We start from the raw sequence: 108171 nt of genomic DNA on the forward strand, positions 1-108171 counted from the left end.
GCGGCGAGCCGTGGATGGGCATCGTCAAGAATCGCCGCAAGAACGGCGATCATTACTGGGTCAACGCCTACGTCACACCGATCATTGGCGATGGCAATCAGGTGGTCGGCTACGAGTCCGTGCGCACGCGCCCGGAACGCGAACAGATCCGTCGCGCCGAAGCGCTGTATCAGCGCATCAACGCGGGCAAACCGGCGGTACCGTTGCGCGACCGCTGGCTGCCGGTGTTCCAGCAGTGGCTGCCGCACATCTTCCTCAGCCAGATCGGTTTTCTGCTCGGCGTCTGGATGCACGCCGGCTGGGGCTTCCTACTCGCCGCATTGCTCTCGGTGCCGCTGGGTCTCGCCGGCCTGCACTGGCAGAACCTCGGCGTGAAGCGGCTGCTCAGGCTCTCCAGCAAGGCCAGCAACTCGCCCCTCATCGCGCAGATGTACACCGACAGCCGCGGCACCCAGGCGCGCCTGGAAATGACCATGCTGGCGCACGACGCGCACTTGCGAACCTGCCTGACCCGCGTCGAGGACAGCGCCCGCCAGCTTGGCGTTCAGGCGCGCGAGGCCGATGCCCTGGCTCGCGGTTCGGCCAGCGCGCTGCAGCGGCAGCGCCAGGAAACCGAGCTGATCGCCACCGCCATCACCGAGATGGCCGCCACCACCCAGGAGGTTGCCGGCAACGTGGTGCGCGCAGCCGACGCCACCGACCAGGCCAATCATCTGGTGAACCAGGGGCGCCAGACCAGCGAGCAGACACGCGAAGCCATCCAGCGCCTGTCGGCCACGGTCGCGGCGACCGCGGAATCCGTCGAGCGCCTGGCGGAGAACAGCAACGAAATCGGCAGCGTGGTCGACGTGATCAAGAGCATCGCCGACCAGACCAACCTGCTGGCGCTGAACGCCGCCATCGAGGCCGCGCGCGCCGGTGAAAGCGGTCGCGGCTTCGCTGTGGTGGCAGATGAGGTGCGTCAGTTGGCGAAACGTACCGGCGACGCCACAGGGCAGATCCACGGCCTGATCGAACGCCTGCAGCAACAGGCACGCAGCGCGGTGAACACGACCGAGGAAGGTCGCGAACACGCCGAGCAGGGTGTTCAGAAGGTGATGCTGGCCGACCAGGCATTGCTCGGCATCGGCACGGCGATGGAAAACATCGCCGACATGTCACGGCAGATCGCCGCGGCTGCGGAAGAGCAGAGCGCCGTCTCCGAGGAAATCAGCCGCAACATCGCGCAGATCGCCGAACTCAGCGACTCCACCGCATCCGACGCCCAGGCCACCGCCGCCTTGAGCGAAAAACTCACCAACACCGCGCAGCAGCAATACGCCCTGGTGACACGCTTCAATCGTTGAGCCGGGCTTCGGTTCCCGCGAACCGCGAGTCGTCTGAACCCTCCCTCACCCGCCTTCGGCACCCTCTCCCGAAGGAGAGGGAAAAGCCGCGGTGTGCTGGGCTTCTGATGGGCGCAAAACAGCGCCGGCCGGGTACAACTATCCTTCTCCCGCCGGAAGAAGGCAGCGAAGAGTACGACCGGCCTCGACCGTAGGGTGGATGGCGCTTTACCCATCCACCAGACAATCCCCGGTGGATGAACAAGGCGTCATCCACCCTACGGATGGAAAGCCACGCAGCGCCGGATGAGGGGTGGTTCAGCCTGCTGGGTGCCCAGCGAAACCGACCGCTGATCGGCCAGTGCGGCGCAGCCGCGGACAGCCTCGAACAAACCCTGCAACACGCAGTCTCAACGACCCCTTTTTCGCTCAGCGAGCTGGGTATGCCGGCAGGCGCAGACGCGCGTCCGGTTGCCACCCCGCAGTGCTCGCGCAGTCGTTACGCAAAAGGTCGGCGCCTTGCCGGCGCCGGATCGACTTCCCTCCAAGAACAACCGGGAGCTTCCCCATGCGTTTCCCCCTGCTCGACACCCTGCGCGGCTCGCTGCTGGCGCTGGCCGCCGCTGCGCCCCTGGCAATGGCCAGCACCGACGGCGAATACCGTATCCGTGCGCTGCACAGCAATCTCTGTCTCGAAGTCGCCGGCGCGTCCCAGGCCGAGGGGGCCAACCTGCGCCAGCAGACCTGCCGCTCCGATGCCGCGCAACAACGCTTCCAGGTCAGTGAACTGGGCAACGGCCTCTACAGTCTGGTCGCCCGTCACAGCGACAAGGCGGTCGAGGTCGCCGACGCCGCGCGCACCGCTGGCGCCAACGTCCAGCAGCGCAGCTGGAGCGGTGCCTTCCATCAGCAGTGGCAGGGCCGCCAGAGCGCCGGCAGTGTCGAGATTCGCCCGCGCCATGCCAACACCCTGTGTCTGGAGGTGCGCGACGGCAGCCTCGCCAACGGCGCCAACGTGCAGGTCGGCAGCTGCCAGGGCAGCAACCAGCAGAAGTGGAAACTCAGCCGCCTGGGTGACGGCGTGGCGAGTGGTCCCGGCATTCCGGCCACCGTCACGGTCGATGGCGCAGCCTTCAGCAGCAAGAGCACCGGTGGCGCCAGCGCGCAGAACAGCTGGAACATCTGGACCAACGGCCACATCGAGCACAGTTTCACCTTCAGTGACCCGAGCCGGGTCGAGGTGCTCGCGCGCGGCGAGCCGGCCGCTGGTGTCTGGCCGCAGATGCAGGTGAGCGTCGGCAGCACCCAGCTGGGCAGCGCCGTGGTGAACAGCAGCGACTGGAAGCGCTACAGCTTCGATGTCCGCGGCAAGCAGGGCAACCAGCCGCTGCGCATCGCCTTCAACAACGACCACATGGCCAATGGCGAGGACCGCAACCTGCTGGTGCGTTCGGCCAGCGTGCGCAGCTTCGCCAGCGCCGGCCCGGTCACCCCGCCGCCCGGTGGCAACCCGCCCAGCGGCACACCGGTATCGCGCCATGGCCAGCTGCGCGTGACCGGGCCCAACCTGCTCGACGCCAGCGGCCAGCCGGTACAGCTGCGCGGCATGAGCTCCCACGGCCTGCACTGGTACGGCCAGTACATGAACAGCGCCAGCATCAAGTGGCTGCGCGACGACTGGCAGGCCAACGTGGTGCGCGCCGCCATGTACACCGCCGAGGGCGGCTACATCAGCAACCCGTCGATCAAGAACAAGGTGATCGAGACCGTGGACGCGGCCATCGAGCACGGCCTCTACGTGATCATCGACTGGCACATCCTCTACGACAACGATCCGAACATGTACAAGCCGCAGGCCATCGCCTTCTTCCGCGAGATGGCGCAGCGCTACGGCAATCATCCCAACGTGATCTACGAGATCGCCAACGAGCCCAACGGCAACGTCAACTGGAACCAGCACATCCGCCCTTACGCCATGGATGTGATCAGCGCGATCCGCCAGATCGACCCGGACAACCCGATCATCGTCGGCACCGGCACCTGGAGCCAGGACATCCACCACGCCGCGGAAAATCCGCTACCCCAGGCCAACGTGCTCTACGCCCTGCACTTCTACGCCGGCACCCATGGCCAGGAGTTGCGCAACCGCATCGACTACGCACGCAGCCTCAACGCGGCGATCTTCGTCTCCGAATGGGGCAGCTCCCAGGCCAGTGGCGGCGGTGGCGTGTTCGTCAACGAAACCCGCAGCTGGATCGACTTTCTCAACCAGCGCGGCATCAGCTGGGTGAACTGGTCACTGGCCGACAAGGACGAAACCTCCGCCGCACTCGCCCCCGGCGCCAGCACCCAGGGTGGCTGGAGCGACAGCCAGCTGAGCCCGTCCGGGCGCCTGGTGCGTGAGCTGATGCGCAACTGACGCCATTCGGCGAGCGCTTTGCCCCGCCCGGTCCGAAGATTGCCGCTTCTGTGCAGCGTTCGGCCCGGGCAGCCTCTATTCTGGGTCTGCCCCTTCCCGCTATCACGATCAGCCGGGAGGGCGTCGACTCTCGTCAGCCGTCGCCGCCGCGACGGCTACCCGGACAAGGAACAATGCCGATGGAAACCCGCATCAGACAGGCCGGCCTGGACGACCTGGACAAGGTGGTCCCGCTCTTCGACAACTACCGGATCTTCTACGGCCAGGACAGCGACGTGGAAGCAGCCCGGCAGTTTCTCCTCTCGCGCATGGCCCATGGCGAATCGGTGATCCTGCTGGCCTGGCGCGGCCGTCAGGCGGTGGGCTTCAGCCAGCTGTACCCAAGCTTTTCCTCCACCAGCATGACCCGCACCTTCATCCTCAACGACCTCTACGTCGATGCCCGCGCCCGCCGCCAGGGCGTCGCCAGCCTGCTGCTCGAAGCCGCCGCCGACTATGCCGCAAGGCTTGGCGCCACCGGCCTGTCGCTCTCCACCGCCGTCGACAACCTCAGCGCCCAGGCGCTCTACGAGAAACACGGCTGGCAGCGCGACCGGCAGTTCTTCAACTACGAGCTGGCGCTGGTGGCAGAAGAGGACTGACTCGCCTCAGGGCACCCGGTAGTAGGCATCCCACAACCGATTGCGAAAACGGTTGTGCGGATCGACGCGCTGCTTGAGGGCGAAGAACTCCCCGGCCCGCGGATAGGCAGCGTGGAACTGCTCGCTGCTCGCATGAATCTGGTACGGCAGGTAGTAACTGCCCTGGTGGGCGATGGCCAGATCGATCAGCGCCCGCGTCCACTGCCCTACCCGCTCGCGGTCGGCCGGCGTCACGCCCTGGCGGTAGTAGATGACCAGCGCGAAGCAGTCCTTGCGCGCCCAGGCCAGCAACGTGCCGGGATCGGCTCGGGCGTGGCGGATGGAGATGTTCAGCGGCTGCACATCCATGCGCTCGAACAGCTCGCCCATGCCGGCGACGAAGGATTCCAGCTGTGCCTCGGGCACGAAGTACTCCTGCAGCACGTGGCTGAAATCCGCCGTGCTGATCGGCTGCAGCTCGGCCACATCCAGGCTGGCCTCGTGATTGCGCCACTGCACCAGCGGCTTGCGGTAATACAGGGGGTCCAGCAGCCCTTCGCGCAGGCGTGCACCGCCCGGCCCGGCACTGATCTGTCGCGCCTTGCGCAGCACTCGATAGTCGCGGTCCGCCGGCACCAGTCGCTCGGTAACGGTCAAGGGCGCATCGCTGCGCCGAAAGGACACCGCACGCACGCGGCGGTAGTCATCGGTGTAGAGAATAGCGTTATGCATCACCACCTCGCCGCCGCTCACTTCGCGGGCGAACCAGGCACGGTAGTCGGCCAGCGGCATGACCTCGGTATGCCGCTCCAGCCGGCTGTTCTCATCCAGCGCCAGGGTGGCCTCGACGATCACGCCCAGGCCGCCATAACCGCCGATGGCGCCGTAAAACAGCTCGGCGTTCTGCTGCGGGCTGGCCTGCACCAGGCTGCCATCGGCCAGCACCAGGCGGATCGAGCGCACCGCCAGCACCAACGGCCCCTGGCCGACATAACGACCATGCACATTGACGCTCAGCGAGCCGCCCACGGTGAAGTTCGCGTAGGACTGCATGATCCGCGGCGACAGATCATGTGGATCGATATGCTCGAGAATCTGCCGCCAGGTGATCCCGGCCTGCACGCGAATCTCGCGGCGCTCGAGATCCAGCTCGAGCACTCGATCGAAGCCGCGCATGTCCAGCTGCAGCGCGCCGTCGCTCGCGGTCTGCCCACCCATGCTGTAGCGCGCGCCGCCGATGGCGATGGGGCCTGGGTGTTCGCGGACCAGGCGAACGATCTGCTCAAGCTCGGTCGGCGCCACCACCTGCGCCACCTGGACCGGGTTCATCCCGCTGACATCGTTGACGATCTCGGCAGCTGTCGCGCGAAGGCCGAGCAGCAGCACGGCGACACCGACGATGGTCAGCGCGCGCAGGCTATTCATCCGCGGTCGGCGCCGAGCGCGAGGCGCGGGCATGCGCGGGCACGTTCACCAGCCCGGCACCCAGCACCTGGCTGCCCTGCTCGGGCGACGCGACCCACACCGCCACCTCGAACTGCGGCCAGTCCACACCGCGCAGGAGCACGACGCCAGGCTCCTCGGAACAGGCCGCCAGCGCGAAGCCCTGGTCCGGATGGTCCTGGGCGTCGAGCAGCAGATCCACGCCCCAACCCAGTTCGGAATCATGCGCGTAGCCTTCGGCTTCAAGCTGTCGATACGCCGCGACGAATTCCGGCGCAACCTGCCCGTCGGCCGCCAGCCAGTCCGCCACCGACTGTTCGCTGCGGCGCTCGAAGACATCCTCCAGATAGGCCAGATAGCGATTCATGAAACCCACTGCGGCCTGCGCCTCTTTCGAGCAGTCAGCCAGGCAGGGAAATGCCAGAAACAGGGAAGCGATCAGCAGGGCTGCTTTCATCTGGGACTCTCAACGAAATGGATCAATGAACGGCCGCCGCCGGCCGTATCGGCATGGCTGTCAGCGGGGCGCGCCGATCAGCAGGTGACTCCTTGGCCGAGGCTTGATGCAGCAGACAGCCGTGAAGCGCACCGCCCACGCTGCATCGCAAGCCCCCTCATTGCAGCACCCAGCGACTGGCGAGCCGGGCCAGCAGCGCCGTGACCAGACCACATGCCACGCCCCAGGGCAGCAGTGCAGGCTCGATCACGCCGACCAGGCAGCCCAGCAGCACCCCCAGCCCGGCGGCGACCACCCAGCCACCACGGCCTCTACGCCAGAACCACCAGTAGATCGGCGCACCCAGCAGCAGCGCCGGCACCGCACCCAGCGCGAGGGTGACCCAGAAGCCGGCCCAGAGCGCGCCGGCCACATCCCACAACTCACTCGGGGAAAGCACTTCGGATACCGCGAGCACCATTGCAGTCCCGCAAGCCACCAGAAAAAGGGCCAGCGCACTGCACGCAACAAGAGCCAGTAGCTGTTTCATCAGGACCTCCTGTCCTGCCTTGGATTGCGACATCGATACCGATACCGATACCGATACCGATACCGATACCGAACGTAGGGTGGACAACGGCGCAGCCTTGTCCACCTGTGGTTGCGACGCACGCATAGCTTGAACCGCGCGCACTGTTCGCTGCCAGCGTCAGCCAGCGCTTCTGTGCGCCGCCACGCGAACCACCGGTTTCAACAGCTCGATAGCCCGTCGCCCAACCGGAAAATCTGAAGGCCCACTACCGCTGCCGGCGGCCGCTAAAAGCTCGACCCCGGCTCCTTGAGAAACGCCCGCTCCTGCTCGGAGGACTCCCGCCCCAGCGTCTGGTTGCGATGCGGATAGCGACCGAAGCGGTCGATGATCTCCTTGTGGCGCACTTCGAACCTGAAGCTGGTCGCCGAGGTAAACGCCTTGAACAAGCGCTCGGCCTGCACATGGATGGCCGGCGATTCACTGTGCATGTACGGCATCAGCAGAAAACCGCGTTGCTCCTGCTCCAGCACATCCAGCGCGCCCGCGGCGACCGCCTCCTGTGCCAGCACCAGCGCCATGCCGTCCTGGGCATAGGCCTGCGGCGTATCGCGATGGATATTCCGCGAGAACTGGTCCAGCACAAGGATCTCCGCCAGCCGCCCAGGTGCCGATTCCCGCCACTCGTAAAGCTCCCCACGCGCCGCCTGGCAAAGCAGCTGGGCATAACGCTCACGCAGGAGCGCATCGAACGCCGGGTCGACATTCCACCACTGCCTGGGCTCGATCTCCTCGAACCAGAAGGACAGGATCTGTTCGTAGTTCATCGCATTGCCTCCGCGCACCCGTGTCTCCGCCAAAGAAGAGGTTTCGATTCCAGGGGTCAGCGCAGGCGGCGCAGCGCAAGGCCGGCTCGCCCAGCAGATCGTCCGTCTGGCAGTCTCCCACCCGGCTATGGTGCATGCACCTACCCCTCCACTACCGTGAAAACACGCTGATACGCCGCGCCCATCCGAGTTGCGCCAATCTTCGAAGCGCTGGCATACCGAGCCAGGTTGAAGCCCTGCAGCAACGAGGATGCGCACCTACCTCGAACCAGAGAATCCCGATTGCAAGGCGCCAGCAACCAGTAGTCCGCAGGACAGCCAACGCCGAAGAACAGACGGCTCTTTCCAAGCTACCCACCCTGCGCCCAGTATCACCGCCGTTGCCAACCTGCGCCGCGTAAAGGACGCACGGATCGGTCGCCCCCAATACCAAGGAGCCTCGCGTGCGCCACCCCGTCATTCAAGAAGAACCTACCGGATGCGGCATAGCAGCCGTCGCCAACATCCTGGGCAAGACCTACGCGGAGATGAAGACCATCGCCAATGCCATGGGCGTCCATGCGGAAGATGAATCGCTGTGGTCGCAGACCCGACATGTGCGACGCATGCTGTCCGACGCGGGGGTGGCAGCGTCCGAAGGTGAAACCCCTTTTGAGTCATGGGAGTCGCTGCCGGATCTGGCGCTGCTGGCCATCAAATACCATCAGGAACACGGCAGAGATTTCTGGCACTGGGTGGTATTCAAACGCGCTGCAGGTCAGGCGTACGTCCTGGATTCCGCCAGCTACCTGCCCAGCAATCTCCGCACGGACTTCGATGCCATGCAGCCCAGGTGGTTTATCGCGGTGGCCGCAGCGCCCGAGGAAAGCGGGAGATCCACAGCGCAAACGTAGTTATAGGGCGTATTGAGTCGGGGTCTGTCCCCGTTTACGGTACGGCGAAAACCATTATGGGAAGCTTGTGGCTTTAAACGATGCACCTTTCAAGTTTGAAAGATTTTCAAGTTCGCGAAAATGCGCTTGCGCGCCCAAGTATATTATTTCCGCTCCTTTCAGATCATCTGTTTCAAGATCGACCAAGGTTGAATTCAATGTGTTGTAACTCAAATTAAAATCTGGGCCTATAACGGCAACGGTCGCCCTGGTTGTGGCAGCTTGTTTTAACAAGACTGTAAGCTTGCTTTTGACAGAATCAACAGATGTGCCTTCTGGAAGATAGAACATATACATTTCTGTCTGTTCTGGGCTGGCGAGCTGTCCTGCTTTCTGTATCGCCGCATTGATGTCAAAGGATTGCTTAACTTGTGATGGAGATGGCGTGGAGCACCCGAATGAAAAGAGAATTGCCAGTGTCACTAAAAATTTTTTGGCGTGCATAAAATCTTCCTTGGTTTCTAACGTTTGGTTAAGGGGCAGGCTTTAGCCGGTCCCGAGTGAGCGAAGCGAGCGGCTTGAACCACTTGTTAGACTTTTCAGGTACAAGCCGCGACAAATTTCGCAGCATATGAGCACTGCGTGGCCAGTTTGCTTACAAGCTTTGATTTAAGGCCTGAAAAATCAGCCTTATCTGCCGCTATATGTTGGTGAAGTAGCTCATCTTTTTGAATTTCTAAAACAGCTTTGAATATTTCAGGTTCTTTTTCTCTGAAAAAAGATGCTGCATCATCTAGTTCTTTATTTACGATCTCCTCAATCCTTGCAGTACTAACCCAAATGGAGTTCTCTCCTAATACGCCGACGAAGAGCCCGTAAATAATCCCAGCACCGCACCAAAGTATTGGCGGAAGCCCTTTGCTTATATTCTTGTCTTTTACAAATTGACCGAATATTGAAAAATGCTCGCACTCATGCCGATGCATCTCGTCTAGTGAAGGCACCATCTTCGGGAAAAATATTTTGGCGATTACTCTATGCCCATAATAGACGCCTGTTGCGCCTTTCTCACAGGCGTGAATTACCTTAAGTTGCTTTTCAATGGTATCCGAATTGCAATGCACTTAAGAGACCCCTATGAGTCTAACAGTGATTAAATAGCGAGCGGCATTAATACATAACGCTCGCGTGCGGTATAACTCCGCAAACCCGGAGCTTCCTGAAAAAAACTCTCTTCTAGAAACAACAACTTTCCTGATCGGTCCGACGCCTTTCTGTATTCGCGTTACGGCTGCATTTCGTGAATTCATTACACCCGTGCAAAGAAGCGGCTTCGGGCTGGGGCGTGGAACATGGCGGAAGATACTGAAGCCAGGGCTTGCTGGAACAATAGCGGGAAAATGACGGCGATCCTTTCCGGTAGAGGGGGTTCTGCACGTCCTTGCTGGCCTGAGGTTAATGCAGGTTTGCAATCAGGCTCAAGCAATGAAGGGGTTCGAGAGCCGGGGCGGGCCTGACAGCCTCCATAGTTGCGGCTTGGGGCTTGCCCAGCGAGGCCAACGATCATCGGTAAGCCAAGGGCGTCACCGCCGGGCTCGGCGCTTCAGCTCATCGACGTCGGCAAGCACGGCGTGGTGCGGTCAGCTCCCTTACTCTTCCGCCTCTCCCCCATCCGGCATCATCAATACCAGCGGCTCGCACTCGGCCGCCGAGCAGCCGAACTCGCGGATTTCGTTGCCGTTATTCCAGCTGGCGGTGGCCGCGGCGTTGATGGCGAAGTTCCAGCGCTGGCCGTCGGCCTGCAGCTCGCCGGTGATGCGGCAGGGCAGGAAGTAGAAGCGTTGATGCAGGCCGCTGCCTTCGGCGTAGCGCTGGCTCAGGCTGAAAAAGCGCTCGACCTGTTCGGGGGTCAGCCGCCAATCGCGGCAGGCTTCGGCCAGGCCGGGTTCTTCGCGGCCGTGGGTGGTCGGGCCGAGTTCGGCGGCGGACACGCTCAATACCCGCAGGCCCTGCTCGGGGGCGTCCGGGGCCTGGGCCGGGCCGCTGCTCTGGCAGCCTGCCATCAGCAGTACTGCTGCCAGAACCGGGAATTTCTCTGTCATCCGTTTCATTTCACTCTCCTGTCTATAAGCAGTGGCTCGCGGGCTACGAGCCAGGGGCCAGCGTGGCGGACAACCAGTCTGCGGTCACCTGCGCCGCTTCCTGCAGTTGCAGCTCCTGGGTCAGGCCGCTGCTGCGCAGGGGTTTGAAGTCATGGTCGGCGGTTGTCAGCCAATGCAGCTGGATACTCGGCGACAGTGCATAGCCTGCCACTTCCGCGCGGCCGCCGAAGGGATCGCGTTCACCCTGCACGATCAACGTCGGCGTGGCCAGTTGCGCCAGATGCTCGGTGCGCAGCTTGTCCGGTTTGCCCGGCGGGTGGAATGGATAGCCCAGGCAGACCAGCGCATCGGCGCCCAGCTCGTCGGCCAGCAGGCTGGCCATGCGTCCGCCCATGGACTTGCCGCCGATGGCCAGTGGCCCTGCGACCTGTAGCCGCACTAACGCGTGCACCTGGCGCCAGCTATCGAGCAGAACCGGCTGCCGATCCGGTGGGCGACGACCGCCGTTGGCCCGCCGCGAGACCATGTAGGGAAACTCGAAACGCACCACCGCCAGGCCCCGTGCGGCCAGCAGCTGAGACATCCGTTCCATGAACGGACTGTCCATGGGCGCGCCGGCGCCGTGGGCGAGGATCAGTGTCGCCCACGCACCGCCTGCAGGCCGCGTCCAGCGCAGCTCCGAGTATCCCTGACCACTCTGTGGGTATTGATCCGGGTCAATACCGGCACTTTGCCCTTTCACCATGCTTGCGTCGCTTTCCCTAAAACGAAAGAAATCTGCCCGTAACCGTGGATGGAAGCCCATACATGAACACAGCAACCAGTACCGCCTACAACTACAGGGTGGTCCGCCAATTCGCCATCATGACGGTGGTGTGGGGTATCGTCGGCATGCTGGTCGGCGTCCTCATCGCCGCTCAGCTGGCCTGGCCGGATCTCAACATGAACCTCCCCTGGACCAGCTTCGGTCGCCTGCGACCACTGCATACCAATGCGGTGATCTTCGCCTTCGGCGGCTGCGCCCTGTTCGCCTGCTCCTATTACTCGGTGCAGCGTACCTGCCAGACCACCCTGTTCGCGCCCAAGCTGGCGGCCTTCACCTTCTGGGGTTGGCAGCTGGTGATTCTGCTGGCCGCGATCACCCTGCCACTGGGCATCACCACCTCCAAGGAATACGCGGAGCTGGAGTGGCCGATCGACATCCTGATCGCCGTGGTCTGGGTCTCCTACGCCATCGTGTTCTTCGGCACGCTGATCAAGCGTCGCACCTCGCACATCTACGTCGGCAACTGGTTCTTCGGTGCCTTCATCCTGACCGTGGCGCTGCTGCACATCGTCAACAACCTGGAGCTGCCAGTCCACCTGACCAAGTCGTACTCGGTGTACTCCGGTGCAACCGATGCGATGGTGCAGTGGTGGTACGGCCACAACGCAGTGGGCTTCTTCCTGACCGCCGGCTTCCTGGGGATCATGTACTACTTCGTGCCCAAGCAGGCCGGTCGCCCGGTCTACTCCTATCGCCTGTCGATCGTGCACTTCTGGGCGCTGATCGCGGTGTACATCTGGGCCGGCCCGCACCACCTGCACTACACCGCCCTGCCGGACTGGGCGCAGTCCCTCGGCATGGTGATGTCGCTGATTCTGCTGGCACCGAGCTGGGGCGGCATGATCAACGGCATGATGACCCTCTCGGGCGCCTGGCATAAGCTGCGCAGCGACCCCATCCTGCGTTTCCTGGTGGTTTCGCTGGCGTTCTACGGCATGTCGACCTTCGAAGGTCCGATGATGTCGATCAAGACCGTCAACGCCCTCTCCCACTACACCGACTGGACCATCGGCCACGTCCACGCCGGCGCCCTCGGCTGGGTTGCCATGGTCTCCATCGGCGCGCTCTACCACCTGATTCCCAAGGTGTTCGGCCGCGACAACATGCACAGCATCGGCCTGATCAACGTGCACTTCTGGATGTCGACCATCGGCACCGTGCTCTACATCGCCTCGATGTGGGTCAACGGCATTGCCCAGGGCCTGATGTGGCGCGCAGTGAACGAGGACGGCACCCTGACCTACTCCTTCGCCGAGGCGCTGGACGCCAGCCACCCGGGCTTCGTGGTCCGCGTGCTTGGTGGCTTCATCTTCTTCGCCGGCATGCTGGTCATGGCCTACAACACCTGGAAAACCGTCGCCGCAGCCAAGCCTGAAGAAGTTGCCGCCTGCGCGAAGTACACGGTTGAAGGAGCCCACTGATGAAAAGCCACGAGATAGTCGAGAAGAACGTCGGCCTGCTGGCCCTGTTCATGGTCCTGGCGGTGAGCATCGGCGGTCTGACCCAGATCGTCCCGCTGTTCTTCCAGGACGTGGTCAACGAGCCGGTGCAGGGCATGCGGCCCTATACCGCGATGCAGCTGGAAGGCCGTGACATCTACATTCGCGAAGGCTGCGTCGGCTGCCATTCGCAGATGGTCCGTCCGTTCCGCGCCGAGACCGAGCGCTACGGCCACTACTCGGTAGCCGGTGAAAGCGTCTGGGATCACCCGTTCCTGTGGGGTTCCAAGCGCACCGGTCCGGACCTCGCCCGCGTTGGCGGCCGCTACTCCGATGACTGGCACCGCGCGCACTTGTACAACCCGCGCAACCTGGTGCCCGAGTCGAAGATGCCGGCCTACCCCTGGCTGGTCGAGAACACCCTGGACGGCAAGTACACCGCGAAGAAGCTGTCGGCCATGCGCACCCTGGGCGTGCCCTACACCGACGAGGACATCGCCGGCGCTCGCGCGGCGGTCGAGGGCAAGACCGAGATGGACGCGCTGGTCGCCTACCTGCAGGTGCTCGGCACCAGCCTGCAGAACAAGAGGTAAGCGCCATGCCCGACGTTCTATTCGACACGGGGACCATTCGCGGCCTCGGTACGCTGCTGATCTTCGTCGCCTTCATCGGCGTCGTGATCTGGGCCTACAGCGCCCGCCGCAAGCCGTCCTTCGACGAAGCGGCGCTGCTGCCCTTCGCCGACGAACCCCAGATGGGTGGCCACGCCCTGTCCGTATCTAGGAGCACTCAACAATGACCACGTTCTGGAGCTGGTACATCACCGCGCTGACCTTCGGCAGCCTGGTGGCGTTGATCTGGCTGATCTTCGCCACCCGCAAGGGCGAGCCGAAGGGCACTACAGAGCAGACCCTCGGCCATTCATTCGATGGCATCGAGGAGTACGACAACCCGCTGCCGAAGTGGTGGTTCCTGCTGTTCATCGGCACCATCATCTTCGGCGTCGCCTACCTGGCGCTCTACCCGGGACTGGGCAACTGGAAGGGCGTGTTGCCCGGCTACCAGTATCTCGACGGCCAGGAAAAAACCGGCTTCGCCAGCGAAGCACACCTGCCGGAAGAGAAGCGCAGCGGCGGCTGGACTCAGGTCAAGCAGTGGGAGTTCGAGATGGAGCGTGCCCGCAAGGAGTACGACCCGATCTTCGCTCAGTACGCCAAGACCGACATCGCCACCCTGGCCGGCGACGAGCAGGCGATGAAGGTGGGCGCGCGCCTGTTCACCAACTACTGCACCGTCTGCCATGCCTCCAGCGCCAAGGGTGCGCCGGGCTTCCCCAACCTGACCGACAAGCACTGGCGCTGGGGCGGTGAGCCCGAGCAGATCAAGACCAGCATCCTCGCCGGACGTACCGGTGTGATGCCGGCCTGGGCCGCGGTGATCCAGGAAGAAGGGGTGAAGAATGTCGCCGCCTACGTCCGCGGTGAACTGGCCGGTCTGCCGCTGGAAGGCAGTACCGCCGACGTGGCAGCCGGCAAGCAGATCTTCGCCAGCACCTGCGTGGCCTGCCACGGGCCGGACGGCAAGGGTGTCGCCATGATGGGTGGCCCCGACCTGACCAAGCCGGCCGGCTGGATCTACGGCGTGGAACTGACCGACCTGCAGCAGACCATCCGCTATGGCCGCAACGGCCGGATGCCGGCGCAGGAGCAGTACCTGGGCCACGACAAGGTCCATCTGCTGGCGGCCTACGTCTACAGCCTGTCGCACCAGGCCGAAGAAACCGCACAGAAGTAACACCCGCAATACCCGCTGGCGGTGTCCGCGCCGCCAGCACCCTCCCCGCTCTATCTCCCCCTGACGCCAAGCCGACGAACGCCTGCGGCGCAGTGTCGCACTGCACGCCTTTTCCTCCTGCAATGCTCGGTCATATGGCCTAGACTGCGCGACAGTCGCCGCAGCGCAAGAACTCCAAGGCGATGCCTTCCTTAAGGTGGTGCCGTTCTGCACCCCATTGACCGCAAATGTGGCTCGGCAGAGTGCGCAAGACCTTGTATTTCGGCCGTTTTACGGCCTGCAGGCGGGGCCGGGCGTCGTTGCATTGGCAACCTGCTTTCTCCATACTTGCCGCCGTTTTTTGCCTTGTGAATGCCTCTAACCGTGGAACCCCTAAAATGAGTACAGCAATCAGTCAGACTGCTTATAACTACAAGGTGGTCCGCCAGTTCGCCATTATGACGGTGGTCTGGGGGGTCATTGGGATGGCGCTCGGCGTTCTGATCGCCGCGCAGCTGGTGTGGCCGGACCTGAACCTGAACCTCCCGTGGACCAGCTTTGGTCGCCTGCGGCCACTGCACACCAATGCGGTGATCTTCGCCTTCGGCGGCTGCGCACTGTTCGCCACGTCCTACTACGTGGTGCAGCGCACCTCCCATACCCGACTGATTTCCGACGGTCTGGCGGCATTCACCTTCTGGGGTTGGCAGGCGGTCATCGTACTGGCCGTGATCAGCCTGCCGATGGGCTGGACCAGCTCCAAGGAATACGCCGAGCTCGAGTGGCCGATCGACATCCTGATCGCCGTGGTCTGGATCACGTACGCGATCGTGTTCTTCGGCACCATCGTCAAGCGCAAGACCAAGCACATCTATGTCGGCAACTGGTTCTACGGTGGCTTCATCCTCACCGTGGCCATGCTGCACATCGTCAACAACCTGGAAATCCCGGTTACCTGGTTCAAGTCCTACTCGATCTACGCGGGTGCGACCGATGCCATGGTGCAGTGGTGGTACGGCCACAACGCGGTGGGCTTCTTCCTCACCGCAGGCTTCCTGGGGATGATGTACTACTTCGTGCCGAAGCAGGCCGAGCGCCCGATCTACAGCTATCGCCTGTCGATCGTCCACTTCTGGGCGCTGATCAGCGTCTACATCTGGGCCGGCCCGCACCACCTGCACTACACCGCCCTGCCGGACTGGGCCCAGTCCCTCGGCATGGTGATGTCGATCATCCTGCTGGCACCGAGCTGGGGCGGCATGATCAACGGCATGATGACCCTCTCGGGCGCCTGGCATAAGCTGCGCAGCGACCCCATCCTGCGTTTCCTGGTGGTTTCGCTGGCGTTCTACGGCATGTCGACCTTCGAAGGTCCGATGATGTCGATCAAGACCGTCAACGCCCTCTCCCACTACACCGACTGGACCATCGGCCACGTACACGCCGGCGCCCTCGGCTGGGTAGCGATGATCTCCATCGGCGCGCTCTACCACATGATCCCGAAGGTCTATGGTCGCGAGCAGATGCACAGCATCGGCCTGATCAACACCCACTTCTGGCTGGCCACCATCGGTACCGTGCTCTACATCGCCTCGATGTGGGTCAACGGCATCACCCAGGGCCTGATGTGGCGTGCGGTGAACGAGGACGGCACCCTGACCTACTCCTTCGTCGAAGCACTGGAAGCCAGCCACCCCGGTTTCGTGATCCGCGCGCTGGGCGGCGCCTTCTTCGTCGCCGGCATGCTGCTGATGGCCTACAACACCTGGCGCACCGTGCGCGCCGCCAAACCGGCCGAGTTCGACACCGCCGCCAAGATCGTTGAGGTAGCGCACTGATGAAACAGCATGAAGTAGTCGAGAAGAACGTCGGCCTGCTGGCTCTGTTCATGATCCTGGCCGTCAGCATCGGCGGCCTGACGCAGATCGTCCCGCTGTTCTTCCAGGACGCGGTCAACGTACCGGTTCAGGGAATGCAGCCGCGTACTGCGCTGGAACTCGAAGGTCGCGACATCTACATCCGCGAGGGCTGCGTCGGCTGCCACTCGCAGATGATCCGCCCGTTCCGTGCCGAGACCGAACGCTACGGCCACTACTCGGTCGCCGGTGAAAGCGTCTGGGACCACCCGTTCCTGTGGGGTTCCAAGCGTACCGGTCCGGACCTCGCCCGTGTCGGCGGCCGCTACTCCGATGACTGGCAGCGTGCGCACCTGTACAACCCGCGCAACCTGGTCCCCGAATCGAAGATGCCGGCGTACCCCTGGCTGGTCGAGAACAAGCTGGACGGCAAGTACACCGCGAAGAAGCTGGAAGCGCTGCGCGTGCTGGGCGTGCCTTACACCGACGAAGACATCGCCGGTGCCCAGGAGGCCGTCGCAGGCAAGACCGAGATGGACGCCATCGTCGCCTACCTGCAGTCGCTGGGCACTTCAATCACGAACAAACGGTAACGCATCATGGATATCGGGCTGATTCGCGGACTTGGCACCCTGCTGGTATTCGTCGCCTTCATCGGCGTCGTCCTGTGGGCCTACAACAGCAAGCGCAAGAGCAGCTTCGACGAGGCTGCCAACCTGCCCTTCTCCGACGAAGAGCCCGATTCCAGCGTGCGTGACGAGCAAGCTTCTAGGAGTAAGAACGAATGACCCAATTCTGGAGCTGGTACATCACTGCCCTGACCGTCGGCAGCTTGCTGGCGCTCACCTGGCTGATCTTCGCTACCCGCAAGGGCCAGCGCTCCGACACCACCGACGAAACCGTCGGCCATTCCTTCGACGGCATCGAGGAGTACGACAACCCGCTGCCAAAGTGGTGGTTCATGCTGTTCGTCGCCACCCTGATCTTCGGTGTCGGCTATCTGGCTCTCTACCCGGGCCTGGGCAACTGGCGCGGCGTACTGCCGGGCTACAGCTACCTGGACACCGAGAACAAGACCCCCTTCGCTACCGAGGCGCACCTGCCCGAGGAAGAGCGCAAGGGTGGCTGGACCGGCGTACACGAGTGGGAAAAGGAAATGCTCCGCGCTGACGCCGAGTACGGCCCGATCTTCCAGAAATACGCGAGCATGCCGCTCGAGGAGGTCGCAGCAGACGAACAGGCGATGAAGATCGGCGCGCGCCTGTTCACCAACTACTGCACCGTCTGCCATGCCACCTCGGCCAAGGGCGGCTACGGTTTCCCCAACCTCACCGACAATGACTGGCTGTGGGGCGGCGAGCCGGAAACCATCAAGAAGACCATCATGGAAGGTCGCCAGGCCGCGATGCCGGCGCATCAGGACATGCTCAGCGAGGCGGAAATCCGCAACGTGGCCGGTTACGTGCGCAGCCTCTCCGGGCTGAGTGACGAGGAAACCGATCCGAAGAACCTCGACCTTGCTGCAGGTCAAGAAGTCTTCGGCGCGCGTTGTGCAATCTGTCACGGCAATGACGCCAAGGGCAACCAGGGTATGGGCGCGCCCAACCTGGCTGACAAGGTCTGGCTGTACGGGTTCGAGTTTGCACAGATCCAGCAGACCATTCGTTACGGTCGCAACGGCAAGATGCCGGCGCAGAAGGACCTGTTGGGCAACGACAAGGTTCACCTGCTCGCAGCCTACGTCTATAGCCTCTCGCAGAAGCCGGCCGAGGAGTAATCCGAGGCTCGCCGCGACCCAGGGTCGCAGTCGGGCGGGACGCATCAGGGCGTACCATAGGCGGCAGGTATAAATACCCCGGACGGTATACACGACCGGGGAACCCACACCAAAGCCGTGGTACGCATTGATGAGCAACCAGATTCCCGTTCGTGACGTCACCCCCAAGCAGGTCGAAGCCGTCGACCTCTACGCCAAGCGCGAAAAGATCTACACCCGCTCCTTCAAGGGCATCTTCCGCAACCTGCGACTGGGTGGCGGTGCGCTGCTGTTCATCCTCTATTTCGGCACCGTCTGGCTGAACTGGGGCGACCGCCAGGCCGTCTGGTGGAACCTGCCGGAGCGCAAGTTCTACGTCTTCGGCGCCACCTTCTGGCCGCAGGACTTCATGCTGCTGTCCTGGCTGCTGATCATCTGCGCCTTCGGCCTGTTCTTCATCACCGTGTTCGCCGGCCGTGTCTGGTGCGGCTACACCTGCCCGCAAAGCGTGTATACCTGGGTCTACATGTGGGCCGAGAAGGTCACCGAGGGCGACCGCAACCAGCGCATGAAGCTCGACAAGAGCCCGATGAGCGCACAGAAGTTCCTGCGCAAGCTGGCCAAGCACAGCATCTGGCTGGGCGTGGCGCTGCTCACCGGGATCACCTTCGTCGGCTACTTCACCCCCATCCGCGAACTGGTGCCCGACCTGCTGACTCTCGAAGTCGGCGGCTGGGCAGCGTTCTGGATCGGCTTCTTCACCCTGGCCACCTACGGCAACGCCGGCTACCTGCGCGAACAGGTGTGCATCTACATGTGCCCCTATGCGCGCTTCCAGAGCGTGATGTTCGACAAGGACACCCTGATCGTCTCCTACGACCCGGGTCGCGGCGAGAAGCGTGGCCCGCGCAAGAAAGGCGACATGGACTACCGCAAGGAAGGCCTGGGCGACTGCATCGACTGCAAGATGTGCGTGCATGTCTGCCCCACCGGCATCGACATCCGTGACGGCCTGCAGATCGAGTGCATCGGCTGCGCCGCCTGCGTCGATGCCTGCGACAGCATCATGGACAAGATGGGCTACCCGCGCGGGCTGGTCAGCTACACAACCGAACACAATCTTTCCGGGCAGAAGACCCACCTGGTCAGACCTCGCCTGATAGGCTACGCCGTCGCGCTGATCGCCATGATGGGCTTGTTCGGCTACGCGCTGATGGAACGCAGCCTGGTCAAGCTCGACGTGATCAAGGACCGGGTGATGTTCCGCTACAACGAAGACGGCCACCTGGAAAACGCCTATACCCTCAAGGTGATGAACAAGGCGCAGCAGCCGGTGACCTTCGTCATCGAGGTCGAGGGCATGGACGGCCTGGTCTATCACGGCAAGCGCGAAGTCACGGCGCTGGCCGGGGAAGTCCTGCCGGTGCAAGTGGACCTGAGCCTCGACCCGAAACTGCTGCAGGCCAGTACCAATACCATCGTCTTCCATGTCCGGGCCAAGGACGACCCGCAAATCAGCAACCACACCGATAGCCGCTTCACCGGCCCGGTACGCTAGGAAAGATAGTCCCATGCAGTCCGAAGAGTTCATTGCGCCCTGGTACAAGCAGTTCTGGCCCTGGTTCCTGATCGGCATCCTGATGTTCGCCGTGGTCCTGGGCCTGTCGCTGCTGACCATATCGATCAAGACCGCGGACAGCCTGGTGGTGACCAACTACTACGATGCCGGCAAGGGCATCAACCAGTCGCTGGAGCGCGAGAACTTCGCCACGCGGCTGAAGATGCAGGCGCAGATCGAACTCGACGGCGAGCGCGGCCAGGCCCGGCTGCAGCTGTCCGGCGCCAGCGGCCCGCGCCAGCTGGTGCTCAACCTGATCTCGCCGACCCAACCGGAGAAGGACCGCCGCATCGTTCTGCAACCACTGGGTGGCGGTCTCTACGAGGGACTGCTGCAGGAAGCAGTGGTGGGTCGCCGCTTCGTCGAGTTGCTCGGCGATGAAGGTGGCAATGACTGGCGCCTGTTCGAGGAAAAGACCCTCGAAGAAGGTAAGCCGATCGACCTGAGCTACTGAGGTCGAAGGCCTTGCGGCCGCGATAGATCGCCCCAGCATGACCACTCCCCTGCCCTGCTATCACTGCGGCTTGCCGGTTCCTTCCGGCGGCCGCTTTCAGGCTCGCATTCTCGGCGAGACTCGCGAGCTGTGCTGCCCCGGCTGCCAGGCGGTAGCCGAGGCGATAGTCGCCGGCGGCCTGGAGAGCTACTACAGACATCGCAGCGAGAGCTCGGCCAACCCGGAAGCACTGCCCAAGGCACTTGGCGACGAACTTGCGCTGTTCGACCGAGCCGACGTCCAGCAGCCCTTCGTCAGCCACAGTGGCGAGCTGGCTGAAACCAGCCTGATGATCGAGGGCATCAGCTGCGCCGCGTGCGGCTGGCTGATCGAGAAGCACCTGCGCGCAATGCCGGGCGTGGGCGAAGCCCAGCTCAACCTGTCCAACCAGCGCCTGCGAGTACGCTGGGACGACGCCCGGCTGCCGCTCAGCCAATTGCTGCACGAGCTGCGTCGCATCGGCTACGCCGGCCACCCCTACCAGGCCGACCAGGCCGCGGAGCGCATGGCTGCGGAGAACCGTCGAGTCCTGCGTCAGCTCGGCGTCGCCGGGCTGCTGTGGATGCAGGTGATGATGGCGAGCATGGCGACCTGGCCGGAGTTCAACATCGATTTGTCCGCCGGCATGGACAGCATCCTGCGCTGGACCAGCCTGCTGCTGACCACGCCGATCGTCTTCTACTGCTGCACCGACTTCTTCCGCGGCGCGCTGCGCGACCTGCGCACCCGACACCTGACCATGGACGTCTCGGTCTCGCTGGCCATTGGCGGCGCCTATGTCGCCGGCATCTGGTCGACGGTGACCGGTGTGGGCGAGCTGTATTTCGACGCCGTCGGCATGTTCGCCCTGTTCCTGCTCGCTGGCCGTTATCTGGAGCGCCGCGCACGTGAACGTACCGCGGCGGCCACCGCACAGCTGGTCAACCTGCTGCCGGCATCCTGCCTGCGTCTGGATCAGGACGATCAGCCCGAGCGTATCCTGCTCGGCGAACTGGTGCTGGGGGATCGCGTACTGGTCCAGCCTGGTGCGCTGCTGCCGGCGGACGGGATCATTCTCAGCGGCCAGTCGAGCATCGACGAATCGCTGCTGACCGGCGAGTACCTGCCGCTGCCACGCGGTGAAGGCGACAGCGTCACCGCCGGCACCCTGAATGTCGAAGGCCCGCTGACCCTGCAGGTCCAGGCACTCGGCGACGACACCCGGCTGTCGGCCATCGTCCGCTTGCTCGAACGCGCCCAGGGCGAGAAGCCGCGCCTGGCGGAGCTGGCCGATCAGGTCGCACAGTGGTTCCTGCTGATCGTCCTCGGCGTCGCCGCGGTGGTCGGCCTGGTCTGGTGGCAGATCGATCCGCAGCGCGCATTCTGGATCGTTCTCGCGCTGCTGGTCGCCACCTGTCCCTGCGCCCTGTCGCTGGCCACCCCGACCGCCCTCACCGCTGCCACTGGGCGGCTGCACCAGCTCGGTCTGCTGATCACCCGTGGTCACGTGCTGGAAGGCCTGAACCGGATCGATACGGTGATCTTCGACAAGACCGGCACCCTGACCGAGGGACGCCTCGCCCTGAGCGCCATCCACCCGCTCGGGGCGCTGGATCAGGACGCCTGCCTGGCCCTGGCGGCAGCGCTGGAGAATCGCTCGGAACACCCGATCGCCCGCGCCTTCGGCCGCGCGCCGGTAGCTGCCGAACAGGTCGACAGCCTCCCCGGCCTGGGCCTGGAAGGCGTTGTCGCGGGTCGCAGGCTGCGCATCGGCCGAGCCGATTTCGTCAGCGCCCTGGCGGAGCAGCCGGCGCCACCGATACCCGGGCAGAACGGCCAGTGGCTGCTGCTCGGCGACAGCGACGGCCCGCTCGCCTGGCTGGTGCTGGACGACCGCATCCGCAGCGATGCCGCCGCCCTGCTCGACGCCTGCCGGGCGCGCAACTGGCAGGTAGTGCTGCTGTCCGGCGACAGCTCGCCGATGGTCGCCGAGGTGGCGCGCACGCTGGGCATCGCCGATGCCCGCGGCGGCCTGACCCCGGACGCCAAACTCGAGGTGCTTCGCCAGCTGCACAGCGAAGGTCGCTCGGTGCTGATGCTCGGCGACGGCGTCAACGACGTGCCGGTACTCGCCGCCGCCGACATCAGCATCGCCATGGGCAGCGCCACCGATCTGGCCAAGACCAGCGCCGACGCAGTACTCCTGTCCAACCGCCTGGACAGCCTGGTGGAAGGCCTTGCGGTGGCCCGCCGCACCCGCCGGATCATCATCGAGAACCTGACCTGGGCCAGTCTGTACAATGGCCTGATCCTGCCGTTCGCCGCCGTCGGCTGGGTCACCCCGATCTGGGCCGCGCTGGGCATGTCGGCAAGCTCGCTGCTGGTGGTGCTCAACGCCCTGCGTCTGAGCGCAGGCGGCGACCAGCCCAGGTCGCGCCACAGCTGATTGAATACCCTGTACACCAATCCCCCCGGAGGTTCCATGGCCGCGCTCTACGTAATGATCCCGATCGCCGTGATCATCGTCGCCCTGGCCATCTGGCTGTTCTTCTGGGCGGTCGACAGCGGTCAGTACGACGACCTCGACGGCCCGGCCCACAGCATCCTCTTCGACGACGAGGACCCGCGCCATCAGGCCGGCGTGGATGAAGCCCAGGACGACAAGGACCCCAGGGCGTGATCGAGCTGACGCCGCTGCTGCTCTCCGCGCTGGTGCTTGGCCTGCTCGGTGGCGGCCATTGCCTGGGCATGTGCGGCGGACTGATGGGCGCGCTGACCCTGGCCATTCCGCCGGAGCAACGCGCGCGCCGTTTCCGCCTGCTGCTGGCCTACAACCTCGGGCGGATTCTCAGCTACAGCCTTGCCGGACTGCTTCTCGGCCTGGCCGGCTGGGCAATCGCCAGCGGTCCCCTGGCGCTCGGCCTGCGCATCGTCGCCGGCCTGCTGCTGATCTGCATGGGCCTGTACCTGGCCGGCTGGTGGAGCGGGCTGACCCGTATCGAGGCTCTCGGTCGCGGCCTGTGGCAACACATCCAGCCGCTTGCCGGACGCCTGCTGCCGGTCAGCAGCCTGCCGCGCGCGCTGCTGCTCGGTGCACTCTGGGGCTGGCTACCCTGCGGGCTGGTCTACAGCACCCTGCTCTGGGCCGCGAGCCAGGGTGACGCCATCGACAGCGCCCTGCTGATGCTCGCCTTCGGCCTGGGCACCTGGCCGGTGCTGCTGGCCACCGGTCTTGCCGCCGAACGCCTGACCGCCCTGCTGCGCCGGCGTGGCGTGCGCATCGCCGGCGGTGTGTTGGTGATCCTGTTCGGCCTGTGGACCCTGCCCGGCCCGCACCAGCACTGGCTGATGGGGCACTGAGGGGCTCAAGGGCAGGCAGTCAGCCCGGTTTGATACAGGTCAAGATGCCGCAGTCGGCCAGTCCCTAGACTGCCAGCCACTGACCGTATAACCGGGGACGCCCCCAATGCCTGACGCCATCCGCTGGGACACCGATCTGATCCGCCGCTATGACCTGGCGGGGCCGCGCTATACGTCCTACCCCACCGCCGAGCAGTTCAACGACAAGGTCGGCTCCTTCGATCTGCTGCACGCGCTGCGCGACAGCCGCAAGGCGTTGCGGCCGCTGTCGCTTTACGTGCACCTGCCGTTCTGCGCGAGCATCTGCTACTACTGCGGCTGCAACAAGGTGATCACCAAGGACCGCGGGCGCGCACAGCCCTATCTGGAACGTCTGCAGCGCGAGGTCGAACTGATCGCCTGTCATCTCGACCAGCGCCAGCACGTCGAGCAGCTGCACCTGGGCGGCGGCACCCCGACCTTTCTCAGCCACGACGAGCTGCGTCACCTGATGGGCATGCTGCGCCAGCACTTCACCCTGCTCGACGACGACTCCGGCGACTACAGCATCGAGATCGATCCGCGCGAGGCCGACTGGTCGACCATGGGGCTGTTGCGCGAACTGGGCTTCAACCGCGTCAGCCTCGGCGTGCAGGATCTCGACCCCGAGGTGCAGCGCGCGGTCAACCGCCTGCAGACCCTCGACCAGACCCGCGCCATCGTCGAGGCAGCGCGCACCCTGCAGTTCCGCTCGCTGAACATCGACCTGATCTACGGCCTGCCCAGGCAGACGCCGGCAGGCTTCGAGCGCACCCTGGCCGAGGTCATCGCGCTGCAGCCGGACAGGGTCTCGGTGTTCAACTACAACCACCTGCCGGAGCACTTCCTGCCACAACGCCGGATCAATGCGAGCGAGCTGCCGAGCGCAACGGACAAGCTGGCGATGCTCGAACGCAGCATCGAGCAGCTCACCGAGGCCGGCTACCGCTACGTCGGCATGGACCACTTCGCCCTGCCCGACGACGAGCTGGCCACCGCCCAGGAAGACGGCACCCTGCAACGCAACTTCCAGGGCTACACCACCCATGGCCATTGCGACCTGGTGGGGCTCGGGGTGTCCTCGATCAGCCAGATCGGCGATCTCTACTGCCAGAACCACAGCGACATCAACCTGTATCAGCAGAGCCTTGGCAACGACCAGCTGGCGACCGTGCGCGGCCTGATCTGCAACCAGGACGACCGCATCCGCCGCGCGGCGATCCAGCAGATCACCTGCGAATTCCAGCTATCGTTCAGCGAACTGGAAAAGACCTACGACCTGGACGTGCACGAGTATTTCGGCGAGATCTGGCCACAGCTGGAGCAGCTGGCTGCGGACGGACTGATCGAGCTTGCGGCAGATCGCCTGGTAGTGCTGCCGCCAGGCCGCCTGCTGGTGCACGCGCTGTGCGTGCTGTTCGATCGCTACCAGCCGCACCTGGCAACGCCGCGGCTATCGCAGGTCATCTGAGATCCGCGGGGGTCAACTGACCAGCAGAGTGGAAACCTGCTGCATCTGCTCCTTGGACAGGTCGCTTTCGCGGCTGATCTTGGTCAGGTTGGCGGTCGCCGAAGTCAGCGCACCATTGAGAGTCGAGATCTCGTTGCGCAGCGCTTCGAGCTTGAGCCGCCTGGCTTCCGGGTCCATGCCGGCATCGCTCATCAGCGCCTGCAGCTGCGCCTGTTTCTCGGCTATCTGCGCCTTGAGTTCGCGGATCATCTTCAGCAGGTCGCGCACGCTGGAGGGCAGGCCGCTCTCGTCGATGTCCTTGTTCCCGTCCTGTTCCCGGGCCCTGGCAGACAGGTTGCGACTGGCAGCGGAAAGGCTTACCCGCGCGCTGTCGCGCCAGTCCTCAACGGGGGCGCCGCCCGCTTCGGCCGTCTGCCGCTGCATGCGCCGGGTAAGGTTGGCCAGGGGTGTCGCGGGGTCGATACGCACATCAGGCTCCATCAGTCATGCGAATGCCTGTCTGTCGGCAGCCAGGCGCCAAGCTTGAGCCCAGCCCGCAGTGTCGCTGCCAGAGCGCCCTGCGACCTTCGCCTTAGTAAGTGCTTTTGGCTAGCTGGCGCCAATGTCCTTGGGGTAACCTTGCGCACATTGCGTGTTTATCCCAGGAAGCCGCCCCATGTCCGAGTCCAACAAGATGCGCGCCCTGCCCCAGGCGCACTGCAAGGACTGCAGCCTCTCCGCGCTGTGCCTGCCGCTGTCGCTGAACCTCGAGGACATGGATGCGCTGGACGAGATCGTCAAGCGCGGACGCCCGCTGAAGAAGGGCGACTATCTGTTCCGCCAGGGCGACGTTTTCAGCTCGGTGTTCGCCGTGCGCTCCGGCGCGCTGAAGACCTTCAGCCTGAGCGACGGTGGCGAGGAGCAGATCACCGGCTTCCATCTGCCGAGCGAACTGGTCGGCCTGTCCGGCATGGACAACGAGCTGTATCCGGTTTCCGCCCAGGCGCTGGAAACCACGTCGATCTGCGAAATCCCCTTCGACCGCCTCGACGACCTGTCGGTGCAGCTGCCGCAATTGCGCCGCCAGCTGATGCGCCTGATGAGTCGCGAGATTCGCGACGACCAGCAGATGATGCTGCTGCTGTCGAAGAAGACTGCCGACGAGCGCATCGCCACCTTCCTGGTCAACCTGTCGGCACGTTTCCGCGCCCGCGGCTTCTCCGCCAACCAGTTCCGTCTGGCGATGTCACGCAACGAGATCGGCAACTACCTGGGGCTGGCGGTGGAAACCGTGTCCCGCGTCTTCACCCGCTTTCAGCAGGCCAATCTGCTCGCGGCCGAAGGCAAGGAAGTTCACATCATCGACCCCATCGAGCTGTGCGCCCTCGCCGGCGGCAGCCTCGACTCCTGATCGACGGGCGCAGACAGCGCCCGTCTTCCTTCATCGCCGCAAGAGAAGCCTGCCCCGATGATCTTTGACGAATTCGCCATCAAGTCGCAGATCCGCGCGGTCACCGACTTCCCCAAGCCCGGCGTGACCTTTCGCGACGTCACCCCGCTGTTCCAGTCGCCGCGCATCCTGCGCATGGTCATCGACAGCCTGGTGCAACGCTATGTGGAAAGCGACTGCAGCCACATCGGCGCCATGGATGCCCGTGGCTTCCTGATCGGATCGATCCTCGCCTACCAGCTCAACCGCCCGTTGGTGCTGTTTCGCAAGTCCGGCAAGCTGCCGGCCGACGTGCTCGCCGAGACCTACAGCACCGAGTACGGCGAAGCCAAGCTTGAGGTGCACGCCGACAGCCTCTGCGAAGGTGACTCCCTGCTGCTGATCGACGACCTGATCGCGACCGGCGGCACCCTGGTGGCCGCCGCCACCCTCGCCCGGCGCATGCGTGCCAGCGTGTACGAAGCCGCGGCGATCATCGACCTGCCCGAGCTCGGTGGCTCGCGCAAGCTGCAGGACATGGGCATTCCCACCTTCACCCTGACGGCATTCGCGCTCGACGAAGCCTGAGTCGGATCAATCGCCACGACGGTAACGCACGCTGCGGCCGTCGGCATCGGTGATGCGCAGTTCATCCCCGACCAGTTCGAAGCGATAGCTGACCACCTCGTCGTTGGCCGTCGACAACGCCAGAGTCGTCGGGCCGCGAATTTCCCAGGTCCCCTGATCCCACCAGGTGAAGGCTCCGGCCGGCTCCGCAGTTCCGACATACAGCCCGTTTTTCTCGAAGCGCAGCGTCGCCGCGTACTGTTCCGCGCCCGTGGTCTGCTCCTGCTTGCGCCAGTTGCCTGGCAAATCCGCCTGGTGCACCACTGCAACCTCCTGACATCCGCAGAGAAGTACCGCCACGCACGGCGTGGCGGCAAAGGGTCGCGCGTGCGGCACACACCACACGCGCGAATCACTCACTTGGCGCTGGCCAGCCTTGCAGGCTTGGCTTTCGGTCTGCGCGCCAGCGCACCGGAGCCGTCCGACAACAGGCGCGCGATGCTCTCCTGCTCGTCGGCGCTCATCACCGTGCCCTTGCTCAGCAACGCCTCGGCCGCCTTGATATCGGGTTTGCGCTTCATGAATCCGCGAGCCCGTCGCTTGCACTCGATGGCTGCGAAGTGCGGGCGCAGCACCGGCGAGTCGAGCGCTGCCTGAATAGCCTCGATGCCGTCAGTCAGGTGATCGCCGCCTATGGCCAGTACCAGGTGCGCATCCGGTGTACCCAGTACCTTGTGCGCAGCGGCCGCGTGTTCGGCATCCACCGCCGCGGTAACCATGACACTGGCACTGCCCTCAAGGTGCGCAATCATCCCGTCGACGTCCCAATGCACCTCGACCTTGACCTCATGGATACCCGAGGTACCGAACAGCGCACCTTCCGAGCCACGCATCAGCGTCATGGCGTTCTCGATCCGCTCGCCCGGCTCGAGGAGGCAGAACGGCGACTCTTCGATGCAGTGCATCAAGGTGCGATAGCTGCGCACGTTGCCGCTGGGATCGCTGACGCTGCCACTGACGAATTCGCTTTTCAGGCTGAGGTTGGCAGGTACCAGCAGGGGCACCTCGCCGCGATTGATCAGCGCCAGCGACACGCGCACCGGCGCGCCAAGGGGAACCTCACCGAGCAGCGCCTTGACCTCCAGGTGCAGGCCGAGCACATCCGCCTCCAGATCGGTTGGAGTGATCGCCGGGGTATTGTTCGACGCACCGCCAAAGGCGACCGAGCCCGGACGTACGAACGGATCGGGATAGTGACGCAGCTGCTTGAGGTTGTCCGGATGGAACGACCATTGGATGTTCGCCGGAAATGGTGTTGCCGGCGTGGCGCCGGCAGCGATCACGTCGCTGGTGCACATGAAGCCGAAATCGGCGGAATTGTGATAGAGCCCCATGGCGTGCCCCAGCTCGTGCACCGCCGTACGGAAATACGGCGCCGCGGCGGCACCGAAGCGCTGGCCGCTGACCGTCCCCCAGCCAGCCGAGATGGTCCAGTGCGAGGCGATCCCGACACCCTCGCGCGGCACGTTGTTCGAGTCGCTGCCACCAGCGTCGTACATGATCCCGCGCGGCGTTGAGTCGATGTTCTTGACCGCAAGTATGTGATAGCGCCACTCGCTGTCCAGATTGACCACCGCCCGCCGGGCCAGCATCGCCGCATGCATCTCCGCATTCGACCAGGACGCCCCACTCGGCTCGGCAACGTTGACGTCACTCAGGTGCAATGTGGTCTGCCAGCCAACGGCATTCATCACCGTCGCCCAGGTGTGACCGGCACCACTCTGAGTCGGCCGCTCGGAGCCGCTGACAGTGTCGATTTCCACCGTGCAACGACGCAGGAAGGTCGACAGCCAGCCCATCGTCAGGCGCCCGACAATCTGATTGGCGGCGTTGCGCACATCTCCCTCGGCGTAATCGGAAGGCGATGGATAGCCGGCAGGGCCGTTCATACGTACCATCTGCGCAGTCAGGGTGCTCTCCTTGACCCAGCTGTTGGGGGCGTTGAAGCGCCACATCTCGAAGCCAAGACTGAAACTGTTACCGGCGTAGAAATACTCCGGCAACGCAGTCACCCGCAGGTAGTAGCGGTAACGCCCGCGCGCCAGGATCGGGATGCCCGACGCGGGGTTGGGCCCGGCCAGCATGATCGGTTTGAGCTGCATGTTCGCGGGGCTGAGCCCGCTCGCCTCGAGAATCGGCATGGGTGACGCGAACGGCACCGGCAGGAAGATCACCGGCCGCTGGTAAAGATCGCCGCTGGCGGTACGTCCCTCGCTATGCGCCTCGACCCGCAGCGTGCCGTCATAGGAAACCAGCGCTCCCCCGTTGGGCCGGTAGTTGAGTAGCCAGCAGCCCGCCCGCAGACTGCGCAGCTGCGGAAAGATGATCTGGCCGGGACTCGTCAGGCCGGGACTCACCAGCCCGGGCTGAATGCCTGCAATGCTGGCGTTGCGCACGACGTTATCGTCGGACTGCCCCTCATCGGGAAGCCCCGCGAGCAGATCTGGCAGAGGAGGGAAACTCGGATTTTCAGGCAGGTTGGACATGTCGAACACTCCTATTCAACGAGGACTGGCTTACCTGCCCGCACATCCAATTCCACTACACGATCCGGTACGCCGTCCCTGGGTTTGATCCCTGGATGGGTTGGCGCCATGCGACCGCGTGACACATAGCGGATCGTCAGTATGGAAAGCCCCTGGCGATTGTAAAACGCCGCCTGTCCGCACGCTCGCGCCGTGCCTGTTTGCTCTGGACGATAGAGCCCGGTGCCTGCAAAAACGCATGGGGCGCGGGTTTATTGCCAGTTGCCAGCCCATTTCGCGCGCAATCTGTCGCTACCAGAAGCTGGCCCACCCTGCTGACGCAGGCTAACCTGCGCGCCTTCCAGTCCGGGACCAAGACCATGCCACGCCTGCCGACAATCCTCCTGCTGCTGTCGCTGGCTGCCTGCCAGAGCAGCGAGCGGGTCAGCCGCGAGCAGATGCTCACGAGAATCGATGCGCGCGTTCAACTGCCGGACAGCCACTACAACCTGCTCTGGTATCAGGGCACCACGCGCGACCGGCATCACTTCAAGCACATCCGAGGCTACTTTCTCGACGAAGTGATCTTCATCGTCGACGCACAGCAGTTGCCGATCGCGCAGCCGCGCGCCTACTCGCGCGACAGCACGCGCTGGCTAAGTGTCGAGCGAATAGGCGATCGCTGGCAGGCTGCGCGCAAACACGCTGAAGGCTGGCAGGTCGAGCGCTGCACAGACGAAGAACGCCAGTGCCTGCGTCTGGACTGAGCGAGTTTCAGCCGCGCGGGACCAGGCGACGGATCAGGCTCGAGGTATCCCAGCGGCCGCCGCCCATCGCCTGCACCTCGGCATAGAGCTGGTCGACCAGGGCGGTTACCGGCAGGGGCGCACCGTTGCTGCGCGCTTCTTCAAGCACGATGGCGAAATCCTTGCGCATCCAGTCCACCGCGAAGCCGAAGTCGAATTCGCCGGCGAGCATGCTCTTGTGGCGATTGTCGAGCTGCCAGGATTGCGCCGCGCCCTTGCCGATCACCTCCATCGCCGACTCGGCATCCAGCCCGGCGGCGCGGGCGAAGTTGAGCGCTTCCGCCAGGCCCTGCAGCAACCCGCCGATGCAGATCTGGTTGACCATCTTGGTCAGTTGGCCACTGCCGGCGTGCCCCATCAGCCGGACCATCCGCGCATAGCATTCGATCACCGGCTCGGCCCGCTGGAAGATCGCCGGTTCGCCACCGACCATCACCGTCAGCGCGCCCTGCTGGGCGCCGGCCTGACCGCCGGACACCGGCGCATCGAGAAACCCCAGCTCACGCTCGGCAGCCATCAGTGCCAGCTCACGGGCGACCCGCGCCGAGGCGGTGGTGTGATCGATCAGCACCGCCCCTGGCGCCATGCCGGCCAGCGCGCCGTCCTCGCCCAGGACCACGGCGCGCAGGTCATCGTCATTGCCGACGCAGGTCATCACGAACTGCGCGTCCTTTGCCGCTGCGCGGGGGCTTGCCGCACTACGCCCCGGATACTCCTTCACCCAGGCATCGGCCCGCCCGGCGCTGCGGTTGTAGACGCAGACCTCATGGCCCTGACGCGCCAGGTGCCCGGCCATGGGATAGCCCATCACGCCCAATCCGATGAATGCCACCTTCGCCATGTGATGCGCCTCCTGATAGTGATCGACAGAGGGTAGCCATGGTTTGCCGACCGACGAAAGCCCTTCCATACTCGGCGCCACCCGAATGTGCCAACGGAGGCACCATGCGGCACTGGCTGGTAATCGATCTGGAAGCGACCACCGAGGAAGGCGGCTGGCCGCTGGAGGAAATGGAGATCATCGAGATCGGCGCCTGCCTGGTCGCCGGCAATGGCCAGGAGATCGGTCATTTCCAGCGTTTCGTCCGCCCGCTGCGGCGGCCACTGCTGACCCGCTTCTGCCGTGAGCTGACACATATCGAACAGGTCGAGGTGGACAGCGCGCAAAGCCTTGCCGCGGTCTGGCCGGAGTTCGAGCGCTGGCTGGGCGGCTACGCCGGCGAATTGCTCGGCTGGATCAGCTGGGGCGACTACGACCGCCAGCAGCTGGAACTGGAATGGCAGCGCAACGGCTTGTCCAGCGCGCTGCAGCAGGTCGAGCACCTCAATCTCAAGCAGCGTTTCGCCCAGGCCCGTCAGCTCAGGCGCCCGGTGGGACTCAAGAGCGCCCTGCAGCTGGCCGGCATGCAGTTCCACGGCACCCAGCACCGCGCCCTTGAAGACGCGCGCAACACCGCCCGCCTGCTGCCACTGACCCTGCCCGACTGACCCGCTCGGGCGGGATGACGGAGCGCAACGGCTTGGGCATACTTGCCAGCCTTTTTCCCGCCTTCCCTTTTCGAGGAATCCCAATGTTCAAGGTCAACGAGTACTTCGACGGCACCGTCAAATCCATTGCCTTCGACATGGCCGCCGGTCCCGCGACCATCGGCGTCATGGCCGCAGGCGAATACGAATTCGGCACCGCGCAGCTGGAAGTGATGCACGTGGTCGCCGGCGCCCTGACCGTCAAGCTGCCGGGCAGCGAGGCCTGGGAGACCTTCGAGAGCGGCAGCCAGTTCACCGTTCCGGCCAACAGCAAGTTCCAGCTCAAGGTCGCCAGCGACACCGCCTACCTCTGCGAATACCGCTGAGCCTTGCCGCTGCGGCGGTGCGGCGCTGAACGCGTTCTGCATCGGCAGCGAGTCATCTGCCCCCCCCGCGTTTTGCTTCTGCAGCGAGTCGCCTGAAACATCCCTCACCCGCCTTCGGCACCCTCTCCCGGTGGGAGAGGGCAAAACCGCGGGCCGCTCGATACTCCGCGTGGCCACACACTGCGCTGTGCTGATACAGCCTTCCTTCTCCCTGCGGGAGAAGGTGGCGCGCAGCGACGGATGAGGGATGGCCTGAACAGCAAGGTGCCCCGCGCTGCCTGAAACCAGATGCCCTGGCGTGCAAGGGTGACGGATGTCGCCTGTGCCCTGTTTACCCGCCCGCCACCTTGATCCGGTAGTGGCCGATGATCTTGTAGCGCAGCAGCAGGTCATCCTCGCGCGCACCAAAGCCGATGTTGTGCAGGATCAATGGCACGCCCTCGGCACTGCGACGGTCGCTGACGATGCCGATATGCAGCGTTCCGCCGCCCAGGTCCCAGGTGACGATGTCACCTGCCTGGTAGCGGGCCGGAACACTGGAGAACCGCAGGCTCCAGCCCTGGCGCGTAAACCAGGTCATCAGATTGGGCACGCGGCGATGATCGATATTGCGATCCGGCCCGCGCAGCCCCCAGTTCTGCGGGTAGCTGGCAAAGTTGGCGCGCATGTCCTGGTGCACCCTCTGCTGCAGGTCCAGGCCCTGGGCCCGCAGGGCGCGGATGATCACATCGGTACACACGCCAGTGATCATCGGCACATCGCCACCGGGGTAATCCAGGCGCTGATAGCGCGGGTCGTAGAACAGCGTCACGCCGACCTGCTTGCGCGCATCCTCGACCAGTTGCGCCCTGTCGATCGCGGCCGCCTGCGCCGCCATCCCCCACACCATGAAGAGCGGAAAAAGCCAGCGTGCCATCTTCATTGCCCGAGCATCCTGCATCGCGAAAAAGGGCGATCATGCCCCGCGCAGCAGGCAGTCGTCACCCATTCAGGCTGTGACTTTTGCGCTCGAGCACTGTCACAGAGTTTTCATCCAGGCGACGTAGGCTGCCCCGAACAGCCTCAAGGAGAGCGCTCCATGACTCAGCAGCAGCCCGCAACCACCACCCTCCGGGTAATTCCGCTCAAGCCTCAGCAGCAGGTCGGCGGCGCCGTGATCGATGACGAAGGCCGTGAAGTGCCGATCACCGAACACATGATCCAGCGCGCCTGCAACGAACTGGAAAAGAGCTTCAGCAACGCCAGCCAGCACGGCTGAAGTGACGCGAAGTCGCTGAGCGCGGCTCGCGCCGATTCCGTGCGTCTCGCCCGACGCCACGGCCGGGCTGCCGATCGCTTCGGCTGGGCCTGGTCGGCAAGCTCCCGGGCCGGTACCGCATCGGCAGCCAGGCTCGACGTGCGGCACCAGCCACGGGCCGCTCAGACCAGACGCGCGCCCAGCGCCTTGACCATGTCGCGCAACGGCGACGATTCCCCACTGATTCGCACCTGCAGGCCATCGATCTCGCGGCGCATCGGGTAGTGCTTGCGTAGCGCGTCGAAGGCCAGACGCCGCTGCTCGGCCTCCGCTTGCAGGCTGCGGATAAAATCGGCGCTGTCGCGACGCGGGTCGTAGACTGCCCGGCAAAGGGTTGCCAGCGCCCAGTCCGGCGGGCAATCCGCATCCAGCTCCAGCTGCCGCAACCACTGTGCCGGCGACATGTCGGCAAGACGCAGTGCCGCTGGCTGGCCGAGCCAGGCGCAGAGTGCCTGGTAGATCTGCTCGCTGCCGCGCAACTTGCCGTCCAGGCTGTAACCGGCAACGTGCGGCGTGGCCAGGCGACAGCGGCGGGCCAGCTCGACATCCACCTGCGGTTCACCCTCCCAGACATCCAGCACCGCGCGCAGATCGCTACGCTGCTGCAGCACCCGGTTGAGCGCCTGGTTGTCGACCACCCCACCGCGGCTGGCATTGATCAGCCAGGTGCCCGGCCGCAGGCTGGCCAGACGGGTCTCGTCGAGCAGGTGCCAGGTGGCGTCCTGTCCGTCGCGCGCCAAGGGCGTGTGCAGACTGATCACATCGCAGCGGGTGAGGATTTCATCGAGGCTGACGAAGCCCGGCTCCCCCGCGCGCGCGCGCGGTGGATCGCAGACCTCCACCCGCCAGCCCAGGCCGCGCATGACCCGCGCCAGCCGCTCACCGACCTGCCCTGCGCCGACGATGCCGAAGCGTCGCTCGGCCAGCGCAACCCCCGCATCCTCGGCCAGCACCAGCAGGCTGCCGAGCACATAGTCGACCACGCCGCGGGCATTGCAGCCCGGCGCGCTGGCCCAGGCGATGCCCTGACGCTGCAGATAGTCCAGATCCAGATGATCGGTGCCTATGGTGCAGGTGCCGACGAAGCGCACCGCACTGCCTGCCAGCAACGCTTCATCGACCCGGGTCACCGAGCGCACCAGCAGCAGCTGCGCGTCGCCCAGGGCATCGCGCTCGAGCGTGCGACCGGGCAGCCGGCGGATCTCACCGAAGGCTGCGAAGAACTCATCGAGCAGGGGGATATTTTCGTCGGCTACGATACGCATGGCCGGCTCCTGAAAAACGGAGCGCCCATGGTAATCCCCGCGGGGAATTGCGGCCCGCGGTTTTTCCGCAGGAAGGCTTCGTACCGAGGCACAGATTCGCCGCGTCCGTCACCCCGGCCGGCCGGAGCACGACTCCGCAGCGTAAGGCCCGACCATTCAGGGTTGCCCGGCGAAAAACGGCGCACATCCGCACTGTCGCCTGCCGCCATCGGCAGTCGCTGCCGGGGATCCTGCAACAAGGCGCCGGCGCCTAGCGCGAAGCGCTTCCTGCCCGGCAGGTGCAGGCGTAGACTGGCGGGCCTTCCGCGCCAGCCCGATACAACGTCATGTCCGCTCAGTCCCGCCTGCTCCGCGTGCGCACCGAAATGCGCCATCTGGCAGTTCTCGCCACACCCATCATCATCGCCCAGCTGGCGCATACCGCCATGGGCTTCGTCGACACCGTGATGGCCGGACGCGTCGGCCCCCAGGACCTGGCGGCAGTGGCCCTGGGCAACTCGATCTGGGTGCCGGTGTTCCTGCTGATGACCGGCGTACTGCTGGCGACCACCGCCAAGGTGGCGCGCCTGTTCGGCGCAGGCGACGAGGAACGGATCGGCGCACTGGTGCGTCAGTCGCTCTGGCTCGGCCTGGCGGTGGGCGCGCTCTGCGCCGTGCTGCTGTGGAACGCCGAGCCGGTGCTGCACTGGATGCAGGTCGCCGCGGAGCTGATCGAACCGACCATGGCCTACCTGCGCGCCGTGGCACTGGGCTTTCCCGCCATCGCGCTCTATCACGTGCTGCGCTGCTTCAGCGACGGCCTGGGTCGCACCCGGCCGAGCATGGTCATCGGCATCCTCGGACTGCTGCTGAACATCCCGCTCAACTACATCTTCATCTACGGCAAGCTCGGCTTGCCGGCGATGGGCGGCGTCGGTTGCGGCTGGGCCACCGCGCTGGTGATGATCGCCTCGCTGCTGGCGATGCTGGTCTGGGTCAGATGGGCGCCCTACTACCGCGCCAGCCAATTGTTCGCCCGCTTCGACCGGCCGTACTGGCCGACCATCTCGCGGCTGCTGTCGATCGGTGTGCCGATCGGCATCGCGATCTTTGCCGAAGCCAGCATCTTCTCGGTGATCGCCCTGCTGATCGGCGGCCTCGGCGCCACGGTGGTCGCCGGCCACCAGATCGCCCTCAACTTCTCCTCGCTGGTGTTCATGCTGCCCTACTCGCTGGGCATGGCCATCACCATCCGCGTCGGCCAGGCGCTCGGCCGCAACGATGCACGTGACGCACGCTTCGTCGCCGGCATCGGTATCGGCATGTCGCTGCTGCTGGCGTGCCTGTCGTCCAGCGCCATGCTGCTCGGCCGCGATGCCATCGCCCGCCTCTACAGCACCGACGCCAGCGTTCTCGCAGTCGCCAGCGGCCTGCTGATCTATGCCGCGTTCTTCCAGTTCTCCGACGCCATCCAGGTAACAGCCGCCGGGGCCCTGCGCGGCTACCAGGACACCCGCGCGACCATGCTGATCACCCTGTTCGCCTACTGGGGCATCGGCCTGCCGGTGGGCTACGGCCTTGGCCTTGCCGATTGGTTCGGCCCCGCCAGCGGCCCGGCGGGGCTCTGGCAGGGGCTGATCGTCGGCCTGACCTGCGCGGCCCTGATGCTGGGAGTACGCCTGATGCGCATCGGCAAGCGGCGGATCAGGCAGGGAGAATAAAGTGTGGCGCTGCCTTCAAATGCAACGCCCCCGACGCATTGTTTTAACAACCAGCGTGGGGGCGCTTGGGGCCCCAAGTAAAATCGGAAAACCCGATGTCGGGCCTACACCGCGAAGTCTCCTATTCGTAAAACCCGACTGTAGTTTTTAGAGCATCGGAAAAACCATAGATATCATCTAGCGACGCAATTGGATGTCGCGTCTCACTCTTCTCCTTATCAAATATGCCGATATATTTTTGACTTCTATTGAAGTGAAGGCGACATATAGGCTTCCGATTATTATCATCAAGGAGCACACCAAAATAACTTTGCGTGTCACGATGAATAATTCGTTTCGAATCCACAACAGTACGAACAATCGCCTTTACTATATGGAACCCCTCCAGCTCCTCCAAGGTAGTATGAACACGATCCTCATCTGCTTCCGCCTTACCTTCAGAAGAAGCTGGTACCACAGCGGATGCCGGAGCCGAAAACGTACCAACTGGAGTTCCGCTCATTGCAGACTTCAATCGGTCATTTATCTGATCATTAAGAAACTGAGCAACCGCCTTTCTAGTTAACTCAGAAAACTGCTCACGAACCTTTTGAGTAATCATCCCTTCGTAGACGCGAGACGCAAAGAACCTAACAAACTCATCGCTTGGAGCATTGAACTGGCTAGCAATCTCCTTCTTTAACTGACTCACATACTTCAACTCACCCGCAGCACTGATAATTGACTCCACGTCAAATGCAGATTTTGTTAATTTTTGCAACTCAGGGATCACGTGCTCGTCAATATCCAGCAGATCCAACTCTAGAAACGGCTTTTCGTCCATTTTATTTGGCGCATCAAGGTCGGTAAAAAATCTATATACCTGGCCATTAGTAAGTATCGAGATGCGCGCATTAGTTACATGGAAATAACGAAACAACTGGGAGGCATGGTTAATATTCAAAGACTCACCAAATTTCTTGCACTCGATGAGAATCTGGACATCACCATTCATAAAAATCGCGTAATCGATCTTCTCCCCTTTCTTCGTGCCTACATCACAAACAAACTCCGGAACAACCTCATGCGGATCAAATACGTCATACCCTAGAACGCTATTAATAAAAGGCATGACAAAAGCAGTTTTCGTCGCCTCCTCCGTCTGAATTGATGCACCCTGCTGACGAACTTTTGAGGAAAGAGCACTTAATCTCTCAATAAATTCCATTTTTAGCTCCTTGTGTTTGGCCTACCCATCCTAGTAGCCAACCGCCATCAAGTGCAATGTGGCACCCAAATCCGCCCAACCTACATTTGGGCCAAAAAAAGAGGGCGGCCCTGGGGCCGCCCTGCAAAACATTCCGGGGAGGAATGGAAGAAGCGTTGCAATCCAAATACCACGCAGAGGTCTGCGCCGGATCTTTATACGCCGCCATACGGCGCCTCCCCATTGGACTTAGGTCGCAGACCGGTCCAGGCTGAACCCATCACCCCGACAGCCGGTCTGTTGCTGGGAAGGCGTGACCCCGCCCGCCGTTTCAATACCCGGAGGAAGTGTTCATGACATCGCTCGCCAATAGCCCTTGCCAGAGTTGCCAGGCCGACAGCGCCGAGGCAGTGGAAGAGGCCCGCGCACGCGAGCTGCTGGAGCAGCTTCCCGGATGGCGGATCGAAACGGTCGGCGGAGTGGCGCAGTTGCAGAAGGTCTTTCGCTTCGCCGATTTCGCCGAGGCCCTGGCGTTCACCAACGCCATCGGCGCCCTGGCCGAAGCCGAAAACCACCACCCGGCCCTGCTCACCGAGTGGGGTCGGGTCAGCGTCAGTTGGTGGACCCACAGCCTGAAAGGGCTGCACATCAACGACTTCATCATGGCCGCGCGCAGCGACCAGCAGGCGCTACAACAGCACCGCCAGGGCTGATCCGCCGCCCTCTTCGCCTTGTCATCGCAAGCCTAATCGCCCAGGATGCCCCCATGTGGTCACATATTCTCCCCATCAGCTCGCTACTCAGCGGGGTTGCTCTGCTATTGCTCGGCAATGGCCTGCTCAACACACTCCTGACCCTGCGCGGGGTCCATGAAGGCTACTCGACGACCATGCTCGGGCTGGTCATGTCCGGCTATTTCGTCGGCTATCTGCTCGGCACCTGGATCAACACACCGCTGATCCGCCGGGTCGGGCACATCCGCGCATTCGCCTTTTTCGCTGCGGTCGCCGCGAGCATCGCGCTGATGCACGTACTGGTAGTCGATCCCTGGTTCTGGCTGTTCCTGCGGGTCGGCTACGGCATGGCGCTGATCGGTCTGTACATGGTCATCGAGAGCTGGCTGAACGCCCAGGCCAGCAACGAGCAGCGCGGGCAGATCTTCGCCGTGTACATGGTGGTCAACCTGGTGGCACTGGCGATTGCCCAGCAACTGCTCGGGCTGGCCGCACCAACCGAGTTCATCCTCTTCGCCCTGGCAGCGATTCTGATCTGCTGCGCGCTGACCCCAATCGCCCTCACCCGCCAGGCTCAGCCGAACATCCCCGACACCCACGCGGTGGATTTGCGCCACCTGATCCGGGTCGCGCCGCTGGCGCTGTTCGCGGCGGCCATCTCCGGTCTGTCGATGGGCGGTTTCTGGGGCATGGCACCGGTCTACGCCAGCCTCAACGGCATGGATGCCTCCGGCGTTGGCCTGCTGATGAGCCTGAGCATCCTCGGCGGCGCGCTGCTGCAGTGGCCGATCGGACGCTTCTCCGACAACCATGACCGGCGCACGGTGCTGTTCTGGGTCGTCTCACTCGCGGTGCTGGTTTCGCTGCTGCTGAGCATGATGCCGACCGGCATCTGGATGCTCGCGCTGTTCTTCGTCTGGGGCGGCCTGGCCTTCGCGGTCTATCCGCTCGCCGTAGCCCAGCTGATCGACCAGTTGCACCCGGACGAGATCCTCTCCGGTTCCAGCGGGCTGCTGTTGGTCAACGGCGTGGGGGCGATCTGCGGTCCGTTGCTGGCCGGGGTACTGATCGAACAGCTCGGCCCGGATACGCTGCCGCTGTTCTTCGCCGCCTGTTTCGCTGCGCTGGCGATCTACAACCTGCATCGACTGCGGCACGTCAGCGACCTGATCAGCGACCCACCGGCACACTTCGTGCCGATGCTGCGCACCAGCCCGACGGTGCTGGAACTGGTGCCGGAAGTCCCCGAGTCCATCGAGACACAGGCCAGGGCCGAGGCGGAAGAACACTACTGAGGCGACGATCAGATATCGACCTTGCCGCGCCCGGCCTTGATCTGGCCGCGGCGGCCTTTCTCCTCCAGCCGCCGCTTGCGTGAGCCCATGGTCGGCTTGGTCGGCCGCCGCGCCTTCTCCGTGTGTCCCGCCTCGCGGATCAGTTCGGCCAGGCGCTCCAGCGCATCGGCACGGTTCTGCTCCTGGGTCCGGTAGCGCTGACCCTTGATGATCACCACGCCATCGGCGGTGATGCGGCTGTCACGCAGCGCCAGCAGGCGCTCCTTGTAGAAGGCCGGCAGCGACGACGCCTGGCTGTCGAAGCGTAGATGCACCGCGCTGGAAACCTTGTTGACGTTCTGGCCACCGGCGCCCTGAGCGCGGATGGCGCTGAGCTCGATCTCGTCATCGGGCAGCGTCAGTGAGTTGGATATCTGCAGCATCGCGTTGGCAGCTCCGTGGATTCGTCGGCAGATTCAGTCGAGGTCGAACTCGGCCCAGTCGATGATGCCCAATTGCGCGTTGTCGTCGACGCCCAGCACCTCTCCGGCGGCCGACTGCCGTACCGAGTTGCCTGGGTTGATCAGTCGGTCAGCGTCGCTATCACGTGCCGGCACGCGGCGCGGCGAGAACCAGCGCTGACCATCCGGCCAGATCAGCACCTCGGTGCCGGCGGCATAGTGCATCGAACCCAGCTGCAGCGGCTTGGCGAGCGCACCCGCGTGGGTGACAGTCGCCCGTTCCGCGGAAAGACGCAGCTCCAGCCAGCTCAGCTGCATGCCGCCGACACTCATCGGCGCTTTCCCGCTGGAGCGCAGACGCCACTCGCTCCCGCTGCGGACCAGCGTGCTGCCAGCCGGCCACTCGACGCCGGCGACTACGCTGCCAGCCTGCAGGGCGCACTGCCGCAGCAGCCAGGTGGCGGGCCGCAACCGGGCCGCCACATCGCGCTGGAACTCGACCGGGGCGGAATCGGCGCAGGGCCAGTCATCCACCGGCTGGTCGCCAGCCAGATCCAGCTCGGCGAAGTAGTAACCCGAGGGGGAGTACAGACGCTCCACCCACAGCCCGCGCACCTCGACCGGCTCGGCGAACCAGGCCTCCTGCAGCGTCTCAAGGCCGTAGGGCAGTGCATCACCGGTACGCCAGTGGGTCTGCGCTTCGGCCCGTTCCAAACGTACCCGACTGCCTGCAGGAAACTCGATGTCTTGCAGCCTGAGCGGCTCGAGCAGAGTCGGATTGAGCGCGCGAGCCGCAGCACGCTGCTCGGCGGCAAACGCCAGCAGCTCCAGCTGGACCCAGATACCCGGCGCCGACAGCACGCCCAGCAGGATAACCAGCACCACCAGCAAGCGGGGACGCCGACGCAACAGCGGACGCGTACGCGGCCAGCACCAGAGCGTTGCCACGGTCAGCAGCGCGATCAGACTGATGACACTGAGCAGCATGATCAGCGTGCCGATCAGAATCGCCAGTGGGTTGACCGGAATCATCGTTGCTCAGCCGACCCTGCGCTGCAGCAGCGAGCGCAGCAGGTGGCAGGCGAGCATGAAGGCCAGCCAGACCGGGATGGCATACACCGACAGCCGGGTGTCCGGCACCAGCCACATCACCACCAGAATGAAGGCCAGGAACAGCAGGCACAGCAGGTTGCCCCAGGGATGCCAGAGCGCGCGGAACAGCGGCTGACGTCCGGCGCGCTGCAGCGCGGCACGGAAGCGCAGGTGGGTCAGGCTGATCATCGCCCAGTTGATCACCAGCGCCGCCACCACCAGCGACATCAGCAGGGTCAGCGCCTCCTTCGGTGCCAGGTAGTTGACCAGCACGCAGAGCAGCGTGATCAGCGCCGAAACCAGGATGCCGATCACCGGTACGCCACGCCGGTCGGTACGCGCCAGCCAGCGCGGCGCGTCGCCCTGCTCGGCCAGGCCGAAGAGCATCCGGCTGTTGCAGTAGACCCCGCTGTTGTAGACCGACAGCGCCGCGGTGAGCACCACGAAGTTGAGGATGTGCGCGGCGGTGTCGCTGCCGATCAGCGAGAAGATCTGTACGAAGGGGCTGCTGCTGTAGGGATCGCCGGCGGCATTCAGGGTCTGCACCAGGCTGTCCCAGGGATACAGCGAAAGCAGCACGCTGAGCGCGCCTATGTAGAAGATCAGGATGCGGTAGACCACCTGATTGATCGCCCTGGGGATCACCTGCTGCGGGTTCTGCGCCTCCGCCGCGGTGATGCCGACCAGCTCCAGGCCGCCGAAGGAGAACATGATGATCGCCATCATCAGCAGCAGCCCTTCGATGCCGTTGGGGAAGAAGCCGCCATGGCTCCACAGGTTGCTGACACTGGCCTGCTCGCCGCCGCTGCCACTGAACAGCAGATAGCAGCCCAGCAGGATCATCCCGATGATCGCCACCACCTTGATGATCGAGAACCAGAACTCGGCCTCGCCGAAGACCTTCACGTTGCACAGGTTGATGGCATTGATCAGCACGAAGAACGCCACCGCGGTCATCCAGGTGGGTATTTCCGGCCACCAGAACTGTACGTACTTGCCCACCGCGGTGAGCTCGGCCATGCCGACCAGCACATAGAGCAGCCAGTAGTTCCAGCCGGAGAGGAAGCCGGCGAAACGGCCCCAGTAGGCATGCGCAAAGTGACTGAAGGAGCCGGCGACCGGCTCCTCGACGATCATCTCGCCGAGCTGGCGCATGATCAGGAAAGCGATCAGCCCGCCGATGGCATAACCGAGGATCATCGACGGGCCGGCGCTCTTGAGCACCCCGGCGGAACCGAGGAACAGGCCGGTGCCGATGGCACCACCCAGTGCGATCAGCTGGATATGGCGATTCTGCAGGCCGCGCTTGAGCTGGCCAGAGTGGGAAGATGTCTCGCTCACGTCACGGCTCCCCATTGACGGTTGCAGGTCGGCTGGCATGTCGGTCGGTACCTGCCAGGCATCGAGGCACCTGGCCAGTTGCCAGGGCGCGGCGCAGTATACACAGGCACTCCCCGAGCTTTTGCCAGTCCAGATCAATAGTGTGAATGCTCGATGAGGGCGAAAGACCTTAGCTAACAATCACAATGGGATACCGCGATGCAGGCGAACAGCGAAACCCAGGAAAGCACAGAAGATCATCTGTCCCGTGTGGAGAAGACCGTCGCGATGAACCGGCTGCTGCTGCTCGTGGTGGCGGGGCTGATCCTGACGATGCTGGCCAGCTGGATCACACTCGGCGTCATCGGCTTTGTCAGCGACGACGAGACCGCCGCACTGGCGCCCGAGGTCGTTCAGCTTGGCGAACAGGTGGTGCAACTGGAGGCGCGCCTGCAACAGCAGCAGGCGCACATCGATCAGCAACAGACCCAGTTGCAGGCACAGGCTGCGCTGCTGGAGCGACTGGCCGCGCCTTCACCGGCCGGTAGCGACCCCGCGCTGCGGCAACAGCTGGCGCGCAGCCTGATCGGCCAGGAACAGGGCCTGCAGCAAACCCTGCTCGGACTCAAATCGGGTATGCACGATCTTGCCGGCATGATTGTTGGCTCGCGCAGCTGGCTGGAACACTACCAGGAGGCCCTCAACAAGCCGCTGGCCGAGAGCCGCGCCAGGGTCGAGGAGCTGCGGCGCTGGTCCACCGAGCAAGCCGAATGAATCCGCCCCGCCCGGTGGCATTCGAGGTCGCGCCTCAGCTGGCCGGCTTGGCCAGCGGCTCGATCAGGAAGCGTCCGTCCTCGCCCGGGGCACCGAAGCGACCGGGCTGCCCCGGCTTCCCCGAGCTACCGGGATTGCGGAACACCTTGATGCCGGTAGGTCGCTTGACCAGCTCACCGCGACCACCCTCGCCCGGCGCACCACCCTGCCCGGCCGCTGCGCCGGCGCCACCGCCGTTGAGCACCTGTACGCCCGGACCGTAGTTGCTGATCGGAATGAAGCCCGCGGCACTCAGACTCCAGTAGCGCAGCACCACCTCACCGCCGCGACCACCCGTGCCACCGTCACCACCTGCACCTCCGGCGCCACCGTGGCCACCGGCGCAGCGATCGTCGGAACTGCCGTCACTGCCTGCCCCACCATCGCCGCCACTGCCCCCGGCGCCACCACGGCTGTCCAGCAACAGCGAGCCGAAGGACTGCAGACCAAGCAGTAACTGCAGATCAACTCCCTGCCCGCCGCTCATTCCGGCCCCACCGGCGCCGCCGTCGCGGCCGTCCACACACCCTGTGACTGCCATTGCGGCTGTGCCCGGAGCACCCGCCGCAGCATCCTCACCGCGCGCCAGAATGCGCACCCCCTTGCCGATCCATGCCTGCTCGGCTTGCAGCTGCAACCGCCCCAATCCGGGCGCCATGCGCAACGTTGCCCCATCTTCGAGCACCAGACGCTGCAGGTGCAGCACCGGCTCGCCAATCAGGTGCTCCTTGCCCGCACCGACATGCAGCTCTGCAGCCTGCACGGAAAGCGCGGCCAGACTGGCCAGGCCACAAAAGAACGCACGCATCCAGATGACTCCTTCGATTATCGGACCCAGATTCGTGCAAGCCTCAGGCCAGTCATCTCCGCATGCCCTTGGCGTGCCCCATTTACGAGCACCGATCCACGACGGTGCACGCAAGTTAGCCACGACGACGCATCACAAAAAACCGAAATAAGACAGTAAGCAATTGATAAATAACGTTTTTATAAAGTTGGCAAGCACTGTGCAAAGGCGTCATCGGCTTAAAAGAAAAGCGCCCAGACGCTGATGACGAGGCAACAGGCCTCCACCTTTCGCACTCAGGAGTAACACCATGCTGAAGAAACTGACCCTGGCAATTTCCGCCGCTTCCGCTTTCGGTCTCAGCGGTTTCGCCGCCGCCGAAAGCTTCGATAGCCCGGCCGGCAAGTTCGATGTGAGCATGACCGCCACCCTGGCTACCGATTACATCTGGCGTGGCCAGTCGCAGACCGCCGGCAACGGCGCAATCCAGGGCAGCCTGGACATCGCTCACGAAAGCGGTCTGTACGCCGGTGTCTGGGCGTCCAACGTCGACGACTTCGCCTTCCCCGGCAACAATGGCGGCGCCAACATCGAAGTCGACTACTACGTCGGTTTCGCCGGCAGCATCACCGAGGACATCTCCTACGATCTGGCCTGGGCTACCTACGTCTACCCGGAAGCCAGCGTGTTCAACACTGACGAAATCCTCGCCAGCGTCAGCGCCTACGGCTTCACCGTCGGCGCCAAGTACGCCTACGACCCGCAGAGCCGCCTGTACACCTACCTGGCGTACGAGCACGAGCTGCCCTACGGCATCGGCCTGGGCCTGACCTACGGTCAGAGCGATTACAAGGACCCGCTCAACGCTGGCGTCGACAATGGCGAGAAGTATGACGACTGGAGCGTCGGCATCAGCAAGACCCTGGTCGGCCTCGACGTGTCCCTCACCTACACCGACACCGACATCAAGAGCAGCACCTGCACCGTCTGGTATGGCAAGGATGACTACTGCGACACCAACGTGACCCTGGCTGTCTCCAAGTCCTTCTGAGAAAACCTTCACAAGACGGACGCCACGTAGCGTCCGTCGCCATCGTCGGTTTGGACCGCCCTCGGGCGGTCCTTTTGTTTGTGCCGATCCGGCAGCGAGTTGCCTGGAGCGCTCAGCAGCAGGTCGTCTGAAGTGTCCGTCAGCGGCGTTTTGATTGAAGCATCCGCCAGCAGCGAGCCATCTCGAACAACCAGCAGCGGCAAATGCGCTACGAGTTGCCCGAGGCATCCCTCACCCGCCTTCGGCACCCTCTCCCGCTGGAGAGGGAAAAGCCGCGCGCGTTCGAAGCTCTGTTCGGCACCACACAGCGTCATCGTCCCGCAGCTGTCCTTCTCCCTCCGGTAGAAGGTGGCGCGCAGCGCCGGATGAGGGATGCGTCGGCGTGCAGGGTGCCGAACGCATGGCGCGGCTGCAGGGAGCCCAGTTGCGGCCTAGAACTCAGCGCTGCAGATGCCCGTAGAGCTTGGCGTACAGACCACCTTCGGCGATCAGTTGCTGGTGGCCGCCGTCTTCGGCGATGCGGCCGCCATCGAACACCAGCACCCGGTCGGCCTGCTTCACCGCGGATAGCCGGTGGGCGATGATCAGGGTGGTGCGTTCTGCGAGGAAGGTATTCAGCGCACGGTGCAAGGCGTACTCGGTAGCCGCGTCCAGCGCCGAGGTGGCTTCGTCGAGGATCACCACCTTGGGCTCGGCCAGGACCATGCGCGCAATCGCCAGGCGCTGGCGCTGACCGCCAGACAGGCGCACCCCGGCACGCCCCACCACGCTGTCCAGCCCCTGCGGCAACTGGCGAATGGTCTCGGCCAGCTGGGCGATCTCCAGTGCCTGCCAGCAGGCCGAGTCGTCGCGCTCGCGACCCATGGTCAGGTTGGCACGCACCGTGTCGTTGAACAGCGCCGGATGCTGTAACACCACCGCAACGTTCTCGCGCACCCGCTCCAGACCGATTTCCTCCAGCGCCGCGCCGCCGAAACGGATGCTGCCCGACTGCGGGCTGTAGAGACCGAGCAGCAGCTGTACCAGGGTGCTCTTGCCGCCGCCGGAGGCGCCGACGATGGCGACCTTCTCGCCCGGCGCTATGTCCAGATCGAGGCCATCGAGCACCGGCTCCTCGCCGTAGCCGAACTGCAGCCCGCGCACCTGGATGCCGACACTGCGCTGCCCGGCAAAGGGATCGACCGTGGCCGGGTATTGCGGCTCGTCGGCACGCGCCAGCAGCTCGTTGATTCGCCACAGCGCACCGCCAGCAGCGTAGAAGGCGTACTGCAGGTTCAGCAGTTGCTCGACCGGACCGATCATGAACCAGAGATAGCTGAACACCGCGAGCATCTGGCCGATCGACAGGTCGGAAAACAGCACGGTGATCATCGCTGCGGCACGAAACACGTCGATGCCGAACTGGAACAGCAACCCGCTGGCGCGCCCCGCGGCGTCGCTGCGCCACTGCGAGTTGGTGGCGTGATCCCGCACCTCGCGGGCGCGCAGGCCGAGCCGGCCGAGGAAGAAGCCCTGGCGGTTGCCGGCGCGGATCTCCTGGATCGCCTCCAGCGTCTCGGTCAGCGCCTGGGTAAAGCGCGCGGTGCTGTCGTTCTCCAGCTTCTTCAGGTGTTTGACGCGCTTGCCCAGCTGTACCGTGGCGTAGATCACCAGCGGGTTGAACAGAAGGATCAGCAGCGCCAGTTGCCAGTGCATCCACAACAGGATCGCCGAGGTCCCCGCCAGGGTCAGCATGGCCACCAGGAAGCGACTCAGGGTCTCACCCAGGAAGGTGTCGACGGTGTCCAGATCGGTGACCAGGTGCGCACTGACGGTGCCGCCACCGAGGTTCTCGTATTCGCTCAGGGAGATGCGCTTGAGCCGCTCGATCAGCCGCACGCGCAGGCGGTAGATGACGTCCTTGGACAGCCGCGCGAACAGCCTTGCCTGCAGCACGTTGAACAGCAGCGCGAAGCAGCGCAGCGCCAGCGTCAGTGCCAGCATCAGGCCGATGTAGCCGGCGGCGCTCTGCCAGGCGACGGGGAGGAAGTTGTCCATCACCTTCAGCGCGGCATCGCCATCGCCGAGCAGCACCTCGTCGACCAGCAGCGGCAGCAGCAGCGGGATAGGCACGCTGCACAGGGTGGCGAACACGGCAACCAGATTGGCCAGCAACAGCGCCTTGCGGTGGTGCAAGGCGAGCCTGCGTATTTCCGCCCAGCTCAGCCGGTCAGGCATGCGCGGCGCGCTCCAGCCAGCGCGTCAGCAGCGGCGCCAGGCGCTCCAGCGGCTGGTAGCCGTTGGTCAGCAGCGCCAGCTGGCCATCGCGCTCGGCCAGCAGGGTCGGAAAGCCGGCAATGCCGAGCATCTCGACCCAGCGAAAATCCTCCAGCGTCGCCTCGGCCACGTCCGCCGCATCGAAACGCTTGGCGAATGCACCCCGCGCGTAACCGGCCTGTTCGGCCAGCTCGACCAGCACCAGCGGCAGGGTGACGTCGCTGCCGCCGCAGTAGAAGGCGTTCTGAATCGCCGCCAGCAGCGGCAGGACCCGCGTGCCGTCCAGCTCGCGAGCCGTCACCAGAGCACGACAGGCGGCGGTGGTGTCGTAGACGAAGCCTTCCGGCATGCCGGCGGCGAAGTCGAACAACTGGCCGGTGCTGGCATTCACCGCCTGCCAGTGACCGAGGATCTTGACCCGGTCCCCCGGCGCCAGGGCCGTGCGCTCACGGCGCAACCCACCCACCACCAGGTGGGTATCGATGCCCGCTTCGGCGGCCTGCGCGGCCAGTGCCTCCAGCACCGGAGCAAAACCCCAGCACCAGGAACACAGCGGGTCCATCACGTAGATCAACCGGGCGCTCATCGAAATACTCCAGGCAATGGGGCAGGGGTGGTTTTCAGGACGCCGAGCGCGGATCGCGACCCAGCGGAAACGGCTGGTTGCGCTGGCGCGCCAGCTCGATCTGACGCTGTCGTTCACGGGCGCCGGCACGGGTCTTCTCGCTCAGGCTGTCCCAGCAGTGCGGGCAGCTGATTCCCGGCGCGTAGTGCGGTGAGGCGCGGTCCGCCAGTGATATCGGCGTGCGGCAGGCGTGGCATTGGTCGTAATCGCCCGGCTGCAGGTCATGCCGCACCGTGACCCGGTTGTCGAAGACGAAACAGTCGCCGCGCCATTTCGACTCGGCCTCGGGCACCTGCTCGAGGTATTTGAGGATGCCGCCCTTGAGGTGATAGACCTCCTCGAAGCCTTCGCCCAGCATGAAGCTCGAGGCCTTCTCGCAGCGGATGCCGCCGGTGCAGAACATCGCGACCTTCTTGTGCCGGGTCGGATCGAAATGCGTGCGGACGTATTCGGGGAACTCGCGAAAGGAAGTGGTCTGCGGGTCAATGGCGCCTTCGAAGGTGCCTATCGCCACTTCATAGTCGTTGCGGGTGTCGATCAGCAGGACCTCGGGGTCGCTGATCAGCGCGTTCCAGTCCTGTGGCTCGACATAGCTGCCGACCTGGCGATTGGGATCTACGCCCGCGACGCCGAGGGTGACGATTTCCTTCTTCAGCTTGACCTTGGTGCGCAGGAACGGCTGCTCGGCGCACAGCGATTCCTTGTACTCGAGAGCGGCGAAACGACCGTCGCGATCCAGCCAGGCACGCAGCGCATCGATACCCTCGCGGGTGCCGGAAACAGTGCCGTTGATGCCTTCCTCGGCGAGCAGCAGGGTGCCCTTCACGCCCGCTTCAAGCAGGGTCTGCAGCAGCGGCTCGCGCAGTTCGTGGTAATCGGGCAGCGCAACGAACTGGTAAAGCGCCGCCACCACTATGGTGTCGCTCATCGAAAGAAACCCTCTGGAGGTCGCCCGCGTAATGGGCGGCCAGCGTTGCTCAGGGCGCCGGCCAGGCCGGCAGCGGGCGCGCAGTGTAACAAACCAGCGGATGCCGGCAGCGAATCAGTGGTCGCGCTTGCTGCCGCCGCGGCAGGTGGGCGAATCCGGCGCCTGGCCCTGGGCCGCCCACTCGGCGGGCGAGTAGGTATGCAGCGCCAGCGCATGCACGCTGGGCATCAGCTCGCTCAGCGTGGCGTAGACCTTCTGATGCCGACGCACCGCGGACTGCCCTTCGAACACTTCGCTGACCAGTACCACCTTGTAGTGGGTCTCCAGGCCACGGCTGTGCATGTGGCTTTCGTCCAGCACTTCCAGATGCTGGGGCCCGAGCTCGGCCAGGGTGGCCTGGATACGTTCACGCTTGTTCATCGAACCGGCTCCTCGGCGCTCTTCGGCGCCAGTTCGGCACTCATCTGATTCAGCAGGCGATTGACCTCAGGCGCCACCTCGAGCACTCGTTCCTGGGTCACGCGCGCGGACTCGGCGCTGAGCATCGGCATCTTCTGCAGCACCTTGGCGCCGAGCGGAGACTGGTAGAAGCGGATCAGCTCCTCGAGCTCCTGCTGGCTGAAGGTGTCGGTATAGAGCGCCAGCATCTGCGGCTTGAGCTCTTTCCAGCTGATGCGGCTGTCCAGCGCAGCATTCGCCTTGGCCTGGTAACTTTCCAGCAATGCCTCGCGACCGGCGCCGCCACCCTCGGCGAAACGCTGGGCAAAAGCCTGCTGCACCTGGGCATAGACCGGCGTAGCCAACTGGTCGGCATGCGCCAGCTGCAGGAAACGTTCGGCAGCGGCGACATGCGCAGGCTCCGCGGCCTGCAGGACACTCGGCAACGACAGCAGCAAGGCTGCACCCAGGGCTCGGCAAAAGGACATCTGCGCAACCTCGATAGAGAAAGGCGGCCATTCTGCGCCTGCGTGCAGGCTGGCTCAAGCGCATGCGACTCGCCTGCTTGCCGGATGCTTTGCGCGCGCCCAGGATGAAGCCGGCGCTCTGCGCCCGGCCACGGCAAGGAACCCGCTGCGCCTGCCGCGGCCTAAGGAAGCCTCTGAAAAAGGTAGCGCGCGAAGGTCCGGCGAGGACGCCTGATCGAGGCGAAACGAGCTGGGAAAGCGCCGCTTACGTAGGCCAGATGAGCATTCCGCGGAGGTTTCCATGACGCCAGGCCAGGCGCAGTGCTATTTCAGAGGCTTGCTAGCGTGCAGCCAACCAGCCAGGAGCATGTGCCAATGAGTCGCAGCGAAACCGACAGCCTGGGCCCCATCGAGGTCCCCGAGGATGCCTACTGGGGTGCCCAGACCCAGCGCTCCCTGATCAACTTCGCCATCGGTAGCGAGCGCATGCCGCTGGAGGTCATCCACGCCCTGGCACTGATCAAGAAGGCCGCGGCCCGGGTCAACTCACGTATCGGCGAGTTGCCCGCCGACGTCGCCCGACTGATCGAGCAGGCCGCCGATGAAGTCCTCGCCGGGCGGCACGATGAGCAGTTTCCACTGGTGGTCTGGCAGACCGGTAGCGGCACCCAGAGCAACATGAACGTCAACGAAGTCATCGCCGGACGCGCCAACGAGTTGGCCACCGGCAACCGTGGCGGCAAGCAGCCGGTCCACCCCAACGACCACGTCAATCACGCACAAAGCTCCAACGACTGCTTCCCCAGCGCCATGCACATTGCCGTGCTGCAGCAGGTACAGGGCGCACTGCTGCCGGCACTGGAAGAGCTGCGTGACGGCCTGTCGCTGCTTGCGGTGCGCCATCGCGACCTGCTCAAGACCGGCCGCACCCACATGATGGACGCCACACCGATGACCTTCGGCCAGGAGCTGTCCGCCTTCGTCGCGCAGCTGGAGATCGCCGAACGGGCGATTCGCGCCACCCTGCCGGCGGTCTGCGAGCTGGCCCAGGGCGGTACGGCGGTCGGCACCGGGCTCAATGCACCCGCCGGCTTCGGCGAAGCCATCGCCGCAGAACTCGCTGCGCTCTCGGGACTACCGCTGACCAGCGCGGTCAACAAGTTCGCCGCCCTGGCCGGTCACGAAGCCCTGGTGGCGCTGTCCGGCGCCTTGAAAACCCTGGCGGTCGCCCTCATCAAGCTGGCCAACGATCTACGTCTGCTGGCGTCGGGGCCGCGTGCGGGTCTGGCCGAGGTGCGTCTGCCGGCCAATGAACCGGGGAGTTCGATCATGCCCGGCAAGGTCAACCCGACCCAGTGCGAGGCCTTGTCGATGCTCTGCTGTCAGGTACTGGGCAACGACACCACCATCAGCTTCGCCGCCAGCCAGGGACATCTGCAGTTGAACGTGTTCAAGCCGGTGATCGTGCACAACCTGCTGCAGTCGATCCGTCTACTCGCCGATGGCTGCCGCAACTTCCAGCGCCACTGCATCGACGGCCTGGAGCCGGATGCCGCGCGGATGGCCGGATTTCTCGAACAGGGCCTGATGCTGGTGACCGCGCTGAACCCGCACATCGGCTACGACAAGGCCGCACAGATTGCCAAGACGGCTTACGCCGACGGCATCACCCTGCGCCAGGCCGCCCTGCAACTGGGCTATCTGAGCGCAGAACAATTCGATCAATGGGTACGCCCTGAAAGCATGCTGGGAGCAGGACGAAGTGGCTGAAGCAAGGAAATCCGGGGCGAGCCCCATGGAAGGCGATGGCAAGAAGATTCTGCTGATTCTGGGAACGCCCAAAAGCGGCAGCCTGTGCCATGCACTGGCCGACGCCTACGCCCGCGGTGCGCGTAGCCAGGGGCACGTGGTGCATGAGCTGCGGCTGGGTGAAATACAGTTCGATCCGGTCCTGCACGAGGGCTATGACCAGAGCCAGACGCTGGAGGCCGATCTGGTGGATGCGCAACGGCAGATCCACTGGGCCGAGCATCTGGTTTTCGTCTATCCGGTCTGGTGGGGCGGCGTGCCGGCGTTGCTCAAGGGCTTTCTCGACCGCGTCCTGCTACCGGGTTTCGCCTACAAGTTTCGTGGTCGCAGCCAGCGCTGGGACAAGCTGCTGGCGGGTCGCAGCGCGGATCTGCTGGTCACTCTGGACACCCCGCCGTGGTATTTCCGCTGGATCTACGGCGCGCCGGTGCATCATCAGATGATCCGCACCACGCTGGGCTTCTGCGGCATCCGCAAGCGCCGCCTGGCCGAGTTCGCGCCCGTACGCCTGGCCAGCGAAGAGCAGCGCCAGCAATGGGTGATCAAGGCCGAAGCAATGGGACGCAAGGCCTGAAACCGATCCTGGCGGCCAGTGCCAGATAACTGGCACAACCGTTCATCCGACTCCAGCTACCGTCGAAAAGATGACTTCTTTCAACAAATCGCCATACTTCTAGAATCACCTGCAACATGCGCCATGCATAGGGAGTGCAAATCATGCTAGGTCAACGCTCCGCCGACCCGGGTCCGGGCAGCCACTACCGCAGCGACAGGATCAGCGCGGTAAACGGCCAATACTTCTTCGCCACCCGCGAAGGCACGCTGGAAGGCCCCTACTTCACCAGGGTCGACGCCGAACGGGAGATTCACTCCTACGTCGAGCGCCAGCTGCAGGCGCGCGAGATCATCGAAAAGAGCCGCACGCGCAATCTCTGATGAACCCATGCAATCAAGAAAAAGCCCGCCCCGCGCGGGCTTTTTCTTGCCGGTGGCATCGGTAGGGCGCAACAAGCGCAGCGCATTGCGCCGTTGCATATGCCGTCCTGATTCATGGGCGCCTTGGGTTGAGGCCCATGGCCTTGCCTTCGGCACGTCGACAGGTGTGCTGCCTGTGGCGGATTACGCCGCAGGCGGCTAATCCGCCCTACGGGTGATGCAGCTGTGGCGGCCAGACACAAAAAAGCCCGCGCAATGCGCGGGCTTTTTCTGCAGCAGGTTGTTCGATCAGCCGCGATAGGCTTCGAACAGACCCGCTGCACCCATGCCGCCGCCGACACACATGGTGACGACACCGAAGCGCTTGCCGCGACGCTGCAGCTCACGGATCAGGTGGCCGGCGGTGCGCGAGCCGGTCATGCCGAACGGGTGGCCGATGGAGATCGAGCCGCCGTTGACGTTGTACTTCTCCGGGTCGATGCCCAGGGTGTCGCGCGAGTACAGGCACTGCGAGGCGAAGGCTTCGTTCAGCTCCCACAGGTCGATGTCGGCGACTTCCAGGCCCTTGGCCTTGAGCAGCTTGGGCACCGCGAACACCGGGCCGATGCCCATCTCGTCAGGCTCGCAACCGGCGACGGTGAAGCCGCGGAAGTAGGCCAGCGGCTTGAGGCCCAGCTCCAGCGCCTTGTCCAGGCTCATCAGCAGGGTCATCGAGGCGCCGTCGGACAGCTGCGAGGCGTTGCCGGCGGTGACCGAACCGTCTTCGGCGAAGACCGGTTTCAGCGAGTTCAGGCTCTCGATGGTGGTGTCCGGACGGTTGCAGTCGTCACGGTCGACCACGCCTTCGTGGATGGTCTTCTCACCGGTGTTCTTGTCTTCGGTGAAGTACTTCACCGCCATCGGCACGATTTCGTCGTTGAACAGGCCTTCGGCCTGGGCACGCGCGGTGCGCTGCTGGCTCTGCAGCGAGTACTCGTCCTGCGCCTGGCGGCTGACGTTGTAGCGACGGGCAACGGTCTCGGCGGTCTGACCCATGGTGTGGTAGATGCCGGGGAAGCGCTCCTGGATGATCGGGTTCAGCAGGTTGTCGCGGTTGGTGCTCTTGAGCGTCAGGGTGATCGACTCGACACCACCGGCGACGATGGCGTCGCTGCAGCCGGAAGCGATCTGGTTGGCCGCGATGGCGATGGCCTGCAGGCCCGAGGAGCAGTAGCGGTTCAGGGTCATGCCGGCAACGTCGATGCCCAGCTTGGACAGCACCGCAACGTTACGGCCGATGTTGTAACCCTGGGCGCCTTCGTTGGAGCCGCAACCGACGATGCAGTCGTCGACCAGCGCCTTGTCCACACCGGTGCGCTCGAGCAGGGCGTTGACGCAATGGGCAGCCATGTCGTCCGGACGGGTCATGTTGAACTTGCCGCGGAAGGACTTGGCCAGGCCGGTCCGTACGCTATCGACGATCACCACTTCACGCATGAAGCACCTCGTTCTGTATGTGGATGTGCAGGAAAACTCAGACGGCGGAGGATAAATCAAGCGCACGCCCATGCGCGACGACTATTCACCAGGCATATGCGCAGCGATGCTCCGTCATCAGTCGCGGGCGAACGCAGCCTCCAGGGCCTCGTTGATGGTGCGCAGGATCTTCACCCGGGCGAAGCGCTTGTCATTGGCCTCGACCAGGGTCCAGGGCGCGATCTCGGTGCTGGTACGGTCGACCATGTCGCCGACCGCGTCGCTGTACTGATCCCACTTGTCGCGGTTGCGCCAGTCATCCTCGGTGATCTTGAAGCGCTTGAAGGGCGTCGCCTCGCGCTCCTGGAAGCGTGCAAGCTGGGTATCACGATCAATCGACAGCCAGAACTTCACCAGCACCACGCCAGCGTCGCTCAGTTGCTCCTCGAAGTCGTTGATCTCGCCATAAGCGCGCAACCAGTCGGCCGGCGGACAGAAGCCCTCGACCCGCTCCACCAGCACCCGGCCATACCAGGAGCGATCGAAGATGGTGAAGTGCCCGCGCGCCGGGATGTGCCGCCAGAAACGCCACAGATAGGGCTGGGCGCGCTCCTCCTCGGTCGGCGCGCCGATCGGCACGATGCGGTACTGGCGCGGGTCGAGGGCGGCCGCGACGCGGCGAATGGCGCCACCCTTGCCCGCCGCGTCGTTACCCTCGAACACCGCCAGCAGGGCGTGCTTGCGCATGCGCTTGTCACGCAACAGCCGCGACAGTCGCGCCTGCTCGGAGATCAGCTGCTCCTGGTATTGCTCCTTGTCCAGCCGCTGACTCAGATCCAGGCTCTGCAGCAGGTGCAGGTTGTCCAGGCTTGCGGCCAGTGGCGCTGCGTGCGGCTGACGCACAGGCCGCTCACGCAGCGCCAGCGCCGCCTGCAATCCTTCCAGCAGGATCCGTCCGACCATCAGGCTGCGGTAGTACTTGTCGGCACCCTCGACCACGTACCAGGGCGCATAGTCGCGACTGGTGCGGCGCAGGATGCGTTCGCCGTGACGGATGTAGCGGTCGTAGGTCTTCGACTGCTGCCAGTCCAGCGGGCTGATGCGCCAGCTGTGCAGCGGATCGTCGCGCAGCGCCTTGAGTCGGTCCTTCATCTGCTGCTTGGACAGGTGAAACCAGAACTTGAAGACCAGCGCGCCCTCGTCGCAAAGCATCCGCTCGAGGTTCTGGGTGCGGTCGATGGCCTGGTCGAGCTGGGCATCGTCGATGCGCTTGTCGACGCGAGCATGCAGCATCTGGCTGTACCAGTTGCCGAAGAAGATGCCCATGCGCCCCTTGGGCGGCAGCTGCCGCCAGTAGCGCCAGGTGGGCGGCCGCGCCAGCTCTTCGTCGGTCTGCTGATCGAAGGTGCTGACCTGGATCAGCCGCGGGTCCATCCACTCGTTGAGCAGTTTTACGGTCTCGCCCTTGCCCGCCCCCTCGACTCCGTTGATCAGCACGATCACCGGAAAGCGCGCCTGCGCCCGCAGCTCGTACTGCGCTTCGAGCAGAGCTTCGCGCAGGATCGGCTCTTCGGCGTCGAAGGCGGCCTTGTCGATGGAATGACCAATTTCTGCGGACTCGAACATGCGCGGCTCCCTGTAAAGGTATCCGCGCAGCCTAGCCGATAGCGACGGCGCTGTCCGCTGCCCGAGGATGGCGACATCGCCGGTAAGGAAGGGAGAGGAAAACTGCTTGCCTGGAGCCGATCAGGCGGACCGCTCCCGATCCGGCAGACACCGGTCGGGAGCCGTTGGCGCTAGACGCCGAAGGTCAGAGCGGCTTGCCGCGATTGCCGTGGGCAGCGACGAAGTCCTGCACCGTCTGCAGGTCGTTAGCCAGCACCGTGCAGCGTTCCGGGCGCTGCAACAGATCGCCCAGATGCGCCGGCAATTCCAGTTCGCGACCGACGCCCGCCTGCAGCACCGCATCGGGGAACTTGACCGGATGCGCCGTACCCAGGATGACCATCGGGATGGCCAGACTGCGCCGGCATTCACGCGCCGCACGGACGCCGATGGCGGTGTGCGGATCGAGCACCTCGCCGGTGCTGGCAAACACCTCGGCGATGGTCGCGCAGGTCTGCGCGTCGTCCACCGCCAGCGAGTCGAACAGGCGCCGCGCCTCGGTCCAGCGCTCGTCCTCGACCGCCAGCTTGCCGCTGGCCTTGAAGCCGTCCATCAGGCGGGCGACTTCGGCGCCGCTGCGGCCGTGCAGGTCGAACAGCAGACGTTCGAAGTTCGACGACACCATGATGTCCATCGACGGCGACAGGGTCGGATGCAGGGTGTCCTTGTCGTAGCGGTTGCCACTCATGAAGCGGTGCAGGATGTCGTTGCGGTTGGTGGCGACGATCAGCTGGCTGACCGGCAGCCCCATGTTGCGCGCCAGGTAGCCGGCAAAGATGTCGCCGAAGTTGCCGGTCGGCACCGAGAAGGCCACCGAGCGCGCCGGCCCACCCAGCTGCAGCGCAGCGTGGAAGTAGTAGACGATCTGGGCCATGATCCGCGCCCAGTTGATCGAGTTGACCGCCACCAGCCGGGTGCCCTTGAGGAAACCCTGGTCGGCGAAGCTGGCCTTGACCATCTCCTGGCAGTCGTCGAAGTTACCTTCGATGGCGATGTTGTGGATGTTCTCGCCCAGCAGCGTGGTCATCTGCCGGCGCTGCACCTCGGACACACGGTTGTGCGGGTGCATGATGAAGATGTCGACGTTCTCGCAGGCCTTGCAGCCTTCGATCGCCGCCGAGCCGGTGTCGCCACTGGTGGCGCCCATGATCACCACGCGCTCGCCGCGCTTGACCAGGAAATGGTCGAGCAGGCGACCGAGCAGCTGCAGGGCGAAGTCCTTGAACGCCAGGGTCGGGCCGTGGAACAGCTCCAGCACCCACTCGTTGGAATCGAGCTGACGCAGCGGCGCCACCGCGGCATGAGCGAAGACGCCGTCCGGGCCGGTAGCGTAGGTCTCTTCGAGGATCTTCTTGAAATCGGCATCGCTGATGCTGCCGGCAACGAACGGGCGCATCACGCGGAAGGCCAGCTCGTGGTACGGCAGGCCGGCCCAGGAAGCGATCTCTTCCTGGGTGAAACGCGGCAGGTTCTCGGGCACGTAGAGGCCGCCATCGCTGGCCAGGCCGGCGAGCAGGACGTCTTCGAAGTTCAGGGCCGGCGCCTGGCCGCGGGTGCTGATGTAGCGCATGGGTGCAAACCTTCGGTTTGAGCTTGAAACCGCGAGTCCGACGCGCACTGCTTCAGACTCGGGGATTGAGGCTCCGGATTAGTTGAGCTGCTCGACGCGGATGCGCACGACCTTGCCGGTTACACCTTCGAGCGCCTCGAGGGCGGCGATGGCGTCGTCGATACGGGCTTCGCGCACGCGGTGGGTGACCAGAATCATCGGCACCAGACCGTCGTGCTCCTCGGCTTCCTTCTGCATGATCGACTCGATGTTGATGCCGCGCTCGGACAGGATGCTCGCCACCTGGGCCAGCACGCCCGGATGATCCTTGGCCTGGATCCGCAGATAGTAGGCACTTTCGCAGTCGCTGATCGGCAGGATCGGATGATCGGAAAGCGAGTCCGGCTGGAACGCCAGGTGTGGCACGCGGTTGGTCGGATCGCTGGTCAGCGCGCGGACCACGTCGACGATGTCCGCCACCACCGCCGAAGCGGTCGGCTCCATGCCAGCACCGGCGCCGTAATAAAGGGTGCTGCCGACGGCGTCGCCGTTGACCATTACCGCGTTCATCACGCCATTGACATTGGCGATCAGGCGATCTGCCGGGATCAGTGTCGGGTGCACGCGCAGTTCGATGCCCTGTTCGGTGCGGCGCGCCACGCCCAGGTGCTTGATGCGATAGCCGAGGGCCTCGGCGTAGTTGACGTCGGCGCTGGTCAGCTTGCTGATGCCTTCGGTGTAGGCCTTGTCGAACTGCAGCGGAATGCCGAAGGCGATGGAGGCGAGGATGGTCAGCTTGTGCGCGGCATCGATGCCCTCGACGTCGAAGGTCGGATCGGCCTCTGCGTAACCCAGCGCCTGGGCTTCCTTGAGCACGTCAGCGAAAGCCCGCCCCTTCTCGCGCATCTCGGAGAGGATGAAGTTGCCGGTACCGTTGATGATGCCGGCCAGCCAGTTGATGCGGTTGGCCGCCAGACCCTCGCGGATTGCCTTGATCACCGGAATGCCGCCGGCCACGGCGGCCTCGAAGGCGACGATAACGCCCTTCTCGCGCGCCTTGGCGAAGATCTCGTTACCGTGCACGGCGATCAGCGCCTTGTTCGCGGTGACCACGTGCTTGCCGTTCTCGATCGCCTTGAGTACCAGCTCCTTGGCGATGGTGTAGCCACCGATCAGCTCGACGACGATGTCGATTTCGGGGTTGTTGACCAGGGCGAAGACGTCAGCGGTGACCTCGGTACCGGTGGTATCGCAGCGCGGGTTCGGATCGCGGGCGGCGATCTGGGTCACTTCGATGCCGCGGCCGGCGCGACGCGCGATCTCTTCGGCGTTGCGCTTGAGCACATTGAAGGTGCCGCCGCCGACGGTTCCCAGTCCACAGATACCTACTTTCACCGGTTTCAAGCTCAGCTCCCCATCACCGCTGGAGCGCCCGGTTCGCCGGGCGCAAGGAAAAGAGCCGCACATTACGAATCGCGCGGCGGTTAGTCAATCGGCCAGATCCTGCGGCCTGTGCCTGCGGCGCAGATGCGCCCGGCAGGCAAGTTTCGATGCGCCGTTCAGCGTGCGTCCAGGGCCGCCTTGGCGAGCACGTCGGCGGGCTGGTAGCCGGGAATCAGCTGCCCGTTGGCGAGAATGATCGCCGGCGTGCCTTCGATGCCGATGCGCTGACCCAGGGCGTACTGCTTGAGTACCGGGTTGTCGCACTCGGCGCTGGGTACGGCGCGACGGGACTTGGCCAGGTTCATCGCCTCTTTCGGGTCCTTGGCGCACCACACGTTGGCCAGGACCTTGTGCGCATTGCTGCCGGCGCCACCACGCGGGAAGGCCAGATAACGCACCTCGACACCCAGACGATTCAGCTCCGGCACCTCGCTGTGCAGCTTCTGGCAGTAGCCGCAATCGGTGTCGGTGAACACGGTGATATGGGTCTTCGGTTGCGCCGGGGAGAAGATCACCATCTCCTTGCGCTCGATGCCGTTGACCTGATCGGCCACCGCCCGCAATTCCTGCTGCTGGGTCAGATTGACCACCTTGCCGCCGTCTATCTGCAACAGATGGCCATTGACCACGAACTTGCCATCCGGACTGGCATAGAGAATCCGGCCGCCCTGGATGTGCACCTCGTAAAGCCCCTGCATCGGGCTCTGCTGCACCGAGTCGACCGACAGGTCGGGCTGCAGCTGACGTAGCGCCTGACGAATGCTCTGCTCCGGATCAGCGGCCTGGGCGACAACGCTGGCACAGCTGAGCAGAACGGCGGATGCAAGGATGGACAGACGCATGGAGGCTCCGGGCGGTACGACGAATGAGGCCGCAGAGCCTACCACAGCGTGTTGCGGCGGGCGCTAGCGACGGGCCTCGACGGACAGTCCGGCACGCCCGACGGCTGCCGCAAGGCCGGCGAATCACCCTTTGCTATTCGGCATGAGCCACGACCTCGCCGGTGACACCCCTACCGCAACTGGCTCAATTGCCCAGTCCCGGCCCGGCCATCCATGACCGGTCGTTCGCCCTTTGCGACGCAGTGAGGGCCCACGATCTTGCGGACGACATCCCTGTCGCGACTGCGTAGCACTACCAGGCCCCGGCCCGGCCATCCATGGCCGGTCGTTCGCCCTTTGCGACGCAGTGCGTCGCAAGCGGGCTCACCCCCTCGGGTGGTGGCGGGCGTGGAGTTCCTGCAGGCGGGCGCGCGCGACATGGGTGTAGATCTGGGTGGTGGAAAGATCGCTATGCCCCAGCAGCAGCTGCACCACCCGCAGGTCGGCGCCGTGATTGAGCAGGTGGGTGGCAAAGGCGTGGCGCAGGGTGTGCGGGGAAATCGGCTTGAGGATGCCGGCGACCCTGGCATGCAGCTTGATCCGGTGCCAGAAGGTCTGGCGGGTCATCTGCTCGCCACGGCTGCTGGGGAACAGCACTTCGCTCGGCCGCCCGCCCAGCAAAGCGCCACGCCCGTCGCGCAGGTAGCGCTCGATCCAGACGATGGCTTCCTCGCCCAGAGGCACCAGGCGCTCCTTGCTGCCCTTGCCGAAGACCCGCAGCACGCCCTGGCGTAGATTCACCTGCTCCAGCGTCAACGACACCAGCTCGGTGACCCGCAGCCCGCAGGCATAGAGCACCTCGAGCATGGTGCGATCGCGCAGACCAAGCGCTTCGTCGATGGCCGGCGCCGCCAACAGCGCTTCCACATCGGCTTCCGAAAGCGACTTGGGCAACGGCTTGCCGAGCTGCGGCAGGTCGATCTGCAGCGTCGGGTCCTGGGCGATCAGTCGTTCGCGCAGCAGGTACCGATAGAACCCGCGCATGCCCGAGAGCAGACGCGCCGTGGAACGCGCCTTGTAGCCCTGGGCCAGACGCCAGGCAAGATGATCGAGGATGATCTCGCGGCCCGCGTCGGGTAGTTCCAGCCCGCGCTCACCGAGCCAGCCGTTGAACAGCGCGAGATCACTGCGATAGGCCGCGCGGGTGTGCTCCGAGAGACCCTTTTCCAGCCACAGGGCATCGAGGAAGCGGTCGATCAGTGGATGATCCAGGGCAGACATGGGCAGCTCGAAACGAGTGAAGAGCGGCAGTCTTCCACAACCACGCCGGCACCTGCCAGCACTACCCCGCTCAGGCCGGGAAGTCCGGCAGCACCGGGATCGGTTGCATGTTCTCATCGACGGCGACGAAGCTGAAAACACCCTGGATCGCGTGCTCACGACCGGCCGAATACATGTCCTCGACGAACACCTGGACTTCGACCTGGAGACTGGTGTTACCAACCTTGACCACCCGACCGACCAGTTCGACGATGGAGCCTGCGGCAATCGGATGCTTGAAGTCGATGCGGTCGGAGGAAACCGTCACCAGCGGCAGGCGACAGAAGCGCGTCGCGGTGACGAAGGACACCTCGTCCATCCAGGCCAGCGCGGTGCCGCCGAACAGAGTGTTGTGATGATTGGTACTGGGCGGGAATACCGCCTTGGCCACCCGACTGACGGAAAGCTCGGTACGGCGCTGGATTTCCTGTTCTCTGGGACTCATGCCATTGCCCTGCATTGATCCCGCCGCAGACCTAGAATCCATGGCCAGCCAGGCGGACGGTTGCAACGGGCGCAGTCACCACTGGCCCACAAACGAAAAGAGCAGCCCGTAGGCTGCTCTTCTTTTACGCCGCAAGCAGTCCTCAGGACAGCTTTTCCTTGATGCGTGCTGCCTTGCCGGACAGGTCGCGGAGGTAGTACAGCTTGGCCTTGCGCACGTCACCGCGACGCTTGACCGAGATGCTGTCGATCAGCGGGCTGTAGGTCTGGAAGGTACGCTCGACGCCGACACCGTTGGAGATCTTGCGCACGGTGAAAGCACTGTTCAGGCCACGGTTGCGCTTGCCGATAACGACGCCTTCGAAGGCCTGCAGACGCGAACGATCACCTTCCTTTACCTTGACCTGGACGATCACGGTGTCGCCCGGTGCGAAGGGAGGGATTTCCTTGCTCATCTGCTCGGCTTCGATCGCCTGGATGATCTTGTTGGTCATTGCTGTGCTCCTAGAGACGGGCAATCGGCCCGCCATCGATACGTTAACTATCGTCCCGCTGGCGAAGGTATTCCGCCAACAGCTTCTTCTCTTCTCCAGAAAGCGAGCGGCTATCCAGAAGATCGGCACGTCGTTCTGCGGTTCGCCCCAAGGCTTGCTGCAGACGCCAGCGCCGGATGTGTTCGTGGTTGCCGCTGAGCAGCACCTCGGGAACACGCTTGCCCTCGTACACCTCGGGTCGGGTGTAGTGCGGGCAATCGAGGAGACCATCGCTGAACGAGTCTTCCTCGGCCGAATCAGCATGACCCAGCGCCCCGGGGAGCAGCCGTGTCAGCGCGTCGATCAGCACCATCGCCGGTAGCTCGCCACCAGACAGCACGTAATCGCCAATCGACACTTCTTCATCCACGTGCGCCTCGATGAAGCGCTCGTCGATACCTTCGTAACGCCCGGCGATCAGGATCAGTGCCTGCTCCTGGGCCAGTTCGCGGACCACCGCCTGCGTCAGCGGGCGGCCCTGGGGCGACAGGTAGATCACCTTCGCACCCTCCCCGGCGGCCTGCCTGGCATCGGCCAGGGCTCCCTCCAGGGGCTTGATCTTCATCACCATGCCGGGGCCACCGCCGAAGGGTCGGTCATCCACGGTCTGGTGACGATCTTCGGTGTAGCTGCGCGGATTCCAGCAGGTCAGCTGCAACAGCCCCTGCTTCACCGCACGACTGGTAATGCCGTACTCGCTGATCGCGGCGAACATCTCCGGGAACAGGCTTATGACTTCGACTCGCAGGCCAGTCATCGCAGCACCCGTGTGTTCAGAAATCAGCATCCCAGTCGACCCGCATCTCGCCACTGGCCAGATCGATCGACTGCACACACTGCTCGATATAGGGCAGCAGACGCTCGCGATCATCCAGGCTGCCGGAGCAGGGCTTGACGACAATGACGTCGTTGGCACCGGTTTCCAGCAGGTGATCGATACGTCCGAACAGCTGTCCGTGCGTGTCGATGACCTTGAGCCCCACCAGCTGATGCCAGTAGTACTCGCCGTCAGGCAGATCAGGTAGCGAATCGAGCGGAACGCAGATCTCGAATCCGGCGAGGGCTCGCGCCTCTTCGCGGTCATCGAGGTCCTTGAGCCTGGCTACCAGAATCTTGTTCTGGGCCCGACCGCTGACCAGTTGAACCTGTCGTACCTCACCGTCACGCCGAAGCGTCCAGTTGCGGTAGCCGAGCAGGTTGTCGATCGGATCGGTGAAGGAGTAGACCTTCACCTCTCCACGAATGCCATGCGCCGAAACGATCTTGCCGATGACCAGCAGCTCACCGGCGGCTTCGGGCGTTGCATTCATGGGATTCAGGCAGCAGCCTTGGCCGCGTCCTTGAGCAGCTGAGCAACACGCTCAGACGGCTGTGCGCCCTGGCTCAGCCAGTAGCTGACGCGCTCCTGGTTGACCGACAGCTTGATTTCCGCGCCGGTGGCAACCGGGTTGAAGAAACCAACGCGCTCGACGAAGCGACCATCACGGGCGTTGCGGCTGTTGGTCACGGTCAGGTGATAGAAGGGGCGCTTCTTGGAGCCGCCACGAGCAAGACGGATGGTTACCATATGAACATCGTTTCCTGTAGTCGGTACTAGCAAATCGAATGCACGGGCTCCAGGCCCGAAAGGCCGCATATTCTAAGGATTATCCGGCATTTTGCAAATGAACTTTTCTGGCCGTGGCGGCGTGCCGTGCCGGGAGGCTGCGCGCGCCAGGAAAAGCACGGCGCGGCGCAGGCAGAGTCAGAACTTGGGCATGCCCGGGAGCATGCCGCCCATGCCCCGCATCATCTTGGCCATGCCGCCCTTGGCGGTGAATTTCTTCATCATCTTCTGCATCTGCTTGTGCTGCTTGATCAGCCGGCCGACGTCCTGCACCTGGGTACCGGAACCCATGGCGATGCGGCGCTTGCGCGAGCCGCTGATGATCTCGGGATCGCGCCGCTCGGCCGGGGTCATCGAATTGATGATCGCCTCCATCTGCCCGAACTGCTTCTCGGCGGCGCCCTGGGCATTGCCCATCTGCGACAGGTTGACCCCGCCGATGGACGGCAACTTGTCCATCAGGCCGCCGAGCCCGCCCATGTTCTTCATCTGCAGGAGCTGGTCGCGGAAGTCTTCGAGATCGAAGCCCTTGCCCTTCTTCAGCTTCTTGGTGAGCTTCTCGGCCTTTTCCTTGTCCAGGGTCTGTTCGGCCTGCTCGATCAGGCTGAGGACATCGCCCATGCCGAGAATGCGCGAAGCAATCCGGTCCGGATGGAAGGGTTCGAGCGCATCGCTCTTCTCGCCCATGCCGAGAAACTTGATCGGCTTGCCAGTGATCTGCCGCACCGACAGCGCCGCGCCACCGCGGGCGTCACCGTCGACCTTGGTCAGCACCACACCGGTCAGCGGCAGGGCGTCATTGAACGCCTTGGCGGTGTTGGCGGCATCCTGCCCGGTCATCGCATCGACCACGAACAGGGTTTCCACCGGATTGATCGCAGCGTGGACCGCCTTGATCTCGTCCATCATCTCGCTATCGACGTGCAGACGGCCGGCCGTATCCACCAGCACCACGTCGATGAACTTGAGCTTGGCCTCCTGGATCGCGGCGCGGGCAATGTCCACCGGCTTCTGGCTGAGATCGGAGGGAAAGAAGGTCACGCCCACTTCGGCAGCCAGGGTTTCCAGCTGCTTGATCGCCGCTGGCCGATAGACGTCGGCCGACACCACCAGCACACTCTTCTTCTTGCGCTCCTTGAGGAAGCGCGCCAGCTTGCCGACCGTGGTGGTCTTGCCCGCGCCCTGCAGGCCGGCCATCAGCACGACTGCCGGCGGTGCCGCCTGCAACGAAAGGTCCTCATTGGCGGCACCCATGAGGGTTTCCAGCTCGAGGCGGACGATCTTCACGAAGGCCTGGCCGGGGGTCAGGCTCTTGGACACCTCGGTACCGACCGCACGCTCCTTGACCCGATTGACGAAGTCCTTGACCACCGGCAGCGCGACGTCCGCCTCCAGCAGCGCCATGCGCACCTCGCGCAGGGTGTCCTTGATGTTGTCTTCGCTCAGCTTCGCCTTGCCGGTAACGGTACGCAGGGTGTGCGAAAGGCGGTCGGTCAAATTCTCAAACATGCGCGTTCCTATCCAGAAGCCCGGGGCGGGTGGCCGCAAGGCGCGCAGTATAACCAAGAGACAGAGGCACCGACACCGGGCCGGGGACTTCCTCGCAGCCGCTCTTGTATGCCAGACTCACGCACTTTCGGGCTCGCCTAAACGGATCTATGCAACCTCTGCTGCCCACCCTACTGGCCGCGGCACTCTATGCCGGCGCCAGCACTTATCAAGGCCTGCGCCTGGCTCGCCGGGAAAAGCCCGATACCCGCCTGCTCGGCCTGCTCGGCGCTGTCGCCCTGGTAGCACACGCCTTCAGTCTGTTGCTGCAGCTGCTTGCCATCGACGGCCTGCGTCTGGACTTCTTCAATGCCTCGAGCCTGATCGCCGCCGCAGTGATCTTCCTGACCCTGCTGGCCTGCCTGCGCATGCCAGTGTCGAACCTGCTGATCCTGCTCTTCCCGTTGGGCTGCCTGACCGCACTGCTGGCTGAATTCGCGCCGAGCGGCAACGCCCCCATCGTCATCGAAAGCCCCGGCATTCTGGCGCACATCCTGCTGTCGATCCTGGCTTACGGCGTGCTCAGCATCGCCATGTTCCAGTCGCTGCTGCTGTTGCTGCAGGATCACCAGCTCAAGCACAAGCATCCCTCCGGACTGATCCGCAACTTCCCGCCGCTGCAAACCATGGAGAGCCTGCTGTTCGGCTTCCTCTGGGCCGGCTGGCTGTTGCTTTCGCTGTCGCTGCTGTCCGGCTGGATGTTCTTCGACGATCTGTTCGCCCAGCATCTGGTGCACAAGACCGCGCTCTCCTGCCTGGCCTGGATAGTCTTCGCGATCCTGCTGTGGGGTCGCCACCGTCTCGGCTGGCGCGGACACAAGGCGATCCGCTGGACGCTGGCCGGCTTCTGCCTGCTGATGCTGGCCTACTTCGGCAGCAAGCTGGTACGCGAATTCATCCTGCATATATAAGCAGTCACCACGCCCCGCTCCGAGGCCCCGCTCGTGGAACACATTCACCCTGGCTTTCTATTCGGCCTGCTCGTCTTCCTGCTGGTCTGCTCCGCATTCTTCTCCAGCGCGGAGACCGGCATGCTCAGCCTCAACCGCTACCGCCTGCGCCATCGAGCCAAGGAAGGTCACGGCGGCGCACGCCGGGCGAGCGCGCTGCTGGCACGCCCGGACCGGTTGCTCGGCACCATTCTGGTCGGCAACAACTTCGTCAACATCCTCGCCTCATCCATCGCGACCGTTCTGGCGATGCAGTTCTGGGGGGAGGCCGGCATCGCCATCGCCACCATCGGCCTGACATTGGTACTGCTGATCTTTGGCGAGATCACCCCCAAGACCCTGGCAGCACTACGCCCCGAGGTTGTGGCGTATCCGGCCACCATCCCCCTGCTGATACTGCAGAAGCTATTCCATCCGCTGGTCTGGGCGCTGGGAATCATCAGCAACGGTTTGCTGCGCCTGCTCGGCGTCGACGCGACCAAGAAGGGCAGTGACAGCCTGACCACCGAGGAGCTGCGCAGCGTCGTGCGTGAGTCCGGGCACGCCCTGCCGGTCAACCGCCAGAGCATGCTGCTGAGCATCCTCGACCTGGAGAAGGTGACGGTCAACGACATCATGATCCCGCGCAACGAGGCCATGGGCATCGATCTGGAAGACGATTTGGAGCAGATCATCGGCCAGCTGCGCACCACCACCCACACCCGCCTGCCGGTGTTCCGCAACGACGTCAACCAGGTCCTGGGCATCGTCCATATGCGCCAGATCGCCCGTCTGCTGACGCACAACCAGCTGACCAAGGAAGCCCTGGAAGCCGCCTGCCACGAACCCTATTTCGTTCCCGAAAGTACTCCGCTGTCGACCCAGCTGATCAACTTCCAGAAACAGAAGCGACGCATCGCCATGGTCGTCGACGAATACGGCGAAGTGCTCGGCATCGTGACGCTGGAGGATATCCTCGAGGAAATCGTCGGCGAGTTCAGCAATCAGGACATCCTGCGTAGCCCCGACATCCATCCTCAGGACGACGGCACCCAGGTGATCGACGGCTCCGCCTACATCCGCGAGATCAACAAGGCGCTGGAGTGGAACCTGCCCTGCGACGGTCCGAAGACACTGAACGGCCTGATCACCGAGGCACTGGAGAGCATTCCGGACAGTGCCGTATGCCTGAAGATCGGCCCGTATCGCCTGGAAATCCTCCAGTCATCGGAGAACCGGGTGAAGAGTGTGCGCATCTGGCGGGCTGATGCAGCCCCTAGCGCGCCTGACGAAACCCGCTGAAGCGCGCCGCCAGCCCCTCCGCCCAGAGCCGATAACCCAGGGCCGACGGGTGATAGCCGTCGCGGGCGAGGTACTGCGCAGCAAAAGGCAGATCCAGCGCGCAGTGCGGGGCGCCCAGCTCCGCCGCCAGCGCCCGCAGATCATGATCCAGCAGAGTGGCGCGCCAGCCGAGCAGTTGCCGCAGCATCCAGGGCAGCGCGCGGAAATGCGCCAGGGGCGGCACAGCGGCAAAGGCCACTTGCGCCCCCTTCGCCTGCCAGCTTTCGGCCAATCGCCGCAGCCCTTCGCGCCAGACGCTGCGTGAGCTGAAATGGGTGCAATCGTTGACGCCAAAGACCAGCAGCACCAAATCTGCCGGCGCATCCAGACTCGCCGGAAGCAGGCGCTCGGCAGCCTGAATTGCAGTGATGCCGTTCTCGCCCACGGCGCGCCAGGCGACCGCCCGGCCCTGCGCAGCGAGCGCAATTGCCAGCTGCGCGGCGAGTCCTTCGGACTGAGTTTCAACCCCTACGCCGGCCACGGTCGACTCGCCCAGTACCAGCACATGCAGCGACTCGCCGACACCCACCTCACCGCACTGCGGTCCTGCTGCCGGCGGCAGGCGCAGCGCGTGGCGGCGGGTATGCAAGGCTTGCGGCAGAAGCAGCGGCAGCAGGATGAGCGCAAGCATCCACCAGAGCAGATGCAGCAGCGCGATCACAGGGTAACGTCGACCGCCTGCGCGGCACGGGTGGCCTTGGCTCGCGCCGCCTCGACCGACTCATCCCGCGCCAGGGCCACGCCCATGCGCCGCTGGCCGGCGACCTCCGGCTTGCCGAACAGGCGCAGCGCGGTGTCCGGCTCGGCCAGTGCCGCCGCCAGATTGCCGAAGGCGGTTTCCCGCGAATGGCCTTCGACCAGGATCACAGCGGACGCACTGGGCCCGAACTGGCGGATCAGCGGGATGGGCAGACCGAGAATCGCCCGCGCATGCAGGGCGAATTCGGACAAGTCCTGGGAAATCAGGGTCACCAGGCCCGTGTCATGGGGCCGTGGCGAGACCTCGCTGAACCACACTTGATCACCGCGCACGAACAGTTCGACGCCAAAGATCCCGCGGCCACCCAATGCCTCGGTGACCCGCCGCGAGATGCGCTCGGACTCGGCCAGCGCCGCCGGACTCATCGCCTGCGGCTGCCAGGACTCGTGATAGTCGCCCTTGACCTGACGATGGCCGATGGGTGCGCAGAAGCTGGTACCGCCAGCATGGCGCACGGTGAGCAGGGTGATCTCGTAGTCGAAATCGATGAAGCCCTCGACGATCACCCGCCCCTTGCCAGCACGCCCGCCCTGCTGGGCGTAGTCCCAAGCAGCCTCAAGTTCGGCTTCATCACGCAGCAACGACTGGCCTTTGCCGGAGGAGCTCATGATCGGCTTGACCACGCAGGGGTAGCCCACCGCCTGCACCGCATCGACGTATTCGGCAAAGCTGTCGGCAAAGCGATAGGGCGAGGTCGGCACACCCAGCTCCTCGGCCGCCAGGCGGCGAATACCCTCACGATTCATGGTCAACTGCGCCGCCCGCGCGGTGGGTATGACGGTGAAGCCTTTGCTCTCCAGCTCGACCAGGGTCGCCGTGGCGATGGCCTCGATTTCCGGGACGATGTAGTGCGGCTGCTCCTGCTCGATGACCGCACGCAGCGCGACGCCGTCGAGCATGTCGATCACATGGCAGCGATGGGCCACCTGCATCGCCGGCGCATCGGCATAGCGATCGACCGCAATCACCTCAACCCCCAGGCGCTGCAGTTCGATCACCACTTCCTTGCCCAGCTCACCTGCGCCACACAGGAGTACGCGGGTCGCACTCGACGACAATGGGGTTCCAATTCGGGGCATGTCGATATTCCTCATCTATTCAGGGCACGCGGCGCGAAGCCGGCGGCAAATGGCAGTGCGCAGGGGCTAGCGCGGCTGGCTCAGCAACAGCCCGGCAGCCTCGGCACGGACCTGGCAGCGCGCCAGCACCTCGCGGCGTTCATGGTCGTCCATCCGACTCCAGCGGGTGATCTCGGCGGCACTGCGCTGGCAGCCGATGCAGATGTCGTCATCGTCCAGCGCGCAGACATGCACACAGGGCGAGGCCACCGGCGCCGACGCCGTCATTCGTCGTCAACCTGCAGCTCGCGCGCGTAGCGCTGGGCGTTGTGCACGTAGTGCGCGGCGCTGGCTTCGAGCATCTTCATCTGCTGCTCGGACAGCTGGCGCACCACCTTGCCGGGAGAGCCCATCACCAGGCTGCCGTCGGGGATTTCCTTGCCCTCGGCGATCAGCGCGTTGGCGCCGATGATGCAGTACTTGCCAATCTTCGCGCCGTTGAGCACCACGGCGTTGATGCCGATCAGGCTGTATTCGCCGATGCTGCAGCCGTGCAACATGACCTTGTGGCCGATGGTCACGCCCTTGCCGACCGACAGCGGAAAGCCCATGTCGGTGTGCAGCACGCTGCCATCCTGGACGTTGGCATTTTCACCAATGTGGATAAGCTCGTTGTCGCCGCGCAACACGGCGTTGAACCAGACACTGGCGCCGGCCTCGAGGCGGACCTTGCCGACCAGAGAGGCGTTGGGAGCGATCCAGCTTTGCGGGTCGGCCTCGACCCGGGCATCCCCCAGACGGTATTTCATGCGTGCTCCTGAGTGGGCATCAGCCCAGATGGATGAAGGATTCCGGTGGCCGGTGCAGGGCGATGTCGGCGTCGTAGAGCAGGTTGACCAGCTCCACCACCATGATCGCCGTGAGCCCCCAGATCTTGAACTGCTGATAGCGATAACAGGGCACATACCAGCTGCGCCCGAGATAATCGATGCGATGAGTGACCTCGCGCTGGTCCTCGCGGAAGAAGCTCAGCGGCACCTGGAAGACGGCAGCGATCTCGGCGTCGTTGGGGCGATATTCGACGTAGTCCGGCACCAATCCGACATAGGGCGTGACCTTGATCCCGTGGCGCGATACCAGCGGGCTCAAGGGGCCGACGATCTCCACCAGACCCGGCGGCAGACCGACCTCCTCCTCCGCCTCGCGCAGGGCCGTGTGCATCAGGCTGGCATCCTCCGGGTCGCGCCGACCGCCGGGAAAGGCCACCTCGCCGCCGTGGGTCGACAACCCGCTGGCACGCAGGGTCAGGACCAGCTCGGGGTCCTCGCTGCGGGTGATCGGCAGCAGCACCGCAGCCTCGGGAAAACGCGCGTCGATCTCCAGATCCTGTGGCGTGAAGCCGCGCACACGTTGGAGCAACTCGTCCAGCATGGGAAATCTCTCATCGCTTATCGGCGGCATCATGGCACGAAAGAACGCCCCGCCCAAGCCTGCAGACTCGTCAGCAAAGCGGGGCCGGCGCTTGCTCGACGCCGCCAGGGAGAGTCAATATCGAGCGACAAGAAAACCTGCGAGCAAACAATGAAATTCTGTAGCCAGTGCGGCAACCCCGTGGTGCAGCGAATCCCCGACGGCGACAACCGGCCGCGCTTCGTCTGCGACAACTGCCAGACCGTGCACTACCAGAATCCGCGCATCATCGCTGGCTGCCTACCGGTGTGGCAGGACCGCATCCTGCTCTGCCGCCGGGCGATTCAGCCGCGCCGCGGCTACTGGACCCTGCCGGCAGGTTTCATGGAGAACGGCGAAACCATGGAGGCTGCCGCCCGCAGGGAGACCTGGGAGGAAGCCTGCGCACGGGTCGAGAGCCTACAGCTGTATACCCTGTTCGACCTGCCGCACATCAATCAGGTGTACATGTTCTTCCGCGCCGAACTGAGCGACGGCGAGTTTGCCGCAGGCGAGGAGAGCCTGGAGGTGCAGCTGTTCGACGAAAGGGATATTCCCTGGTCGGAGCTGGCTTTCCCGACCGTGGGGCGTACCTTAGAATGCTTCCTCGCCGACCGCCGGAGCGACCTGTTCCCGGTACGCAACGAGCCGATCGAAGCTCTGCGGGCGCACTACAAGAATCTCTGACGCATGCGTCATCTTTTCGAATACCGGGGAAATGCATTGATGCGCTGGTCGCTTGCCATTATCTGCCTGTGCATGAGCCTGATCTGCCAGGCCAGTACCGCACCGCATCTGACGCCGCGCATCGACAAGGTGCTGGTGGTGAAATCCGAACGCAAGCTGCACCTGCTCAGCCGTGGCGAGACGCTGAAGTCCTACCGCGTCTCGCTCGGCAAGAAGCCCGACGGCCCCAAGCTGTACGAAGGCGACAAGCGCACCCCGGAAGGCTTCTACTGGATCGACTGGCGCAAGAACAGCGACAAGTACAACCTCTCCATGCACATTTCCTACCCCAACGCCCGCGACCTGGCCCGCGCCCGCCAGGAAGGCATGCCGCCCGGCGGCATGATCATGATCCACGGCACCCCGGTGGATGAGGAGTACCCGGAATGGTACTTCCACACCCTGGACTGGACCGAAGGCTGCATCGCGCTGAAGAACGACGACATGCGCGAGATCTGGCAGCTGGTGAAGGACGGCACGCTGATCGAAATCAGGCCGTAGCGACTGCGGCACGCTGGAAACCAGGATCGAAGCGGTTCTGCACGGGTGCAAACGCAAGGACCGCTCAAGCCTCGGACATGCAGCGCTAAAACACCATGTCCGACAGCCGCCAGACGTCATACGCCGGCGTCTCGTAGGGATGTGCCTGTTTCAGCGCCTTGATCGCCGCATGGATGACGTCATCGGCGACCACCAGCTCCACCTTCCATTCGTCGACGCGCTCCGTCCGTCCCTGCTCGCCGAGCGCCGGATTGCTGCCCGGCAATGGACGAAACTGCCCCTCGCCGAGAACCTGCCAGCAGCACTGGTCATAATTGCCCAAGCGCCCGGCGCCGGCAGCGAAGACGGCAGTCTTGACCTGCTCAAGGTGGCTGTCGGGAACGTAGAAACACAGCTTGTACATGCAACCTCCGGGGCTTGAGGATCGGCAGCCGGTCGGCGTCGACCCCATGCTGGCATTCTGCCCAAATCCCTTTGGCTACCCAATGCTGGTACGCATTGAAACGCCTGTCCAGCGCGGAGCCCAACAGACCCGCAAAGTCTGTGCAGCAGGATGTAGAAACGACGACGCCCTCCGAAGAGGGCGTCGTTGCTGGCGAGCGATCCGTCAGTCGACCCAGACCCGCGCGTTGCGGAACATGCGCATCCAGCCACCGTCTTCCTGCCACTCCTCGGGATGCCAGGAGTTCTGCACCGCCCGGAACACCCGCTCCGGGTGCGGCATCATGATGGTCACCCGGCCGTCGCGACTGGTCAGGCCGGTGATGCCGCGCGGCGAGCCGTTGGGGTTGGCCGGATAGTTCTCGGTGACCTTGCCGTGGTTGTCGATGAAGCGCAGCGCAACCGAGCCGGACAGGTCGGCCTCGAGCAGCGCCTCGGCACTCTCGAACTCGGCATGGCCCTCGCCGTGGGCGATGGCGATCGGCAGGCGCGAGCCGGCCATGCCCTGCAGGAAGATCGATGCCGACTCCTGCACCTGGACCATCGCCACGCGCGCCTCGAACTGCTCCGAGCGGTTGCGCACGAAGTGCGGCCAGTTCTCGGTGCCGGGGATCAGCTCGTGCAGGTTGCTCATCATCTGGCAGCCATTGCACACGCCCAGCGCAAAGCTGTCGCGGCGCTCGAAGAAGGCCTGGAAGCCTTCGCGGGCGCGGGCATTGAACAGCACCGACTTGGCCCAGCCCTCGCCGGCACCGAGCACGTCGCCATAGGAGAAACCGCCGCAGGCGACCAGCCCCTTGAACTGCGCCAGATCGATGCGGCCGGCAAGGATGTCGCTCATGTGCACGTCGATCGCGGCGAAACCGGCGCGGTCGAAGGCCGCAGCCATCTCCACCTGGCCGTTGACGCCCTGCTCGCGCAGCACCGCCACCTTCGGTCGCACGCCGGTGTTGATGTAGGGCGCAGCGATGTCCTCGTTGACGTCGAAGCCGAGCTTGACGCTCAGGCCGGGATTCTCTTCATCCAGCAGGGCATCGAACTCCTGGTCGGCGCAGCTGGCGTTGTCGCGCAGACGCTGAATGCGATAGCTGGTCTCGCTCCACTGCCGCTGCAACAGGCGGCGATCGCCCTGCAGCACCACCGCCCCCTCAAAGCGCAGGCTGACTTCCGCGCTATTGAGCGGCTTGCCGATCACCGCCACGCAGTCGCCCAGACCCGCCGAGCTGAACTGCGCCAGCACTTCCTCAACGGCATCCTGGCGCACCTGGATCAGCGCACCCAGCTCCTCGTTGAACAGCACCGCCGCCAGCTCTTCGCGGCTCTCGGCCAGGCCGTCGAGGTTCAGCGCCAGGCCGCAATGGCCAGCAAAGGCCATCTCCAGCGCCGTGGTCAGCAGACCGCCGTCGGAGCGGTCGTGATAGGCCAGCAGCAGGTTGTCCTGGTTCAGCCCCTGGATCACCGCAAAGAACGCCTTGAGATCCTCGGCGTCGTCAACGTCCGGCACCTGCTGACCGAGCTGAGCATGGGTCTGCGCCAGGATCGAGCCGCCCATGCGGTTCTGCCCGCGACCCAGGTCGATCAGGATCAGGTCGGTCTCGCCCTTGTCCAAGCGCAGTTGCGGCGTCAGGGTACGGCGCACGTCCTGCACCGGCGCGAAGCCGGAGATGACCAGCGACAGCGGCGAGGTCACGCTCTTGTCGACGCCCTCCTCCTGCCAGCGGGTCTTCATCGACATCGAGTCCTTGCCCACCGGAATGCTGATGCCCAGCGCCGGGCACAGCTGCATGCCGACCGCCGCGACGGTGTCGTACAGACGGGCGTCTTCACCGGGATGCCCGGCCGCCGCCATCCAGTTGGCCGACAGCTTGATGTCGGAAAGCTTGTCGATGCGCGCGGCGGCCAGGTTGGTGATCGCCTCGCCGACAGCCATGCGCCCGGAGGCCGGCGCGTCGAGCAGCGCCAGCGGCGTGCGCTCGCCCATTGCCATGGCCTCGCCGGTGTAGACGTCGAAGCTGGTCGCAGTGACTGCGCAATCGGCCACCGGCACCTGCCAGGGGCCGACCATCTGATCGCGCGCCACCAGGCCGGTGATGCTGCGATCGCCGATGGTGATAAGGAAACTCTTGCTGGCCACCGCCGGGTGATGCAGCACGCGCTTGAGCGCCTCGTCCAGATCGACGCTGGCGGCGTTGAAGGCGTCGCCGCGCTCGGCCTCGCGGCTGGCGCTGCGGTGCATGCGCGGTGGCTTGCCGAGCAGCACTTCCAGCGGCATGTCCACCGGGTTGTTGCCGAAGTGGCTGTCGGAGACCGTCAGCTGCGGCTCGGCAATTGCCTCGCCAACCACCGCGAACGGGCAACGCTCACGCTCGCAGATCGCCTTGAAGCGCTCGAAGTCGGCACTGTCGACCGACATCACGTAGCGCTCCTGCGACTCGTTGCACCAGATCTCCAGCGGGCTCATGCCCGGCTCGTCGTTGGGCACGTTGCGCAGCTCGAAGCGACCGCCACGGCCGCCGTCGTTGATCAGCTCCGGCAGGGCATTGGAGATGCCGCCGGCGCCGACGTCATGGATGAACTTGATCGGGTTCTGCTCACCGAGCTGCCAGCAGCGGTCGATGACCTCCTGGCAGCGGCGCTCCATCTCCGGGTTGTCGCGCTGCACCGAAGCGAAGTCGAGGTCCGCCGAGCTGGCACCGGTGGCCATCGACGAAGCCGCGCCGCCGCCCAGGCCGATCAGCATCGCCGGGCCGCCGAGAACGATCAGCTTGGCACCAACCGATATCTCGCCTTTCTGCACGTGGTCGGCACGGATGTTGCCCAGGCCGCCGGCGAGCATGATCGGCTTGTGGTAGCCACGCACTTCCTCGCCACGCGGGCTGTCGACCGCCTGCTCGAAGGTACGGAAGTAGCCGGTCAGCGCCGGACGGCCGAACTCATTGTTGAAGGCGGCACCGCCGAGCGGGCCCTCGATCATGATGTCCAGCGCGGTGACGATGCGCTCGGGCTTGCCGTAGGGCTTTTCCCACGGTTGGACGAAGTCGGGGATGTTCAGGTTGGAGACGGTGAAGCCGGTGAGGCCGGCCTTGGGCTTGGCGCCGCGACCGGTAGCACCCTCATCGCGGATCTCGCCGCCGGAGCCGGTCGAAGCCCCCGGGAAGGGCGCGATCGCGGTCGGGTGGTTGTGCGTCTCGACCTTCATCAGGATATGCACCGGCTCCTGAACCGCGGCGTACTCACCGGTTTCAGGATTCGGGTAGAAGCGCCCGGCGGTGAAGCCTTCGATCACCGAGGCGTTGTCCTTGTAGGCGGACAGCACGCCTTCGCGGTGCATCTCGTAGGTGTTCTTGATCATGCCGAACAGCGACTTTTCCTGGCTTTCGCCGTCGATGTCCCAGCTGGCATTGAAGATCTTGTGCCGGCAGTGCTCGGAGTTCGCCTGGGCGAACATCATCAGCTCGACGTCGTGCGGGTTGCGCCCCAGCGCGACGAAATTCTTCAGCAGATAGTCGATCTCGTCCTCGGCCAGGGCCAGGCCCAACTGGACGTTGGCCTGCTCCAGGGCGGCGCGACCGCCGCCGAGAATGTCCACCGCGGTCAGCGGCCGCGGCTGGGCCTGGCTGAACAGGCTCTGCGCCTCTTCCATGCCCGCCAGCACGCGCTGGGTCATGCGATCGTGCAGCAGCGCTGCAACGGTCTGCGCGTCAGCCGCGGACAGCTCGCCACTGACGTAATAGGCAATGCCGCGCTCGAGGCGCTCGATCTTGCCCAGACCGCAGTTGCGCGCGATGTCGCTGGCCTTGCTCGACCAGGGCGAGATGGTGCCCAGACGCGGCACCACCAGGAACAGTCGACCGGCGGGCTCCTGCACCGGCACGCTCGGCCCGTACTTCAGCAGTCGCGCCAGCACCTTCTGCTCGTCGTCGCCCAGGGCGCCGCGGGTCTGCGCAAAGTGCGCGAACTCCGCATAGAGGCCGGTCACCGCAGGCACGCGAGCCCTCAGCAGGTCGAGCAGTTTGCCGTGGCGAAAGGCGGAAAGGGCGGGAGCGCCGCGCAGGATCAACATCGTCGGGACAGCCTCTGGGGAAGGGGATGTTTGAAGGGTGCGCATTCTAGCGCAAAGCACCGCGGGCGGCATCCGTGCGCGGCGCACCGCAGCTAGCAGAGAAGCACCCGGCTGTCGAGATATGGCACCCGGGGACCTTTGCGTATACTGCGCCGATGTTTGCCCGACCCGCGTTCCGCATGCGCACTGCCGCCTGGCTGATGGCGACCGGAATCCTTCTGCTGCTCGGTGGCTGTAGCGAACCTCAGCCCACTACCCTCGAGCGCGTACAGAAGGAGGGAGTACTGCGGGTGATCACTCGCAACAGCCCCTCCACCTACTTCCAGGATCGCAACGGCGAAACCGGCTTCGAATACGAACTGGTCAAGCGTTTTGCCGATGACCTGGGCGTAGAGCTGCAGGTCGAGACGGCAGACAACCTGGAAGACCTGTTCACCCGCCTCAACCAGCCGGATGGCCCCCATCTGGCTGCCGCCGGGCTGATCGCCACCAGCGGCCGTGACAACCTTGCCCGATTCTCCACCAGCTACCTCGATGTCGCGCCACAGATCGTCTACCGCAGTGGGCAACGCAGACCGACCGGCACCGCCGCCCTGCCCGGCAAGCGCATCATGGTGCTCAAGGGCAGCAGCCACGCCGAGCAGCTCGCCGCACTCCGCCCGTCGCTGCCGGAGCTGGCCTTTGAAGAATCCGACGCCGTCGAGATCGTCGACCTGCTGCGCATGGTCGACGAAGGCCAGATCGACTTCACCCTGGTCAACGCCAACGAACTGGCGATGAACCAGGTGTATTTCCCCAACGTCAGGGTTGCCTTCGATCTGGGCGACCCGCTACCGATGAGCTGGGCGGTTGCCGCCGGCGAAGACCGCAGCCTGCTCACCGAAATCGATCTGTTCCTGCATCGCTCGCGCGACAACGGCACCCTGCAGCGACTGACCGAACGCTACTACGGGCATGTCGACGTGCTCGGCTATGTCGGCGCCTACACCTTCGCCAAGCACCTGCAGCAACGCCTGCCGCGCTACGAGAAGATGTTTCGCCAGGCCGCCGAGCAGAACGGCGTGGACTGGCGGCTGCTCGCCGCGATCGGCTACCAGGAATCCCTCTGGCAACCCACCGCCACCTCCAAGACCGGCGTGCGCGGCCTGATGATGCTGACCCAGCGTACCGCCCAGGCGATGGGCGTATCCAACCGCCTCGATCCCAAGCAGAGCATCGATGGCGGCGCGCGCTATTTCGTCCATGTACACCAGGGGCTGCCCGAGTCGATCGAGGAGCCCGACCGCACCTGGTTCGCCCTCGCCGCCTACAACGTTGGCGGCGGTCATCTGGAAGACGCAAGGCGGCTGACCGAGGCCGAAGGACTCAATCCGAACAAGTGGCTGGACGTGAAGAAGATCCTGCCGCGACTGTCGCAGAAGCAGTGGTACAGCAAGACCCGCTACGGCTACGCGCGCGGCGGCGAGCCGGTGCACTTCGTCGCCAACATCCGCCGCTATTACGACATCCTCACCTGGGTCACCCAGCCGCAACTCGAAGGTGGCGAACTCGCCGAAAGCGGTCTGCATATCCCCGCACCGAACAGTCACAGGCCGGGCAACGGCGTCGAGCAACTACCGCCGCTGTAGTCACCCCCTGCCAGGCGGCGAGCACCTGCTACTCGGCCTGACAGCGTCTGCTGCCGACTCAGGCTGAATCAGCCAGCCAGGCCACTAGCCCGGGCGCTCGCGGCGCTGACGAAAGAACTCGCGCAACAGCTCGCTGCAGGCCTCGGCCAGCACCCCGCCCTCGACCAGCACCCGATGATTGAGAAAGCCCTGGGAAAAGAAGTCGCCCTGGCTGACCGCCACCCCGGCCTTGGGCTCGGTGGTGCCGTAAACCACCCGAGCAATGCGTGAGTGCACGATCAGCCCGGCGCACATGCTGCAGGGCTCGAGGGTGACGTAGAGGGTGCTGCCGGGCAGTCGATAGTTCTCCAGCTGCCGCGCAGCGTCGCGAATCGCCACCATCTCGGCATGAGCGCTGGGATCATGGCTGCCGATCGGACAGTTGAAGCCACGCCCGATCACCTCCCCCTCCTGCACCAGCACCGCGCCCACCGGCACCTCGCCACGCTCGCCGCCCAGGCGCGCCTGCTCCAGCGCCAGCGTCATGAAGCGCTGGTCGTGGCTGCGGTCGATGATCTGGATCTTCTTCATGGGCTGCACAAATGGCGAAACGGGGCGCCTAGTCTGAAGCGCCGCGCCGGCGAGTCAAGCCAGTCGATCAGACCACCTCGATCGCCGCCATCAGGCCGGTCTCCATGTGATCGATGACGTGGCAATGGAACATCCAGGTGCCCGGGTTATCGGCGACCAGGGCGATGCGTGCCGTCTCGTTCTTGCCCAGCAGAAAGGTATCGGTGAACCAGGGCTCGATCTGCCGCCGATTGGACGACAGCACCTTGAACGTCATGCCGTGCAGATGAATCGGATGCTGATACTGGCTCAGGTTGCGCAATTCGAAGATATAGCTGCGGCCGAGTTGGAGGCTGGCAATCGGTCGCTCGGCACAGGATACATCGTTGATATCCCACGCCTGGCCATTGATCTGCCAGAAGCTGTGCGCGGCGCCCTGGGCAAGATTGCTGCTCAGCGCGCCGGCCCACTCGAAGTTGAAGCGCAGCGTTTCGGCATTCGCCAGGTCCGGCTCGGCCAGCGGATTCGCCGGCAACGCTGGCGGCCAGTCACCGGCAACCTCGCTGCTGGCAACGCTTTTCAGCGTCGCCAGACGCAACGGGCCGTTGCGCAACGACAGCTCCTCACCCGCCGCCGGCACCCGCAGGCCAAGCTCGATGCGCATGCCGGGACCGAGCCAGTACTCCTTGCCCAGCGACTGCGGGCGCACCGGATTGCCGTCGAGCGCATAGATGCGCGCCTCGCCGGCGGACAGATTGAGGCGGTAGGTCAGGGTGTTGTCGAGGTTGAGCACGCGCAGCCGGACGACCTGTCCAGCCGGCAGCTCCAATGTCGGTGCATGCACGCCATTGACCGTCGACAGCGTGCCCGGTGTGCCGCCACGCGCCGCCTCGCGGGGCACACTGAAGGTGGTGAAGTTGCCCTGCTGGTCCAGATGCCAGTTTTTCAGGTTCAGCGTGCGCTCGTGCTGAAAACCGCTGCCGTGGCGCTCATCGACGATCAGCGCACCGACCAGACCGCGCCCCAGTTGCTCGCCGCTGGCGGTGTGCGGGTGGTACCAGAAGCTGCCGGCGTCCGGCAGGTCGAACTCATAGTCGAAGTGCTCGCCGGGGCGCACCGGCAGCTGGGACACGTAGGGCACGCCATCCATGTCGATCGGCAGGCGGATGCCATGCCAGTGGATGGTCGTGGGCTCGGCCAGTCTGTTGATGAAACGCACCCGCAACCGGTCGCCCTGGCGCGCACGCAGCTCCAGCCCCGGAACCTGTCCGCCATAGGCCCAGGCAGTGGTGCTGTGCCCGGCGACCAGCTCGACATCCAGCGGTGCGGCGATCAGTTCGTAGTCGTGGGTGGTCACTTCATCCGGGCGAGCCAGCCAGTAGCGCGCGCCGCCCGCGCCCAGGCCGACCACCGCAATTCCGGCAAGCCCGGCCAGTACTTCTCGGCGCGACAGATTCATAGCAACTCCTGCGAGTACAACGTCAGCAAACACGATGAAAAAAGCGGAGCGCAAGGGTAACGGATAGGCCCGGCGACGTCAGTTGCGTGCTGCGAGCCAGCTGTCGCCCCCCTTCCGAAACGCCGTGCCAGACGGCGTCGCTCGATGCCCAGCATGCAGTACGGGCACCCGCCAAAGAATACATCAATAATGCGAATTATTATTGATTGCATCAAGATCCAGTACTAGCATGCGCGCCCATCCGGCCCCGACCCCGCTCGGCATCCATATCCGAGGCGCGCCGATCAGGCGCAAAAACAAAACGGCAAGCGGGTCGAGCGTTGCCCGAAGCGTGCGCAACACCCCCATGAACGCAGCTGAACTGGAGCAAGCAATGCCATACGCAAGGAAACATCCCACCTCCCTCCCCCTGCGCAGCAGCCTCGGCCTGCTGGTCGCGCTGATCGCCTGCGCCGCCCAGGCCGACGCGCCGATCGCCCTGGACAAGACCGTCATCACCGCCAGCCAGACCGCCCACAACGAGCTGAGCGCGCCTGCCAGCGTCTCGGTGATCACTCGTCAGGAACTCGACAAGCTGCCGGTCTACACCCTCGCCGACGCGGTGAAGACCCTGCCGGGCGTGCACATCAACACCAGCTCCGGCTACGGCCGCAAGGAAATCAAGATCCGCGGCCTGGACTCGGACTATACCCTGCTGCTGCTCAATGGCCGGCGGATCAATTCGCGTGATGCGCTGACCTCCAACTACGCCAACGACTTCGACCTGTCGTCGATCCCGATGAGCGCGATCGAGCGCATCGAGGTCATCCGCGGGCCGATGTCCTCGCTGTATGGCGCCGATGCACTCGGTGGCGTGGTCAACGTAATCCTGCGTCAGCCGACCGATAGCCTCGCCGCCGGCGTGGCCTACAGCTACGAGACGCCCACCGAGGGTGACAACGGCGACAGCCACAAGACCAGCGCCTACCTCAGCGGCCCGCTGGTCGAAGGCCGCCTGCTCGGCAACCTGATCGTCGAGCATGTCGACCAGGCCGCCTGGCAGAGCGACCAACTCAGCCTGCGCGGCACCGACGCCGCCGAACAGCGCCAGGCCGCCAGTGTCTTCGGCAGCCTCAGCTGGCTGCTCGACGAGCAGCAGAGCATCGACCTGGACATCAGCCATCGCGAGGATGACCGCAAGGGCCGCTGGAACAACGCCGGCGCCCCGGCGCCGCTGACCACCAACGCGCAGGAGATGCAGCGCAGCAGTCTCGGCATCGCCCACAACGGCAACTGGGAGAACTTCGACTCGCGCCTGCGCTACTACTACGAGAACGTCGAGCTGACCGATGACTCGCAGCTGATGACCAGCCTGCGGCGCAAGGTCGGCGAGGTCGAGCAGGAAAACCACACCCTCGACGGCCAGGTTTCCACCGACATTGGCAGTCACCTGCTGACTGCCGGCGCCGAGCTGCGCCGCAGCGAGCTGAGCCACAACCAGAACCTCGGCAACCAGACCAATGTCGACCAGCAGGCCCTCTACCTGCAGGACGAATTCGCCTTCGGCGACCTGGCGATCACCGTCGGCGGGCGCTGGGATCATCACGAAACCTTCGGCGCCGAGTTCAGCCCGCGGATCTACGGCATCTATCGCCTGAGCGACAGCTGGGTGCTCAAGGGCGGCGTCGGCAAGGCATTCAAGGCGCCAAGCATCTCCCAAGCCGATCCCAGCTACGGCGTGCTGGCCTGCCGCGGCATGTGCACGGTGGTCGGCAACGCCGATCTCAAGCCGGAAACCTCGATCAGCAAGGAATTCGGCACCCTCTACCAGGACGGTCGCCTGGAAGCCGGGATCATGTTCTTCCACAACGATATCGAGGACATGATCGTCAGCGACAGCTGGCGCCCGGCCCAGGGTTACCGCCCGCCGGTGATGACCTACACCAATGTCAGCCAGGCGCGGGTGCAGGGTTACGAGGTGCACGGTCGCTACGCGCTGAACGAGGCGCTGGCGCTGCGCGCCAACTACACCTTCTCCGACGCCGAAGACCGCGACACCGAAAGGCCGCTGAGCAATACCCCGGAGCACCTGGCCAACCTGGGCATCGACTGGCAGCTGCTGCCCAGCCTGGGCATGACCCTGGACTACCAGTACACCGGCAGCCAGTGGCTCTACGTGCCGGCGCGCGGCAGCAATCGCGAATCCGGCGCCTATCACACGCTCAACCTGGGGGCGAAGTTCAAGGCGACCGAGGCGCTTGCCTTCACCGCCGGGCTGAACAACCTGACCAACACCAGGCGCGACGAGGTAGCCCAGTCGATCGATCACATCCTGATGGGTCGCAGCGCCTTCGTCGGCGTCAGCTACGACCTCTGAGCGCGTTCCTCCCTGGATCTTCCGAGAGCCTCTGCGCACCCGCCTGGTTGCCAAGCGACCAGGCGGGTGCGCCCGTGCCGGCGCGCCTGAGACCCTGGAGCTTTCGCCGCAGTCGAGGGTCCTGCTCAGCGCTAGCGCGCTGCTTTCGCGCGGATACCGGCCTGTGATCCTGCATCACCCCTGCTGATGATGGCCGGCCAAAATTGACGCGCCCCTACCCCGCTGCCAGATTCAACCGCCTCACAACCCGCACGGATGGAGGTATCTGGCTATGCGTTTCACCGATCGAGTGGCACTGGTAACCGGCGCCGGCAGCGGCATCGGCCGGGCAACCGCGCAACGACTGGCTGCCGAAGGCGCACGCCTGGTACTGGCGGACTGGTCGGCCGAGGGGCTGGCGGCGACCGTTGCACTTCTACCCGCCGGCTGCGAGGTACTGTCGCGGCAGATGGACGTCTCCGACGAAGCTGCAGTGCAGGCGCTGGTGAACGACGCTCTGGCACGCTTCGGCCAGATCGACGTGCTCTGCAACAACGCCGGCATCGCCGGCACCAGCCATCCACCGATCACCCAGCAGAACCCGGACGACTGGCAGAAGATCCTCGCGGTCAATCTGCTCGGGCCGATGTTCTTCACCCAGTACGTCAGCCGGCACATGTGTGAGCGGCGCCAGGGCGCCATCGTCAACACCGCCTCGGTGGCGGGCATCCGCTCCGGTGCCGGCGGCAACGCCTACAGCGCCTCGAAGGCGGCGGTGATCAACCTGACCCAGACCAGCGCCTGTGATCTGGGCGAGTTCAACGTGCGGGTGAATGCAGTCTGTCCGGGCCTGGTGGAAACCGGCATGACCCAGCCGATCTTCGACCTGGCCCGCGCCAAGGGCAAGGAAGAGAAACTCGGTGGCCGCGCCGAACTGCGTCGCTACGGTCGTCCCGAGGAGGTCGCCGCAGCCATCGCCTTTCTCGCCAGTGACGACGCCAGCTTCATCACCGGCCAGACACTGCCGGTCGATGGCGGCAACACCGCCTCGCTGAACATGCCCGGCATGAAACTCTGACCCCTCACCCAGGAGAGAACCCATGAACAATCCGCTGTTCGACCTGACCGGCAAGGTCGCCCTGATCACCGGCTCGACCAAGGGCATCGGCCGCTCCATCGCCGAGGAGCTGGCGCGCTGCGGCGCCAAGGTAGTGATTTCCAGCCGCAAGGCCGAGGCCTGCGAGCAGGTCGCCGCAGAGCTCAAGGCCAAGGGCTACGAGGCCCTCGCCGTGGCCTGCCACGTCGGCCGCAAGGACGATCTGCAGCGCCTGGTCGACACCACCCTGCAGACCTGGGGCCGCATCGACGTACTGGTCTGCAATGCCGCCACCAACCCGGTCTACGGCACCACCCTGGAGATCAGCGACGAAGCCTGGGACAAGATCATGCAGACCAACGTCAAGGGCACCTTCTGGCTGGCCAACATGGTCGTGCCGCAGATGGCCGAGCGTGGCGAGGGTTCGGTGATCCTGCTGTCGAGCATCGCCGGCCTGCGCGGCAACAGCGTGATCGGCACCTACGGCGTATCCAAGGCCGCCGAGGCGGCCCTGGCACGCAACCTGGCGGTGGAATGGGGGCCGAAGGGCATCCGCGTCAACTCCATCGCCCCGGGGCTGATCCGCACCGACTTCGCCCAGGCGTTGCTGGATGACCCGGAGCGGGTGCGTGTTGCCGAGCAGAAGACGCCGCTGCGGCGCATCGGCGACCCGGTGGACATCGCCGGCGTCGCGGTCTTCCTCGCCAGCCCGGCGAGCGCCTACGTCACCGGCCAGATGATCGTTGCCGATGGTGGCGAGACGGCCTGCTGACGGCGCGGGTGGCTCCTCCGTTGGGCCTTGCGGCCCAACCTACAGTAGGTTGGCGCCGAGCGTAGCAAGGCCCAAGGAGCGGCCTATCCCGCACCCGGCACCGATGGCGCAATGCGCTGTGCTTATGGCGTCCTCGGAAGATATGGGTGGATAAGGCTGCGCCGTTATCCACCCTACGGAGCTCGTGCAGTCGTAGGGTGGATTAGCCGCATGCGGCGTAATCCACCACGCGGCATCCACGGTGTGACGGTCGTCCGCCAGGCGCTGCGTTTTTTCGCTGTGGTTTGGCCCCGAGCGGCGGCGCAATGCGCTTTGCTTATTGCGCCTTACGACTGGTGGTGGATAAGGCCGGGCCGTTATCCACCCTACGGAGGCTCGGTGCTGGCGTAGGGTGGATTAGCCGCGAGCGGCGTAATCCGCCAGGAAACACCGGGGAACAACGCAACCAGGTGGCGCGGAATTCGAACGGCACAGCCACACGCACTCATCCGCACGCTGATCTCCCATCCCGCTTCAAGGAAGGCTCGAACATGATTCTCGAAGTCGCATCACTGCAGGTCAGGCCGGGTCAGGAGAGCCAGTTCGAGGCGGCGTTCCTGCAGGCACAGAAAATCATCTCGGGCATGCCGGGTTTCGTCTCGCACCAGCTGCAGCGCTGCCTGGAGCGGCCTGACCAATACCTGCTGCTGGTGGTCTGGCAGAGCCTGGAGGATCACGAGGTGGGCTTCCGTGGTTCGGCCGAGTATCAGCAGTGGAAACGGCTGCTGCACCACTTCTACGAGCCCTTCCCCGAGGTACTGCACTACCGGACTGTCGAAGGTGCCTGCAGCGCTACCCAGGCCACCTGAGGCCCGGCGCCCGCTCAACCTGGCGGCATCTTGGCGAACTGCGGATGACCATCGCCAATGGTTTCCCATTCGGCCTTGGAGTCCACGTAGATGTGGTAGCGCTTGTTGCAGCTGATCGGCGTATCCAGTGTGCCCAGTCGCAGCCGCCGCACGCCCGGCAGATCATCACGGGCGCTGTAGATAGGACTGCCGCAGTGGCTGCAGAACACCCGCGCCTTGAGCGGGATCGCCCGATATTCCTTGAGCAGCTCCTCGCCCTGCACGAAACGCAGCCGCGCCGCATCCACCGGGCCGACCGGGACGTAGGCCGCACCCTGGGCCTTGCGGCACATGGAGCAGTGGCACATGGAGATCTCCTCGATCTCGCCGTCGTATTCATAGCGCACCCCACCACACAGGCAGCCGCCTTCGAGCATCCTTCTTCTCCCGTACCGACGGCCAGGGTGGCCGCGCAGCGAAAGAGCTTAGGTGGATTGCGGAGGTTGGTGGCGGACTCCCATCACAGCTGCAAATGCGGCATGGCTACCGTAGGTTGGCGCCGAGCGCAGCGAGGCCCAACGACTCGCACCGATGGCGCAATGCGCCTCGCTTATTGCGCCCTACGACTGCTGGTGGATAAGGCTGCGCCGTTATCCACGCTAGGCGCAGTGAGCGGGGTGGATCACTCCGCCAGTTCGATGCCATCCGCGAGGATGCGGATGCGGCCCTGCTTGTAGAGCCCGCCGATGGCCTTCTTGAAGTTGCCCTTGCTGACGCCGAACAGCCGCACGATCTCCTCCGGCGAGCTCTTGTCGCTCAGCGGCAGGCTGCCGCCGGCTTCGCGCAGGCGCGCCAGGATCTGTTCGGCCAGGCTGCCGGCGGCCTGCTGACCGACCGGTTGTAGGCTCAGGCTGATCTTGCCGTCGGCGCGCACCTCGCGGATGTAGCCCTTCTCCTGCATGCCCGGGCGGAGGAACTTGAACACCTCGTTCTTGTGGATCAGCCCCCAGTGGCGGCCTTCGATGATCGCCTTGAAGCCGAGGTCGGTCGGCTCGACCACCAGCAGATCGACTTCCTGGCCGACGCGGTAGCTGGCCGGCTCGCGGTCCAGGTAGCGATCCAGCCGCGCGGTGGCGGTGATGCGTCGGCTGCGCTGGTCGAGAAAGACGTGCACCACGCAGTAATCGCCAACCTGCAGCGGGCGCTTCTCTTCCGAATGCGGCAACAGCAGGTCCTTGGGCAGGCCCCAGTCGAGGAACAGGCCGATGCGGTTGATATCCAGCACCTTGAGGCTGGCGAAGCCACCGACCTGGACCTTGGGCTTGAGCGTGGTGGCGATCAGCTTGTCCTCGCTGTCGTAGTAGACGAAGACGTTCAGCCAGTCTTCCACCTCGCTCGGCGCATCCTTGGGGATGTAGCGTTTCGGCAGCAGGATCTCGCCGTCCGCACCGCCATCCAGGTAGAGGCCGAAGTCGGTGTGCTTCACCACCTGCAGCGAGTTCATTCGTCCGATCAGTGCCATCTGTCTCACCCGTCGCGCGGCTGCCCGCTGGCAGCATCAATTGAATGCAGAAACGAACAGGGCGCCACACCGGCGCCCTGCAGATCAACTCTATTACCAATAGGCACTTACAGGCCATTAAATCCGTAGTTTTAAAACCCCTGAAATCATAATCATGAAAGGTCAGAGTCTCTCTCAAGGGTTTTTATCGCTAAGAGCTACGTCCTCTAGGGCAGTGCCGGTATGACACTAACGCATCAATACGGCGAAGATGCCGCAGCGGAAACGGGCCACTCAACGGCGCAAAGCAAATTCTGCAGCGTCCTCTGCGCCATAAACCTCAGCGTCAAGCAGGTGCTCGTAGATCGTCATCGCACGAGTTTTGATCTCTATTGGTGAGCGCTGAAGTGCAATCACAAGCCCTATAAATTCGCCGTCGTACCCTCCAACGTTTCTTTCGGGCGATGTAGGTGCAAGCTCAGTTGCAGCCTCTGCGATCTCAAGCACCAGCATCTCAAAGCCTGGATAAAGCAACAGGTGCTGAAGCGGGCGTACAAACAGCCGCCCCATCGACTCTCTAAGCAGATCATTATTTACTGCAACAGCGGCCAGCAAGGCACGCGTCATCTCGTCAGGAGGCAATCGCTCGCCACGATCGACCGCTGTAGACAGAGCATGAGCCTCGAACCCGCTGACAGTGTTGGCGACAGAAATGAGGTAGGCATGCGAGCGGCTTCGAATATCGAGATCAAGTTCACTCCACCCCGCAGCCGCCGCAAATAGCACGCCAGACCTGGCAAAAATATCATTCCTGGCCATCACCGCTTCGACTATCTCGCCCATACCACAAGAAGCAGCACTATCGACAATCACGCTAGCAGCAGAGAACTCACCACCGATCTGCCTAAGCTTTTGATCGCTATGACTGAGCCAGAAGTTGACAATCTCCTGCTGTAGGCTCGTATGCATGCGAACGCGTAGGCGCCACAACGACTGAACTACAGCTGCATCTTCAAACGCCGCCGGAAACCTCCGCCAGATCGCATCAATCAGCTCGCCCACTCTTGCGGCGTCCGCCCACCAGAGTTCATGCGACCTGAACATTAGGATGGCGCTCCAAACCTCGGGGTCTTCAGGATGCGCAACGTGTAGTTCCAACTCCGCGAGCCAACCATCACAATCCACGCCGTCACGGTGGACATATCCCGCTGCGATCGCTGACAGCAGCGTGAAATTGCGCTGAGGAAGAAAATGCATCCCGCCGCCCCGGCCAAATAGCATGGCCTCAGGGCGTTGATCTGGCTTCTCATTCCGCTCACGATTGGATTTTTTTAGCTCGGCATGACGTACTGTTTCTGCAGCCAATACATTGGGGTCGCGCTGCAGCCACCCCCTGAGCAACTCGATGTCACGCTCCTCAAGACCTTTCAGACGTTTAGCGAGCTCCTCCATGGCGCTGGCAACATCGTAGCGAAAGCTAGTCGATGAAAACCCACGGGATTGGGAGTCCCAGATCAAAGCCTTCAGTGCTTGAGCGTCAACTGCCTCAACCGCCGACAACTCCCTAATCGCAGCGGCCGTAACCTGCTCGTGCAGACCCGGTTGTAAACGCGGGATGATACGAAGAGCACGATCTGGGAACGACTTTGAAAATGCGGCAAAAGCCCGAGACAACTCAGTAACACCGCCCTTTAGCCAATGCTTCGGATGCTCATGGCGACCAGCGTGATCGTTGACTGCATTGAGCATTTTGATAATCGCGTCGTCATTTGCTTTGGCCATCTGATCATGGCCCATGGGGGACTCAACCATCCGCGCCAGCATCCGACCTCGGTGCTTTGTTTGCAGTGTGGGCTGTTCGACCTTCCACTCCTCAACTTGCCTACGACGACGAGCCGTCAGCACTTGAACTGGCAACTCGGCAAGCAATCGCAATCTCCGCTCATCAGACCAACGAAGCAACTTCCTTCGCTGTGCAGGATCTCGCTCTTCCTGTAGGTCTTCCTTCCAAGGCTCCCATGACTCGATATAGTCACGAATTTGCTCAACATCTCCAGGGGAGAGGTAAGGAATAATCAAGCCGATCAGATTGCTTGATGACCAGCCACAGATCATCTGACCAACACCGTCTTCATCGTCGAACGTGTCGCTACCTAGATGAAGACGCCGCTGATCGGCCAAGAGAAACGCGAGCGCATACTCAGCAAATACAGCCGAGTTCGCCGCCAGGGTGTCGGCCACTAGCGACTGAACCTCATCAATTTCTACAGCAACAAAAGTCGCAAGCAAGGCGCGCACACCTAGCGGATCAGAAACTGCTGACTCTTCGAGCACACTCCGCAGAAGCTGCGTCAAGTGCCCCTCGCCATCGTCATATTTCCAATCGTATGGAACAGATATCGATTGCGGATACCGATGCCCGGGCCGGCCATCACCAACCTCTCGCGACACCACCCCGACAAACCAGGGCAAGAGCCGTTCGGCGCAATAGAGCGGTGCGGCTGCCGCAATCTTTTCAACACCATAAACCCTGATGCCGTTGTGCCGATCCTCAGGCTGCAACTCAGCCCAAAATGAGATGAGATCCAAAGCAACTCGGGTATTGCCGTTCTCATGCAAAGTCTTGGCGTAATGGGATATCGCCCAATCTGTCAACTTCGTACGATTAAAGATCTTACGGACATGGGCGATTGCACGGTCGGTCGCAATACCAGAACGTTCAAAGAGACTAAACACGTCTCCGTCATGTGAGGCATCCGACCAATAGCGGTCGACCAGATCCATAACTTGGCTTGAGTCCTCAGCAGCTTCTCGAACGAGCAGCATGGTCGCATTCCAGCGATGCTTTTCATCCTGCAGAAGAAAAGGCAGGAGCGGCAGCAAGCCTGATCTCCAGCACGGCCATCTTATGGCTACCTGCCTGAATGCCCGATTCGCAAGTGCATAATCGTTACGCGCCATCCAGTCGACCCAAGCAATGTCACTTGCGCTCGGATCATCAGAGCTCGCCAAATAATCGGCCACAAGATGGCGCAAATGCCTGCGTGTCTTGAAGTTTGGTAGCAACAAGCGGATAGCCATCTCATAGGACGCCATATCAACCCTTCGCATGTGCTCAAGGCCGCGCAAGATTGTTCCCCGTGCAAACAACCCTTCTTGGCGACTCCACGCGTAATCAGCTAGCCCTTCTGCGGTTCGGAGTGTCTTAGCCTGGAAATCATCGAGCCACGACTGATGGCTGAAGCCGATGCTGGCATCCTCGCGGATAACAATGCCAATCGACTCGGACCAACGCAGCATCTCGCTGTAGTCCGGTTCATAGTGAGCCGCCGGCCGCCAGAGGCTCTCATGCTGTGTCATGTCAGCTGCAAGCTTGCGCAAGAACGCTATACACGAAGCCCGCTCTGCCCCTACGGGTAGTTTCTTGTCGAGCCATCGATCAAGTAGGTTTGCTGCCGTCAGATCTGCGGGATTCAAGCCAGATTTGGCAAGATCGACGTATATACCGAGAGCAAAAGGCGTACGCAGCGTCTCTTTAAGACTATCGGGCGCCACTGTAGCGTCGATACCGAGCTCACCGAGCAGTGCGGATATCCGCTCGAACGGAGGCAAGGTAAGTAGTAACTCATCCGCATCAAGCAGCCTAAACCGAGCGTCGAACTTTGACTCAAATGGTCGCGAAGAAACGATGACATGAATGGGGAGCTTATTGCCTTCTTGACCTTTCTCCTCCTGAAGCCGCGACGCAAGGCGCAGTAAGACCTGCATGCGCTGTGAACTCTGGTCCATCACTTCACTGACAGCGTCAAGCTGATCGATGATCAGCACAACCGGGGCTTCATCCGCCAGTGAGAGAAGTTCCTGCTCGATATCACCTGACATGCCAAGATCGCGAGCGAGATCCACGAAATCCACAATATCTGGACTAAGCATGTCGGCCTTTATTGCCAGCACAATCTGGCCGCGCGCTTTGAGGGCACAATACAGTTCAGCAAGAAGTGCTGACTTCCCAGTCCCTGCTCCTCCGACGACCAGCGTGGAGCCTGCAGGATGCCGATTGATCCGCTGGATCAGATCGTCGAACTCTGGTCGCTCTATATGCTGCCCCCAAATCATTTGAGGCCAGTCGGCCAGACCGCGTGACCCGCGCGTAATGTCTTCCTCAACATCAGCCCTGGTGAACGTCTGCGTGCTCTTTGAAACAAAACCGACTGCAGCGAACCGAGCCTCAATCATGGCCTCAGCATCCTTTACAGCCACGACAAGTTGAACTTTGAAAAACCGCTGACGGACAGCAGGGATGCGCTCCAGTAACGCGTCGAGGTCGATCGGCCTAAGAAGCTCATATTTCAGGCTCTTCAAGGCCGTCCTGATGCCTGGCAAGACAGCCTCGATCTTCAGCATCGAGAACGCTTCATACTTTTTAATGACATCGGCAACCAGACCTGACAGCTCTGCTTCATTGGCAGCCAGCCAAGTCTGTGGCGCATCGAAAAAATCGGTTGTAGTGCTGGCAGGATCCGAAGCAAGGGCAAGAATAAATCGGAAACCGGCCGGGTCCGGCATAAGCTTCGGCTCAAGCACAACATTTAGAAGGAACTTTATTACCTCACGGAGCGTGTCCGGCCGGGTGAAACCAGCCTTAACCTTTTTGCACTGAATAAACCCAACTGGCCGTTCATCCTTCGTGAGCCAAACATCCCGTCCTTGGTCAGCTCCCGTGACCATCAGACGAACATTGCTGTACCAAGGCAACTCAGGCGCGTGCCCTTTGTAGATGCTGTACAGGAGGAGTTCAAAATCAGCATCCGAGAGCGCAAGGTAATTTGCCCTATCCGGCCCTACGCGTCCCTCGTCCACAGCTTCGACTTGAGCATATGCAGCATTAATCTCGTCAGCTGTTAAGAGTTCCATTCAGGTCTTCCATGTTTGACGATCTCCAGCCACCTACAGATAGCTGCCACTACCGCTGTACGATTGTTTCACCAACGAGAATACGCCATTAGCGCAGGCATGAAAAAACCGGCCGAAGCCGGTTCTTTCATTCACCCCCGAAGGATCACTCCCACTCGATGGTGGCAGGCGGCTTGCTCGACACGTCGTAGGTAACGCGGGAGATGCCTTCGATCTCGTTGATGATGCGGTTGGAGACCTTCTCCAGCAGTTCGTAGGGCAGGTGCGCCCAGCGTGCGGTCATGAAGTCGATGGTTTCTACCGCACGCAGCGCGACGACCCAGGCGTAGCGGCGACCGTCGCCGACCACACCCACCGACTTCACCGGCTGGAACACCACGAAGGCCTGGCTGGTCTTGTGGTACCAGTCGAAGTTGCGCAGCTCCTCGATGAAGATGTGGTCGGCGCGACGCAGCAGGTCGGCGTACTCCTTCTTCACCTCGCCGAGGATGCGTACACCGAGACCCGGACCGGGGAACGGGTGGCGGTAGACCATGTCGTAGGGCAGGCCCAGCTCCAGGCCGATCTTGCGCACCTCGTCCTTGAACAGCTCGCGCAGCGGCTCGACCAGCTTGAGGTTCATCTCCTCCGGCAGGCCACCAACGTTGTGGTGGCTCTTGATCACGTGGGCCTTGCCGGTCTTGGCGCCGGCCGACTCGATCACGTCCGGGTAGATGGTGCCCTGGGCGAGGAACTGGATGTTGGGCAGCTTGCTGGCCTGGGCATCGAACACGTCGATGAAGGTGCGCCCGATAATCTTGCGCTTCTTCTCCGGGTCCGCCTCGCCTTCGAGGTTGGTGAGAAACTGCTCCTCGGCGTCGGCGCGGATCACCTTGACGCCCATGTTCTCGGCGAACATGGCCATCACCTGGTCGCCTTCGTGCAGGCGCAGCAGGCCGTTGTCGACGAACACGCAGGTCAGCTGGTCGCCGATGGCGCGGTGCAGCAGGGCTGCGACCACCGAAGAGTCGACGCCGCCGGACAGGCCGAGCAGCACGTTGGCATCACCGACCTGGGCGCGCACGTTGGCGATGGCGTCCTCGACGATGTTGCTCGGCGTCCACAGCGCCTCGCAGCCACAGATGTCGAGGATGAAGCGCGAAAGGATGCGACCGCCCTGGCGGGTGTGGGTCACTTCCGGATGGAACTGCACGCCGTAGTAGCCGCGGGTGTCATCGGCCATGGCGGCGATCGGGCAGCTCGGAGTGCTGGCGAGAATATGGAAGCCGGCCGGAATTTCGGTGACCTTGTCGCCATGGCTCATCCAGACATCGAGGCCAAGCACGCCGTCGGCGTCGACATGGTCCTCGATGCCATCGAGCAGGCGGCTCTTGCCGACCACGTCGACGCGGGCATAGCCGAATTCGCGCACGTCGGAACCCTGCACCCGGCCACCGAGCTGCTCGCTCATGGTCTGCATGCCGTAGCAGATGCCGAACAGCGGCACGCCCAGGTCGAACACCGCCTGCGGCGCACGCGGGCTGTCCGCCTCATGCACCGATTCCGGGCCACCGGCAAGGATGATGCCGCGCGGAGCGAAGGCGCGGATGTCTTCCTCGCTCATGTCCCACGGATGCAGCTCGCAATACACCCCGATCTCGCGCACGCGGCGGGCGATCAGCTGGGTGTACTGCGAACCGAAATCGAGGATCAGGATGCGGTGGGCGTGGATGTCAGGATGAGCCATGTGGGCATCTCTCGTGGGTAGTCACAAATGACAAGGGGCCGAATCGGCGGCCCCGCGTCCATCAAACTTTACAGACCGACTGACCGGGACGCCGGCCACCGGAGCAAGCCATCGACGGGCAAAAATCGATTTGCCACGTCGCGAGCGAAGAAGAGGCAAGGCGGAAGGAGGCGAGAAAGCGCAGTTGGCGTATGGCCAATGAGCATTTCGAGTCTCCTTCCAACGCCGCCTGTTCGAGCGCAGCAGCGGCAAATCGATTTTTTAGCCGACGCGGTAGTTCGGGGCTTCCTTGGTGATCTGCACATCGTGCACATGCGACTCGGCCATGCCGGCGCCGGTGATGCGGACGAACTCCGGCTTGGTGCGCATCTCCTCGATGCTGCCGCTGCCGGTGTAGCCCATGGAGGCGCGCAGGCCGCCCATCAGCTGGTGCAGGATCGCGCTCAGCGGGCCCTTGTAGGGCACGCGGCCTTCGATGCCCTCGGGCACCAGCTTCTCGGCACCGGCGGAGGAATCCTGGAAATAACGGTCGGCCGAACCGCCGCCGGCATTGGCCATGGCGCCCAGCGAACCCATGCCGCGGTAGGCCTTGTAGGAACGCCCCTGGAACAGCTCGACCTCGCCTGGCGCCTCTTCGGTACCGGCGAACATCGAACCCATCATCACGCAGGAGGCGCCGGCGACGATGGCCTTGGACAGGTCACCGGAGAAGCGGATGCCGCCGTCGGCGATCAGCGGCACGTCGGTGCCGGCCAGGGCTGCGGCGACATTGGCGATGGCGCTGATCTGCGGCACGCCGACACCGGCGACGATGCGCGTGGTGCAGATCGAACCCGGGCCGATGCCGACCTTGACCGCGTCGGCGCCGGCTTCCGCCAGCGCCTTGGCAGCGTCACCGGTGGCGATGTTGCCGCCGATCACCTGAACTTCCGGGTAGGTCTGCTTGACCCAGCGCACGCGATCGATCACGCCCTTGGAGTGGCCGTGGGCGGTGTCCACCACCACCACGTCGACCCCGGCGGCGACCAGCGCGGCGACGCGTTCCTCGGTATCGGCACCGGTACCGACGGCGGCGCCGACGCGCAGGCGACCCTGGTCGTCCTTGCTCGCCAGCGGATAGGCCTTGGCCTTCTCGATGTCGTTGACGGTCATCATGCCCTTGAGGCGGAACTGGTCATCGACGATCAGCACGCGCTCGATACGGTGCTTGTGCAGCAGCTTGCGCACCACCTGGGTGTCTTCGCCTTCCTTGACGGTGACCAGACGCTCCTTGGGCGTCATCACCTCGCGCACCTTGGCGTCGAAGCGGGTCTCGAAGCGGATGTCGCGGGAGGTGACGATGCCGACCAGGTCGCCATGGTGCATCACCGGGACGCCGGAGATGTTGTTCTGCCGGGTCAGCTCGAACAGATCGGCGACGGTAGCGTCGGCCTCGATGCTGATCGGGTCACGCACCACGCCGGCCTCGAACTTCTTGACCTTGCGCACCTCGGCAGCCTGCTGCTCGATGGTCATGTTCTTGTGAATGATGCCGATGCCGCCTTCCTGGGCCATGGCGATCGCCAGGCGCGCCTCGGTGACGGTGTCCATCGCTGCGGAAATCAGCGGAATGTTCAGCTCGATGCCACGGGTCAGGCGGGTCTTGAGGCTGACATCCTTCGGCAGAATCTCGGAATATCCGGGGATCAGGAGTACATCGTCGAAGGTCAGGGCTTCTTGGCTGATACGCAGCATGGCGGGGGCTCCCAGGCGGGAAAAAGGAAGCGCGGCAGTATACCCTTGCACCCCCGTCCACTCAATCGACATCTTGCGCCCCGACGCGGCGGCGAAGCGCTCGACCCCGGCGTTTTGCATTAATATGGCGGCCTTTTCCGGCGGCCCGAGCCGCCAGCCTTCCGCACCGGAGCCGCCATGAGCAACCCTGCCCTGTCCCCGACCCTGCAACTGGCCTGCGAGCTGATCGATCGTCCGTCGGTCACCCCGCTCGATGAGGGCTGCCAGGCGCTGATGTGCCGGCGTCTGGCCGATGCCGGCTTCCAGATCGAGCCGATGCGCATCGAGGAGGTCGACAATTTCTGGGCCCTGCGTGGCGGCGAAGGCCCGGTGCTGTGCTTCGCCGGGCATACCGACGTGGTGCCGACCGGCCCGCTGGAGAAATGGCAGCACAATCCCTTCGCCGCGCGCATCGACGAGACCGGCATGCTCTGCGGGCGCGGCGCGGCGGACATGAAGGGCAGCCTGGCGAGCATGATCATCGCTGTGGAGCGCTTCGTCGCCGAGCATCCGCACCATCGCGGCGCCATCGCCTTCCTGATCACCAGCGACGAGGAAGGCCCGGCGCAGCACGGCACCAAGGCGGTGGTCGAGCGCCTGCGCGAGCGCGGCCAGCGCCTGGACTGGTGCATCGTCGGCGAACCCTCGAGCACCACGCTGCTCGGTGACGTGGTCAAGAACGGTCGCCGCGGCTCGCTTGGCGGCGTGCTCACCGTGCGCGGCAAGCAGGGCCACGTGGCCTACCCGCACCTGGCCAGGAACCCGATCCACCTGGCCGCCGCGGCGCTGGCCGAACTGGCCGCCGAGCACTGGGACGACGGCAACGCCTTCTTCCCGCCGACCAGCTTCCAGATCTCCAATATCCACGGCGGCACCGGCGCGACCAACGTGATCCCCGGCGAGCTGGAAGTGGTATTCAACTTCCGCTTCTCCACCGAATCCAGCGAGGACGGCCTCAAACAGCGCGTCGCCGCCATCCTCGACCGCCATGGCCTCGACTGGTCGGTGGACTGGGCGCTGTCCGGCCTGCCCTTCCTCACCCAGCCGGGCGAGTTGCTCGATGCCGTGGCACAGAGCATCCGCACCGTGACCGGCCGCGACACCACGCCCTCGACCAGCGGCGGCACCTCGGACGGACGCTTCATCGCCACCCTCGGCACCCAGGTGGTCGAACTCGGCCCGGTCAACGCCACCATCCACCAGATCGATGAGCGCATCCTCGCCAGCGACCTGGACCTGCTCACCGAGGTCTACTACCAGACACTGGTGCGGCTGCTGGCATGCTGATCTGCCCGGTCTGCCAGGCGCCCCTGAGCGAGGCCGACGGCGGCGTCGCCTGTGAAGCCGGGCATCGCTTCGACCGCGCGCGCCAGGGCTACCTGAACCTGCTGCCGGTGCAGCACAAGAAGAGCCGCGATCCGGGCGACAACGCCGCCATGGTCGAGGCGCGCCGGCGTTTCCTCGATGGCGGCCACTACGCACCGATCGCCGAGCGCCTGGCGCAAAGAGTCGCAGAACTCGCCCCCGCTACCTGGCTCGACATTGGCTGTGGCGAGGGCTACTACAGCGAGCGCATCGCCCGCGCCTTGCCCGACGCAAGGGGCTATGCGCTGGACATCTCCCGCGAGGCCGTGCGCCGCGCCTGCAAGCGCGCGCCGCAGATGACCTGGATGGTCGCCAGCATGGCGCGCATCCCGCTGGCCGACGCCAGCTGCGGCGTGCTGACCAGCGTATTCAGCCCGCTCGACTGGGCGGAAGTGCTGCGCCTGCTGCCGCCCGGCGGCGTGCTGCTGCGCGTCGGCCCGACCCGCGAGCACCTGATGGAGTTGCGCCAGCGCCTGTATGACGAAGTGCGCGACTACGACGACGAGAAACACCTGGCCCAGCTACCCGCCGGCCTGCAGCACAGCCGCAGCGAAACGCTCGAGTTGCGCCTGCCGCTGGCAGAGGCGCAGGATCGCGCCGACCTGCTCGCCATGACCCCACACGGCTGGCGCGCCAGCGCCGAGCGTCGCGCCGCGGTGATCGAGGCACCACTGGATGTGCGGGTTGCCATACGCTACGACTGGTTCGAGCGCCAGCAATGACAGGACAGACACCCATGCGCCAACCGGATATCGAGATCTACCTGAAAGACGCCGACTACCAGGCCGTCTCCGCCTGGCTGGAGGCCGCACTCGGCCCCTGCACGCCCTGGCAGCGCAAGGGCCAGACCTACAAATGCCAGGCGGGCGATGTGCCGGTCACCTGGCTGCCGAACGCCGTGGGCAAGTGGCACAGCCTGTACCTGGAAAGCGCCACCACGCCCTGGGAAGACGACCTGGCCTGCGCCCGCGCCGCCCACGCCGCGCTCGGCGTGCAGATCCGCTGCGCCCCCGGCAGCTGGGACGAGAGCCAGAGCGAGGAAGACGCCGACCGCTGGATCCGCATCGACACCGACGGCGAGAGCGAGATCATCTGGCGCACCGGCTGAGGTCCTGTTGCACCGCAAGGCGCCAGTGGCGAACACGCCGGCGCACGCACGAAAGCGGACGGACCTGGCCTGCTGAGCCGCGATGAACAACGGAAAACCCCTTCAAGGATGCCCATGTCGGACCTCTCGCAAACATCACCTTGCGTGGTGATCACCGGCAGCACCCGCGGCATCGGCCTGGGCCTGGCCAAGGCATTCCTCGCGCAGGGCTGCAACGTACTGATCAGCGGCCGCGACCCCGAGTCACTGCAGCGCGCACTGACGCAATTGAGCGCAACCTTCGATGGCGCGCAGCTGCATGGCCTGTGCAGCGACGTCACCCGCCGCGATTCGCTGCAGGCGCTGTGGGACGCCGGCGTCGCCCGCTTCGGCAAGGTCGACGTATGGATCAACAACGCCGGCAGCTGCCACGCCGCCAGGGACCTGGTGGAGATTGCTGGCGATGAACTGGAGAGCGTCGTGCGCACCAACATCATGGGCAGCATATTCGGCTCGCAGGTGGCGCTGAGCGCAATGCTCGAACAGGGCGGCGGGCAGATCTTCAACATGGAAGGCTGGGGCAGCCAAGGCGAGTGGAGCGCCGGCATGACGGTCTACTCGACCAGCAAGCGCGCCGTCAGCCACTTCAGCAAGGGCCTCTACAAGGAAACCAGGAACAGCCCCGTCCTGGTCGGCACGCTCAGCCCGGGCATGGTCGCGACCGACCTGCTGGTGTCGTCCTGGAAGGAAGGCAACGCGCAGAACTGGCAGAAGATGAAGCGCCTGTTCCTCTTCGTGATCGACCCACCGGAAATCGTCTGCGCCTACCTGGCACGGCGCATCCTCGCCAACCGCAGAAGCAACGCACGGATCGCCTGGATGACCCCGCTGCGCCTGATCGCACGGTTCTTCCAACCCTACTACTGGCGCCGCAACCCGGTCGCCGGCACCGCCCTGGAATCGCTGGGCGAGGGCTGACTCTCCCCTCTCCTGCGGGAGAGGATCAGGGAAGCTTCAGGCGACTCGACGTCTGCGACTGGCTCAGGCCTTGCCGGGGCACCCTGCACGCCGACGCATCCCTCATCCGGCGCTGCGCGCCACCTTCTCCCGGAGGGAGAAGGAAGGCTGTACGCCGACAGCGCGGGGTAAGCCACACGGCGCTCGAACACGCCGCGGCTTTTCCCTCTCCACCGGGAGAGGGTGCCGAAGGCGGGTGAGGGGTGTTTCAGGCAACTCGCCGTCTGCGACTGGCTCAGGCCGTGCCAGACACCTTGCAGCGCCAACCATCCCTCATCCGGCGCTGCGCGCCACCTTCTCCCGGAGGGAGAAGGACAGCCCGTAGGGCGCAATAAGCACAGCGCATTGCGCCGCAACTCGATGCCGGCCACAGCGAAAACCGCAGCGCTCTGCGCTCTTCCGCTGCACCGAAGCGGCCCATGGTGGATTACGCCGCACAGCGGCTAATCCACCCTACGAACAGCACCGAGTTTTTGTAGGGTGGATAAAGGCGCAGCCTTATCCACCGAACCCCGCCAGACCGCCATAAAAAAGCCCATCACATGGACGGGCTTCTTCATTGCGGGGCGGTACTTACTTTCGAGCGACGTCTTCGGCCTGCAGGCCCTTCTGGCCATCGACCACGGCGAACTCGACCTGCTCACCCTCGGCGAGGGTGCGGTGGCCGTCGCCACGGATCGCGCGAAAATGCACGAACACGTCGGCGCCGTTGGCGCGTTGGATGAAGCCGTACCCCTTGGCGTCGTTGAACCACTTGACGGTTCCAGTCTCACGTTCAGCCATTACTACCATCTCCAGCATTCTTATTAGGATGCCCCTGTCCCGGGGCGTCTGGTCGGGCCGGTAAACCTTCTCGTTGTCCTACCCTCCCGACGGAACCCGCGCATAGCAGGCATCTCGAAGGCATTCTCGGAAGCGACCGCCCGGCGAGTATAAAACAACGATCGGCGCTGCAAAGGGCTTTTTCAGAACAGCTGAAAGGCCCGTCAACCGGGCCTCTCAGGCCTGTACTCAGTTCTCGCCGAGCAGCTCGGGCAGACGCTTGGCGAGCGCCTGGTAATGCTGCGCCTCGATGCGGAACGCCCACTGCTCGCGCCCCGGCACCTGCTCCGCCGACAGCCCCTCGCGCACCGGCAGGGTCATCCAGTACTCCTCGCCATGGCGGTAGACCTGCCCTTCCAGACGCCCCTCGTCGAAGGTCTGCAGGGTGAAGCGCAGCGCCGGTTTCTCGCGATCAAACGACAGCTGCGCCAGGGGCAGCGCATCGCTCAGGCGCAGATTGGCGAACAGCGTGGCCATGCCGTTGGCGGCGGCCTCGAACGGCAAGGCACGGTCCTTGGGCAGCTGGCGCACCTTGAGATTGGGCTGGGCCTGCTCGTCGCGGTACACGGTGATCTGCTCGCCGCTGGCGTAACGCACGTCCAGCTCGCGCACGTCGGCAAAGGCGATGCTGGTCACCCGCCGATCCAGCCAGTCAAGCTCGGTTGCCGGCAGCGGAATGTTGCGGCTGATCAGCCAGACCTGCTCCTCACCCGCGCGCCGAACCAGCTGGCCGGCACCCTGGCTGGACGGATTGCCGACGCGCAGGTCGAGCGGCGCACCGGCGCCCGGCGCGTCGGCGCCCGGCGAAGTGTCGACCGCCGCAGCGTCGGCTGCCGCAGCGCCACCAAACTCGATACGCACCCGGCTGGCTCGCTCGCCGGTCTCGCCTTCCTCGGCCAGGCCAAGGCGCGCATGCAGCTGCGGATTGGCAGTGCGTGCCTCGACCTTCTCCGCCTCCAGCAGCGCCTTGAGCAGATCGGCCAGCGGCGGCGATGCAGCTGCATAACCCTCCTTGGCCGGCAGCACCCAGTGGTCGCCCTCGCGTGCCAGGCGCACGGCCGGCTCATTGCCAACCTGCACCTCGATCAGCGCGACCTGTGCCGCCCGTCCTTTCAGCTCGGGCAGCCAGGCCTCGCGACCATCGTCCTGCGGTTGCCCGTCACGCTGCAGCCAGAGGTAGCTGGCGCCGAGCAGCAGCGCCAGCAGAGCCAGAAATACCAGTGCCTTGCGTCCCATCGGTTACCCCCTGCGACGACGGCGCCACAGAGCGAGCGCCAGAACACCCAGGGTCAGCAGCGCCGGCACCAGGGCGATGTTGATCAGTTTCAGCGTGCGACCCAACGCCTCGATGTCGGCGTTGAGCTGGAAGCGCACCTCGCGCAGTTCCTTGCGGATCTTCAGCTTCTCCTGCAGGAACTGCTGCACCGCACCCTGCTGCTCCGGCGTCAGCTCGAGCAGCTTGGTCGGATCCTGGTTCTGCTGCAGTGCGGCGAGCTGCTGCTCGGTCTCGGCCAGGCGCTGCTGCAGGGCTTCCTCTTTCTGCCGGAAGCGCGCTTCGGCCTCGCGCTGCAGCGTCTCGACCACCACGAACGGGCGGCTGTAGCGACCGCGCGAACGCACGCTGATCAGCGCGTCGGAGCCGGCCAGGTTGTCCAGCGCGTTGATCGCAAAGCCGGCGTTGTCAGCCCACGGCTGCGGGATGCGCTGACCGAAGAAGTCCTGGACCTGTACCCACATGCGGTCGGTGAGCATGTCGACGTCAGCCACGGCGATCACGTTGATGTTGGCCGCTTCCTTGAGACCGTCCTTGCGCCCTTCGATACCCTCGGGGAAGGCGGTCTTCGCCGGGCCCTGGATACGCGCGGCCAGGGTGTAGCGCTCGCCGGTCGGCTTGAGCTCGCGGATCAGCTCGCCCGGATTGCTGAGCATGGCGAAACGCTGCGCGCTGTAGGGCATGGCGTTGCTGGAACTCTGGATCAGCGGCAGGAAGCGGGTGCTGGCGCCTTCCAGCGGCTCGAGAATGCCGCCGCTGGCGTAGGTCAGGGTTTCCAGGCCGGCGGTACTGACATCGTCCTGATCCAGCGCGCTGGCATCGAGATTGAGCCAGCCGACATGGCGTACCGGCGCCTGGCCCTGCCCCATGCCGACCGCCATGCCGTACTGGCCGTCACCGACGACCTGATCCGGCACCAGACGCAGGCCCCAGGCCTTGAACAGCGGCTCAAGGTCCGAGGCGCGGTCGAGTCCTTCACCGGGCATGCCCATGCCGGTATCGGCCTCGCTGTAGGGGTCGACGAAAACCAGCAGGTTGCCGCCGCGCATAACGAACTGATCGATGGCGTAGAGCGTCTGCTCAGGCAGGTTCTTCGGGTGGATCAGCAGCAGCACCGAGACGTTCTCGGGAATCAGGTCGACGTCGGTCTTCAGGCTCTCGATCTGGAACAGCTGGCGGACTTCCTCCATCAGCATCCACGGCGGGGTCGGCTGCTGACTGGCGAAGTCGAAACCGCCGTTCACCGCCAGGCCCGAGAGCACACCGATAACCGGGCGCTGCGGATTGGCCAGGCTCTGCACCAGGCGGCTGAGCTCGTATTCGAGCAGCTCTTCCTGGTCGGGCTGGAAGAACGGGATCACCTGGGTATCGTCGACACCGTTGGTGCCGGCCAGGCCGAAGTACAGTTGCTCGCCACCCTGGGTCACCGGCACGGCCTGCAGACCAAAAGCGGAGGCCTTGTCCTCGTCCTCGGAGAAGGGCTCGGGATCGATCAGCCGCAGCTTGATCTTGCCGTCGGCGGCGCGTTCGTAGGCCTTGAGCATCTCCTCGACGCGGCGCGCGTAGTTGCGCAGTGCGACCAGGTCCTTGGCCGCCGTGTCGGAGAAGTAGAAGTGCAGGTTGATCGGCTCGTCCAGGTCAGCAAGGATCTGCCGGGTGCCGTCGGAGATGGTGTAGAGCTTCTGCTCGGTCAGGTCCAGGCGGGCGTTGGTGAAGGCCAGCCCGGAGACCATGTTGAACACCAGGAACGCGGCCGCGATCAGCAGCAGGCCGGCGCCGGAATACATCAGTCGTTTCATCTTCAGTCAGCCTTTTTCAGATCGATCACGATCGCGGTGGCAGCGAGCCAGGCGGCGATCAGGGTGACGAAATAGAGCAGGTCACGCAGGTCGATGACGCCCTTGCTGATGGCTTCGAAACGGGTCAGGAAGCTAAGCGAGGCGATGGCGTCGACCAGTGCCTGCGGCGCCCAGCCGCTGAGACTGTCGAGCAGCATCGGGAAGCCGCTGACGATGAACACGAAGCACATGGTCACCGCCAGGATGAAGGCGATCACCTGGTTCTTCGCCAGCGCCGACATGCACGAACCAATCGCCAGGTAACCGCCGGCCAGCAGCCAGCTGCCGATGTAGCCGGTGACGATGGCGCCGTTGTCCGGCTCGCCGAGGTAGTTGACGGTGATCACCATCGGGAAGGTCAGCAGCAGCGTCAGCCCGGCGAAGACCCAGGCCGCGACGAACTTGCCCAGCACGGCTTCGGCGCGGGTGATCGGCAGGGTCATCAGCAGCTCGATGGAGCCGGACTTGCGCTCCTCGGCCCACAGGCGCATGGCGATGGCCGGCACCAGGAACAGGTAGAGCCAGGGGTGGAAGCTGAAGAAGGCGGTCAGATCGGCCTGGCCGCGCTCGTAGAAGGAACCCAGATAAAAGGTGAAGACCCCGGCCAGGACCAGGAAGATCACCATGAACACATAGGCGAGTGGCGTGGCGAAGTAGCTTCCCAGCTCGCGCTTGAATACGACAGGCAACTGTTTCATACCACCTCTCCGCGGGTCAGGGTGCGGAACACTTCATCCAGACGGCCACGCTCGACGTTCAGCTCGCTCACCGCCCAGCCACGGCTGGCGATCAGCTCGCCAACCTGCGGGTAGATCACCGCGCCCGGCTGGGCCAGTACGGTCAGGCTGTGCTCGCGCTCGTTGCGCTCGATCCCGGCGACGCCGTTCAGTGCACTCAGCGCGGACTCGTCGAGCCCCTCGCCAACCAGGGTCACTGCCTGGTGGTAGCGCGAGCGCGCCTCCAGCTCCAGCGGCGTGCCGTCGGCCAGCAGCTTGCCACTGCCGATCACCACGGCACGGCTGCAGATGGCGGTGACTTCTTCGAGGATGTGCGTGGAGATGATCACAATCTTGTCGGCGGCGATGCTCGAAATGAGCTTGCGCACCTGGTGCTTCTGGTTCGGGTCGAGGCCATCGGTGGGCTCGTCGAGGATCAGTACGCGCGGATCATGCAGGATCGCCTGGGCCAGGCCGACACGGCGCTTGAAGCCCTTGGACAGGGTCTCGATGGACTGGTCGAGCACCTTCTCCAGCTCGACCTGGGCCACCGCCTGCTCGACCCGCCGCTTGCGCTCGGCCCCGCGGAAGCCGCGCACCTCGGCGATGAACTCGAGGAAGCCGCGCACGCGCATGTCGCCATAGCAGGGCGCACCTTCAGGCAGATAGCCGATCTGCTGCTGGGCCTTGAGGGTGTCCTTCTGGATGTCGAAACCGAGAATGCTCGCCGTGCCCGAAGTCGGCGCAAGAAAGCCGGTGAGCATCTTCATGGTGGTGGATTTGCCGGCGCCGTTCGGGCCGAGAAAGCCCAGCACTTCCCCCTGCTGGATACGGAAGGACAGATCGTCCACCGCCGTGTGCTGCGCGAAACGCTTCGTTAGATTTCTTATTTCGATCATGGCCTCACCATCGCGGTCAAAGCCTGACCCATCACTCGTTCGGGACGAGTCAGGCCTCCAAATTGCCGGCGGAACTATAAGGACGGAGTCGCGGCGATTGCAACACCACGGACGGGGCACCGCAGCACCACGCGCCCTCAGAAAATCAGGCACTTGCCGGCGCTTTGCCGCTGCTCGGCAGATGCGGCACACTTGTCGCCCCGTGCCGCCCGGCGCACTCGATTGCAACCAGAGATTACATGACCCTCTCGCCGCTCCGCCGCCTTGCCTTCGGCACCCTGCGCCGCCTGATGTCCCTGTGGGTTCGCTCCGAGGCCATCTCGCCCTCCCCGCTCGACGACGCGCTCGACAGCGGCCACCCGCTGTTCTACGTGCTGCAGCAGTCCTCGGCCAGCGATCTGGTGGTGCTCGATAGCGAATGCCGCAAGGCCGGCCTGCCGCGCCCGGTGCTACCGGTACAGATCGGCCGCGGCGACGCCGAGACCGGTTTCTTCTACCTCACGCCGGAACCCGACTGGCTCGGCCGACAGGACAAGCGCGGCATTTCGCCGACCCTCGACCGCCTGGTGACGGCGCTGGAGAACGACGAAATCGAGGATGCCTGCATCGTTCCGGTGATGGTGTTCTGGGGGCAGTCGCCGAACCGCGAGACCAGCCCCTGGAAGCTGATCTTCGCCGACAGCTGGGCGGTCACCGGACGCCTGCGGCGGTTTCTGCGCATCCTGATCCTCGGTCGCAAGACCCGCGTGCAGTTCTCCGCGCCCATCCATCTGCGCGAGCTGGTCGAGCAGGAAAAGGGCCACGAGCGCACCCTGCGCATGGTCCAGCGCATCCTGCGAGTGCACTTTCGCAATCAGAAGGCCGCCGTCATCGGCCCGGACCTTTCCCACCGGCGCAACCTGGTCAAGGGCCTGATCCACGACGCGCAGGTGCGCCAGGCCATCGCCGAAGAAGCCGAACGCGAGAAGATCCCGCTGGAGAAGGCCGAGCGCCGCGCCCTGGCCTACGGCAACGAGGTCGCCTCGGACTACAGCTACATCGCCATCCGCTTCCTCGAACTGGTGCTGTCCTGGTTCTGGAACAAGATCTACGACGGTATCCGCATCAACAACATCGAGGGTGTACGCGAGATCGCCCACGGCCACGAAGTCATCTATGTGCCCTGCCACCGCAGCCACATCGATTACCTGCTGCTGTCCTACCTGCTGTTCACCAACGGCCTGACGCCGCCGCACATCGCCGCCGGTATCAACCTCAACATGCCAGTGATCGGCGGCCTGCTGCGTCGCGGTGGCGCCTTCTTCATGCGCCGCACCTTCAAGGGCAATCCGCTCTACACCGCGGTGTTCAACGAATACCTGCACACCCTGTTCAGCCGTGGTTTTCCGGTCGAGTACTTCGTCGAAGGCGGCCGCTCGCGCACCGGGCGCATGCTCCAGCCCAAGACCGGCATGCTCGCCATCACCCTGCGCAGTTTCCTGCGCTCGCACCGCCTGCCGATCGTTTTCGTGCCGGTCTATATCGGCTACGAGCGCGTGCTCGAAGGCCGCACCTACCTGGGCGAGCTGCGCGGCGCGAGCAAGAAGAAGGAATCGATCTTCGACCTGTTCAAGGTCCTGGGCGCACTCAAGCAGCGCTTCGGTCAGGTCGCAGTCAACTTCGGCGAGCCGATCCGCCTGGCCGAATTCCTCGACCAGCAGCAGCCGGACTGGCGCAGCCAGCAGCTCGCCCCGCAGTTCCGCCCCGAGTGGCTCAACGAAACCACCCATCGCCTGGCCGAGCACATCGCCTGTGGGCTCAACGAGGCCGCCGCGGTCAACCCGGTCAACCTGGTCGCCACCGCCCTGCTCTCCAGCAGCAAGCTGGCGCTGGACGAAGCGGCACTGGTGCGGGTGCTCGACCTGTACCTGGCGCTGCTACGCCAGACGCCCTACTCCCAGCACACCACCCTGCCAGAAGGCGATGGCCGCGCGCTGATCGCCCATGTGCAGGAGATGGAGCTGCTCGCCGAGCAGAAGGACGCCCTTGGCCGCATCTACTATCTGGACGAGCAGAACGCGGTCCTGATGACCTACTACCGCAACAACGTCCTGCACATCTTCGCCCTGCCGGCGCTGCTTGCCAGCTTCTTCCAGAGCAGCGGGCGCATCAGCCGCGAGCAGATCCTGCGCTACACCCGCGCGCTCTACCCCTACCTGCAGGCGGAGCTGTTCATCCGCTGGAACCTCGACGAACTCGACGCGGTGATCGACCAGTGGCTGGCGGCCTTCATCGACCAGGGCCTGCTGACGCTGGACAACGAGCAGTACGTGCGCCCGGCGCCGAGCTCACGCCAGTTCGTCCTGCTGACCCTGCTGGCACGCACCATCACCCCGACCCTGCAGCGCTTCTACATGGCCACCGCGCTGATCCTGCATTGCGGCCAGAACCAGGTCAGCGCCGAGGAGCTGGAAAACCTCTGCACGGTGATGGCCCAGCGCCTGTCGATCCTGCATGGCCTCAACGCCCCGGAGTTCTTCGACAAGACCCTGTTCCGCCACTTCATCCAGACCCTGCTCGACGAGGGCGTGCTGCGCACCGACGCAGCCGGCACCCTCAGCCACCACCCGCAACTCGCAGAACTGGCCGAAGGTGCCGCCAAGCGCGTCCTCACCGCGGAAATCCGCCTGTCCATCCGCCAGGTAGCACTGGAGCGCGGCGAGGAAGAAACACCGGCCGGCTGAGGTGAACGCCAGCCGGACGCAGCAGCCTCAACGCCGAGCGCTCGCCGCCTGGTGCGGCCCGCGCCGGGACACAGGACACCCGCTGGGGAACTCCTGAAAGGCACTGCGCTCGGCCTGGCGTCTTGAAATCACCCCAGCCCTGGCATACCGCTCATTTACCCTGCGAAGGCTGCGCGCTTCAGGCGTGATTCGCCTCGCCAAGGCGCCCCGCCAGACCTTCGCTCGCCATTAGTCTCAGATGTCCCTGGCAAAACGACTTGGCCCGCCACCCACTCTGGGTTCTTATGGCGGTGCATAGGTTCTGCAGCCGCGTCGGTTCCGCTGCCAGCAGCACCGATTCGCGCGTTTGCCCACGCCGCCCGTCACACCTGCCGTGCGGCCCACACCCAGGGAGTTGAGAGGGAAAATGTTCAATCACATCATGATCGGCAGCAACGACATCGAGCGCTCGAAGCGCTTCTACGACGCGGTCCTCGCCACTCTCGGCGCCGGCGAACCGGCTCGCAACCAGGCGCCGACCGGCCATACCCGCCTGTTCTATCGGCACGACGGCAATGTCTTCGGCATCAGCGAGCCGATCAACGACCAGGAAGCGACCGTCGCCAATGGCGCCACCATCGGCTTCAAGTGCGTCTCGCCTGAACAGGTGCAGCTGTTCCACGACACCGCCGTCGCCCACGGCGGCACATCCATCGAGCAACCACCAGGCTTACGCGAAGGCCATATGGGCGCGCTCTACCTTGCCTACGTGCGCGACCCTGACGGACACAAACTGTGTGCGATTCATCGTCCCCAACAGAATCGCTGACAGCAGCCGACAGACCGAACATGAGCCGAAAAGGGCACGGATTTATTTCCCAAGCAGTTGCATTCTCCGGGAAATAAATCTGTCCCGAATGGCACGCGCCAGACCACGCCACCAGAATGCGCACCCCACCTCACTTTCCACCGTGGACGACCGCACGAGCTTGGAATAAGGTCGGCTAACAGCGCCGCCCGAGGCGAAGCAACCCGGCCTGCCATCCGTGGTGCATAACTCCCCGCATCACTGCGGCTCAGACGAAAAGCCGCGATCCAGAGGGGATGAGCCAGGAATGACAAGGAACGTTATCCACCAGATGGTGCGTTTAAACACACCATCTGGTGTCTACTAATAGTTAGAGGCAAATGCAAAATTGGTTGTTCGGCACCGTGCCAGGAAACACACTCACCGCATCGACGCCGTGTTCCTGAATCGAATGGTCGCCGGACAGTAGAGGCCGTTATTTGTGGCCAGCAAAGGAGTTGCTTTCAGAGAATGTGCACATCACAAATAACTTTCCGGGCCACATCCGAAACGCCGTGCGCTCCGCCGGTCAAGCTCGGCGCTGGCATCATTTTCAGCGTTCAACTGGGCACTCTAACTAGTGGCTCAAGTCGTTCGCTTCGCTCACTGGGAC

General features: G+C 64.3%; 103 protein-coding genes and 1 pseudogene (1 of these 104 only partly in view). 48 read left to right on the forward strand and 56 right to left on the reverse strand.

Annotated features, from left to right (window positions below; all coding sequences use genetic code 11):
• From DBO85_RS19815 to DBO85_RS04700, 4 genes and pseudogenes are all read left to right on the forward strand, one after another.
• Positions 1-110 (forward strand): annotated as a pseudogene (locus tag DBO85_RS19815) (PAS domain-containing protein) (its annotated part extends 223 nt beyond the left edge of the window); the annotation flags it as partial.
• A gap of 177 nt (positions 111-287) precedes the next feature.
• Entirely contained in the window at positions 288-1346 is a 1059-nt protein-coding gene (locus DBO85_RS04690) for a methyl-accepting chemotaxis protein (protein ID WP_456107128.1), read from the forward strand.
• A 547-nt stretch (positions 1347-1893) separates the two neighbouring features.
• Positions 1894-3744 (forward strand): cellulase family glycosylhydrolase, encoded by a 1851-nt coding sequence (locus tag DBO85_RS19575; RefSeq protein ID WP_108105748.1) that lies wholly within the window; start codon positions 1894-1896, stop codon positions 3742-3744.
• Positions 3745-3923: 179 nt separating this feature from the next.
• On the forward strand, positions 3924-4385 hold the full coding sequence (locus DBO85_RS04700; RefSeq protein ID WP_108105750.1) for a GNAT family N-acetyltransferase: 462 nt from the start codon (positions 3924-3926) through the stop codon (positions 4383-4385).
• A 6-nt stretch (positions 4386-4391) separates the two neighbouring features.
• On the opposite strand, the gene DBO85_RS04705 is transcribed toward DBO85_RS04700, so the two are convergent.
• From DBO85_RS04705 to DBO85_RS04720, 4 genes are all read right to left on the reverse strand, one after another.
• The gene (locus DBO85_RS04705) at positions 4392-5789 is read right to left on the reverse strand and encodes an FAD-binding oxidoreductase (protein WP_108105752.1); all 1398 of its coding nucleotides are present in this window, start codon (positions 5787-5789) and stop codon (positions 4392-4394) included.
• Positions 5782-6264: a hypothetical protein gene (locus DBO85_RS04710; protein WP_108105754.1), complete on the reverse strand. Its 483-nt coding sequence runs from the start codon at positions 6262-6264 to the stop codon at positions 5782-5784. The genes DBO85_RS04705 and DBO85_RS04710 overlap by 8 nt, the downstream gene beginning before the upstream one ends.
• A 157-nt stretch (positions 6265-6421) precedes the next feature.
• Positions 6422-6793, reverse strand: coding sequence for a hypothetical protein (locus tag DBO85_RS04715; protein WP_108105756.1), 372 nt, complete (start codon positions 6791-6793; stop codon positions 6422-6424).
• A gap of 266 nt (positions 6794-7059) precedes the next feature.
• Entirely contained in the window at positions 7060-7599 is a 540-nt protein-coding gene (locus DBO85_RS04720) for a DUF924 family protein (protein ID WP_108105758.1), read from the reverse strand.
• A 443-nt stretch (positions 7600-8042) separates the two neighbouring features.
• Between DBO85_RS04720 and DBO85_RS04725 the strand changes: the two genes are divergently transcribed.
• Positions 8043-8492 carry a hypothetical protein gene (locus DBO85_RS04725; RefSeq protein ID WP_108105760.1) on the forward strand — a complete coding sequence of 150 codons (450 nt, stop codon included), beginning with the start codon at positions 8043-8045 and terminating at the stop codon, positions 8490-8492.
• 54 nt (positions 8493-8546) lie between these two features.
• Here DBO85_RS04725 and DBO85_RS19035 read toward each other — a convergent pair whose 3' ends face one another.
• From DBO85_RS19035 to DBO85_RS04740, 4 genes are all read right to left on the reverse strand, one after another.
• Positions 8547-8975, reverse strand: coding sequence for a hypothetical protein (locus DBO85_RS19035; RefSeq protein WP_146168165.1), 429 nt, complete (start codon positions 8973-8975; stop codon positions 8547-8549).
• 95 nt (positions 8976-9070) lie between these two features.
• Positions 9071-9595, reverse strand: a complete 525-nt coding sequence (locus DBO85_RS04730) for a demethoxyubiquinone hydroxylase family protein (RefSeq protein ID WP_177429731.1) — start codon at positions 9593-9595, stop codon at positions 9071-9073.
• Between the two features lie 525 nt (positions 9596-10120).
• Positions 10121-10582 carry a hypothetical protein gene (locus DBO85_RS04735; protein WP_108105762.1) on the reverse strand — a complete coding sequence of 154 codons (462 nt, stop codon included), beginning with the start codon at positions 10580-10582 and terminating at the stop codon, positions 10121-10123.
• A 34-nt stretch (positions 10583-10616) separates the two neighbouring features.
• Positions 10617-11318 (reverse strand): alpha/beta family hydrolase, encoded by a 702-nt coding sequence (locus DBO85_RS04740; protein WP_108105764.1) that lies wholly within the window; start codon positions 11316-11318, stop codon positions 10617-10619.
• 62 nt (positions 11319-11380) lie between these two features.
• Here DBO85_RS04740 and ccoN (DBO85_RS04745) point away from each other — a divergent pair, with 62 nt between their 5' ends.
• From ccoN (DBO85_RS04745) to hemN, 14 genes are all read left to right on the forward strand, one after another.
• Positions 11381-12820, forward strand: coding sequence for a cytochrome-c oxidase, cbb3-type subunit I (gene ccoN / locus DBO85_RS04745; protein WP_108105766.1), 1440 nt, complete (start codon positions 11381-11383; stop codon positions 12818-12820).
• The gene (gene ccoO, locus DBO85_RS04750; RefSeq protein ID WP_108105768.1) at positions 12820-13431 is read left to right on the forward strand and encodes a cytochrome-c oxidase, cbb3-type subunit II; all 612 of its coding nucleotides are present in this window, start codon (positions 12820-12822) and stop codon (positions 13429-13431) included. Before ccoN (DBO85_RS04745) ends, ccoO (DBO85_RS04750) begins: the two co-directional genes overlap by 1 nt.
• 5 nt (positions 13432-13436) lie before the next feature.
• Positions 13437-13637 (forward strand): cbb3-type cytochrome oxidase subunit 3, encoded by a 201-nt coding sequence (locus tag DBO85_RS04755; RefSeq protein WP_108105770.1) that lies wholly within the window; start codon positions 13437-13439, stop codon positions 13635-13637.
• Complete coding sequence (locus DBO85_RS04760; RefSeq protein ID WP_108105772.1) at positions 13634-14632, forward strand: c-type cytochrome; 999 nt, start codon at positions 13634-13636, stop codon at positions 14630-14632. Before DBO85_RS04755 ends, DBO85_RS04760 begins: the two co-directional genes overlap by 4 nt.
• A gap of 377 nt (positions 14633-15009) precedes the next feature.
• On the forward strand, positions 15010-16449 hold the full coding sequence (ccoN, locus tag DBO85_RS04765) for a cytochrome-c oxidase, cbb3-type subunit I (protein ID WP_108105774.1): 1440 nt from the start codon (positions 15010-15012) through the stop codon (positions 16447-16449).
• Positions 16449-17060, forward strand: coding sequence for a cytochrome-c oxidase, cbb3-type subunit II (gene ccoO / locus DBO85_RS04770; protein ID WP_108105776.1), 612 nt, complete (start codon positions 16449-16451; stop codon positions 17058-17060). The genes ccoN (DBO85_RS04765) and ccoO (DBO85_RS04770) overlap by 1 nt, the downstream gene beginning before the upstream one ends.
• Positions 17061-17066: 6 nt before the next feature.
• Positions 17067-17255: a cbb3-type cytochrome oxidase subunit 3 gene (locus DBO85_RS04775; RefSeq protein ID WP_108105777.1), complete on the forward strand. Its 189-nt coding sequence runs from the start codon at positions 17067-17069 to the stop codon at positions 17253-17255.
• Positions 17252-18244 (forward strand): cytochrome-c oxidase, cbb3-type subunit III, encoded by a 993-nt coding sequence (gene ccoP, locus DBO85_RS04780; RefSeq protein WP_108105779.1) that lies wholly within the window; start codon positions 17252-17254, stop codon positions 18242-18244. Before DBO85_RS04775 ends, ccoP begins: the two co-directional genes overlap by 4 nt.
• Before the next feature lie 130 nt (positions 18245-18374).
• On the forward strand, positions 18375-19781 hold the full coding sequence (gene ccoG / locus DBO85_RS04785) for a cytochrome c oxidase accessory protein CcoG (protein WP_108105781.1): 1407 nt from the start codon (positions 18375-18377) through the stop codon (positions 19779-19781).
• Between the two features lie 13 nt (positions 19782-19794).
• Positions 19795-20295 (forward strand): FixH family protein, encoded by a 501-nt coding sequence (locus tag DBO85_RS04790; protein ID WP_108105783.1) that lies wholly within the window; start codon positions 19795-19797, stop codon positions 20293-20295.
• A gap of 37 nt (positions 20296-20332) precedes the next feature.
• Positions 20333-22759: a heavy metal translocating P-type ATPase gene (locus tag DBO85_RS04795; protein WP_108105785.1), complete on the forward strand. Its 2427-nt coding sequence runs from the start codon at positions 20333-20335 to the stop codon at positions 22757-22759.
• 36 nt (positions 22760-22795) lie between these two features.
• Positions 22796-22993, forward strand: a complete 198-nt coding sequence (ccoS, locus tag DBO85_RS04800) for a cbb3-type cytochrome oxidase assembly protein CcoS (protein WP_108105787.1) — start codon at positions 22796-22798, stop codon at positions 22991-22993.
• On the forward strand, positions 22990-23673 hold the full coding sequence (locus tag DBO85_RS04805) for a sulfite exporter TauE/SafE family protein (RefSeq protein WP_108105789.1): 684 nt from the start codon (positions 22990-22992) through the stop codon (positions 23671-23673). Before ccoS ends, DBO85_RS04805 begins: the two co-directional genes overlap by 4 nt.
• A gap of 106 nt (positions 23674-23779) precedes the next feature.
• Entirely contained in the window at positions 23780-25162 is a 1383-nt protein-coding gene (hemN, locus tag DBO85_RS04810) for an oxygen-independent coproporphyrinogen III oxidase (protein ID WP_108105791.1), read from the forward strand.
• A 12-nt stretch (positions 25163-25174) separates the two neighbouring features.
• Here the strand turns inward: hemN and DBO85_RS04815 are convergent, their stop codons facing one another.
• On the reverse strand, positions 25175-25630 hold the full coding sequence (locus DBO85_RS04815; protein WP_108105793.1) for a hypothetical protein: 456 nt from the start codon (positions 25628-25630) through the stop codon (positions 25175-25177).
• Between the two features lie 187 nt (positions 25631-25817).
• On the opposite strand from DBO85_RS04815, the gene fnr reads away from it, so the two are divergent.
• Positions 25818-26552: a fumarate/nitrate reduction transcriptional regulator Fnr gene (gene fnr / locus DBO85_RS04820; RefSeq protein ID WP_108105795.1), complete on the forward strand. Its 735-nt coding sequence runs from the start codon at positions 25818-25820 to the stop codon at positions 26550-26552.
• 57 nt (positions 26553-26609) lie between these two features.
• Positions 26610-27158, forward strand: coding sequence for an adenine phosphoribosyltransferase (locus DBO85_RS04825; RefSeq protein ID WP_108105797.1), 549 nt, complete (start codon positions 26610-26612; stop codon positions 27156-27158).
• Between the two features lie 6 nt (positions 27159-27164).
• Here the strand turns inward: DBO85_RS04825 and DBO85_RS04830 are convergent, their stop codons facing one another.
• Both DBO85_RS04830 and DBO85_RS04835 read right to left on the reverse strand, forming a co-directional pair.
• The gene (locus DBO85_RS04830) at positions 27165-27458 is read right to left on the reverse strand and encodes a hypothetical protein (RefSeq protein ID WP_146168166.1); all 294 of its coding nucleotides are present in this window, start codon (positions 27456-27458) and stop codon (positions 27165-27167) included.
• A 95-nt stretch (positions 27459-27553) separates the two neighbouring features.
• Positions 27554-29683, reverse strand: coding sequence for a zinc metalloprotease (locus DBO85_RS04835; protein WP_108105801.1), 2130 nt, complete (start codon positions 29681-29683; stop codon positions 27554-27556).
• 359 nt (positions 29684-30042) lie between these two features.
• Between DBO85_RS04835 and DBO85_RS04840 the strand changes: the two genes are divergently transcribed.
• Complete coding sequence (locus DBO85_RS04840; RefSeq protein ID WP_108105803.1) at positions 30043-30429, forward strand: hypothetical protein; 387 nt, start codon at positions 30043-30045, stop codon at positions 30427-30429.
• A gap of 7 nt (positions 30430-30436) precedes the next feature.
• Here DBO85_RS04840 and DBO85_RS04845 read toward each other — a convergent pair whose 3' ends face one another.
• Complete coding sequence (locus DBO85_RS04845) at positions 30437-31309, reverse strand: NAD(P)-dependent oxidoreductase (RefSeq protein ID WP_108105805.1); 873 nt, start codon at positions 31307-31309, stop codon at positions 30437-30439.
• 104 nt (positions 31310-31413) lie between these two features.
• On the opposite strand from DBO85_RS04845, the gene DBO85_RS04850 reads away from it, so the two are divergent.
• Entirely contained in the window at positions 31414-31956 is a 543-nt protein-coding gene (locus tag DBO85_RS04850; RefSeq protein WP_108105807.1) for an exonuclease domain-containing protein, read from the forward strand.
• 83 nt (positions 31957-32039) lie between these two features.
• On the forward strand, positions 32040-32321 hold the full coding sequence (ppnP, locus tag DBO85_RS04855) for a pyrimidine/purine nucleoside phosphorylase (RefSeq protein WP_108105809.1): 282 nt from the start codon (positions 32040-32042) through the stop codon (positions 32319-32321).
• 331 nt (positions 32322-32652) lie between these two features.
• On the opposite strand, the gene DBO85_RS04860 is transcribed toward ppnP, so the two are convergent.
• Complete coding sequence (locus DBO85_RS04860; RefSeq protein WP_108105811.1) at positions 32653-33243, reverse strand: DUF1287 domain-containing protein; 591 nt, start codon at positions 33241-33243, stop codon at positions 32653-32655.
• A 156-nt stretch (positions 33244-33399) separates the two neighbouring features.
• Between DBO85_RS04860 and DBO85_RS04865 the strand changes: the two genes are divergently transcribed.
• Positions 33400-33579 (forward strand): PA1571 family protein, encoded by a 180-nt coding sequence (locus tag DBO85_RS04865; RefSeq protein WP_108105813.1) that lies wholly within the window; start codon positions 33400-33402, stop codon positions 33577-33579.
• Between the two features lie 161 nt (positions 33580-33740).
• Here DBO85_RS04865 and pdxB read toward each other — a convergent pair whose 3' ends face one another.
• Positions 33741-34883 (reverse strand): 4-phosphoerythronate dehydrogenase PdxB, encoded by a 1143-nt coding sequence (gene pdxB / locus DBO85_RS04870; protein WP_108105815.1) that lies wholly within the window; start codon positions 34881-34883, stop codon positions 33741-33743.
• Positions 34884-35209: 326 nt separating this feature from the next.
• On the opposite strand from pdxB, the gene DBO85_RS04875 reads away from it, so the two are divergent.
• Positions 35210-36583: an MATE family efflux transporter gene (locus tag DBO85_RS04875; protein ID WP_108105817.1), complete on the forward strand. Its 1374-nt coding sequence runs from the start codon at positions 35210-35212 to the stop codon at positions 36581-36583.
• Between the two features lie 121 nt (positions 36584-36704).
• Here the strand turns inward: DBO85_RS04875 and DBO85_RS04880 are convergent, their stop codons facing one another.
• A complete protein-coding gene (locus DBO85_RS04880) occupies positions 36705-37790 on the reverse strand; it encodes a type I restriction endonuclease (RefSeq protein WP_108105819.1) in 1086 nt (361 codons plus the stop codon).
• Positions 37791-38122: 332 nt separating this feature from the next.
• Between DBO85_RS04880 and DBO85_RS04885 the strand changes: the two genes are divergently transcribed.
• Together DBO85_RS04885 and DBO85_RS04890 are read left to right on the forward strand one after the other, a co-directional pair.
• Positions 38123-38482: a 4a-hydroxytetrahydrobiopterin dehydratase gene (locus tag DBO85_RS04885; protein WP_108105820.1), complete on the forward strand. Its 360-nt coding sequence runs from the start codon at positions 38123-38125 to the stop codon at positions 38480-38482.
• Positions 38483-38535: 53 nt separating this feature from the next.
• Positions 38536-39798, forward strand: coding sequence for an MFS transporter (locus tag DBO85_RS04890; protein WP_108105822.1), 1263 nt, complete (start codon positions 38536-38538; stop codon positions 39796-39798).
• 8 nt (positions 39799-39806) lie between these two features.
• On the opposite strand, the gene arfB is transcribed toward DBO85_RS04890, so the two are convergent.
• The 3 genes from arfB to DBO85_RS04905 are packed head-to-tail and all read right to left on the reverse strand — an operon-like array spanning position 39807 to position 42671.
• Positions 39807-40220, reverse strand: a complete 414-nt coding sequence (gene arfB, locus DBO85_RS04895; protein WP_108105824.1) for an alternative ribosome rescue aminoacyl-tRNA hydrolase ArfB — start codon at positions 40218-40220, stop codon at positions 39807-39809.
• Between the two features lie 33 nt (positions 40221-40253).
• Entirely contained in the window at positions 40254-41270 is a 1017-nt protein-coding gene (locus tag DBO85_RS04900) for a hypothetical protein (RefSeq protein WP_108105827.1), read from the reverse strand.
• A 6-nt stretch (positions 41271-41276) separates the two neighbouring features.
• Positions 41277-42671: an amino acid permease gene (locus DBO85_RS04905; protein WP_407681447.1), complete on the reverse strand. Its 1395-nt coding sequence runs from the start codon at positions 42669-42671 to the stop codon at positions 41277-41279.
• Between the two features lie 198 nt (positions 42672-42869).
• On the opposite strand from DBO85_RS04905, the gene DBO85_RS04910 reads away from it, so the two are divergent.
• Entirely contained in the window at positions 42870-43424 is a 555-nt protein-coding gene (locus DBO85_RS04910) for a hypothetical protein (RefSeq protein ID WP_108105830.1), read from the forward strand.
• 34 nt (positions 43425-43458) lie between these two features.
• Here DBO85_RS04910 and DBO85_RS04915 read toward each other — a convergent pair whose 3' ends face one another.
• Positions 43459-44271, reverse strand: coding sequence for a hypothetical protein (locus DBO85_RS04915; protein ID WP_108105832.1), 813 nt, complete (start codon positions 44269-44271; stop codon positions 43459-43461).
• Between the two features lie 289 nt (positions 44272-44560).
• On the opposite strand from DBO85_RS04915, the gene DBO85_RS04920 reads away from it, so the two are divergent.
• A complete protein-coding gene (locus DBO85_RS04920) occupies positions 44561-45301 on the forward strand; it encodes a TorF family putative porin (RefSeq protein WP_108105834.1) in 741 nt (246 codons plus the stop codon).
• An 8-nt stretch (positions 45302-45309) separates the two neighbouring features.
• Here the strand turns inward: DBO85_RS04920 and DBO85_RS04925 are convergent, their stop codons facing one another.
• From DBO85_RS04925 to DBO85_RS04950, 6 genes are all read right to left on the reverse strand, one after another.
• The gene (locus tag DBO85_RS04925; protein WP_108105836.1) at positions 45310-45615 is read right to left on the reverse strand and encodes a hypothetical protein; all 306 of its coding nucleotides are present in this window, start codon (positions 45613-45615) and stop codon (positions 45310-45312) included.
• A gap of 124 nt (positions 45616-45739) precedes the next feature.
• Complete coding sequence (locus DBO85_RS04930) at positions 45740-47518, reverse strand: ABC transporter ATP-binding protein (protein ID WP_108105838.1); 1779 nt, start codon at positions 47516-47518, stop codon at positions 45740-45742.
• Positions 47511-48143, reverse strand: a complete 633-nt coding sequence (locus tag DBO85_RS04935; protein ID WP_108105840.1) for a DsbA family protein — start codon at positions 48141-48143, stop codon at positions 47511-47513. Before DBO85_RS04935 ends, DBO85_RS04930 begins: the two co-directional genes overlap by 8 nt.
• Before the next feature lie 34 nt (positions 48144-48177).
• The gene (gene trhO, locus DBO85_RS04940; protein ID WP_108105842.1) at positions 48178-49110 is read right to left on the reverse strand and encodes an oxygen-dependent tRNA uridine(34) hydroxylase TrhO; all 933 of its coding nucleotides are present in this window, start codon (positions 49108-49110) and stop codon (positions 48178-48180) included.
• A 114-nt stretch (positions 49111-49224) separates the two neighbouring features.
• Positions 49225-49530 carry a BolA family protein gene (locus DBO85_RS04945; RefSeq protein ID WP_108105844.1) on the reverse strand — a complete coding sequence of 102 codons (306 nt, stop codon included), beginning with the start codon at positions 49528-49530 and terminating at the stop codon, positions 49225-49227.
• Positions 49527-50036 carry a DUF2059 domain-containing protein gene (locus DBO85_RS04950; protein WP_108105846.1) on the reverse strand — a complete coding sequence of 170 codons (510 nt, stop codon included), beginning with the start codon at positions 50034-50036 and terminating at the stop codon, positions 49527-49529. The genes DBO85_RS04945 and DBO85_RS04950 overlap by 4 nt, the downstream gene beginning before the upstream one ends.
• A 354-nt stretch (positions 50037-50390) precedes the next feature.
• Between DBO85_RS04950 and DBO85_RS04955 the strand changes: the two genes are divergently transcribed.
• From DBO85_RS04955 to DBO85_RS04965, 3 genes are all read left to right on the forward strand, one after another.
• A complete protein-coding gene (locus tag DBO85_RS04955) occupies positions 50391-51785 on the forward strand; it encodes a class II fumarate hydratase (protein WP_108105848.1) in 1395 nt (464 codons plus the stop codon).
• A 25-nt stretch (positions 51786-51810) separates the two neighbouring features.
• Positions 51811-52398 carry an NAD(P)H-dependent oxidoreductase gene (locus DBO85_RS04960; protein ID WP_108105850.1) on the forward strand — a complete coding sequence of 196 codons (588 nt, stop codon included), beginning with the start codon at positions 51811-51813 and terminating at the stop codon, positions 52396-52398.
• A 143-nt stretch (positions 52399-52541) separates the two neighbouring features.
• Positions 52542-52760 (forward strand): DUF6316 family protein, encoded by a 219-nt coding sequence (locus DBO85_RS04965; RefSeq protein ID WP_108105852.1) that lies wholly within the window; start codon positions 52542-52544, stop codon positions 52758-52760.
• 288 nt (positions 52761-53048) lie between these two features.
• Here DBO85_RS04965 and DBO85_RS04970 read toward each other — a convergent pair whose 3' ends face one another.
• The 12 genes from DBO85_RS04970 to ffh all read right to left on the reverse strand — a co-directional run bounded on the left by DBO85_RS04970 (position 53049) and on the right by ffh (position 65105).
• The gene (locus tag DBO85_RS04970; RefSeq protein WP_108105854.1) at positions 53049-54236 is read right to left on the reverse strand and encodes a thiolase family protein; all 1188 of its coding nucleotides are present in this window, start codon (positions 54234-54236) and stop codon (positions 53049-53051) included.
• 117 nt (positions 54237-54353) lie between these two features.
• Entirely contained in the window at positions 54354-55841 is a 1488-nt protein-coding gene (pap, locus tag DBO85_RS04975) for a polyphosphate:AMP phosphotransferase (RefSeq protein WP_108105856.1), read from the reverse strand.
• Between the two features lie 184 nt (positions 55842-56025).
• On the reverse strand, positions 56026-57450 hold the full coding sequence (gene thrC / locus DBO85_RS04980) for a threonine synthase (protein ID WP_108105858.1): 1425 nt from the start codon (positions 57448-57450) through the stop codon (positions 56026-56028).
• Positions 57451-57528: 78 nt separating this feature from the next.
• The gene (locus tag DBO85_RS04985) at positions 57529-58833 is read right to left on the reverse strand and encodes a homoserine dehydrogenase (protein WP_108105860.1); all 1305 of its coding nucleotides are present in this window, start codon (positions 58831-58833) and stop codon (positions 57529-57531) included.
• Positions 58834-58988: 155 nt separating this feature from the next.
• Positions 58989-59714 carry a disulfide isomerase DsbC N-terminal domain-containing protein gene (locus DBO85_RS04990; RefSeq protein WP_108105862.1) on the reverse strand — a complete coding sequence of 242 codons (726 nt, stop codon included), beginning with the start codon at positions 59712-59714 and terminating at the stop codon, positions 58989-58991.
• Between the two features lie 363 nt (positions 59715-60077).
• Positions 60078-60974, reverse strand: a complete 897-nt coding sequence (xerD, locus tag DBO85_RS04995) for a site-specific tyrosine recombinase XerD (protein WP_108105864.1) — start codon at positions 60972-60974, stop codon at positions 60078-60080.
• A 70-nt stretch (positions 60975-61044) separates the two neighbouring features.
• Complete coding sequence (locus DBO85_RS05000; protein WP_108105957.1) at positions 61045-61458, reverse strand: acyl-CoA thioesterase; 414 nt, start codon at positions 61456-61458, stop codon at positions 61045-61047.
• A gap of 142 nt (positions 61459-61600) precedes the next feature.
• Positions 61601-61951: a 50S ribosomal protein L19 gene (gene rplS / locus DBO85_RS05005; protein WP_108105866.1), complete on the reverse strand. Its 351-nt coding sequence runs from the start codon at positions 61949-61951 to the stop codon at positions 61601-61603.
• Positions 61952-61994: 43 nt separating this feature from the next.
• Entirely contained in the window at positions 61995-62747 is a 753-nt protein-coding gene (trmD, locus tag DBO85_RS05010; protein WP_108105959.1) for a tRNA (guanosine(37)-N1)-methyltransferase TrmD, read from the reverse strand.
• A 16-nt stretch (positions 62748-62763) separates the two neighbouring features.
• Positions 62764-63300 carry a ribosome maturation factor RimM gene (gene rimM / locus DBO85_RS05015; RefSeq protein WP_108105868.1) on the reverse strand — a complete coding sequence of 179 codons (537 nt, stop codon included), beginning with the start codon at positions 63298-63300 and terminating at the stop codon, positions 62764-62766.
• 5 nt (positions 63301-63305) lie between these two features.
• A complete protein-coding gene (gene rpsP / locus DBO85_RS05020; RefSeq protein WP_108105870.1) occupies positions 63306-63557 on the reverse strand; it encodes a 30S ribosomal protein S16 in 252 nt (83 codons plus the stop codon).
• A gap of 177 nt (positions 63558-63734) precedes the next feature.
• Positions 63735-65105, reverse strand: a complete 1371-nt coding sequence (gene ffh / locus DBO85_RS05025) for a signal recognition particle protein (protein ID WP_108105872.1) — start codon at positions 65103-65105, stop codon at positions 63735-63737.
• A 149-nt stretch (positions 65106-65254) separates the two neighbouring features.
• On the opposite strand from ffh, the gene DBO85_RS05030 reads away from it, so the two are divergent.
• Positions 65255-66055: a cytochrome C assembly family protein gene (locus DBO85_RS05030; RefSeq protein ID WP_108105874.1), complete on the forward strand. Its 801-nt coding sequence runs from the start codon at positions 65255-65257 to the stop codon at positions 66053-66055.
• Positions 66056-66088: 33 nt separating this feature from the next.
• On the forward strand, positions 66089-67375 hold the full coding sequence (locus tag DBO85_RS05035) for an HlyC/CorC family transporter (protein ID WP_108105875.1): 1287 nt from the start codon (positions 66089-66091) through the stop codon (positions 67373-67375).
• Here DBO85_RS05035 and DBO85_RS05040 read toward each other — a convergent pair.
• The 5 genes from DBO85_RS05040 to DBO85_RS05060 all read right to left on the reverse strand — a co-directional run bounded on the left by DBO85_RS05040 (position 67350) and on the right by DBO85_RS05060 (position 70663).
• A complete protein-coding gene (locus DBO85_RS05040; protein ID WP_108105961.1) occupies positions 67350-68045 on the reverse strand; it encodes an SGNH/GDSL hydrolase family protein in 696 nt (231 codons plus the stop codon). The genes DBO85_RS05035 and DBO85_RS05040 overlap by 26 nt on opposite strands.
• 26 nt (positions 68046-68071) lie before the next feature.
• Positions 68072-69253 carry a formate-dependent phosphoribosylglycinamide formyltransferase gene (gene purT / locus DBO85_RS05045; protein WP_108105877.1) on the reverse strand — a complete coding sequence of 394 codons (1182 nt, stop codon included), beginning with the start codon at positions 69251-69253 and terminating at the stop codon, positions 68072-68074.
• Between the two features lie 66 nt (positions 69254-69319).
• On the reverse strand, positions 69320-69520 hold the full coding sequence (locus DBO85_RS05050; RefSeq protein ID WP_108105879.1) for a DUF1289 domain-containing protein: 201 nt from the start codon (positions 69518-69520) through the stop codon (positions 69320-69322).
• Positions 69517-70041, reverse strand: coding sequence for a gamma carbonic anhydrase family protein (locus DBO85_RS05055; protein WP_108105881.1), 525 nt, complete (start codon positions 70039-70041; stop codon positions 69517-69519). Before DBO85_RS05055 ends, DBO85_RS05050 begins: the two co-directional genes overlap by 4 nt.
• Before the next feature lie 19 nt (positions 70042-70060).
• Positions 70061-70663 (reverse strand): CoA pyrophosphatase, encoded by a 603-nt coding sequence (locus tag DBO85_RS05060; protein WP_108105883.1) that lies wholly within the window; start codon positions 70661-70663, stop codon positions 70061-70063.
• Between the two features lie 150 nt (positions 70664-70813).
• Here DBO85_RS05060 and DBO85_RS05065 point away from each other — a divergent pair, with 150 nt between their 5' ends.
• Together DBO85_RS05065 and DBO85_RS05070 are read left to right on the forward strand one after the other, a co-directional pair.
• The gene (locus DBO85_RS05065) at positions 70814-71368 is read left to right on the forward strand and encodes an NUDIX hydrolase (protein WP_108105885.1); all 555 of its coding nucleotides are present in this window, start codon (positions 70814-70816) and stop codon (positions 71366-71368) included.
• Positions 71369-71407: 39 nt separating this feature from the next.
• Complete coding sequence (locus tag DBO85_RS05070; RefSeq protein ID WP_108105887.1) at positions 71408-71908, forward strand: L,D-transpeptidase family protein; 501 nt, start codon at positions 71408-71410, stop codon at positions 71906-71908.
• A gap of 85 nt (positions 71909-71993) precedes the next feature.
• On the opposite strand, the gene DBO85_RS05075 is transcribed toward DBO85_RS05070, so the two are convergent.
• Both DBO85_RS05075 and purL read right to left on the reverse strand, forming a co-directional pair.
• Complete coding sequence (locus DBO85_RS05075; RefSeq protein ID WP_108105889.1) at positions 71994-72311, reverse strand: Nif3-like dinuclear metal center hexameric protein; 318 nt, start codon at positions 72309-72311, stop codon at positions 71994-71996.
• A 204-nt stretch (positions 72312-72515) separates the two neighbouring features.
• Positions 72516-76412 carry a phosphoribosylformylglycinamidine synthase gene (purL, locus tag DBO85_RS05080; RefSeq protein WP_108105891.1) on the reverse strand — a complete coding sequence of 1299 codons (3897 nt, stop codon included), beginning with the start codon at positions 76410-76412 and terminating at the stop codon, positions 72516-72518.
• Between the two features lie 155 nt (positions 76413-76567).
• On the opposite strand from purL, the gene mltF reads away from it, so the two are divergent.
• Positions 76568-78040: a membrane-bound lytic murein transglycosylase MltF gene (gene mltF, locus DBO85_RS05085; protein WP_108105893.1), complete on the forward strand. Its 1473-nt coding sequence runs from the start codon at positions 76568-76570 to the stop codon at positions 78038-78040.
• 84 nt (positions 78041-78124) lie between these two features.
• On the opposite strand, the gene tadA is transcribed toward mltF, so the two are convergent.
• Together tadA and DBO85_RS05095 are read right to left on the reverse strand one after the other, a co-directional pair.
• A complete protein-coding gene (gene tadA, locus DBO85_RS05090; protein ID WP_108105895.1) occupies positions 78125-78610 on the reverse strand; it encodes a tRNA adenosine(34) deaminase TadA in 486 nt (161 codons plus the stop codon).
• 67 nt (positions 78611-78677) lie between these two features.
• Positions 78678-80048, reverse strand: a complete 1371-nt coding sequence (locus DBO85_RS05095; RefSeq protein ID WP_108105897.1) for a multicopper oxidase family protein — start codon at positions 80046-80048, stop codon at positions 78678-78680.
• A 373-nt stretch (positions 80049-80421) separates the two neighbouring features.
• Between DBO85_RS05095 and DBO85_RS05100 the strand changes: the two genes are divergently transcribed.
• From DBO85_RS05100 to DBO85_RS05115, 4 genes are all read left to right on the forward strand, one after another.
• Entirely contained in the window at positions 80422-82404 is a 1983-nt protein-coding gene (locus DBO85_RS05100; protein WP_108105899.1) for a TonB-dependent receptor domain-containing protein, read from the forward strand.
• A 271-nt stretch (positions 82405-82675) separates the two neighbouring features.
• Complete coding sequence (locus tag DBO85_RS05105) at positions 82676-83461, forward strand: SDR family NAD(P)-dependent oxidoreductase (protein ID WP_108105901.1); 786 nt, start codon at positions 82676-82678, stop codon at positions 83459-83461.
• A 22-nt stretch (positions 83462-83483) separates the two neighbouring features.
• Positions 83484-84251 carry an SDR family NAD(P)-dependent oxidoreductase gene (locus DBO85_RS05110; protein ID WP_108105903.1) on the forward strand — a complete coding sequence of 256 codons (768 nt, stop codon included), beginning with the start codon at positions 83484-83486 and terminating at the stop codon, positions 84249-84251.
• A gap of 530 nt (positions 84252-84781) precedes the next feature.
• Positions 84782-85099, forward strand: a complete 318-nt coding sequence (locus tag DBO85_RS05115; RefSeq protein WP_108105905.1) for an antibiotic biosynthesis monooxygenase family protein — start codon at positions 84782-84784, stop codon at positions 85097-85099.
• 14 nt (positions 85100-85113) lie between these two features.
• Here the strand turns inward: DBO85_RS05115 and DBO85_RS05120 are convergent, their stop codons facing one another.
• The 5 genes from DBO85_RS05120 to guaB all read right to left on the reverse strand — a co-directional run bounded on the left by DBO85_RS05120 (position 85114) and on the right by guaB (position 94953).
• Positions 85114-85515, reverse strand: coding sequence for a GFA family protein (locus DBO85_RS05120; RefSeq protein ID WP_108105907.1), 402 nt, complete (start codon positions 85513-85515; stop codon positions 85114-85116).
• A 245-nt stretch (positions 85516-85760) separates the two neighbouring features.
• A complete protein-coding gene (locus tag DBO85_RS05125; RefSeq protein WP_108105909.1) occupies positions 85761-86600 on the reverse strand; it encodes a CvfB family protein in 840 nt (279 codons plus the stop codon).
• Positions 86601-86873: 273 nt separating this feature from the next.
• Positions 86874-91493, reverse strand: a complete 4620-nt coding sequence (locus DBO85_RS05130) for an NACHT domain-containing protein (protein ID WP_177429732.1) — start codon at positions 91491-91493, stop codon at positions 86874-86876.
• Between the two features lie 145 nt (positions 91494-91638).
• Positions 91639-93219, reverse strand: coding sequence for a glutamine-hydrolyzing GMP synthase (guaA, locus tag DBO85_RS05135; RefSeq protein WP_108105911.1), 1581 nt, complete (start codon positions 93217-93219; stop codon positions 91639-91641).
• A gap of 261 nt (positions 93220-93480) precedes the next feature.
• Positions 93481-94953, reverse strand: a complete 1473-nt coding sequence (guaB, locus tag DBO85_RS05140; RefSeq protein WP_108105913.1) for an IMP dehydrogenase — start codon at positions 94951-94953, stop codon at positions 93481-93483.
• A gap of 177 nt (positions 94954-95130) precedes the next feature.
• On the opposite strand from guaB, the gene dapE reads away from it, so the two are divergent.
• The 4 genes from dapE (at position 95131) to DBO85_RS05160 (ending at position 98422) form a co-directional block, all read left to right on the forward strand.
• Positions 95131-96279, forward strand: a complete 1149-nt coding sequence (gene dapE / locus DBO85_RS05145; protein ID WP_108105915.1) for a succinyl-diaminopimelate desuccinylase — start codon at positions 95131-95133, stop codon at positions 96277-96279.
• Positions 96273-97079: a putative RNA methyltransferase gene (locus tag DBO85_RS05150; RefSeq protein ID WP_108105918.1), complete on the forward strand. Its 807-nt coding sequence runs from the start codon at positions 96273-96275 to the stop codon at positions 97077-97079. Before dapE ends, DBO85_RS05150 begins: the two co-directional genes overlap by 7 nt.
• Positions 97080-97093: 14 nt before the next feature.
• Positions 97094-97465 (forward strand): hypothetical protein, encoded by a 372-nt coding sequence (locus DBO85_RS05155; RefSeq protein ID WP_108105920.1) that lies wholly within the window; start codon positions 97094-97096, stop codon positions 97463-97465.
• 114 nt (positions 97466-97579) lie between these two features.
• On the forward strand, positions 97580-98422 hold the full coding sequence (locus DBO85_RS05160) for an SDR family oxidoreductase (protein ID WP_177429733.1): 843 nt from the start codon (positions 97580-97582) through the stop codon (positions 98420-98422).
• Positions 98423-99034: 612 nt separating this feature from the next.
• On the opposite strand, the gene DBO85_RS05165 is transcribed toward DBO85_RS05160, so the two are convergent.
• The 5 genes from DBO85_RS05165 to DBO85_RS05185 form a co-directional block, all read right to left on the reverse strand.
• Complete coding sequence (locus DBO85_RS05165; protein WP_108105924.1) at positions 99035-99244, reverse strand: cold-shock protein; 210 nt, start codon at positions 99242-99244, stop codon at positions 99035-99037.
• Between the two features lie 228 nt (positions 99245-99472).
• The gene (locus DBO85_RS05170) at positions 99473-100519 is read right to left on the reverse strand and encodes a DUF4340 domain-containing protein (RefSeq protein ID WP_108105926.1); all 1047 of its coding nucleotides are present in this window, start codon (positions 100517-100519) and stop codon (positions 99473-99475) included.
• Between the two features lie 3 nt (positions 100520-100522).
• Positions 100523-102355, reverse strand: a complete 1833-nt coding sequence (locus DBO85_RS05175; RefSeq protein WP_108105928.1) for a GldG family protein — start codon at positions 102353-102355, stop codon at positions 100523-100525.
• A gap of 2 nt (positions 102356-102357) precedes the next feature.
• A complete protein-coding gene (locus DBO85_RS05180; RefSeq protein WP_108105930.1) occupies positions 102358-103092 on the reverse strand; it encodes an ABC transporter permease subunit in 735 nt (244 codons plus the stop codon).
• Entirely contained in the window at positions 103089-104009 is a 921-nt protein-coding gene (locus DBO85_RS05185; RefSeq protein WP_108105932.1) for an ABC transporter ATP-binding protein, read from the reverse strand. Before DBO85_RS05185 ends, DBO85_RS05180 begins: the two co-directional genes overlap by 4 nt.
• A gap of 239 nt (positions 104010-104248) precedes the next feature.
• Between DBO85_RS05185 and plsB the strand changes: the two genes are divergently transcribed.
• Positions 104249-106732, forward strand: a complete 2484-nt coding sequence (plsB, locus tag DBO85_RS05190) for a glycerol-3-phosphate 1-O-acyltransferase PlsB (RefSeq protein ID WP_108105934.1) — start codon at positions 104249-104251, stop codon at positions 106730-106732.
• 406 nt (positions 106733-107138) lie between these two features.
• Positions 107139-107540, forward strand: a complete 402-nt coding sequence (locus DBO85_RS05195; protein ID WP_108105936.1) for a VOC family protein — start codon at positions 107139-107141, stop codon at positions 107538-107540.
• Positions 107541-108171 lie beyond the last annotated feature (631 nt).

This window comes from Pseudomonas mangrovi (assembly GCF_003052585.1).
In the GTDB taxonomy this organism is placed as follows: domain Bacteria; phylum Pseudomonadota; class Gammaproteobacteria; order Pseudomonadales; family Pseudomonadaceae; genus Aquipseudomonas; species Aquipseudomonas mangrovi.

What these genes read in the sequence shown, in the direction of transcription:
- DBO85_RS04690 (WP_456107128.1), top strand. Translation starts at nt 288, where the DNA reads ATGCACGCCGGCTGGGGCTTCCTACTCGCCGCATTGCTCTCGGTGCCG.
- DBO85_RS19575 (WP_108105748.1), top strand. Translation starts at nt 1,894, where the DNA reads ATGCGTTTCCCCCTGCTCGACACCCTGCGCGGCTCGCTGCTGGCGCTG.
- DBO85_RS04700 (WP_108105750.1), top strand. Translation starts at nt 3,924, where the DNA reads ATGGAAACCCGCATCAGACAGGCCGGCCTGGACGACCTGGACAAGGTG.
- DBO85_RS04705 (WP_108105752.1), bottom strand. Translation starts at nt 5,789, where the DNA reads ATGAATAGCCTGCGCGCGCTGACCATCGTCGGTGTCGCCGTGCTGCTG.
- DBO85_RS04710 (WP_108105754.1), bottom strand. Translation starts at nt 6,264, where the DNA reads ATGAAAGCAGCCCTGCTGATCGCTTCCCTGTTTCTGGCATTTCCCTGC.
- DBO85_RS04715 (WP_108105756.1), bottom strand. Translation starts at nt 6,793, where the DNA reads ATGAAACAGCTACTGGCTCTTGTTGCGTGCAGTGCGCTGGCCCTTTTT.
- DBO85_RS04720 (WP_108105758.1), bottom strand. Translation starts at nt 7,599, where the DNA reads ATGAACTACGAACAGATCCTGTCCTTCTGGTTCGAGGAGATCGAGCCC.
- DBO85_RS19035 (WP_146168165.1), bottom strand. Translation starts at nt 8,975, where the DNA reads ATGCACGCCAAAAAATTTTTAGTGACACTGGCAATTCTCTTTTCATTC.
- DBO85_RS04735 (WP_108105762.1), bottom strand. Translation starts at nt 10,582, where the DNA reads ATGAAACGGATGACAGAGAAATTCCCGGTTCTGGCAGCAGTACTGCTG.
- DBO85_RS04740 (WP_108105764.1), bottom strand. Translation starts at nt 11,318, where the DNA reads ATGGTGAAAGGGCAAAGTGCCGGTATTGACCCGGATCAATACCCACAG.
- ccoN (WP_108105766.1), top strand. Translation starts at nt 11,381, where the DNA reads ATGAACACAGCAACCAGTACCGCCTACAACTACAGGGTGGTCCGCCAA.
- ccoO (WP_108105768.1), top strand. Translation starts at nt 12,820, where the DNA reads ATGAAAAGCCACGAGATAGTCGAGAAGAACGTCGGCCTGCTGGCCCTG.
- DBO85_RS04755 (WP_108105770.1), top strand. Translation starts at nt 13,437, where the DNA reads ATGCCCGACGTTCTATTCGACACGGGGACCATTCGCGGCCTCGGTACG.
- DBO85_RS04760 (WP_108105772.1), top strand. Translation starts at nt 13,634, where the DNA reads ATGACCACGTTCTGGAGCTGGTACATCACCGCGCTGACCTTCGGCAGC.
- ccoN (WP_108105774.1), top strand. Translation starts at nt 15,010, where the DNA reads ATGAGTACAGCAATCAGTCAGACTGCTTATAACTACAAGGTGGTCCGC.
- ccoO (WP_108105776.1), top strand. Translation starts at nt 16,449, where the DNA reads ATGAAACAGCATGAAGTAGTCGAGAAGAACGTCGGCCTGCTGGCTCTG.
- DBO85_RS04775 (WP_108105777.1), top strand. Translation starts at nt 17,067, where the DNA reads ATGGATATCGGGCTGATTCGCGGACTTGGCACCCTGCTGGTATTCGTC.
- ccoP (WP_108105779.1), top strand. Translation starts at nt 17,252, where the DNA reads ATGACCCAATTCTGGAGCTGGTACATCACTGCCCTGACCGTCGGCAGC.
- ccoG (WP_108105781.1), top strand. Translation starts at nt 18,375, where the DNA reads ATGAGCAACCAGATTCCCGTTCGTGACGTCACCCCCAAGCAGGTCGAA.
- DBO85_RS04790 (WP_108105783.1), top strand. Translation starts at nt 19,795, where the DNA reads ATGCAGTCCGAAGAGTTCATTGCGCCCTGGTACAAGCAGTTCTGGCCC.
- DBO85_RS04795 (WP_108105785.1), top strand. Translation starts at nt 20,333, where the DNA reads ATGACCACTCCCCTGCCCTGCTATCACTGCGGCTTGCCGGTTCCTTCC.
- ccoS (WP_108105787.1), top strand. Translation starts at nt 22,796, where the DNA reads ATGGCCGCGCTCTACGTAATGATCCCGATCGCCGTGATCATCGTCGCC.
- hemN (WP_108105791.1), top strand. Translation starts at nt 23,780, where the DNA reads ATGCCTGACGCCATCCGCTGGGACACCGATCTGATCCGCCGCTATGAC.
- fnr (WP_108105795.1), top strand. Translation starts at nt 25,818, where the DNA reads ATGTCCGAGTCCAACAAGATGCGCGCCCTGCCCCAGGCGCACTGCAAG.
- DBO85_RS04825 (WP_108105797.1), top strand. Translation starts at nt 26,610, where the DNA reads ATGATCTTTGACGAATTCGCCATCAAGTCGCAGATCCGCGCGGTCACC.
- DBO85_RS04835 (WP_108105801.1), bottom strand. Translation starts at nt 29,683, where the DNA reads ATGTCCAACCTGCCTGAAAATCCGAGTTTCCCTCCTCTGCCAGATCTG.
- DBO85_RS04840 (WP_108105803.1), top strand. Translation starts at nt 30,043, where the DNA reads ATGCCACGCCTGCCGACAATCCTCCTGCTGCTGTCGCTGGCTGCCTGC.
- DBO85_RS04845 (WP_108105805.1), bottom strand. Translation starts at nt 31,309, where the DNA reads ATGGCGAAGGTGGCATTCATCGGATTGGGCGTGATGGGCTATCCCATG.
- DBO85_RS04850 (WP_108105807.1), top strand. Translation starts at nt 31,414, where the DNA reads ATGCGGCACTGGCTGGTAATCGATCTGGAAGCGACCACCGAGGAAGGC.
- ppnP (WP_108105809.1), top strand. Translation starts at nt 32,040, where the DNA reads ATGTTCAAGGTCAACGAGTACTTCGACGGCACCGTCAAATCCATTGCC.
- DBO85_RS04860 (WP_108105811.1), bottom strand. Translation starts at nt 33,243, where the DNA reads ATGAAGATGGCACGCTGGCTTTTTCCGCTCTTCATGGTGTGGGGGATG.
- DBO85_RS04865 (WP_108105813.1), top strand. Translation starts at nt 33,400, where the DNA reads ATGACTCAGCAGCAGCCCGCAACCACCACCCTCCGGGTAATTCCGCTC.
- pdxB (WP_108105815.1), bottom strand. Translation starts at nt 34,883, where the DNA reads ATGCGTATCGTAGCCGACGAAAATATCCCCCTGCTCGATGAGTTCTTC.
- DBO85_RS04875 (WP_108105817.1), top strand. Translation starts at nt 35,210, where the DNA reads ATGTCCGCTCAGTCCCGCCTGCTCCGCGTGCGCACCGAAATGCGCCAT.
- DBO85_RS04880 (WP_108105819.1), bottom strand. Translation starts at nt 37,790, where the DNA reads ATGGAATTTATTGAGAGATTAAGTGCTCTTTCCTCAAAAGTTCGTCAG.
- DBO85_RS04885 (WP_108105820.1), top strand. Translation starts at nt 38,123, where the DNA reads ATGACATCGCTCGCCAATAGCCCTTGCCAGAGTTGCCAGGCCGACAGC.
- DBO85_RS04890 (WP_108105822.1), top strand. Translation starts at nt 38,536, where the DNA reads ATGTGGTCACATATTCTCCCCATCAGCTCGCTACTCAGCGGGGTTGCT.
- arfB (WP_108105824.1), bottom strand. Translation starts at nt 40,220, where the DNA reads ATGCTGCAGATATCCAACTCACTGACGCTGCCCGATGACGAGATCGAG.
- DBO85_RS04900 (WP_108105827.1), bottom strand. Translation starts at nt 41,270, where the DNA reads ATGATTCCGGTCAACCCACTGGCGATTCTGATCGGCACGCTGATCATG.
- DBO85_RS04910 (WP_108105830.1), top strand. Translation starts at nt 42,870, where the DNA reads ATGCAGGCGAACAGCGAAACCCAGGAAAGCACAGAAGATCATCTGTCC.
- DBO85_RS04915 (WP_108105832.1), bottom strand. Translation starts at nt 44,271, where the DNA reads ATGCGTGCGTTCTTTTGTGGCCTGGCCAGTCTGGCCGCGCTTTCCGTG.
- DBO85_RS04920 (WP_108105834.1), top strand. Translation starts at nt 44,561, where the DNA reads ATGCTGAAGAAACTGACCCTGGCAATTTCCGCCGCTTCCGCTTTCGGT.
- DBO85_RS04925 (WP_108105836.1), bottom strand. Translation starts at nt 45,615, where the DNA reads ATGACGCTGTGTGGTGCCGAACAGAGCTTCGAACGCGCGCGGCTTTTC.
- DBO85_RS04930 (WP_108105838.1), bottom strand. Translation starts at nt 47,518, where the DNA reads ATGCCTGACCGGCTGAGCTGGGCGGAAATACGCAGGCTCGCCTTGCAC.
- DBO85_RS04935 (WP_108105840.1), bottom strand. Translation starts at nt 48,143, where the DNA reads ATGAGCGCCCGGTTGATCTACGTGATGGACCCGCTGTGTTCCTGGTGC.
- trhO (WP_108105842.1), bottom strand. Translation starts at nt 49,110, where the DNA reads ATGAGCGACACCATAGTGGTGGCGGCGCTTTACCAGTTCGTTGCGCTG.
- DBO85_RS04945 (WP_108105844.1), bottom strand. Translation starts at nt 49,530, where the DNA reads ATGAACAAGCGTGAACGTATCCAGGCCACCCTGGCCGAGCTCGGGCCC.
- DBO85_RS04950 (WP_108105846.1), bottom strand. Translation starts at nt 50,036, where the DNA reads ATGTCCTTTTGCCGAGCCCTGGGTGCAGCCTTGCTGCTGTCGTTGCCG.
- DBO85_RS04955 (WP_108105848.1), top strand. Translation starts at nt 50,391, where the DNA reads ATGAGTCGCAGCGAAACCGACAGCCTGGGCCCCATCGAGGTCCCCGAG.
- DBO85_RS04960 (WP_108105850.1), top strand. Translation starts at nt 51,811, where the DNA reads ATGGAAGGCGATGGCAAGAAGATTCTGCTGATTCTGGGAACGCCCAAA.
- DBO85_RS04965 (WP_108105852.1), top strand. Translation starts at nt 52,542, where the DNA reads ATGCTAGGTCAACGCTCCGCCGACCCGGGTCCGGGCAGCCACTACCGC.
- DBO85_RS04970 (WP_108105854.1), bottom strand. Translation starts at nt 54,236, where the DNA reads ATGCGTGAAGTGGTGATCGTCGATAGCGTACGGACCGGCCTGGCCAAG.
- pap (WP_108105856.1), bottom strand. Translation starts at nt 55,841, where the DNA reads ATGTTCGAGTCCGCAGAAATTGGTCATTCCATCGACAAGGCCGCCTTC.
- thrC (WP_108105858.1), bottom strand. Translation starts at nt 57,450, where the DNA reads ATGCGCTACATCAGCACCCGCGGCCAGGCGCCGGCCCTGAACTTCGAA.
- DBO85_RS04990 (WP_108105862.1), bottom strand. Translation starts at nt 59,714, where the DNA reads ATGCGTCTGTCCATCCTTGCATCCGCCGTTCTGCTCAGCTGTGCCAGC.
- xerD (WP_108105864.1), bottom strand. Translation starts at nt 60,974, where the DNA reads ATGTCTGCCCTGGATCATCCACTGATCGACCGCTTCCTCGATGCCCTG.
- DBO85_RS05000 (WP_108105957.1), bottom strand. Translation starts at nt 61,458, where the DNA reads ATGAGTCCCAGAGAACAGGAAATCCAGCGCCGTACCGAGCTTTCCGTC.
- rplS (WP_108105866.1), bottom strand. Translation starts at nt 61,951, where the DNA reads ATGACCAACAAGATCATCCAGGCGATCGAAGCCGAGCAGATGAGCAAG.
- trmD (WP_108105959.1), bottom strand. Translation starts at nt 62,747, where the DNA reads ATGACTGGCCTGCGAGTCGAAGTCATAAGCCTGTTCCCGGAGATGTTC.
- rimM (WP_108105868.1), bottom strand. Translation starts at nt 63,300, where the DNA reads ATGAATGCAACGCCCGAAGCCGCCGGTGAGCTGCTGGTCATCGGCAAG.
- rpsP (WP_108105870.1), bottom strand. Translation starts at nt 63,557, where the DNA reads ATGGTAACCATCCGTCTTGCTCGTGGCGGCTCCAAGAAGCGCCCCTTC.
- ffh (WP_108105872.1), bottom strand. Translation starts at nt 65,105, where the DNA reads ATGTTTGAGAATTTGACCGACCGCCTTTCGCACACCCTGCGTACCGTT.
- DBO85_RS05030 (WP_108105874.1), top strand. Translation starts at nt 65,255, where the DNA reads ATGCAACCTCTGCTGCCCACCCTACTGGCCGCGGCACTCTATGCCGGC.
- DBO85_RS05040 (WP_108105961.1), bottom strand. Translation starts at nt 68,045, where the DNA reads ATGCTTGCGCTCATCCTGCTGCCGCTGCTTCTGCCGCAAGCCTTGCAT.
- purT (WP_108105877.1), bottom strand. Translation starts at nt 69,253, where the DNA reads ATGCCCCGAATTGGAACCCCATTGTCGTCGAGTGCGACCCGCGTACTC.
- DBO85_RS05050 (WP_108105879.1), bottom strand. Translation starts at nt 69,520, where the DNA reads ATGACGGCGTCGGCGCCGGTGGCCTCGCCCTGTGTGCATGTCTGCGCG.
- DBO85_RS05055 (WP_108105881.1), bottom strand. Translation starts at nt 70,041, where the DNA reads ATGAAATACCGTCTGGGGGATGCCCGGGTCGAGGCCGACCCGCAAAGC.
- DBO85_RS05060 (WP_108105883.1), bottom strand. Translation starts at nt 70,663, where the DNA reads ATGCTGGACGAGTTGCTCCAACGTGTGCGCGGCTTCACGCCACAGGAT.
- DBO85_RS05065 (WP_108105885.1), top strand. Translation starts at nt 70,814, where the DNA reads ATGAAATTCTGTAGCCAGTGCGGCAACCCCGTGGTGCAGCGAATCCCC.
- DBO85_RS05070 (WP_108105887.1), top strand. Translation starts at nt 71,408, where the DNA reads ATGCGCTGGTCGCTTGCCATTATCTGCCTGTGCATGAGCCTGATCTGC.
- DBO85_RS05075 (WP_108105889.1), bottom strand. Translation starts at nt 72,311, where the DNA reads ATGTACAAGCTGTGTTTCTACGTTCCCGACAGCCACCTTGAGCAGGTC.
- purL (WP_108105891.1), bottom strand. Translation starts at nt 76,412, where the DNA reads ATGTTGATCCTGCGCGGCGCTCCCGCCCTTTCCGCCTTTCGCCACGGC.
- mltF (WP_108105893.1), top strand. Translation starts at nt 76,568, where the DNA reads ATGTTTGCCCGACCCGCGTTCCGCATGCGCACTGCCGCCTGGCTGATG.
- tadA (WP_108105895.1), bottom strand. Translation starts at nt 78,610, where the DNA reads ATGAAGAAGATCCAGATCATCGACCGCAGCCACGACCAGCGCTTCATG.
- DBO85_RS05095 (WP_108105897.1), bottom strand. Translation starts at nt 80,048, where the DNA reads ATGAATCTGTCGCGCCGAGAAGTACTGGCCGGGCTTGCCGGAATTGCG.
- DBO85_RS05100 (WP_108105899.1), top strand. Translation starts at nt 80,422, where the DNA reads ATGCCATACGCAAGGAAACATCCCACCTCCCTCCCCCTGCGCAGCAGC.
- DBO85_RS05105 (WP_108105901.1), top strand. Translation starts at nt 82,676, where the DNA reads ATGCGTTTCACCGATCGAGTGGCACTGGTAACCGGCGCCGGCAGCGGC.
- DBO85_RS05110 (WP_108105903.1), top strand. Translation starts at nt 83,484, where the DNA reads ATGAACAATCCGCTGTTCGACCTGACCGGCAAGGTCGCCCTGATCACC.
- DBO85_RS05115 (WP_108105905.1), top strand. Translation starts at nt 84,782, where the DNA reads ATGATTCTCGAAGTCGCATCACTGCAGGTCAGGCCGGGTCAGGAGAGC.
- DBO85_RS05120 (WP_108105907.1), bottom strand. Translation starts at nt 85,515, where the DNA reads ATGCTCGAAGGCGGCTGCCTGTGTGGTGGGGTGCGCTATGAATACGAC.
- DBO85_RS05125 (WP_108105909.1), bottom strand. Translation starts at nt 86,600, where the DNA reads ATGGCACTGATCGGACGAATGAACTCGCTGCAGGTGGTGAAGCACACC.
- DBO85_RS05130 (WP_177429732.1), bottom strand. Translation starts at nt 91,493, where the DNA reads ATGGAACTCTTAACAGCTGACGAGATTAATGCTGCATATGCTCAAGTC.
- guaA (WP_108105911.1), bottom strand. Translation starts at nt 93,219, where the DNA reads ATGGCTCATCCTGACATCCACGCCCACCGCATCCTGATCCTCGATTTC.
- guaB (WP_108105913.1), bottom strand. Translation starts at nt 94,953, where the DNA reads ATGCTGCGTATCAGCCAAGAAGCCCTGACCTTCGACGATGTACTCCTG.
- dapE (WP_108105915.1), top strand. Translation starts at nt 95,131, where the DNA reads ATGAGCAACCCTGCCCTGTCCCCGACCCTGCAACTGGCCTGCGAGCTG.
- DBO85_RS05150 (WP_108105918.1), top strand. Translation starts at nt 96,273, where the DNA reads ATGCTGATCTGCCCGGTCTGCCAGGCGCCCCTGAGCGAGGCCGACGGC.
- DBO85_RS05155 (WP_108105920.1), top strand. Translation starts at nt 97,094, where the DNA reads ATGCGCCAACCGGATATCGAGATCTACCTGAAAGACGCCGACTACCAG.
- DBO85_RS05160 (WP_177429733.1), top strand. Translation starts at nt 97,580, where the DNA reads ATGTCGGACCTCTCGCAAACATCACCTTGCGTGGTGATCACCGGCAGC.
- DBO85_RS05165 (WP_108105924.1), bottom strand. Translation starts at nt 99,244, where the DNA reads ATGGCTGAACGTGAGACTGGAACCGTCAAGTGGTTCAACGACGCCAAG.
- DBO85_RS05170 (WP_108105926.1), bottom strand. Translation starts at nt 100,519, where the DNA reads ATGGGACGCAAGGCACTGGTATTTCTGGCTCTGCTGGCGCTGCTGCTC.
- DBO85_RS05175 (WP_108105928.1), bottom strand. Translation starts at nt 102,355, where the DNA reads ATGAAACGACTGATGTATTCCGGCGCCGGCCTGCTGCTGATCGCGGCC.
- DBO85_RS05180 (WP_108105930.1), bottom strand. Translation starts at nt 103,092, where the DNA reads ATGAAACAGTTGCCTGTCGTATTCAAGCGCGAGCTGGGAAGCTACTTC.
- DBO85_RS05185 (WP_108105932.1), bottom strand. Translation starts at nt 104,009, where the DNA reads ATGATCGAAATAAGAAATCTAACGAAGCGTTTCGCGCAGCACACGGCG.
- plsB (WP_108105934.1), top strand. Translation starts at nt 104,249, where the DNA reads ATGACCCTCTCGCCGCTCCGCCGCCTTGCCTTCGGCACCCTGCGCCGC.
- DBO85_RS05195 (WP_108105936.1), top strand. Translation starts at nt 107,139, where the DNA reads ATGTTCAATCACATCATGATCGGCAGCAACGACATCGAGCGCTCGAAG.